The 115,343-nt window shown below is 42.7% G+C and carries 112 protein-coding genes and 1 tRNA gene (2 of these 113 cut by a window edge); 67 read left to right on the top strand and 46 right to left on the bottom strand.

Annotated elements, in window-relative coordinates; genetic code table 11:
- On the top strand, positions 1-466 hold the 3' portion of the coding sequence (locus NXR94_RS15870; RefSeq protein ID WP_258105650.1) for a family 43 glycosylhydrolase. It extends 2,831 nt beyond the left edge of the window; only the last 466 of its 3,297 coding nucleotides appear in the window; its start codon lies beyond the left edge, outside the window; its stop codon occupies positions 464-466.
- Positions 467-1,050: 584 nt separating this feature from the next.
- Positions 1,051-2,313 (top strand): YCF48-related protein, encoded by a 1,263-nt coding sequence (locus tag NXR94_RS15865; protein ID WP_258105649.1) that lies wholly within the window; start codon positions 1,051-1,053, stop codon positions 2,311-2,313.
- Between the two features lie 132 nt (positions 2,314-2,445).
- Here NXR94_RS15865 and NXR94_RS15860 read toward each other — a convergent pair whose 3' ends face one another.
- Positions 2,446-3,333, bottom strand: a complete 888-nt coding sequence (locus NXR94_RS15860) for a hypothetical protein (protein WP_258105648.1) — start codon at positions 3,331-3,333, stop codon at positions 2,446-2,448.
- Positions 3,334-3,486: 153 nt separating this feature from the next.
- On the opposite strand from NXR94_RS15860, the gene NXR94_RS15855 reads away from it, so the two are divergent.
- The 7 genes from NXR94_RS15855 to NXR94_RS15825 all read left to right on the top strand — a co-directional run bounded on the left by NXR94_RS15855 (position 3,487) and on the right by NXR94_RS15825 (position 12,855).
- The gene (locus NXR94_RS15855; RefSeq protein ID WP_258105647.1) at positions 3,487-4,455 is read left to right on the top strand and encodes a hypothetical protein; all 969 of its coding nucleotides are present in this window, start codon (positions 3,487-3,489) and stop codon (positions 4,453-4,455) included.
- Complete coding sequence (locus NXR94_RS15850; RefSeq protein WP_258105646.1) at positions 4,455-7,121, top strand: CHAT domain-containing tetratricopeptide repeat protein; 2,667 nt, start codon at positions 4,455-4,457, stop codon at positions 7,119-7,121. Before NXR94_RS15855 ends, NXR94_RS15850 begins: the two co-directional genes overlap by 1 nt.
- 115 nt (positions 7,122-7,236) lie before the next feature.
- Positions 7,237-8,553, top strand: coding sequence for a tRNA (N(6)-L-threonylcarbamoyladenosine(37)-C(2))-methylthiotransferase MtaB (gene mtaB / locus NXR94_RS15845; protein WP_258105645.1), 1,317 nt, complete (start codon positions 7,237-7,239; stop codon positions 8,551-8,553).
- A 38-nt stretch (positions 8,554-8,591) separates the two neighbouring features.
- Positions 8,592-9,200 (top strand): fumarylacetoacetate hydrolase family protein, encoded by a 609-nt coding sequence (locus NXR94_RS15840; protein ID WP_258105644.1) that lies wholly within the window; start codon positions 8,592-8,594, stop codon positions 9,198-9,200.
- 139 nt (positions 9,201-9,339) lie between these two features.
- Positions 9,340-11,172: a M23 family metallopeptidase gene (locus NXR94_RS15835; RefSeq protein ID WP_258105643.1), complete on the top strand. Its 1,833-nt coding sequence runs from the start codon at positions 9,340-9,342 to the stop codon at positions 11,170-11,172.
- A gap of 3 nt (positions 11,173-11,175) precedes the next feature.
- Positions 11,176-11,625 carry a thioredoxin-dependent thiol peroxidase gene (gene bcp, locus NXR94_RS15830; RefSeq protein ID WP_258105642.1) on the top strand — a complete coding sequence of 150 codons (450 nt, stop codon included), beginning with the start codon at positions 11,176-11,178 and terminating at the stop codon, positions 11,623-11,625.
- A 45-nt stretch (positions 11,626-11,670) separates the two neighbouring features.
- On the top strand, positions 11,671-12,855 hold the full coding sequence (locus NXR94_RS15825) for an aspartate aminotransferase family protein (RefSeq protein WP_258105669.1): 1,185 nt from the start codon (positions 11,671-11,673) through the stop codon (positions 12,853-12,855).
- 9 nt (positions 12,856-12,864) lie between these two features.
- Here the strand turns inward: NXR94_RS15825 and NXR94_RS15820 are convergent, their stop codons facing one another.
- Positions 12,865-14,037, bottom strand: coding sequence for an aspartyl protease family protein (locus NXR94_RS15820; RefSeq protein ID WP_258105641.1), 1,173 nt, complete (start codon positions 14,035-14,037; stop codon positions 12,865-12,867).
- Between the two features lie 212 nt (positions 14,038-14,249).
- On the opposite strand from NXR94_RS15820, the gene NXR94_RS15815 reads away from it, so the two are divergent.
- From NXR94_RS15815 to NXR94_RS15805, 3 genes are all read left to right on the top strand, one after another.
- A complete protein-coding gene (locus NXR94_RS15815) occupies positions 14,250-15,062 on the top strand; it encodes a purine-nucleoside phosphorylase (RefSeq protein ID WP_258105640.1) in 813 nt (270 codons plus the stop codon).
- A gap of 10 nt (positions 15,063-15,072) precedes the next feature.
- Entirely contained in the window at positions 15,073-15,732 is a 660-nt protein-coding gene (locus NXR94_RS15810) for a nitroreductase family protein (RefSeq protein ID WP_258105639.1), read from the top strand.
- A 283-nt stretch (positions 15,733-16,015) separates the two neighbouring features.
- A complete protein-coding gene (locus NXR94_RS15805; RefSeq protein WP_258105638.1) occupies positions 16,016-16,633 on the top strand; it encodes a hypothetical protein in 618 nt (205 codons plus the stop codon).
- Here the strand turns inward: NXR94_RS15805 and NXR94_RS15800 are convergent.
- Positions 16,630-18,114, bottom strand: coding sequence for an NAD(P)/FAD-dependent oxidoreductase (locus NXR94_RS15800; RefSeq protein ID WP_258105637.1), 1,485 nt, complete (start codon positions 18,112-18,114; stop codon positions 16,630-16,632). The genes NXR94_RS15805 and NXR94_RS15800 overlap by 4 nt on opposite strands.
- A gap of 187 nt (positions 18,115-18,301) precedes the next feature.
- Here NXR94_RS15800 and NXR94_RS15795 point away from each other — a divergent pair, with 187 nt between their 5' ends.
- Positions 18,302-18,982 (top strand): hypothetical protein, encoded by a 681-nt coding sequence (locus NXR94_RS15795; RefSeq protein ID WP_258105636.1) that lies wholly within the window; start codon positions 18,302-18,304, stop codon positions 18,980-18,982.
- Here the strand turns inward: NXR94_RS15795 and hisIE are convergent, their stop codons facing one another.
- The 5 genes from hisIE to phhA all read right to left on the bottom strand — a co-directional run bounded on the left by hisIE (position 18,983) and on the right by phhA (position 22,448).
- The gene (gene hisIE, locus NXR94_RS15790; RefSeq protein ID WP_258105635.1) at positions 18,983-19,579 is read right to left on the bottom strand and encodes a bifunctional phosphoribosyl-AMP cyclohydrolase/phosphoribosyl-ATP diphosphatase HisIE; all 597 of its coding nucleotides are present in this window, start codon (positions 19,577-19,579) and stop codon (positions 18,983-18,985) included.
- Complete coding sequence (gene hisF / locus NXR94_RS15785) at positions 19,579-20,334, bottom strand: imidazole glycerol phosphate synthase subunit HisF (RefSeq protein WP_258105634.1); 756 nt, start codon at positions 20,332-20,334, stop codon at positions 19,579-19,581. Before hisF ends, hisIE begins: the two co-directional genes overlap by 1 nt.
- 1 nt (position 20,335) lies before the next feature.
- Complete coding sequence (hisA, locus tag NXR94_RS15780) at positions 20,336-21,049, bottom strand: 1-(5-phosphoribosyl)-5-[(5-phosphoribosylamino)methylideneamino]imidazole-4-carboxamide isomerase (protein WP_258105633.1); 714 nt, start codon at positions 21,047-21,049, stop codon at positions 20,336-20,338.
- 1 nt (position 21,050) lies between these two features.
- Positions 21,051-21,641: an imidazole glycerol phosphate synthase subunit HisH gene (gene hisH / locus NXR94_RS15775; protein WP_258105632.1), complete on the bottom strand. Its 591-nt coding sequence runs from the start codon at positions 21,639-21,641 to the stop codon at positions 21,051-21,053.
- 63 nt (positions 21,642-21,704) lie between these two features.
- Positions 21,705-22,448 carry a phenylalanine 4-monooxygenase gene (phhA, locus tag NXR94_RS15770; RefSeq protein ID WP_258105631.1) on the bottom strand — a complete coding sequence of 248 codons (744 nt, stop codon included), beginning with the start codon at positions 22,446-22,448 and terminating at the stop codon, positions 21,705-21,707.
- A 151-nt stretch (positions 22,449-22,599) separates the two neighbouring features.
- Between phhA and NXR94_RS15765 the strand changes: the two genes are divergently transcribed.
- The gene (locus NXR94_RS15765; RefSeq protein ID WP_258105630.1) at positions 22,600-24,387 is read left to right on the top strand and encodes a M14 family metallopeptidase; all 1,788 of its coding nucleotides are present in this window, start codon (positions 22,600-22,602) and stop codon (positions 24,385-24,387) included.
- A gap of 219 nt (positions 24,388-24,606) precedes the next feature.
- Here NXR94_RS15765 and NXR94_RS15760 read toward each other — a convergent pair whose 3' ends face one another.
- Both NXR94_RS15760 and NXR94_RS15755 read right to left on the bottom strand, forming a co-directional pair.
- On the bottom strand, positions 24,607-25,842 hold the full coding sequence (locus NXR94_RS15760) for a hypothetical protein (RefSeq protein WP_258105629.1): 1,236 nt from the start codon (positions 25,840-25,842) through the stop codon (positions 24,607-24,609).
- Positions 25,830-26,186, bottom strand: coding sequence for a PadR family transcriptional regulator (locus NXR94_RS15755; RefSeq protein WP_258105628.1), 357 nt, complete (start codon positions 26,184-26,186; stop codon positions 25,830-25,832). The genes NXR94_RS15760 and NXR94_RS15755 overlap by 13 nt, the downstream gene beginning before the upstream one ends.
- A 317-nt stretch (positions 26,187-26,503) precedes the next feature.
- On the opposite strand from NXR94_RS15755, the gene NXR94_RS15750 reads away from it, so the two are divergent.
- Complete coding sequence (locus NXR94_RS15750; RefSeq protein ID WP_258105627.1) at positions 26,504-27,022, top strand: hypothetical protein; 519 nt, start codon at positions 26,504-26,506, stop codon at positions 27,020-27,022.
- A gap of 8 nt (positions 27,023-27,030) precedes the next feature.
- Here the strand turns inward: NXR94_RS15750 and NXR94_RS15745 are convergent, their stop codons facing one another.
- The 15 genes from NXR94_RS15745 to NXR94_RS15675 form a co-directional block, all read right to left on the bottom strand.
- A complete protein-coding gene (locus NXR94_RS15745; RefSeq protein ID WP_258105626.1) occupies positions 27,031-27,963 on the bottom strand; it encodes an SDR family oxidoreductase in 933 nt (310 codons plus the stop codon).
- Positions 27,964-28,050: 87 nt separating this feature from the next.
- Positions 28,051-29,358 (bottom strand): AarF/ABC1/UbiB kinase family protein, encoded by a 1,308-nt coding sequence (locus NXR94_RS15740; RefSeq protein ID WP_258105625.1) that lies wholly within the window; start codon positions 29,356-29,358, stop codon positions 28,051-28,053.
- A complete protein-coding gene (locus tag NXR94_RS15735; RefSeq protein ID WP_258105624.1) occupies positions 29,358-30,023 on the bottom strand; it encodes a TetR family transcriptional regulator C-terminal domain-containing protein in 666 nt (221 codons plus the stop codon). The genes NXR94_RS15740 and NXR94_RS15735 overlap by 1 nt, the downstream gene beginning before the upstream one ends.
- A gap of 206 nt (positions 30,024-30,229) precedes the next feature.
- Positions 30,230-31,525: a TRAP transporter large permease gene (locus NXR94_RS15730; protein ID WP_258105623.1), complete on the bottom strand. Its 1,296-nt coding sequence runs from the start codon at positions 31,523-31,525 to the stop codon at positions 30,230-30,232.
- On the bottom strand, positions 31,512-31,982 hold the full coding sequence (locus NXR94_RS15725; RefSeq protein WP_258105621.1) for a TRAP transporter small permease: 471 nt from the start codon (positions 31,980-31,982) through the stop codon (positions 31,512-31,514). Before NXR94_RS15725 ends, NXR94_RS15730 begins: the two co-directional genes overlap by 14 nt.
- On the bottom strand, positions 31,966-32,958 hold the full coding sequence (locus tag NXR94_RS15720; protein WP_374988009.1) for a TRAP transporter substrate-binding protein: 993 nt from the start codon (positions 32,956-32,958) through the stop codon (positions 31,966-31,968). The genes NXR94_RS15725 and NXR94_RS15720 overlap by 17 nt, the downstream gene beginning before the upstream one ends.
- A gap of 2 nt (positions 32,959-32,960) precedes the next feature.
- The gene (locus NXR94_RS15715; protein WP_258105620.1) at positions 32,961-33,632 is read right to left on the bottom strand and encodes a bifunctional 4-hydroxy-2-oxoglutarate aldolase/2-dehydro-3-deoxy-phosphogluconate aldolase; all 672 of its coding nucleotides are present in this window, start codon (positions 33,630-33,632) and stop codon (positions 32,961-32,963) included.
- 75 nt (positions 33,633-33,707) lie between these two features.
- On the bottom strand, positions 33,708-34,757 hold the full coding sequence (locus NXR94_RS15710; RefSeq protein WP_258105619.1) for a sugar kinase: 1,050 nt from the start codon (positions 34,755-34,757) through the stop codon (positions 33,708-33,710).
- A gap of 35 nt (positions 34,758-34,792) precedes the next feature.
- Positions 34,793-36,190 carry a glucuronate isomerase gene (gene uxaC / locus NXR94_RS15705; RefSeq protein WP_258105618.1) on the bottom strand — a complete coding sequence of 466 codons (1,398 nt, stop codon included), beginning with the start codon at positions 36,188-36,190 and terminating at the stop codon, positions 34,793-34,795.
- Positions 36,191-36,217: 27 nt separating this feature from the next.
- Positions 36,218-36,982, bottom strand: a complete 765-nt coding sequence (locus tag NXR94_RS15700; protein ID WP_258105667.1) for an SDR family oxidoreductase — start codon at positions 36,980-36,982, stop codon at positions 36,218-36,220.
- Positions 36,983-36,995: 13 nt separating this feature from the next.
- Complete coding sequence (locus NXR94_RS15695; protein ID WP_258105617.1) at positions 36,996-37,382, bottom strand: VOC family protein; 387 nt, start codon at positions 37,380-37,382, stop codon at positions 36,996-36,998.
- Positions 37,382-38,218, bottom strand: coding sequence for a 5-dehydro-4-deoxy-D-glucuronate isomerase (gene kduI / locus NXR94_RS15690; RefSeq protein WP_258105616.1), 837 nt, complete (start codon positions 38,216-38,218; stop codon positions 37,382-37,384). Before kduI ends, NXR94_RS15695 begins: the two co-directional genes overlap by 1 nt.
- 108 nt (positions 38,219-38,326) lie before the next feature.
- A complete protein-coding gene (locus tag NXR94_RS15685) occupies positions 38,327-38,986 on the bottom strand; it encodes an NUDIX domain-containing protein (protein ID WP_258105615.1) in 660 nt (219 codons plus the stop codon).
- Positions 38,987-39,012: 26 nt separating this feature from the next.
- A complete protein-coding gene (locus NXR94_RS15680) occupies positions 39,013-40,419 on the bottom strand; it encodes a glycoside hydrolase family 28 protein (RefSeq protein ID WP_258105614.1) in 1,407 nt (468 codons plus the stop codon).
- The gene (locus NXR94_RS15675) at positions 40,416-41,612 is read right to left on the bottom strand and encodes a DUF4861 domain-containing protein (RefSeq protein ID WP_258105613.1); all 1,197 of its coding nucleotides are present in this window, start codon (positions 41,610-41,612) and stop codon (positions 40,416-40,418) included. Before NXR94_RS15675 ends, NXR94_RS15680 begins: the two co-directional genes overlap by 4 nt.
- A gap of 188 nt (positions 41,613-41,800) precedes the next feature.
- Between NXR94_RS15675 and NXR94_RS15670 the strand changes: the two genes are divergently transcribed.
- Both NXR94_RS15670 and NXR94_RS15665 read left to right on the top strand, forming a co-directional pair.
- A complete protein-coding gene (locus NXR94_RS15670; protein WP_258105612.1) occupies positions 41,801-43,237 on the top strand; it encodes a tagaturonate reductase in 1,437 nt (478 codons plus the stop codon).
- Between the two features lie 50 nt (positions 43,238-43,287).
- Positions 43,288-44,940 carry a UxaA family hydrolase gene (locus NXR94_RS15665; RefSeq protein ID WP_258105611.1) on the top strand — a complete coding sequence of 551 codons (1,653 nt, stop codon included), beginning with the start codon at positions 43,288-43,290 and terminating at the stop codon, positions 44,938-44,940.
- A 166-nt stretch (positions 44,941-45,106) separates the two neighbouring features.
- Here NXR94_RS15665 and NXR94_RS15660 read toward each other — a convergent pair whose 3' ends face one another.
- Both NXR94_RS15660 and NXR94_RS15655 read right to left on the bottom strand, forming a co-directional pair.
- Positions 45,107-45,532, bottom strand: a complete 426-nt coding sequence (locus NXR94_RS15660; protein WP_258105610.1) for a transposase — start codon at positions 45,530-45,532, stop codon at positions 45,107-45,109.
- Positions 45,533-45,825: 293 nt separating this feature from the next.
- Positions 45,826-46,704: an alpha/beta hydrolase gene (locus NXR94_RS15655; RefSeq protein ID WP_258105609.1), complete on the bottom strand. Its 879-nt coding sequence runs from the start codon at positions 46,702-46,704 to the stop codon at positions 45,826-45,828.
- 261 nt (positions 46,705-46,965) lie between these two features.
- Between NXR94_RS15655 and NXR94_RS15650 the strand changes: the two genes are divergently transcribed.
- Positions 46,966-47,322: a hypothetical protein gene (locus tag NXR94_RS15650; protein ID WP_258105608.1), complete on the top strand. Its 357-nt coding sequence runs from the start codon at positions 46,966-46,968 to the stop codon at positions 47,320-47,322.
- A gap of 6 nt (positions 47,323-47,328) precedes the next feature.
- Here the strand turns inward: NXR94_RS15650 and NXR94_RS15645 are convergent, their stop codons facing one another.
- Positions 47,329-49,215 carry an ABC-F family ATP-binding cassette domain-containing protein gene (locus NXR94_RS15645; protein WP_258105607.1) on the bottom strand — a complete coding sequence of 629 codons (1,887 nt, stop codon included), beginning with the start codon at positions 49,213-49,215 and terminating at the stop codon, positions 47,329-47,331.
- Between the two features lie 147 nt (positions 49,216-49,362).
- On the opposite strand from NXR94_RS15645, the gene NXR94_RS15640 reads away from it, so the two are divergent.
- Positions 49,363-51,150, top strand: coding sequence for a M61 family metallopeptidase (locus NXR94_RS15640; protein WP_258105606.1), 1,788 nt, complete (start codon positions 49,363-49,365; stop codon positions 51,148-51,150).
- Positions 51,151-51,285: 135 nt separating this feature from the next.
- Here NXR94_RS15640 and NXR94_RS15635 read toward each other — a convergent pair whose 3' ends face one another.
- The gene (locus tag NXR94_RS15635; protein WP_258105605.1) at positions 51,286-51,921 is read right to left on the bottom strand and encodes a 2OG-Fe(II) oxygenase; all 636 of its coding nucleotides are present in this window, start codon (positions 51,919-51,921) and stop codon (positions 51,286-51,288) included.
- 151 nt (positions 51,922-52,072) lie between these two features.
- Between NXR94_RS15635 and NXR94_RS15630 the strand changes: the two genes are divergently transcribed.
- The 3 genes from NXR94_RS15630 (at position 52,073) to NXR94_RS15620 (ending at position 56,172) form a co-directional block, all read left to right on the top strand.
- On the top strand, positions 52,073-53,212 hold the full coding sequence (locus NXR94_RS15630) for a cystathionine gamma-synthase (protein ID WP_258105604.1): 1,140 nt from the start codon (positions 52,073-52,075) through the stop codon (positions 53,210-53,212).
- 142 nt (positions 53,213-53,354) lie between these two features.
- A complete protein-coding gene (locus NXR94_RS15625) occupies positions 53,355-55,214 on the top strand; it encodes a cation:proton antiporter (protein WP_258105603.1) in 1,860 nt (619 codons plus the stop codon).
- A gap of 196 nt (positions 55,215-55,410) precedes the next feature.
- Positions 55,411-56,172 (top strand): murein L,D-transpeptidase catalytic domain family protein, encoded by a 762-nt coding sequence (locus tag NXR94_RS15620; protein WP_258105602.1) that lies wholly within the window; start codon positions 55,411-55,413, stop codon positions 56,170-56,172.
- Here NXR94_RS15620 and NXR94_RS15615 read toward each other — a convergent pair.
- Together NXR94_RS15615 and NXR94_RS15610 are read right to left on the bottom strand one after the other, a co-directional pair.
- Complete coding sequence (locus NXR94_RS15615; RefSeq protein WP_258105601.1) at positions 56,162-57,778, bottom strand: murein L,D-transpeptidase; 1,617 nt, start codon at positions 57,776-57,778, stop codon at positions 56,162-56,164. The genes NXR94_RS15620 and NXR94_RS15615 overlap by 11 nt on opposite strands.
- Before the next feature lie 90 nt (positions 57,779-57,868).
- Positions 57,869-58,858, bottom strand: coding sequence for a GlxA family transcriptional regulator (locus NXR94_RS15610; protein WP_258105600.1), 990 nt, complete (start codon positions 58,856-58,858; stop codon positions 57,869-57,871).
- A gap of 110 nt (positions 58,859-58,968) precedes the next feature.
- On the opposite strand from NXR94_RS15610, the gene NXR94_RS15605 reads away from it, so the two are divergent.
- From NXR94_RS15605 to NXR94_RS15565, 9 genes are all read left to right on the top strand, one after another.
- Positions 58,969-59,391 carry a VOC family protein gene (locus tag NXR94_RS15605; protein ID WP_258105599.1) on the top strand — a complete coding sequence of 141 codons (423 nt, stop codon included), beginning with the start codon at positions 58,969-58,971 and terminating at the stop codon, positions 59,389-59,391.
- A gap of 1 nt (position 59,392) precedes the next feature.
- Entirely contained in the window at positions 59,393-59,812 is a 420-nt protein-coding gene (locus NXR94_RS15600) for a VOC family protein (RefSeq protein ID WP_258105598.1), read from the top strand.
- 3 nt (positions 59,813-59,815) lie between these two features.
- On the top strand, positions 59,816-60,031 hold the full coding sequence (locus NXR94_RS15595; RefSeq protein ID WP_258105597.1) for a hypothetical protein: 216 nt from the start codon (positions 59,816-59,818) through the stop codon (positions 60,029-60,031).
- Between the two features lie 40 nt (positions 60,032-60,071).
- Positions 60,072-60,578, top strand: coding sequence for a cupin domain-containing protein (locus tag NXR94_RS15590; RefSeq protein WP_258105596.1), 507 nt, complete (start codon positions 60,072-60,074; stop codon positions 60,576-60,578).
- Between the two features lie 108 nt (positions 60,579-60,686).
- Positions 60,687-61,325 carry a response regulator transcription factor gene (locus NXR94_RS15585; protein ID WP_258105595.1) on the top strand — a complete coding sequence of 213 codons (639 nt, stop codon included), beginning with the start codon at positions 60,687-60,689 and terminating at the stop codon, positions 61,323-61,325.
- A gap of 14 nt (positions 61,326-61,339) precedes the next feature.
- Positions 61,340-61,555: a FeoA family protein gene (locus tag NXR94_RS15580; protein WP_258105594.1), complete on the top strand. Its 216-nt coding sequence runs from the start codon at positions 61,340-61,342 to the stop codon at positions 61,553-61,555.
- Positions 61,555-63,510 (top strand): ferrous iron transport protein B, encoded by a 1,956-nt coding sequence (gene feoB, locus NXR94_RS15575; protein WP_258105593.1) that lies wholly within the window; start codon positions 61,555-61,557, stop codon positions 63,508-63,510. Before NXR94_RS15580 ends, feoB begins: the two co-directional genes overlap by 1 nt.
- 397 nt (positions 63,511-63,907) lie before the next feature.
- Entirely contained in the window at positions 63,908-64,258 is a 351-nt protein-coding gene (locus tag NXR94_RS15570; protein WP_258105592.1) for a hypothetical protein, read from the top strand.
- 211 nt (positions 64,259-64,469) lie between these two features.
- A complete protein-coding gene (locus NXR94_RS15565; protein ID WP_258105591.1) occupies positions 64,470-65,000 on the top strand; it encodes a ferritin in 531 nt (176 codons plus the stop codon).
- Between the two features lie 529 nt (positions 65,001-65,529).
- Here the strand turns inward: NXR94_RS15565 and NXR94_RS15560 are convergent.
- Positions 65,530-65,811, bottom strand: a complete 282-nt coding sequence (locus NXR94_RS15560) for a pyrimidine/purine nucleoside phosphorylase (RefSeq protein WP_258105590.1) — start codon at positions 65,809-65,811, stop codon at positions 65,530-65,532.
- 137 nt (positions 65,812-65,948) lie between these two features.
- Here NXR94_RS15560 and NXR94_RS15555 point away from each other — a divergent pair, with 137 nt between their 5' ends.
- Positions 65,949-66,449, top strand: coding sequence for a metallophosphoesterase (locus tag NXR94_RS15555; RefSeq protein ID WP_258105589.1), 501 nt, complete (start codon positions 65,949-65,951; stop codon positions 66,447-66,449).
- A gap of 238 nt (positions 66,450-66,687) precedes the next feature.
- Here the strand turns inward: NXR94_RS15555 and NXR94_RS15550 are convergent, their stop codons facing one another.
- Positions 66,688-68,337 (bottom strand): M28 family metallopeptidase, encoded by a 1,650-nt coding sequence (locus NXR94_RS15550; protein WP_258105588.1) that lies wholly within the window; start codon positions 68,335-68,337, stop codon positions 66,688-66,690.
- 172 nt (positions 68,338-68,509) lie between these two features.
- Here NXR94_RS15550 and NXR94_RS15545 point away from each other — a divergent pair, with 172 nt between their 5' ends.
- The 3 genes from NXR94_RS15545 to NXR94_RS15535 all read left to right on the top strand — a co-directional run bounded on the left by NXR94_RS15545 (position 68,510) and on the right by NXR94_RS15535 (position 72,463).
- Positions 68,510-69,379, top strand: coding sequence for an ATP-binding protein (locus NXR94_RS15545; RefSeq protein ID WP_258105587.1), 870 nt, complete (start codon positions 68,510-68,512; stop codon positions 69,377-69,379).
- A gap of 98 nt (positions 69,380-69,477) precedes the next feature.
- Positions 69,478-71,118 (top strand): Zn-dependent hydrolase, encoded by a 1,641-nt coding sequence (locus NXR94_RS15540; protein WP_258105586.1) that lies wholly within the window; start codon positions 69,478-69,480, stop codon positions 71,116-71,118.
- 145 nt (positions 71,119-71,263) lie between these two features.
- Entirely contained in the window at positions 71,264-72,463 is a 1,200-nt protein-coding gene (locus NXR94_RS15535; RefSeq protein WP_258105585.1) for a DEAD/DEAH box helicase, read from the top strand.
- Between the two features lie 23 nt (positions 72,464-72,486).
- On the opposite strand, the gene NXR94_RS15530 is transcribed toward NXR94_RS15535, so the two are convergent.
- The 3 genes from NXR94_RS15530 to tgt are packed head-to-tail and all read right to left on the bottom strand — an operon-like array spanning position 72,487 to position 75,613.
- Positions 72,487-73,401: a DMT family transporter gene (locus NXR94_RS15530; protein ID WP_258105584.1), complete on the bottom strand. Its 915-nt coding sequence runs from the start codon at positions 73,399-73,401 to the stop codon at positions 72,487-72,489.
- Positions 73,398-74,486: an LptF/LptG family permease gene (locus tag NXR94_RS15525; RefSeq protein WP_258105583.1), complete on the bottom strand. Its 1,089-nt coding sequence runs from the start codon at positions 74,484-74,486 to the stop codon at positions 73,398-73,400. The genes NXR94_RS15530 and NXR94_RS15525 overlap by 4 nt, the downstream gene beginning before the upstream one ends.
- Positions 74,483-75,613: a tRNA guanosine(34) transglycosylase Tgt gene (gene tgt, locus NXR94_RS15520; protein ID WP_258105582.1), complete on the bottom strand. Its 1,131-nt coding sequence runs from the start codon at positions 75,611-75,613 to the stop codon at positions 74,483-74,485. The genes NXR94_RS15525 and tgt overlap by 4 nt, the downstream gene beginning before the upstream one ends.
- Positions 75,614-75,688: 75 nt before the next feature.
- On the opposite strand from tgt, the gene NXR94_RS15515 reads away from it, so the two are divergent.
- The 11 genes from NXR94_RS15515 (at position 75,689) to NXR94_RS15465 (ending at position 84,794) form a co-directional block, all read left to right on the top strand.
- Complete coding sequence (locus tag NXR94_RS15515; protein ID WP_258105581.1) at positions 75,689-76,792, top strand: glycosyltransferase; 1,104 nt, start codon at positions 75,689-75,691, stop codon at positions 76,790-76,792.
- Positions 76,783-77,391 carry an RNA polymerase sigma factor gene (locus tag NXR94_RS15510; protein WP_258105580.1) on the top strand — a complete coding sequence of 203 codons (609 nt, stop codon included), beginning with the start codon at positions 76,783-76,785 and terminating at the stop codon, positions 77,389-77,391. The genes NXR94_RS15515 and NXR94_RS15510 overlap by 10 nt, the downstream gene beginning before the upstream one ends.
- 1 nt (position 77,392) lies before the next feature.
- Positions 77,393-78,022, top strand: a complete 630-nt coding sequence (gene rsmG, locus NXR94_RS15505; protein ID WP_258105579.1) for a 16S rRNA (guanine(527)-N(7))-methyltransferase RsmG — start codon at positions 77,393-77,395, stop codon at positions 78,020-78,022.
- Between the two features lie 92 nt (positions 78,023-78,114).
- Entirely contained in the window at positions 78,115-78,558 is a 444-nt protein-coding gene (locus NXR94_RS15500; protein WP_258105578.1) for a DUF6265 family protein, read from the top strand.
- Positions 78,555-79,967, top strand: coding sequence for a pyridoxal-dependent decarboxylase (locus NXR94_RS15495; RefSeq protein ID WP_258105577.1), 1,413 nt, complete (start codon positions 78,555-78,557; stop codon positions 79,965-79,967). Before NXR94_RS15500 ends, NXR94_RS15495 begins: the two co-directional genes overlap by 4 nt.
- Before the next feature lie 4 nt (positions 79,968-79,971).
- Positions 79,972-80,664, top strand: coding sequence for an NAD-dependent deacylase (locus tag NXR94_RS15490; protein WP_258105576.1), 693 nt, complete (start codon positions 79,972-79,974; stop codon positions 80,662-80,664).
- 22 nt (positions 80,665-80,686) lie between these two features.
- Positions 80,687-81,241, top strand: coding sequence for an AraC family transcriptional regulator (locus NXR94_RS15485; RefSeq protein WP_258105575.1), 555 nt, complete (start codon positions 80,687-80,689; stop codon positions 81,239-81,241).
- 64 nt (positions 81,242-81,305) lie between these two features.
- Positions 81,306-83,525 carry a cation-translocating P-type ATPase gene (locus NXR94_RS15480; protein WP_258105574.1) on the top strand — a complete coding sequence of 740 codons (2,220 nt, stop codon included), beginning with the start codon at positions 81,306-81,308 and terminating at the stop codon, positions 83,523-83,525.
- A gap of 23 nt (positions 83,526-83,548) precedes the next feature.
- The gene (locus tag NXR94_RS15475; protein ID WP_258105573.1) at positions 83,549-84,022 is read left to right on the top strand and encodes a nuclear transport factor 2 family protein; all 474 of its coding nucleotides are present in this window, start codon (positions 83,549-83,551) and stop codon (positions 84,020-84,022) included.
- Positions 84,022-84,555 (top strand): YfiT family bacillithiol transferase, encoded by a 534-nt coding sequence (locus tag NXR94_RS15470; RefSeq protein ID WP_258105572.1) that lies wholly within the window; start codon positions 84,022-84,024, stop codon positions 84,553-84,555. The genes NXR94_RS15475 and NXR94_RS15470 overlap by 1 nt, the downstream gene beginning before the upstream one ends.
- A complete protein-coding gene (locus tag NXR94_RS15465; RefSeq protein ID WP_258105571.1) occupies positions 84,555-84,794 on the top strand; it encodes a hypothetical protein in 240 nt (79 codons plus the stop codon). Before NXR94_RS15470 ends, NXR94_RS15465 begins: the two co-directional genes overlap by 1 nt.
- Here NXR94_RS15465 and NXR94_RS15460 read toward each other — a convergent pair.
- Together NXR94_RS15460 and NXR94_RS15455 are read right to left on the bottom strand one after the other, a co-directional pair.
- Positions 84,791-85,969, bottom strand: a complete 1,179-nt coding sequence (locus NXR94_RS15460) for a tetratricopeptide repeat protein (protein ID WP_258105570.1) — start codon at positions 85,967-85,969, stop codon at positions 84,791-84,793. The two genes, NXR94_RS15465 and NXR94_RS15460, sit on opposite strands and share 4 nt — an antisense overlap.
- Before the next feature lie 60 nt (positions 85,970-86,029).
- Complete coding sequence (locus NXR94_RS15455) at positions 86,030-86,830, bottom strand: hypothetical protein (protein ID WP_258105569.1); 801 nt, start codon at positions 86,828-86,830, stop codon at positions 86,030-86,032.
- 305 nt (positions 86,831-87,135) lie between these two features.
- Between NXR94_RS15455 and NXR94_RS15450 the strand changes: the two genes are divergently transcribed.
- The 3 genes from NXR94_RS15450 to ggt are packed head-to-tail and all read left to right on the top strand — an operon-like array spanning position 87,136 to position 90,638.
- The gene (locus tag NXR94_RS15450) at positions 87,136-88,692 is read left to right on the top strand and encodes a SulP family inorganic anion transporter (protein ID WP_258105568.1); all 1,557 of its coding nucleotides are present in this window, start codon (positions 87,136-87,138) and stop codon (positions 88,690-88,692) included.
- A gap of 43 nt (positions 88,693-88,735) precedes the next feature.
- Positions 88,736-88,948, top strand: a complete 213-nt coding sequence (locus tag NXR94_RS15445) for a hypothetical protein (RefSeq protein WP_258105567.1) — start codon at positions 88,736-88,738, stop codon at positions 88,946-88,948.
- Positions 88,935-90,638 carry a gamma-glutamyltransferase gene (gene ggt / locus NXR94_RS15440; protein ID WP_258105566.1) on the top strand — a complete coding sequence of 568 codons (1,704 nt, stop codon included), beginning with the start codon at positions 88,935-88,937 and terminating at the stop codon, positions 90,636-90,638. The genes NXR94_RS15445 and ggt overlap by 14 nt, the downstream gene beginning before the upstream one ends.
- Here ggt and NXR94_RS15435 read toward each other — a convergent pair.
- Both NXR94_RS15435 and NXR94_RS15430 read right to left on the bottom strand, forming a co-directional pair.
- Positions 90,635-92,167: an OmpA family protein gene (locus NXR94_RS15435; RefSeq protein WP_258105565.1), complete on the bottom strand. Its 1,533-nt coding sequence runs from the start codon at positions 92,165-92,167 to the stop codon at positions 90,635-90,637. The genes ggt and NXR94_RS15435 overlap by 4 nt on opposite strands.
- 159 nt (positions 92,168-92,326) lie before the next feature.
- Entirely contained in the window at positions 92,327-92,956 is a 630-nt protein-coding gene (locus NXR94_RS15430; RefSeq protein WP_258105564.1) for a DNA-3-methyladenine glycosylase, read from the bottom strand.
- Between the two features lie 37 nt (positions 92,957-92,993).
- Here NXR94_RS15430 and NXR94_RS15425 point away from each other — a divergent pair, with 37 nt between their 5' ends.
- A complete protein-coding gene (locus NXR94_RS15425; RefSeq protein WP_258105563.1) occupies positions 92,994-93,845 on the top strand; it encodes a DUF2911 domain-containing protein in 852 nt (283 codons plus the stop codon).
- A gap of 37 nt (positions 93,846-93,882) precedes the next feature.
- Here NXR94_RS15425 and NXR94_RS15420 read toward each other — a convergent pair whose 3' ends face one another.
- Positions 93,883-95,577: a sodium:solute symporter gene (locus tag NXR94_RS15420; protein WP_258105562.1), complete on the bottom strand. Its 1,695-nt coding sequence runs from the start codon at positions 95,575-95,577 to the stop codon at positions 93,883-93,885.
- 56 nt (positions 95,578-95,633) lie between these two features.
- A complete protein-coding gene (locus NXR94_RS15415) occupies positions 95,634-98,120 on the bottom strand; it encodes a PIG-L family deacetylase (RefSeq protein WP_258105561.1) in 2,487 nt (828 codons plus the stop codon).
- Between the two features lie 124 nt (positions 98,121-98,244).
- Between NXR94_RS15415 and NXR94_RS15410 the strand changes: the two genes are divergently transcribed.
- From NXR94_RS15410 to NXR94_RS15395, 4 genes are read left to right on the top strand one after another with little or no spacing between them, the layout of a single operon-like run.
- On the top strand, positions 98,245-98,709 hold the full coding sequence (locus NXR94_RS15410) for a Spy/CpxP family protein refolding chaperone (protein WP_258105560.1): 465 nt from the start codon (positions 98,245-98,247) through the stop codon (positions 98,707-98,709).
- Between the two features lie 9 nt (positions 98,710-98,718).
- The gene (locus NXR94_RS15405; RefSeq protein WP_258105559.1) at positions 98,719-99,249 is read left to right on the top strand and encodes an RNA polymerase sigma factor; all 531 of its coding nucleotides are present in this window, start codon (positions 98,719-98,721) and stop codon (positions 99,247-99,249) included.
- Positions 99,224-99,517, top strand: coding sequence for a hypothetical protein (locus NXR94_RS15400; RefSeq protein ID WP_258105558.1), 294 nt, complete (start codon positions 99,224-99,226; stop codon positions 99,515-99,517). Before NXR94_RS15405 ends, NXR94_RS15400 begins: the two co-directional genes overlap by 26 nt.
- Before the next feature lie 2 nt (positions 99,518-99,519).
- Complete coding sequence (locus tag NXR94_RS15395) at positions 99,520-99,999, top strand: Spy/CpxP family protein refolding chaperone (protein WP_258105557.1); 480 nt, start codon at positions 99,520-99,522, stop codon at positions 99,997-99,999.
- On the opposite strand, the gene NXR94_RS15390 is transcribed toward NXR94_RS15395, so the two are convergent.
- On the bottom strand, positions 99,996-101,054 hold the full coding sequence (locus NXR94_RS15390) for an o-succinylbenzoate synthase (protein WP_258105555.1): 1,059 nt from the start codon (positions 101,052-101,054) through the stop codon (positions 99,996-99,998). The genes NXR94_RS15395 and NXR94_RS15390 overlap by 4 nt on opposite strands.
- 23 nt (positions 101,055-101,077) lie before the next feature.
- On the opposite strand from NXR94_RS15390, the gene NXR94_RS15385 reads away from it, so the two are divergent.
- From NXR94_RS15385 to NXR94_RS15375, 3 genes are all read left to right on the top strand, one after another.
- Positions 101,078-102,262 carry an S-adenosylmethionine:tRNA ribosyltransferase-isomerase gene (locus NXR94_RS15385; protein ID WP_258105553.1) on the top strand — a complete coding sequence of 395 codons (1,185 nt, stop codon included), beginning with the start codon at positions 101,078-101,080 and terminating at the stop codon, positions 102,260-102,262.
- A 95-nt stretch (positions 102,263-102,357) separates the two neighbouring features.
- A complete protein-coding gene (locus tag NXR94_RS15380; RefSeq protein ID WP_258105552.1) occupies positions 102,358-102,645 on the top strand; it encodes a hypothetical protein in 288 nt (95 codons plus the stop codon).
- Between the two features lie 104 nt (positions 102,646-102,749).
- Entirely contained in the window at positions 102,750-103,655 is a 906-nt protein-coding gene (locus tag NXR94_RS15375) for a mechanosensitive ion channel family protein (RefSeq protein ID WP_258105551.1), read from the top strand.
- 53 nt (positions 103,656-103,708) lie between these two features.
- Here NXR94_RS15375 and NXR94_RS15370 read toward each other — a convergent pair whose 3' ends face one another.
- Positions 103,709-104,641 carry a DUF3078 domain-containing protein gene (locus NXR94_RS15370; RefSeq protein WP_258105550.1) on the bottom strand — a complete coding sequence of 311 codons (933 nt, stop codon included), beginning with the start codon at positions 104,639-104,641 and terminating at the stop codon, positions 103,709-103,711.
- A 139-nt stretch (positions 104,642-104,780) separates the two neighbouring features.
- On the opposite strand from NXR94_RS15370, the gene NXR94_RS15365 reads away from it, so the two are divergent.
- Positions 104,781-105,590: a DUF3298 and DUF4163 domain-containing protein gene (locus tag NXR94_RS15365; protein ID WP_258105549.1), complete on the top strand. Its 810-nt coding sequence runs from the start codon at positions 104,781-104,783 to the stop codon at positions 105,588-105,590.
- Positions 105,591-105,596: 6 nt separating this feature from the next.
- Here NXR94_RS15365 and NXR94_RS15360 read toward each other — a convergent pair whose 3' ends face one another.
- Entirely contained in the window at positions 105,597-107,285 is a 1,689-nt protein-coding gene (locus NXR94_RS15360) for an AMP-binding protein (protein WP_258105548.1), read from the bottom strand.
- A 238-nt stretch (positions 107,286-107,523) separates the two neighbouring features.
- A tRNA-Asp gene (locus NXR94_RS15355) sits at positions 107,524-107,673 on the bottom strand.
- A 679-nt stretch (positions 107,674-108,352) separates the two neighbouring features.
- On the opposite strand from NXR94_RS15355, the gene NXR94_RS15350 reads away from it, so the two are divergent.
- From NXR94_RS15350 to NXR94_RS15310, 9 genes are all read left to right on the top strand, one after another.
- Entirely contained in the window at positions 108,353-108,814 is a 462-nt protein-coding gene (locus NXR94_RS15350) for an Lrp/AsnC ligand binding domain-containing protein (RefSeq protein WP_258105547.1), read from the top strand.
- 145 nt (positions 108,815-108,959) lie between these two features.
- Positions 108,960-110,405 (top strand): Fe-S cluster assembly protein SufB, encoded by a 1,446-nt coding sequence (sufB, locus tag NXR94_RS15345; protein WP_258105546.1) that lies wholly within the window; start codon positions 108,960-108,962, stop codon positions 110,403-110,405.
- A 17-nt stretch (positions 110,406-110,422) separates the two neighbouring features.
- Positions 110,423-111,181, top strand: a complete 759-nt coding sequence (gene sufC / locus NXR94_RS15340) for a Fe-S cluster assembly ATPase SufC (protein ID WP_258105545.1) — start codon at positions 110,423-110,425, stop codon at positions 111,179-111,181.
- Between the two features lie 6 nt (positions 111,182-111,187).
- Positions 111,188-112,462 (top strand): Fe-S cluster assembly protein SufD, encoded by a 1,275-nt coding sequence (gene sufD, locus NXR94_RS15335; protein ID WP_258105544.1) that lies wholly within the window; start codon positions 111,188-111,190, stop codon positions 112,460-112,462.
- Positions 112,462-113,697, top strand: a complete 1,236-nt coding sequence (locus tag NXR94_RS15330; protein WP_308706279.1) for a cysteine desulfurase — start codon at positions 112,462-112,464, stop codon at positions 113,695-113,697. Before sufD ends, NXR94_RS15330 begins: the two co-directional genes overlap by 1 nt.
- Complete coding sequence (locus NXR94_RS15325; protein WP_258105543.1) at positions 113,694-114,125, top strand: SufE family protein; 432 nt, start codon at positions 113,694-113,696, stop codon at positions 114,123-114,125. The genes NXR94_RS15330 and NXR94_RS15325 overlap by 4 nt, the downstream gene beginning before the upstream one ends.
- The gene (locus NXR94_RS15320) at positions 114,122-114,454 is read left to right on the top strand and encodes an iron-sulfur cluster assembly protein (protein ID WP_258105542.1); all 333 of its coding nucleotides are present in this window, start codon (positions 114,122-114,124) and stop codon (positions 114,452-114,454) included. The genes NXR94_RS15325 and NXR94_RS15320 overlap by 4 nt, the downstream gene beginning before the upstream one ends.
- A gap of 40 nt (positions 114,455-114,494) precedes the next feature.
- Positions 114,495-114,911, top strand: coding sequence for a BrxA/BrxB family bacilliredoxin (locus NXR94_RS15315; protein WP_258105541.1), 417 nt, complete (start codon positions 114,495-114,497; stop codon positions 114,909-114,911).
- A gap of 320 nt (positions 114,912-115,231) precedes the next feature.
- A protein-coding gene (locus NXR94_RS15310; RefSeq protein WP_258105540.1) for an ABC transporter permease crosses the window boundary here: on the top strand, positions 115,232-115,343 show its start. Its footprint extends 2,297 nt past the window's final position; only the first 112 of its 2,409 coding nucleotides appear in the window; the start codon lies at positions 115,232-115,234; the stop codon falls past the right edge of the window.

The raw sequence follows: 115,343 nt of genomic DNA, 5'->3' as shown, positions 1-115,343 counted from the left end.
AACCGTAGATGGAACATTCATTGGCACTTTCAACGAGTCCATTTCCGGAGTTACCGGCACAGATGGTAAGGTTTACTTTGCCACATCAGGTGAGGCAACCGGAAGTGTAAATATCGACTTCTGCGTAGATAACCTAACCCACCAGGTCTTTAGCTACGATCCAAATAATAATAACCTGACTTGTGCAAGTGAAGGTGGGGCAAGAAAGTCGGAGCATGTTCTGGCCAATTCAGCTCCTTTTAAATTTTATCCTAATCCATCCACAAATTATTTGACAATCGAAATCCCGGTTTTTACCGGTTCAGAGATTATCTCGATTACTGACTTATCAGGTATTGTTCGAGGTAGAAAAAATGCTTCATCAACTATTGAAAGCTTGGATGTTTCGGACCTGTCCGCAGGAATTTATATTATCAGCGTTACAGGTCAAGAGTATAAATCGCAAGAATTCATGATCAAACATTAAACTTAGGTCTCTCACCAGCTAATCTTTTCGTATTGGCCGTTTTAACAATCGTTGAAGCGGCCTTTTTTTATTTAAACACCACTGCCCAACAGTATGCCAGGAGCCAATGGATATATTAAATTCAATTTTTCAAACAAGATCGAAGATTCACTGGCCGTGCGCCCGGATATCCGCGTCACTCCTTCCGGAATGACGTTCTAGCTGTAAATGTCAATGGCTAACACCAAAAGCCAAAAGCCGAACAGTATTCAGTTATCGGTTGTCGGTTCTCAGATAACAGCTAAAGTCAAAGGCCAAAAGCCAAAAGCAAATGGCCAAGGGCCAACGCCAAAAGCCAAAAGCCAACTGGCTCTCCCTCCGGAATGATGTTCTAAAGAAGGACCAAAAGCAAACGACCAACGCCAAAGGCCAACAGATATCGGTTCTCAGTTAACAGCTAAAGGCAAAGGCCAAAAGCAAATGGCCAAGGGCCAACGCCAAAAGCCATACTTCCACTAATTCATATAAAACGGATATATTAGCTATCTCACACTATATTCGTCAGCAGATCATGCATCTTCATGTTCAGGTCAAAACCCCATTCTATGCACACGGTTCAATTTTTTCTGGTAACAGTTCTTCTTTCTATCACTATGCAAGTGTATGGCCAGTGGACCATCCAGAACTATGACGCATATAGTCGGTTTAATAAAATTAAGTTTAGAACGGAAACCGAAGGTTTTTTGCTTGGCGACTATTCTCAAATTCTGAAGACCACTGATGGTGGGGCTACCTGGAATTCAATATACGCCGGAACCAGTGTATTCTTTCAGGATTTTCAATTGATAAATGACTCCACTTTAATCGCTAGTGGTTTTTATTATGAGAATGCAGGTGATAACAAACAAAGCAAAGTTTTAAAATCTATGGATAATGGAGATACCTGGCAGGTAATTAGCACACTCCCAAATAAGAAATTTTATTCACAATGGTTTTTTGATGATGAGGTCGGACTTTTGTCAGGATTTGATGGGATTTACAAAACATCAGATTCTGGCACATCATGGGATTTGGTAGCGGAGATCAATTCCGGAAAGGACAACAAATTGTTTTTTGTAGATGACTCTACTGGCTTTGCAGCCAATGGAACCATCCTTTTAAAATCTGACGATCAGGGTCAAACATGGACTAGCTATCAAGAATTTGAGAACGAAATTCATAGTATTCATTTCTTCAATCAAAACAAGGGAGTTATTGGATCCGTGGGAAAAGTATATCAGACCAGTGATGGTGGAAATAGCTGGAAAGAAGATTCTATCGTTAGTAATCTCTCTGTTTTATCTATTGACTTCATTTCTGACAGCACTGGTTATATGGTAAGCACATACACGGGACCAGTTCCACTTTACATGGGATTTGTAGTGTACACAGCGATCTCCAGAACGACTGACGGAGGAGATCACTGGGAATCGGTTATGATTCCTGGGGAACTGTATTCAATTGACTTTATTTCAGAATCCAATGGATACATCTCCGGCGGAGGTAATTTGATCATGAATTACAAGGGTGGAGCTATTGACGAACTGCCAGCTGATTACCCATGGAAAATTTCAGGTATTACTGAACAGAAACCACCGATTAAAAGTGTTTTTCCCAACCCAGTTAGGGACCAACTCACTATTGAATTCGCTACCTCTATTGACCTCCCGAATATTGCCCTGTATTCCATAGATGGAAGGCTTATTAAGGCTGAGCAAACTATGATGGGGAACTTTGTAGAAATTGATCTGAGCCAACATCCAAAAGGAGTTTATCTCTTGAAGGTAATCAAGGCCAAAGAACAGCAGACTTTCAAAATAATAAAGTAGTATTTCCTAAAAGCTCAACAGTTATCAGTCCACAGCTAATGGCCAATCGCCCAAAGCCAAAAAAAGGCCACACCTTCCGATGTGACCCTAATCGCCCTACTTGACAATTCATCAACCTATAAACTAACCTGACTATCTTCTCAATCTTCTTCCTCGTGGATCGATCGTTCTGGTAGTAGTTTCTCCATCGATAGTAACTGTCACTTCATTGTCACAAGTACCATCCCCGAAATCAACTTCTGCCACCTTGTCTCCGATCACAATCTCAATCACACCAGCTACAGCCACACCATGGTTAATCTCCCAGCAAACTCTTTTGAAGATCAAAGTTTCCACGATGGTGATCGTATATTGCTGACCGTCTCTTCTTACGCCACTGGCATCTCCAGTCACCTCCGCACGGTCATCATCTTCAGTTTCGCCCAGGATGCGTGTACGGATATGCTCAGCATCACGCGTCGCGAAGGTTCCGTCAGGGAACGTAATTTTTCCACCAGTCATAGTGATTTTTATTACACGTCCAGGTGAGTCCTGAGTAGTCAGATTTTCAAACACCCGTGTTCCTTCCACATGCAGGCTGTCTACATAAAAGTCCTCCAGTGTGACCGTTCTGGTAGCCCCATATTCATGACGGTTTCCTGAATAGGTAATGATGATTTTACCTTTTCTGACTACCCCATGAGGGCCTTCACAGCCATCACCGAAGTCGATAGTGATGATGTGGTTGACGGTATCCTTAGTGATAGTGGCACAGTCCAGCACCAAATCTCTACGGTCTCTGAACGGACCCGCCACTCTTGAGCCAGCACTGGCATCTATATCCAGCAAATCAAAACCCGCCTCAGCGACCATGTCCACATCTTCAAAACCTGATTCGATGGCGGCCTCTGAATCCAGGTCCAGGGCTGAAACCGATTCTGAAAGCTCTTTCTCTGATATACTGTCACCTTGCTCATCACAAGAGAAGAAGGTAAGGGTGATCAGTATAAACAGTGCGGAAAATAATGTTGTCTTTTTCATAGTATTAGTACGTTTGTTTCCAATTGAATTTGTCCCTTTGACAACACTACCTACCGAGGGTTTAATCAGAATTGAATTTTTTTTATAATTATTTCTAACTTTCCAATCTGATACAATTATTCCATCAACCCATATCCCTAACACCAACTGAAAATGCTAAGAATAGCTTTAATCCTGACCGCCATTCTTTCAGTGACCTTTAGTGGCTTTTCTCAAGGATGTAGTGACGCCGGTTTTTGTACCATGGGTGCCATGCGACCAGACCAGTCCTACTCCAAAAAGTTCAACATCAAACCTAAAAGCCTCGAACTCAATTACTATAAAGGCAAAACCACTCTCAGTCCTGTGGTCCGCGTGATCACCGCAGATATGACCTATACCATTAATGATAAAATGGCTTTTCAAATCAAGGTCCCCTATCAAATGGTGAAGGGTAACCTCGGTAAGAATAAAGGAATGGGCGACATCTCCCTGAGCGCCTCCCGAAACATGGGCACCGTGGGTGACTATGACCTGAACCTGACCGTAGGAGCTAAAATCCCAACCGGTGATGCCAGTGACAAGGGAGAGAATGAAGAATTTGAAGGGGTTGTGGGCAGAGTTCCGGAACAGCTGCCGATGTATTATCAGGTGAGCCTAGGTACTTACGACTTTGTGGCGGGGGCCTCGTTGATCAATGATAAATGGCTTTTCGCAACGGGGATTCAGGTACCGGTTATCCATCAAAACAAAAATGACTTTCGATGGGGAAAATGGACCGACTATCCCGATCAGGACTATATTCAGGAATACTTTCTGGCCAATGATTTAGAGAGAGGTATAGATGTGATGCTCAGAGCGGAACGAAACTTCAGATTTCTCAACTATAACTTCTCACTTGGTCTCCTCCCCATCTACCGAATCACCCGGGATGAGCGCTATGACTTCAATATTGATGAGCGTATCAAGGTGGATGGCTCAACCGGCCTGGCACTATCAGCCCTGGCAAGTGCTGGCTATCAATTCAATGTATCCAATGCCGTCAAGCTGATCTATGGCCACAAATTGATGGAGCGTAATAACAATCCTGATGGACTCACCCGTCATTCTGTTCTAAGTTTCAGCTATATCTACAAATTCTGATGAGACAAAGTACACTAATCATCCTTTTTTCATGGCTGTTTACTGCTGCATTTGGACAGGAAGCCGTCTATACACAGGCAGAATACGACCTTGTCAATGGGCATTATCAAAAGGCTTACGCTGGCTTCAAAAAAGCGGCAAATTTCTACGAAGGAGAGAATAACTTTCACAACTACACCTTGTGCAATATCAAAATGGCGCAATGTCGACTAAACGAGGGAAAAGCCGACCTGGCCGTACAACTGGGAGAAAGTGCGCTGACCTTTACCAGGGATTTCCTAAAGGGAAACGAAAGCCTGGAACCAAGAGCTTTAAACCTGCTCGGTGAAGGTTATCTGGCCCTTGGGAGAAATGACCTGGCATTGGAGTATCTGCTCCAAGAAGAAAACTACTACAAGTCCACGGGAGAAATGAATGCAGCCCGTTGCTACAACAACCTGGGTGTGGTTTACTGGAACATTGGAAATAAAACCACAGCCCTCTCCTACCACGAACGGTCTTTGAAAATTAAACAACAGATGATGGAGCCTGACAATCCTGCCATTGCGGACTCCTATATCAATATTGGCCTGATCTATATAGATGCAGAATATCAAAAAGCCATCGATTACTTTAACCAGGCACTGGATATTTACATTGAGAACTTTGGAGACCAGCACCCGAAAGTAGCCAACTGTTACAGCAACCTTGCGTTCGCCTACAGCTATCAGGAACTATATGACGAAGCACTTCAGTACCTGGACCTTGTCATGGATATATGGGAATCGACCCTTCAGGGTGACCATCCGAACAAGGCCTTTACCCTATCCAGCAAAGGCAGAATCTTATCGAAGAAAGGTGATTTTAAGCAGGCACTCTTTTTTCAGCAGTCCGCACTCCATCAATACCTGAGGATCCATGGTGAAAAGCACCCAGAGGTAGCAAGCTGTTACAGCCTGATCGGGAGTATCTATGAAGAACAAGGCAAATTCAAACTAGCTGTTGAAAACTATCAGGCATCTATTTATGCCAACCTGTTTACGCAGGAATATGCCTCCATCTACGATCAACCAGATTTAAAAGAATACTACAATGCGGACGTACTTCTAGGCTCTTTACAATCGAAGGCAAAGTCATTGGAGGTATTGCACTATGAAAAAACCTTGAAGCCAAAAGACCTGATCTCGTCCCTTGACACCTACACCCTTTGCGATGACCTCATTTCTATTATACGGGAGTTGAGGTTGAGTGAAGCGGACAAGCTGCGTCTGGGTAAAATCTCCACAGATGTTTACAATAATGGGATCAGGATTGCTTTGGAGCTCAGCAGAAGGACTTTCCGTCGAAACAATTTTAAAGAACGTGCTTTTGAGTTTTGCGAAAGAAGTAAGGCCGCCATATTGCTGGAAGCCATCAACGAGACCAAGGCCAAAGCCTTTGCTGGTATCCCTGCTGAAATGCTACAGATCGAGGATAGTTTGAAAACGGAGATTAGCTACCTGGAGCAAAAGCTGGCGCAGAGCGAAGAAAAAGAGTCTATCAAGGAAGAGTTGTTTCTGTATAAGCAGAGCTATCGTGACTATATCAGCAAACTGGAAAAAGAATACCCTGAGTACTACAAGCTCAAATACAGTAGCAGCATAGCATCTGTAGAAGACGTTCAAAATAATCTCGAATCCAACGAAGCAGTACTTTCTTATTTCACCGGTGAGCAAACTATTTATGTCTTTGTAATCACCGACCGCAAGTTTGAAATTCTGGATTTGCCTAAGGACGAAAACTTTTTCGGACTGGCCAAGGCATTTAGAAATAGCATCAAATACAACATTCAGGAGGTATTTCGGTCATCCTCGGCGGAACTCTATCAACAGCTCATACCTACCATACCTAAAGACCTTGCTCACATCATCATCGTACCGGATGGGATTCTGGGCACCTTACCTTTCGAAGCATTCATGAACGAAGAAGGGCGCTATCTACTTCAGGAACTATCGATCTCCTACGACTATGCAGCTACCCTGCTAATTGACCGAAAAGCATCCAAACAGATTGCCAGCAACTCGAAAGGTATCCTCCTCTCTGCACCCATCAACTTCGAAAAAAACGAAGTAAGAATGGTCGACCTGCCGGGCTCGGAAGCCGAGGTAAGAGAAATCAAATACTTGTTTGTAGCGACACCTGAGAAACCAACCGTAACACTTAAGTCGGATGCGAATGAAGCTTCGGTAAAAAGTGATAACCTCAAGCAGTACAGATACTTACACTTTGCGACACATGGCATTGTCAATGAGTCCAAACCAGAGCTATCCAGGATTTTCCTTTGTCCGTCGGATGATGAAGATGGCAGTTTGTACTCCGGGGAAATCTATAACCTCAAAATCAATGCGGATCTGGTGACCCTCTCAGCCTGTGAAACAGGCCTTGGGAAGATTGCCGAAGGAGAAGGTATTGTTGGACTAAGCCGTTCCCTAATGTATGCCGGAGCAAAGAACCTGATCGTCTCGTTATGGCAGGTGGCTGACGCGAGTACGGCCGACTTGATGATCGACTTTTACAAAGAGCACCTCCTCCACCCTGACGATAAACAATTCGGAGATGACCTTAGAAAAGCCAAACTGAACCTCTTAACCTCGGAGAAATATTCAAGCCCTTATTACTGGGCTCCGTTTATACTGGTTGGAGACTGATCTCATGTTCAATCCCGCAACTCACTGCTTTCGAACGAGATAACCTGAAGAATCAGGGACAGGTTTATCACGGAGCGCTTCAAAAACCCCATTTCATGTTTATCTTTGCACGCTTATGAAAAAGGTGGCATTTTATACGCTGGGATGTAAACTAAACTTTTCTGAGACGTCAACGATCTCCCGCATGTTTGAGGACAAGGGATTTCAAAAGGTGGACTTCACAGAACAGCCTGATATTTTCGTGATCAACACTTGTTCGGTTACTGAAAATGCAGATAAAAAATGTCGCAAAATCGTCAAGGAGGCTAAGAAAATCAGCCCGAAGAGCTATGTCACCATTGTAGGTTGCTACGCTCAGCTGAAGCCTAAAGAAATTAGTGAAATCAAAGGCGTTGATGCTGTTCTTGGAGCGGCGGAAAAATTCAGACTCTTCGATTACCTGGAAGATTTTACATCTAAGAATGAGCCGCAGGTTTTTGCTTCAGAAATACAGGAGGCTAAAGCCTACCACGCTTCTCACTCCTACGGTGACAGAACCCGAACTTTTCTGAAAGTTCAGGATGGCTGCAACTACGGTTGTGCCTTTTGTACCATCCCATTAGCACGGGGAAAAAGCCGTAGCGATAGTATCGAAAATATTGTGGAACAGGCCGAGGCCATTGGAAAGACCGAGGTGAAAGAGGTCGTCCTTACCGGGGTAAACATTGGGGACTTTGGTATCCAGGATGGAAAAAGGAAAGAAAAATTCATCGACCTGATCAAGGCGCTGGATGAAGTGGAAGGCATAGATCGGTTTAGGATTTCCTCTATTGAGCCTAACCTCCTCACCAACGAGGTGATCGAGTTTGTCTCTCAATCGAAAAAGTTTGTACCACATTTCCATGTGCCGCTACAATCGGGTAGCGACAATATCCTGAAGCGCATGAACCGCCGCTATTTGAGTGATTTGTACCGGGACCGTGTGGCTACTATAAAGCGGTTAATGCCTCACTGTTGTATTGGAGTGGATGTGATCACGGGATTCCCTGGAGAAACTGAGGAAGAGTTCCTAAAAACTTATAATTTCCTCAACGAGCTGGATATCTCCTATCTGCATGTCTTTACTTATTCAGAAAGACCAAATACACAGGCCTTAGATATGGATGGTGAGGTGCCCGTTGCAGAACGTCAGCAACGCTCTAACATGCTCAGAACCCTCTCTGAAAAGAAAAAGAGATACTTCTACGAGCAAAACCTGAGTGCACAGGCATCAGTGCTTTTCGAGGATGATGTGGAAAATGGGTTCATGCATGGTTTCACTGAAAACTATGTGCGGGTAAAAGCGAAGTACGATCCTGTGCTGATCAACGAACTCAAGGCCGTTCAGCTTACCGAAATTGATTCAGACGGGCATATGCTTGTTGAGGAGATGGAAGAGGTTCTGGTTCATTGAGAACTATCACATTCAAATAACTATCAAACAACCACGACGTGAAGATCATTTGCATCGGAAGAAATTATACGGAGCATATCGAAGAGTTAGGAAATGAAAGACCCGACAATCCGGTTATTTTCATGAAGCCTGACACGGCCATACTTAAAGACAATGCTCCTTTCTATTACCCGGAATTCAGTAAGGATATCCATCACGAGGTGGAGGTGTTGGTGAAAATCAAGAAAGAAGGCAAATCCATTTCCCCTGAATTTGCGCATAAGTATTATGATGAAATCGGTTTGGGAATTGACTTTACCGCCAGGGATGTTCAAAGCCAACTAAAGGAGAAAGGACAGCCATGGGAAAGAGCAAAGGCTTTCAATGGTTCGGCACCTATTTCAAAGTTTATTTCTAAAGCCGGGTTCGATCTTCAAAAAACAGGCTTTGAACTCAAGATTAATGGGCAAACGGTTCAAAATGGAAACACCAGCCTGATGCTTTGGCCCATCAATGAGCTCATTGCTTACGTATCTAAGTTTTTCACCTTAAAAACCGGCGATATCATTTTTACAGGCACCCCAAAAGGTGTTGGACCGGTTAGCATTGGAGATGAATTAGTGGGTTTTCTGGAAGGTCAGGAAATGTTTCGCTTCCAGGTGAAATAGTCAGATGAATGGGACGTTCCCCATTTTGTTAATAAATGCTGCCTATTGATTTTTTGTAAATAAGTGGGTTTATATCTTTACGATGCCCCAGAGAAAGCTATAGTGGATGCGCGCAGTTTATTTTCTAATCTTTTGTTTGATGAACCTTTGTCTGTCGGCACAATCTCCCGGCAAGTCAGACTATTATCTATTTCCTATTAATCCGGGTCAGCAAAATTATTTGGCCGGTACCATGGGTGAACTACGCCCCTCCCACTTCCATGCAGGTATTGATGTCAAAACAGGTGGAAGCATTGGACTACCGATCTATTCTACGGCCGATGGCTACGTCTATCGTATTAAAGTTTCAGCCGGAGGTTATGGGAATGCCCTGTACCTGAAGCATACAAATGGTACTACGAGCCTTTATGCTCATCTGGACCGCTACGCAGACAATATCGAGCGGTACGTCCTTTCGGAACAGTACGTTCAACAAACCTTTGAAATCCAGCTTTTCCCTGATAAGCACTACTTCCCTGTAAAACGCGGTGATCTTATCGGGTACTCCGGAAACACAGGCTCGTCCTTAGGACCTCATCTCCATTTTGAAATTCGGGATGAGGATCAAAAATTCCTTGACCCCCTCTCCTATGGCTTTGATGAAATCCGGGATGAGCTCACTCCTATCATTAAAAAGATTGCCTTCGTTACTATGGATAAAGAAGCAAGGGTCAATCACACCTTCGGAAGACACGAGTTTAGCGTTATTTCCACCGCTGATGGCCTTATGCATACTGCGGCACCCATCAGACTGAATGGAAAAGTGGGGATAGAGATGTACGGTTACGACCGCCAAAATGGTGTAACCAGCAAGAATGGCATCGCCGAGATTATCCTCAAAATAGATGGCGATACTATCTATCATGAACTAAAAGAAAGGATGTCCTTTGGAAAGCAGCGCGAAATTCTGGTTCACATGGATTACCCCACCTATCAAAGCCAAAGAAGCAAGTTCAATAAGCTCTTTGTGGACGATGGTAATATGAATGACTTCTACCTGAAATCTTCCCAGGGTTTTAATTTTAGTGATTCGGCTCACCTGGTGCAGATTTATGTCAAAGACACCTACGGAAATATTGGAACTTACGAACTCGAAGTCAACAAGCGTAAAATTGTCTACAAGCCACGACCAACAATCAGGGACTTTGAAATCCACCGTGACTTCATGCACTTAAAAGCCGATCACACCGGCACTCCGAGTCTGATCAATCTTTATTTTGGTCAGGCTCATGTTGATTTGCCCCCCTACCGGACAGACCGGTATGATGCCTACTACCTGTGGGACCTAAAGAATGGATTCCCTGATTCTGTAAACCTGTGTGGGGATGTGATAGATACCCACTTTTATACCGAGATTCCTTCCGAAACAGAAACTTCTTTTCACAACCATAGTCTGGACCTCTATTTTTCCAGTGAATGCCTGTTTGATACCATGTATCTGCGGTTCAAAAAGGAGATTGATGAAATCAGGTCAAGGGAGCTCTTTACCATACTTAATGACGAGACCCCCCTTAGGTCCAGCGTAAAAGTAACTCTCAAACCAGAATGGACCTATCCTGATTCAAGTGCTGCCGTATATGCGGTTTACGGAAATTCGCTGAGCTATATTGGAGGCACCTGGAAAGACGGTAATATTTCTTTTGGTACAAGAAACTTTGGCACTTACACGATTGAACAAGACACTGTTCCTCCGGTGATTACGCCTTATGTCATCAATAACCACGACGTTAAATTCAAGATCGGCGATAACCTATCAGGAATATCAAGCTATAAGGCCACCATCAATGGTCAGTTTCTTTTGATGAAATACGAACCAAAAAGAAGACTCATTTGGTCAGAAAGGCTGGATAAAAACATTCTGCTCTCCGGTGAGTTGGTACTGGAAGTAACGGACAATACCGGAAATAAATCTTATTATCGAAAAACTCTTTAAAGCATGTCATTATCTGTTGGGGACAAAGCTCCAAACTTCGAAAGTATTGATCAGGATGGAAACCCTATCACCCTGGAACAATTCAGGGGCAAAAGGGTGATCCTCTATTTCTACCCCAAAGACAACACTCCCGGCTGTACGGCCCAATCCTGTAACCTAAGAGATAACTATCAGGTCCTTTTGAAGCAAGGTTATGTGGTTTTAGGTATCAGTTCGGATAGCCCCAGAAAGCATCGAAACTTTATTAAGAAATATGACCTTCCCTTCCCTCTCATTGCAGATGAAGACACCTCAGTACACGAACTATATGGTACCTGGGGAGAGAAACAGATGTTTGGAAAAAAGTTCATGGGCACCTACAGAACCACCTTTGTGATTGATGAGAAGGGAACCATTGAGGAAATTATCAATAAAGTGAACACTGAGGATCACACCTCACAGATACTTCAGTAGCCATCGATTTTGTATTCCCTTGAATAAATCGAACTTTGCCTCATGATTACCAACAGGGAATTATTTCTTAAGAACCTCGCACAAACCACTGACTTTCCGCTTATGATTGAAATTGAGCGTGCTGAAGGCGTATACATGTATTCTCCGGAGGGTAAGCGTTATCTCGACCTAATCTCTGGTATCAGCGTCAGCAATGTAGGTCACTGTCATCCCAGAATCGTTAGTGCCATCAAGGAGCAAACCGAAAAATACATGCACCTGATGGTTTATGGTGAGTTTGTACAAACACCTCAGGTCAAGCTGGCAGAAGCCATATGCTCAACCCTGCCTGACCCGATTTCATCTGTTTACCTGGTCAATTCGGGTAGCGAAGCCATTGAAGGCGCCATCAAATTAGCAAAGCGGTATACTGGCAAACCTAAAATCATCTCTTGTATAGATGCATACCACGGCTCCTCTCAAGGTGCACTATCAGCCGGAGGAAATGAAATGTTCAAGCAGAACTATCGACCATTGATCCCGGGGCATGAAAACATACGATTCAATGACTTTAATGAACTGAATAAGATTGATGATCAAACTGCGGCAGTGCTGATTGAGACCGTTCAGGGAGAGGCCGGTATCAGACTTGCGGATGAGGACTATTTTAAGAAAGTAAGGCAACGTTGCAACGAAGTCGGTGCGCTACTCATTCTGGATGAAATACAGACGGGATTTGGGCGTACAGGAACGTTCTGGGCTTTTGAACAATATGGAATCGTTCCTGACATTATTGCCAGTGCGAAAGGAATGGGTGGCGGTATGCCAATAGGCTGTTTTATCAGCTCTAAGGAAATCATGGGGGCCCTGAAAGAAAACCCGATCCTTGGCCACATCACCACATTTGGCGGTCATCCTGTAAGTGCTGCTGCCTCTTTAGCAACGCTGAAGGTCATCCAGGAAGAAAACTTACTGGAAGGTGTAAAGGAAAAGTTTGAGCTTTTTAAGTCTCTTCTGGTTCATCCAAAAATCAGGGAAGTCCGTGGTAAAGGACTGATGATCGCGGTGGCCTTTGATACATTTGACACCCTGAAACCGATCATTGACAAGGCTATTGAGCTGGGTGTCGTAACAGACTGGTTCCTGTTCTGTGACAATGCCATGCGTATCGCTCCTCCTCTGACCATCACAGAAGAGGAAATAAAAATGGCTTGCAAGATGATCCTGCAAGCCATTGAAATCCTTGATTAAGGGGAAAACTTATAGCAATTCCTCTAGTTCAAGTTTTACAGTTTTTTCTCCTGAAGTTCCTTTAACCACTAGCTCAGCAGTTGTTCCCGGCTTCTTGAGCATATCTTCAATTTCTATTAATGAAAGATCTGAAGTCGCCTTACCATTGATAGATACTAGTTCATCATTAACATTGATGCCACTATCTGCAGCAGGACCATTTTCCTGTACCTGGTGAATCAATACTTTGCTCATATCGCTACTCATTTGAACATCCAATCCACTACAGTTCACAGGTACAGTTTTTTCAGCCATTCCATTCGGCTCAAAATAGATTACGTTATTCTTATAATCGAAAAGGATGTTGAATTTACTCAACAGTTTGTTTCCAAGAATCCCTGAGACCTTTTTATGAGCCTGGATACCTCCGGTAGTCTGACTGATGCCTACAGGTACTTTAGAAAAACTGTAGAACTTCAAATCAAGCTCCTCAACTCTTCCTTCATAATGGACCGTTTCCTTATTTCCTACCCCTTTTACGAGGTATGAATAATGATCACCTGTTTTATTGATCACTTTATTCTTCTTGGCAAATGGGGTATTAAAATCCATGGTAGTCCCTGCGCCTGTGTTCACAAAGAAAGAAGCATCAAGACGTTCACCATTATTCAGGGTCACGTAACCCTTAACCACAGGGATCGCTGATTGAAGCTTGAAACCTACTTTTTTACCAGAGGTCGGATACGCATCGTCTTTATAGATTTCTACCTTCATATCGTCATAGTTAAGTCTGGCCACATGATGATGTAGCAAGTCATAACCAATGATACCATCAATTTTACGACCAATGCTCATTGAAAGGTGATTGAGATCTATGGCCTCAATCGTGATATCACTTTCAAGTTTCATCGTACCCAATTCTATTGAATTATGTTTGATAGCTGCAGCTTTTATAGCACCCTGGGCTCCTGCCACATCTCCCTTGTGGTCCATATTCAATTTCATCGCTTTGGCAGCGTCAAAATCGATGACCGTATAGCCCGCTCCCGAATCGAAAATGAATGACATTGGCTCTGAACCATCCACAACGATTGGTATAATAATATGATCTCCGTATAACTCAAACGAAGCGACACCTTCCGGCTTCTGGGCATATAGACTTACAGAAACCATCAAAAGTGCAACGGCGATTATTTTTTTCATGTGCTTGTAATTGGTTTAACAAATGATTCACAAAATCGGGAAATCCTTCCAGCCCTAATAGTAGCTACCTTAGCCCGGGCAATCCGTTTATCCCAATCATGTGGCGATGAATACAAATTTCAGTCCAATTTAAAACAGAATTGAATCTTATCGTATCCAATTGATTTAATTTTCCACGATAAGTTTTGAAATTAATCGGTAATTAAACTCGTATGTTAGAAAAAGTAGAAGAGGCATGTGCCTTTCTAAAAAACCACGGTTACGATCAAGCCAGTATAGCAATCATCCTTGGAACAGGCTTAGGTGGTTTGGTAAATGAAATCAATATTGAAAAATCCATTGACTATAAGGATATTCCATATTTCCCAATAAGCACGGTTGAATCCCATTCCGGGAAACTTATTCTTGGAACCATCGGTTCAAAAAAAGTAATTGCCATGCAAGGACGCTTTCACTACTACGAAGGATATAGCATGGATCAGGTTGTTTTTCCGGTCCGTGTTTTGAAATGGCTCGGAGTATCAAGTCTCTTTATATCCAATGCGGCGGGATGCATGAACCTGACATGGAACAAAGGTGAATTAATGCTCATTACCGACCATATTAACCTACAACCTGAAAATCCTTTAAGGGGGGTAGATTCAGGAAAGTTTGGCCCCATCTTTACTGATATGAGTGAGCCTTACGATCCAGAACTTAACGACAAAATCATGGTTGCTGCGAATAAACTGGATATCTTATTAAATAAAGGCGTGTACGTCGCTGTACCAGGCCCCAGTTTGGAAACAAAGGCCGAGTATCGATTTTTGAGAAACGCAGGAGCAGATGTCGTGGGGATGTCTACAGTCCCTGAGGTAATTGCGGCCAATCAAATGGGCCTTCGCGTAGCAGCGATTTCCGTATTAACAGATGATTGCGATCCGGACAATTTGCAGCCTATCAACATTCAGGAAATTCTTGAAACCGCTGCAATTGCCGAAAAATCACTTATCAGCATCATCAAAGAAGTTGTTGTATCAATGTAAACTACTAGTCATGAGCACTGATCATATTCCCTACCAGCCAATCCAATTCACCAATGAAGATCGAGAAAAGCAGGCACAGGCCTATGATGAGTTTATGAACCGGCGGAGAACAGTAAGGAACTTTAGCGACCAGCCAGTATCAAGGAAAGTAATCGGGCATCTGATTATGACGGCTTCCTCGGCACCCTCCGGAGCGCATAAACAACCGTGGACATTTTGTGCCGTTAGTGATCCTGATACCAAAAAGGCGATTCGTAAGGCAGCCGAAAAAGAGGAATATGACAGCTACCATGGACGCATGAGCGAAAGATGGCTGGAAGACCTAAAACCTATTGGCACCAACTGGGAGAAACCTTTTCTGGAAGAAGCTCCCTGGTTAATAGTGGTATTCAAAAAAGTTTATGACAGAATAGATGGAACAAAAGCGAGCAACTACTATGTGAATGAGTCCGTGGGAATTGCCTGTGGCTTCCTTATCTCAGCTATCCATAATGCCGGATTGGTTACGGTAACACATACCCCCTCCCCGATGAACTTCCTGGGAAAGATTTTGGACCGACCAGAAGAAGAAAGACCCTATCTGTTATTACCTGTCGGGCTACCCGCCAAAGATGCCATGGTACCTAACTTTAAGAGAAAAAATCTGAATCAAGTATCCAAATGGTATTAAACCTTGAATTTTGATAATTATACCATGAAAACGTCAAAAAAACCGTTAAACTCTCTTAGTCAATTAGTTACATATAACACAAATTATTATTAAATTGAATTTTGGCAGCATTTTAAAGTCATTTGGCAGTGATTTAAATAAAAAGGACTTTACATTTGATACATAAAATTTCTGATAAATCAGAAATCTTGTCTATAGCTGGTTGGGACCCTGGCGTTTGCGTCAGGGTTATTTTTTGCTCTTCGATTTATTATATTGAGTCTCAACCCCGCTGCTTACAGTCATGAAATTTATTCTTGCACTTGCCTGCCTCATCCTTCAATTTCCGATACTGGCACAAAATGGAAACTCTATAGAGCTTGATACTCAGCTCAAAGGAAAGCACCCCCTAGCCTCTGGAAAAGTATCCTTTGAAATAACAGGAGACGCTAGTGGTACAGCAACGCTTTACTTTGACAGAAATGGATGGAGAGAAGTCCTGATTAAAGAAATCACTATTGTGCGCTTTGGAATGACAAGTACGGAGAAAACTATTGAACTCGTCGATGGTGACTTTTATTACCAGGTTAACCTCGACTCCAAAAAAGGATCAAGAGCCAAACAAAAGGCATGGAGCCAGCTTATGGGCTATAAGGATAGAGCTTACGTTATCAATGCGATCATGGAGGAACAGGGAGCTGTCAGGTCATCAGACACTACGCACCTCGAATATCCTGTAACCGTTTGGGAATTCTCTAAAGGGTCAACTACCTCCATTTGGAGTTGGCAAGGAATAACCCTCCGTCAAGCCAAATCCCTACCCGGATTAAGCTATGAAATGGTCTCTGTTAAACTGGAAGAAAACTGCGAGATTCCTGAAGAAGTCTTCGCACTACCTGAAGACATTGCCTGGGAAGACTAATTGACGATCAGGTCAGCATATTTTCCATGATCATAGGTTTTACAAGTCATGGCATTTCTCAACACAGCAGGTTTAAGCATAGATTTTCCCAATAACATTCGGCCGCATTCCTGAATTCCCTCAATAATGGACGGGTGAGGATGTATCAACTCTGCAAGCTCTTTCATGCCTTTGCCCATCGAAATCAGCAATGCTACCGCCTGAATGGCACTGGAAGCATGCTCTCCTACCACGCGCATTCCCAGCACTTCAAATTTGTCATCATTGGTCACCAGGATTTTGATAAACCCCTGGGTGTTGCGCATGGCTATCGCTCTTGGGATACATGAATAGTCGATACTCACCACTTTGTAGTCCAACCCCTTTTGCTGTGCCTGTATTTCATTCATCCCGACTCCTGCAACTTCAGGATCAAGAAACATGATCGTGCTTATATTCTCGTATACCAGATCACGTTCCGGCTTTCCATAGATCCTTTCAATGGCAAACCGCCCTTCCAGTTCACCAACGTTCACCAGTGAAATATCGGCTGTGATATCCCCTACAGCATAGATGTTCGGTATTGATGTTTGAGTTCGATCGTCAATAATACCTCGCTCATCTATGTCCACTTTTACTGATTCATCAAAGAGCCCATTATATGTGGGGACACGTCCAACAGAAACCAGGGCCTTTTCAACCCTAAAAACCTCTTTACTGCCGTCGGTATACTCCAAGGTATAAACCACCATGCCATTCTCAATTTTCATATCTATGAGCCTGGAATTTCTGTGTATCAAAACATTCTTGGCCTCAAGGTTCCGTTCTATCACTTTTACCACATCCTCATCCTCAAATGGAAGGATACGATCACCTTTATCTATCAGATGGACCTTCGTCTTTCCGAAATTGGAGAAAATGGTAGCAAACTCACATCCAATGACCCCGGCCCCGACAATCACAATGCTTTTGGGGAAATCTTCTAATTTATCCAGTCCATCACTCGTATAAACATGCTCTTCGTCAATCGGTAGATGAGACAATTTCCTGGGAGAGCTACCTGTTGCCAAAATGATATATTCTCCCTCCACCTTTTTAACACCATCCATGGTATTCACCTCCACCTCATGATTCCCAACGACACGCGCATTTCCCACCAAAAAATCAAGATGGTCCTCCTCCCTGGAAACATTGATATTCTGCATGTGATGCTCCAGCTGTTCCATTCGTTCATTAACCGCCTGCCTCACCTCAGCTTTAATACTTTGAAAGTCAAAAGCTGTGTTGATGGTATTAAAGGCCTTTTGATGTTTCCGCAGAGAGGCCGCCTCCCTACTCAGCTCCCACCAGGTTTTACTCCAAAGCGCTCCATGATGGATTCCTGCTCCACCAATTTGCTTCTTTTCAATTAACAATACCTTTTTGTGAAAATCTACGGCGCGCATGGCAGCGGCATATCCTGCAGGACCAGCGCCAACAATGATTACATCATATTTAGTCATGATAGACGGTTTTGGGTTAATGAAAAATAAGTAAAATATCCACCAAATGGAAGTTACTGACACACAACATGATGGGCGGCGAATCAATAAAGTACAATACACCATTGAAATCTTGCAAAAGCAACCTTGCCCTTGCTGTTCAATAAGGCTTGATTATATTGCCAGGTAAACGTCAAAATAGTCTCAGATGATTAGGACATTACCAGCTTGTTTACTGATCCTTGTATGCTTTTTTGCCCCTTTTTTAGCCAAATCTCAAGACCTGAACCTGATCGGTCGGTTAAATGTGGGGATCGGACTTGATTATATCAGTCAGGATTTCAATGGGATTAAGACCTTTTTCAGCCCCGGCGGGGGGCTTGGATTAGAGGCGGGCCTTGAAGGTGAATTACCCAACGACCTTTACTGGTATGGCACACTTGGTTTTACTCAAAGCCTCAATTTACACTTCGAAGAAGTGAATGGTCAAACCCGAAAAACTGCCTTTGGCTGGAATAAGAAGATCATTTTGGGAGGAGTCAATCGTTACTTCGAAATCCGAAACCGCTACATTCCCAATGTTTTTGCCGGAGCAGGTGCACAATTAGCTTTTCCCGGTAAACTAAGAAGGACAGAAAACAACGATTATAAAGGACGCATCTATTATAACCCTGCTGTCGGCTTTCATCTGGAAGGTGGAGCTACATTTGACATTGTTAATCGTTTTCTCATCAGGCCATCGGTTCGTTACCGATTCATTCAATACAATGCGCGGAAATATTCCAAAGGGGATGTTTCTACGCTTAGACCTGATCTAAAGAAAGCATTCGGAGGGGGTATTGATATCTCTGTAACCCTGGTAAAACAAATCAAAGGAGGAAGAAGGTAGTTACTTCTTGTGTCGGTCCTCCAATATCTTCACAACATCAGCCAATGACAATCCCTGGTGTGCCAAAAGCACCATCAGGTGAAAAATCAAATCTGCAGATTCCGTTTTGAGAAGATCGTTGTTGTTGTCCATGGCCTCAATAACCACTTCCACGGCTTCCTCTCCTACCTTTTGAGCCACCTTATTCACCCCTTTGGCAAATAAGCTGCTTGTATAGGATTTGTCAGGAGTGCTGTTTTTACGATCCTCTATTACTTGCGTCAAATAGTTGAGGAATTTAAGGGGATCGGAGTTAGTCTCATTGAAGCAAGTATCCGCACCGGTATGGCAGGCAGGACCCACGGGGTTAGCCTTAATCAGGAGGGTGTCCTTATCGCAATCAGGAATGATCTCTTTGACATGAAGAAAATTGCCCGAGGTCTCTCCCTTCGTCCAAAGCCTGTTTTTTGATCGACTAAAGAAGGTCACCTTACCAGACTTTTCTGTTTCTGCCAATGACTCTTCATTCATGTAACCCAACATCAGGACTTTACCTGTCAACTCATCCTGAATGATGGCCGGGATCAGTCCGTCTCCTTTTGCGAAATCCAGTTCCATTATAATCTAACGGGGATATTTACTTTTTTCAATTCATTTTTAAGGTGAGCAATCTCTACCTCTTTATAGTGGAAAATACTCGCAGCCAATGCTGCATCTGCCTTTCCGCCCACAAATATATCTTTAAAATGCTGCTCGGTTCCCCCTCCGCCCGAAGCAATCACCGGAATACTCAGGGTTTCAGAGAGTTGTTTGGTCAATTCCATGGCAAATCCGGCCTTGGTTCCGTCGTGATCCATCGAGGTAAGCAAGATCTCTCCCGCTCCTCTTTCTTCCACTTCCTTAGCCCATTCCAATGTCTTCAACTCGGTTGGTTTCGTGCCTCCATGCGTATGCACGAGGTCCACTCCATCAACATTTCGAGAATCAATAGCCACTACGATACACTGAGATCCAAACTCATTGGAGAGCTCATTGATCAGACCCGGATTCTTCACCGCTGAAGAGTTCACCGACACTTTATCGGCACCCGCATCCAACAAAGCCTTCACATCACTTACAGAACTGATTCCTCCTCCCACAGTGAAAGGAATATGAACCGCCTCTGCTACACTCTTCACCAAATCCACGAGGGTCTTTCGCTTTTCCAGTGTTGCAGAGATGTCCAAAAAAACCAATTCGTCCGCGCCTTCCTTCGCGTAACGATCCGCCAGTTCTACGGGATCACCTGCATCGCGTAAATCTACAAAGTTGACGCCTTTGACCGTACGGCCATCTTTCACATCCAAACAAGGTATAATTCTCTTTGTCAGCATATCAAAACTGCGCTAATTGTTCCAGGGTAATTCTTCCCTCATAATACGCTTTTCCTACGATCGTCCCACTCAGATCCAGTGCTTCCAGCTTCATCAGGTCATCGTATTCCGAAACTCCTCCACTTGCAATGAGTTTCAATTTGGGGAATTCGCTCAATATCTTATCATACAATCCAAAAGAAGGTCCCTGAAGGGCTCCATCCTTTGAGATGTCTGTACAAATCACCTCACCAATACCTGAGGCGGTATAATCTCTGAGGTATTCAAACAGATCCAAACCGGAAGACTCCTGCCAGCCCGATACCATTACCTTTTCGTCCAGCACATCAGCCCCAAGGATTATTTTATCACCACCGTACTCCTTGATCCACTCCTTGACCAACTCAGGATTTTTAGCCGCGATACTCCCTGCCGTTACTTGCTTAGCCCCAGCATCCAGGGCCTTCTCCAAATCCTCACGAGTTTTCACCCCACCACCAAAATCAACATGGAGGGAGGTATTTGAAGTAATGTTCTTCAACACTTCAAGGTTCACAACGTGACTAGCCTTTGCTCCATCCAGGTCCACCACATGAAGCCTTCTGATACCAGCCGCTTCAAAGCTTTGAGCTACTTCTACAGGGTTATCAGCATACTGCTTCATCTGGTTGTAATCGCCTTTGGTTAGCCGTACACATTTACCACCAATAATATCTATCGCAGGGATGATGTCCATCTCAAAGTTTTAAGAAGTTTTCCAATATTTTCATTCCGGTGTCAGCACTCTTTTCAGGGTGTGCCTGTACCGCAAAGTAGTTGTCCTTTTGAATCGCCGCACTGAATGGCAACAGGTAATCACATTCAGCAATGGTATGATCACACTTAGGTACGTAATAGCTATGTACGAAGTAGATATACTCCTCATCGGCCACTCCAGAGAAAATTGGTGATTTGAGGTCGTAAATATTATTCCACCCCATATGCGGCACCTTCATATCCGATGATGGATTGAATTTTTTGACCGTTTCGGGAATGATCCCAATGCATTTGGTATTGTTTTCCTCGGTGTACTCGCACATCAATTGCATTCCCAAACAAACACCTAAAAACGGTTGATTTAAATTTTTCAATACCGCAACCAGTCCCGCTTCATTCAAGCTCTTCATCGCCGTACTGGCTTCTCCCTGACCTGGGAATATCACCTTATCTGCACTTCTGATCTCCTCCGGATCATCGGTAAGTATCGGCTGCTCTACGCCCAAACGGCTCAAAGCGAACTTTACCGACTGGATGTTACCGGCATTATATTTTACAATTGCTACCTTCATTAGAAATAAAAAAGGCTGTGGATCGCCACAACCGAAATGAAGGCCAAAGTTAGGAAGCTTGGATTAAGCAGACACAGATTCTTCCGGTCTTTTTTCCAGAGCCTGTTTTAAGAGCCTTTTGACTTCAGGAATACTATGATACAGCTGATCGTAAGATTCAATGATGAAGTAATCCGTTTGGAAAACATCCTTCCGGTAAGGCGTATCAATAATCTGTTGGACATCAAACTCATGATGTCTCGGCTCATCTGATAAGCAGTACTTCGTTTCACCCGCAGAAGACAGAATCCCGGCTCCATAAATCCTCAAGCCTTCTCTTTCAAGAATCAGCCCGAACTCCACGGTAAACCAGTAAACCCTTGATAACAGCTCAATGGCATAATCATTACCACTGTACTCCAACCCTATTTTACTCAGTTCTTCCAGGAAGTCTACAAAATGTTGATTCGTCAACAGTGGAACATGAGCAAATACATCATGAAACATATCTGGCTCTTCCAGGTAATCGAGCTCTTCCATTTTTCGCAGCCAGGTGGTCGCTGGGAAGCGCTTATTTGACATGAGCTCAAAGAAGGTGTAATCGGGAACAATCCCGGGAACCACAGCAAGCCTCCATCCGGTCAGTTGTTGCAGGACCTCATTGGTTTCAGAGAAATCAGGAATTCGATCCGCTACAAACTGAGTATGATTGAGCCCTTCCAGAAATTCAGTACTGGCCGCATATGGCAGATTCAGCATCTGACGCTCAAACAATGACTTCCATACCTGAAAGTCCTCCTCGTTGTAGTTGCTGTAAATCTGTCTCATGGTCTTAAATTTTTGCAAAGGTAGAATTATGAACTACCCCTCTAATGTATTTGTGATAGACGGTAACTAAAACCGTGCCTGACACCACTCATCAAATCACATTTGAGAATCGGACTGAATTTTAAGATCTTGGCTACTCAATATTTTCCCTATGAAAAAAACTGCGCTACTTCTCCTTATCTCATTCATTTTTCTGACCACACTGCAAAGTCAGGACATTCTGCCTCCTGTGCTCCCATGGTCCGGAAAAAGTGAGGCTTTGATTGTCAAAAAGAAGAACCCGTGGATCACACCTTCCGAGGTTTCCGGACTTACAGAAACGCCGGATTATAAAACTACCATGGCATGGCTATCTAAGCTCGTTGAGGCATCTCCTTTGCTATCAATGAGGTCGATAGGCATGAGCGAACAAGGCCGACCCATTCAGATGATCATCGCCTCAAAGGAAGGCAAATTTGAAGCATCGGATATTGTCAATTCACCAAAACCGGCCTTTCTATTTCATGCAGGCATTCACTCCGGTGAAATTGACGGAAAGGATGCCGGCATGATGCTGCTCAGAGACATTGCCATGGGCAAAAAGAAGGCATTGCTGGACGATGTTAATCTGCTATTTATCCCTATCCTGAATGTGGACGGGCACGAGCGAAAAAGCGAATACACCCGTGTGAATCAGCGCGGGCCAAAGGTGATGGGATGGCGCACCAATGCTCAAAACCTGAACCTCAACCGGGACTTTACAAAAATAGAAACCGCCGGAGTGCAAGCGGTAATTCAGGTGATCAATGACTATGACCCGGAACTCTATGTGGACCTCCACGTGACTGATGGAGCTGACTATCAATATGATATTACCTATGGCTTTGCTGAAAAGTCCTCTTATTCTCCAACCATCACCAAATGGCTTTCAGAAGAACTGAAACCTAAGGTCGATGATGCACTTCAGGAAAATGGTCATATTCCGGGCCCTTTGATGTTTGCCAAAAACGATAGAGATTTTACGGAAGGGAACACCGAATATGCTTTCAGTCCGCGGTATTCAGATTCGTACGGTAACCTGCGACATGTACCCTCCATTTTGGTTGAAAATCATTCTTTAAAGCCGTACAACCAGCGCGTACTGGGAACTTATGTTTTTCTCGAAGCGGCAATCAACGTACTGGCCTCTAAAGGACCCCTGCTCAATGAAATGATCGAAAACGACCTGAAACTCAGACCGGATTCTCTCACGCTGGCCTATGAAGAAGCGGAAGGTCCTCCTGACTCGATGCAACTGGAAGGAATCAAGTCCGTCCTGGTAAAATCGAAATATACTCATACAGAATATGTGCAATGGACAGGACAGACCACCACAGAAACCATTGCTAACATTAAAATCTCCAAAGCCTCAACGAAAGTAAAAGTACCCAGCGCCTATTGGGTGCCCGCAGAATGGAGTGAAGTCATCGAAAAACTGCAACATCACGGAGTAGAAATGGAGACACTCACCACTACTCAGACAAAGACGGTGAACCAGTACTTTCTCACCTCCTATAAGGTTGGGGAACCTTATGAAGGCCGCGTAAGGCTTGAAGACATTAAGACTGAAAGTATTTCCAGAGAAGTGACCTATTACCCCGGTTCAGTGCGGATCCCAACTGACCAACCTTTAGGAGAACTGGTAGTTGCTTTACTTGAACCATCAGCACCTGATGGATTCCTGCAATGGGGCTATTTCCTACCAATCCTTTCCCAAACAGAGTATATCGAAGCCTACGTCATCGAACCATTGATTGGTAAGATGCTATCAGAGGACCCTGATTTAAAGGCTCGGTTTGAATCGAAAATGAAGACCGACAGCGCCTTTGCAAAGTCTCCAAAGAGCATTTACGAATGGTTTTATGCCCAGACTCCTTATTATGATCAGGAGTGGAAGGTTGTACCTATTGGGGTGGAATAGTAGAAACTGGGTTCGACGTTGGCCTGCTTGACAGCAAGCAAGCATTAATCCGTTATTCCCATTGGGATGTAACGTCCGGTTTATGATATTCTCCTCAAGCCGGAGAGGCTTCCACTTTTTCTTGTCAAAAAGTGGACAAAAGACCATGAAAAAATAAACCCGCTGGCCATTTCGCTCAACCGCCCGCCATTTTTTCCCCAACCCGCCTTGATCTATATTCTAAAGCGTTGGGATCATATGTGAGACCATGGTGAGTATGATCAAAGATGAAAACAGAGGCTCCTTTCTGAACCGCACATATAGAACCAAAAGGAAAACCAGAAAACCGATAATGAAAGTGGTGTTGGTGGTCAATCCGCCCAAAAAACCTTCAAACCACTCCAATTTGATCCCCAGTCTGACAAACGGATAAAAAACCAAAAATGTGCTTAAGGGAGCAAGCCAATGTTTGGAGGGAGAATCTGAGAACTTTGCATAATGAACGCACACGATCACATCAAAGATGATGAGTGCACCAAAGGCTGCAAACTGTCTGATCACGAATCCAATACCATTCTCAGATCCGAATAATACAGGCATGAACATGGGCAACATGAATAGCAAGAAGGCCAAAGTAGATGATAACAGCAACGCCCTTTTGACGGCAGGTTGATCGGTTGAATTTTCAACGAAATATTTCCAGGTAAAAGCATAGGTATACATTCCAACCAGTATCACAGAGAAAAAAAAGAAAATCAGCCCTGTGTAATTTTGCCCTCCAAGAAATACCTTTTCTGAATTCAGAATAATCCCAAATCCAATCAAAGTAAGCGCTACATGCTTCATGTACCTTTGATTATTTCCAAGCAGATGAACCAGCAAATGATCCCGAAGGCTACCGCCTGAAAAATAAAAGTAAATGGAAAGGGCCGGAAACAGGATTGCAATGCCAATAGAAGAATAAACAAAGAGCTCCATGGCCCCAGGAAAATGCAGAACTTTAAAGCAAAGGCCTATTACAAAAGCTCCAAAAAGAATGGCTATGGCCCATATGGCCATCCGCCCTTTATACTCTCTATAAACGCGAACACACCGACCTGAACCAAGCAAAATCGTAAAGGCAGACACGCCCATAAATAACACAAGCAAAGCCGATGCACCAGGCCAATGCATTAGCTTAAAGAATGCTGAAAGAGTCAACAATGCGACTGAAACCTTAACGAACAGGTTCACGATGAAGAATTTTTTACTCAATATTTCCATGGTCTCCTTTTGTATGTGTTTAAAATGATTTTTTGGTATTTGAGACTTGACAATTTTAAAAGCCCCTTCGAATGAAAGTCCGTCCTGAATTTTACTCTCCACATCACTGATCAGGTGATCAGCCAACTCAGACCTCAGCGGCTCGAATGTGATTCCTTCCGCATCCAGATCTGCCATAAGCATCGCTACTTGTTCCTGACTTAAGCTCCCCATGTGCTCAAATTTGATCCGGGCATTGGCGTCAGTACATTTTGCAGCAATTCAACAAAACGATTAAGCTCAGCCACCTTCACCTTTGCTGTCTCATTGCCGGATTTAGTCAACGAATAATACTTACGCACCCGTCCATCAACAATCTCAGAGTGTGTCATCAGAAAACCATCCTTCTCCAGCTTATAAAGGATTGGGTACAGTGCACCATAGGTCAGCTCTATCTCTCCTGAGGACAATTCCTTTACCCGCTGACTGATCTCATATCCGTACATCCGCTCCTGCTCTGCCAATAGCTTGAGTACGATGGTTTTGATGGTTCCCTTTATATACTCTTTAGAATCCATAATATTTAATTTTCTTAAATATATAAATAATATAATAATTAAGGAAATTATATTGGCTGAATTAGATTGTCCGAAGGCTTGAATCACCGATGACTCGCACCCAGTTATTTTCAGTGTTCAGCTTTCAGCGTCGCTTAAAATGACTAATGATCACTTTCGCCCTTGAAAGTGTTATCATCAACATGACTTCTTTGGTATTTTAATGTTGTTCGAGAGAGCTCAACAACGCCCATAACAAGATGGTCCAAGACAAGCAAATCAAACCGCTTTCCGGGATAATTGGATATATTTGACGGTCTGAGTTTAACCGATTACTTATGAAAATATTCCAGTTCATCATTTTAGTATTATTCACCACCTTATTCCTAAGCTGTGAAGAAGAAGATTCGAACATTTCGGAAGCGGAGATCATCCTCATTGGCAACAAACTTGCTGAATGGGGTGACGGCAATTGCCAAATCATCTCCATAGAGGATCAACCCATTCTATGGCAGGGACCTAACTCAGGTGGGTGCAGCGAAGTGTATTTTGAACTGCGAGTAGAAGGTCGTAAAGCCTATTATGACTTTGAGGCATTGCGAGCACAATACGAGGAAGCCGGCGCAGCAGACTGGTTCATTGATCGGGAGATATCAATTAGGGAAGCATTTCTTGCCAATGAAACCATGGTTAAACAAAACCTTTCTTCAGCTATTGATGATTCAAACTGCGAAGCCTCCACGCTGATATCCAGCATAGATACCATTTCTACCACCACAGGCGCGCAGGAAATCATAGAAATACTTAGTTGTGCTGGTTCAATACTAATCTCAGATGGTTATTCCGGGATTGAATAGACCAGCCTTCACTTAAACTTAACCTTCCTTAACCCATTCAGGTAAAGCCACATCATTTTCAGTTTGCTCCCCTCCTTTTTTCTACCCATCTCCATGGCTTCCCACAGCTCCTCAGGAACCTGATCTAACATACTAAACTCTCCTGCCCCCTTCAGCCATTCTCCTCCATCAATGGTAATTACCTCGCCATTGACATAAGCTGAGAAATCAGACACCATGTAAGCTGCCAGATTAGCCAGTTCCTGATGATCGCCTACGCGCCCCACCGGTACCTTTTTAGCGGGATCAAACTTATCCTTCAACCCTCCCGGAAGCAGTCTCTCCCAGGCACCTTTGGTCGGAAAGGGCCCTGGAGCAATCGCATTACATCGAATTCCATATTTTGCCCATTCAACCGCTAATGATCTGGTCATGGAAAGCACACCAGCCTTCGCACATGCTGAAGGCACCACATACCCCGAACCTGTCCATGCATAAGTGGTCACAATGCTCAGTATGTTTCCTTTTTGCTTGTTTTGTATCCAATCCTTCCCGAGCGCCAGGGTGAAATTGTACGAGCCCTTTAAGACAATATCCACCACAGTATCAAAGGCTCTATGTGAAAGTCTTTCGGTTGGACTAATAAAGTTACCGGCCGCGTTGTTCAGCAACACATCTACCTGCCCAAACTCCTTCTTTGAATCCTGTATGACCTGCTCGACCTGTTCGTAGTCCCGAACATCACAAGCCAGCGCTAATACGGGATAACCGGAATGTTCGGTTATCTCTTTAGCTGTTTCATGCAAGACTTCGAGTTTACGGCTCGTGATCACGGTATTGGCACCAAGTTTAGAGAAGTAGGTAGCCATGGATTTACCAAGACCTGTCCCACCTCCCGTCACAATGATCGTTTTCCCCTTGAGCGCTCCGTCTTTGAGCATACCTTCTGCATAATTGGTCATTTCGGGTGTATTTGTTGTTCTAGAAATTTACCGAAATGGGATGAGGAATTGCCACAAATCACAATTTCATTCAGGAATGATATTCCGTTACACCAACCAATCGGGTTTGGTAGTTTTCACTTTGGCTCCAAGTGCATTGAGCAGGTTGTAAAGACCAAAATAGGTGCGATTGACATACAACCCGTGTCGGGAACCCCTCGGATGACGTGAATTTCTCAACTCCTTCATATTGCTTAACCGTTCACTGAGCTGGTAAATCTCATTGAAAAAGCGATCGTCAGAAAAGTCAAATTCATCATAATGGAAAGGTTGCCCCAGTAATTCGGTCATTTCCTTGAACACAGATAAATAAAGCTCTATTTCATACGGACTATCATCCTCATAAAGGAAACTGAGTCGCGATAATACCGCTTTTAATTCTTCATCATTACTTACCAGCCCTTTACTCATCAACTTAAAGTAAGCCTCGTAAAAATCTTTGGGGATTTCCTTCACACATCCAAAATCAATCACTCCAAGCGTGCCGTCAGACTGCATAATAAAGTTACCGGGATGCGGGTCTGCATGAACTTCCTTCAGTTCATGGATCTGATGGTGATAAAACTCCCACAGGGATTGCCCTATTTCATCACGTATATGCTGTGATGGGTTAGTTGCCAAAAATTCCTTAATGTGCTTCCCTTCGATCCAGTCCATGGTAATGATCCGATCGGCGGACATTTCAGGATAATACTTTGGAAATTGAAGCCCCTTAATATGGGAGCAGGCCTCAGAGATCGCCATGGATCGCCTGACCTCTAGCTGATAATCTGTTTCCTCCAGCAATTTACCCTGCACCTCATCCATGTATTGATCCAACTCTATTTCGTTGAGCCCAAAAAGCCTGAGAGCAAATGGCTTCACCAACTTCAAATCGGATCGTACACTATCCGCTACACCCGGATATTGAATTTTCACAGCCAGCACCTGCTCTCCTATTGTAGCCTTATGCACCTGACCAATAGATGCTGCGTTTACCGCATTTTTAGTAAAGCTGTCAAACATTTCGAAAGGAGACTTGTCAAAGTATTTCTGAAATGTTTTGACCACCAGAGGAAAAGAAAGCGGTGGTGCACTGTACTGACTCATGGCAAACTTGTCCTGATAAGCTGTGGGCAACAGGTTTTTATCCATAGCCAGCATCTGCGCTACCTTGAGCGCACTGCCTTTCAGCTCACTAAGGGAATCGTAAATATCATTGGCATTGTCCTTATCCAACTGCTCGCGAGTCGCATTCTTATCCACCAACTTTCGTGAATAATGCTTCAAATAGTTGCCCCCAACCTTGGCTCCGGTACTCACAAACTTCGCTGCCCTCGAAACTTTCCCTACTGGGATTTTTGATTGTTCCTTCATCAAAATGGTCGCTTATTTTGAAATAAAAACTTTGCGAAATCGATCATCGAGTCCAGGGGCCCTTTACCTACCAGATCAAGTCCAAGGTTGACTGATTTTTCGATAGCCGCATCCGTTTTTTGAAAATCATCGCTATCGTCTTCTGTCCAAAACTTATTGAGGAAAATGAAGTGCAACCAAAAAGCCTTATCGTACTGCTTGCTAAAAGGTCTCTCAGCTATTTCAGTACTCTCTTTTCCTTCCACGAGCAACATATTGATGTAATCATCAAAAGCATCTTTCAGTGCCAAAAGGAAAAATGGGGTCAGTTCCTTTCGGACCTTTTCAAAACGAAAGATGATATAGCTTCGGTGTTTCATGACTGTTTCAAACCATGTGAAGTAAAAGGCCAGCACCTTCTCCCTCACCGAATATTGAGCATAGGCTTCATCCTTCTCCAGGAGCTTAACCGTACTATTGAACCAGTCCAGCCACAAAGAACGCTCAAGTGCTTTAAAGCTATTAAAATGCTTATAAAAATCTGACTCGGTAGCTTTCAGCTCTCCGGCAAATTCGAAGATCGAAACGGGCTGTTTTCCATGGGTGAGCAGATAGTCTATGTAGGCCTTTTGAAGGGTCGATTTTGTAATCGATCGCTTCGCTTTTTTCGTTGCTGTCTTTTCCATGATTCGGTAACAAATGTTTGAAGCAAAATGTTGTCCGAATCCAAATAAAAAAAGCCTCCCCATATTGAGAAGGCCCTTAACCAGCGGTGAACAGATACAGAACGAATCTGTTACACCTCGAAAGTAGAGCGGCAAAGGGCAAAAAAAAATACCCAAAAAAGGGTATTTTTTCCAAAATATCTATTTACAGCCCATTTAGGCACTTTCTAAAATCCAAAAACTTGTGGTAACCACATAGTAAGTGTCGGCCAAAAGGTAACTATCATCAAAACCAGGAACATTGCTATGAACATAGGCAGTAGTGGTTTGATCACCTTCTGAATACTGATATTGGCAACACCACACCCTATAAACAGCACCGATCCCACAGGAGGCGTACACAATCCGATACAAAGGTTCATCACCATGACGATCCCGAAATGGATTGGATCCATTCCAATTTCCGTCACGACCGGTAGAAAAATCGGTGTGAAGATCAGCACCGCAGGAGTCATATCCATAAATATTCCCACGAAGAGAAGAAGCATGTTAATGATCAGTAAAATCACCAAAGGATTATCCGTCAAGGTAATCAGCACCCTGCTCACCTCCTGAGGTATATTTTCGTATGACATCACCCAGCTCATTCCCATGGACGTACCGATCAAAAGCATCACGATGGAGGTGGTATTTACCGTACTTAAAAGAATTCTTGGAAGGTCGGCAATTCGCACTTCCTTGTAGATAAATGCCAAAACAAGGGTATACAATACCGCAATCGCTGAAGCTTCTGTAGCTGTGAAGATACCGGCGACGATACCACCAATGACAATTACCAAAAGCAGTAAACTCGGGAAGGCATCCCAAAACTTCTTGAAAGTGGAGCCAAGGCTTTCCCAACTTCCTCTTTTATACTTTCTTTTGATAGATATGACCATCGCAACCAGCATCAAAGCTAACCCCATCAAAATACCCGGAACATAACCAGCGATAAACAAAGCGGCAATAGAAACCCCTCCACTCGCCAGCGAGTACACAATGAGAATATTACTTGGTGGGATGATCAATCCGGTTGTTGCACTGGAAATGTTTACTGCCGCACCAAAAGACTTCTCATAGCCTTCCTCTTCCATACGAGGCCCCATAAATCCACCAATCGCCGATGCGGCTGCGGCGGCAGAACCTGAAATTGCTCCAAACAACATACAAGCAAGGATATTGACAAACGCCAAGCCACCCGGAAGACCTCCAACAATGGCCTTGGCAAAGTCGACCAGCCTTTTTGCAATACCTCCGCTATTCATAAGCTGACCCGACAATATGAAGAACGGGATCGCTAATAGCGCGAAACTATCCAGGCCTGTTGCCATACGCTGAGCCAGCGTCGTATACGCATTGATAGTTGGAATACTCACCATCAAAGTAAACATGGACGATAGACCAATACTCACAGCAACGGGAACCCCAAGTGACAGTAGTATAAGGAAACTAACTACCAGAATTAATACCTCAGTTACTGCCATCTTTCAATCCTTTTATGATGTTATGAATACTGTAATAAACCATGACCGCACCACTCAACGGAACGACCAGGTAGACATAGCCAAGCGGAATTTCCAATGCTGAAGACAGCTGCTCCAGATCAAGGGTTAGAAATACAAGTCGCGCACCCCCGATCACCATAACCATCAAGGCAAACAAGGCAACAAATCCGTTGATCACATAATCAAGAATTTCTTTCTTTTTCCCCTCTACAGCATTTGGAAGAATATCTATTGCCAGGTGAAGACCCTGACCTGTACCATAGCCCGCTCCCAGCAAGCCAACCCATATCAGAAGAAATCCGGCAAGCTCATCTGTAAATGTACTGGGTGATCCTACCAGATACCTGGAGGCCACTTGCCACAGCACGTTGATCACCATAATCCCCATCAAGAAGACGAGCATTTTGGATAGTATATTATCAATTATTGCTCTCATCTTTCTGAAATTTGATTTGTTTAATCAATTCGTATTTCACAGGGTCGTCCTTGTACTCTTCAAGTACAGATTCGGCTTTTTCCGCAAATAGACTTTTATCCGGTCTAAGAATTGTTACTCCTGCTTCCTGAACGGCTTTCAAAGACTCAGCTTCAGATTCTTCCCATAGCTTTCTTTGATAAATGACAGATTCATCCGCAGCCTCCTTCAACCATTTTTTCTGTTGATCTGTCAATGCATTCCACCATTCTGTACTGATCAACAAGACATCAGGAACTGAAGTATGCTCATCAAGTGAATAGTATTTACAAACTTCATAATGTCTTGAGAAGTAGAAACTGGGAGGATTATTCTCGGCTCCATCAACAACTCCTTGCTGTAAAGCAGAATACAACTCGCCGAATGAAATCGGTGTAGGTGATCCCCCAAGCGCTTCAACCATATTCATGGCTGTTTTACTTTTCATTACCCTGATTTTCAATCCTGAAAGATCAGTTGGGGACTCAATAGGTCTGTCCTTCGTATAGAAACTTCTGCTCCCTGCATCGTAATAACACAGCCCTCTTAAGCGAAAATCTTCTCCCTCAATCAAAAGATTCTGACCAATTGGACCATCAAGCACACCATACATATGCTCCTTATTTCTGAAAATATAAGGAAGCCCGAGCACCTTGAAATTAGGAGCAAAGTTTTCCATCACAGATGCCGAAACTTTGGTAATCGCCAAACTTCCTATCTGAAGTAGTTCAAGGGATTCACGCTCATTACCGAGCTGACCGCTCGGGTAAATTTCGATAGTCAGTTTACCTCCTGATTTTTCTGCCAGGAGGTCAGCCATGTACTCCATTCCTTTATGTACAGGGTGAGAAATATCGAGGCCATGAGCCAGTTTCAGCACTTTCACCTCCTTCTTACCAGCACAATCGGTAAAAAAGAGGATCATCAGGGTTATCAATATTGGGTTAAGTCGTCTCAAGTTTATTCTCTCAGTTTTTTGATAATTGAAATTGCTTCAGCGCACTTATTGGTGATATAGTCAAAATCTTTATTAGCAAGCACCTCCTTAGGGAACAATTGTGATCCCATACCTACACAATGCACGCCCGCTTCGATCCATCCTTTGAGGTTAGCTTCATCCGGAGACACTCCTCCGGTAGGCATGATGCTCGCGTAAGGGAAAGGTCCTTTTACTGCTTTCACGAATGCTGGTCCCCCAACCTGTGATCCAGGGAATATTTTAACGACCTCCGAACCCAGTTCGTGTGCTTTTACAATTTCTGTAACTGATCCACATCCGGGGCTCCATGCCACTTTTCTTTTATTACACATCTTAGCCATCTCTTCATCCACAATCGGTGAAACGATGAAGTTGGAACCAAGCTGAAGATACAATGCTGTTGTAGGGCCATCAATTACTGAACCTACACCCATGATCATCTCAGGGCAGGCCTTTTCTGACCATTTGACCAGCTCAGCGAATACCTCATGAGCGAAGTCTCCACGGTTGGTGAACTCGAAAACACGCACACCACCTTTGTAACATGCCTCTATTACACCTTTACACAATTCAATGTCCTTATTGTAGAATACAGGTACCATACCTGTTTCCTTCATAGCGATCGCTACATCTATTCGGCTGAATCTTGCCATTTTGTTTCTTTATTAAAGTCTAAAATATAAAAAATGCCCTCCACCTAAGTGAAGGACATCTTAACAACTAATAAATTATCTTGCCACTCGGCCGGATGCATCTCCGCCCATTAGTTTCTCTACTTCAGATACAGTCACCAGGTTAGCATCTCCTTTGATGGTATGCTTCAAGCATGAAGCTGCCACTGCAAAGTCAAGTGCGTTCTGATCATCTTCAGGATACTTCAATAATCCGTAGATCAATCCACCCATAAAGGAGTCTCCACCACCTACTCTATCAACGATGTCAGTGATTTGGTACTGACGGGTCTCGTACATTTTAGAACCATCATAAAGCACTCCGGCCCACGTGTTGTGTGATGCTGATATAGAACCTCTAAGCGTGGTAATCACCTTCTTCGCTTTAGGGAATTTCTTCATCATCTGCTGACAAACAGAAAGGAAAGCTTCAGCCTTTACATTGTGACCTTCAGTTTGTACACTGATACCTTCAGGCTTGATATGGAAGTGCATCTCTGCATCTTCTTCGTTGCCCAATACGATATCACAATAAGAAGTAAGCTCGGTCATGATCTCTTCTCTCTTCTCCGCTGTGCAATACTTCCAAAGCTTAGCACGATAGTTAAGATCAGTAGAAATGGTCAATCCCAAATCGCTGGCTGCTTTTACCGCTTCCAGACAAGCATCTGCCGAACTTTGAGAGATCGCAGGGGTGATACCGGTCCAGTGAAACCAGGTTGCACCTTCAAATACTTTTTTCCAATCAACCATACCCGGTTGAATTTCTGACATTGCCGAATGAGCTCTGTCATAAACTACCTTACTACCACGAGAAACAGCTCCGGTCTCAAGGAAATAAATACCCAGTCTATCACCACCCCAAACAATGTTTTCAGTGTTGACACCACGCTTACGCATTTCCATCATGGCACACTCTCCAATATCATTTTTTGGAAGTCGGGTTACGAAATCTACCGGCACACCATAGTTCGCAAGGGAAACAGCCACGTTAGACTCTCCTCCTCCGTAAACTACATCAAAAGAACTAGCTTGAGAAAATCTCAAAAATCCCTCAGGAGCCAGTCTCAACATGATCTCTCCGAAGGTTACCACTTTTTTACTCATCTTATTATCAAATATTAGGTCTTATAATCAGTTAATTATTTTCCAAATTCAAAGTAATTCCTGGCGTTATTGTAGCAGATATCTTCAACCGTTTTGCCAAGTAGATCAAGGTCATTCGGAATCTCTCCATTCTCCACATCTGTACCAATAAGGTTACAAAGTATTCTTCTGAAATACTCATGACGTGGGAATGACAAAAAGCTTCGACTATCAGTTAGCATACCCACGAATCGGCTTAGCAGGCCAAGGTTGCCAAGGGCAGTCATTTGTTTTTCCATGCCATCTTTCTGATCAAGAAACCACCAACCTGATCCCCACTGAATTTTACCAGGAACCGTACTGTGCACATTGAAGTTACCGATCATCGTAGCAAAAGCCTCGTTGTCAGCAGGATTCAAGTTATAAAGGATGGTTTTTGTCAGTTTATCCTCCAGGGAACCTAAAAACTTACTTAGCGCCTTAATCTGAGAGAAATCTCCAATCGAGTCAAACCCTGTATCCGGCCCCAACAACTTCATCATGTGGGCATTATTATTTCTTATGGCTCCAAGATGAAATTGCTGTGTCCAGCCCTTTTCATTGTACATTTTTGACAACTCAAACAACACGCTCATCTTAAATACCTGAATAGCTTCTGTCGTCAGCTCTTTACCTACCATAAAGTCTGTAAAAGTCTGCGAAGCATTTGAGATGCTGTATTTCACATCGTACAACTGCTCCAGACCATGATCAGAAAGTCTACCACCATTTTCATGAAAGAAATCGATGCGGTTTTGAGCGGCATTCATCAGATCATCAAAACTTCTGATTTCAAAGCCAACCACTCCTGACAGGGTCTTTAGATAATCTTTATATGAATCGGCGTTATCGATTGCATATATTTTATCAGGACGAAAAGCCGGATACATTGAAAGAGATGAATCTTTAAAAGTTTGGTGGAATTCGAGCGTATCCACTGGATCGTCCGTCGTACAAACAACTTCCACATTCATCTTCTTAAGTAACTCCGGACAAGAGTTCTCAGCCTTCTTCAATTGAGATGACGCCTCCTGATATATTTCCATACCAGTATTACCATTTAAGATGGTATCAATACCAAAATATCTTTTTAGCTCAAGGTGAGTCCAGTGATAAAGTGGGTTCTTTAAAGTGTAAGGAACCGTCTCAGCCCATTTCTGAAATTTTTCTTCCGGGCTGGCATCTCCTGTCACGTACTTCTCATCGACTGCATTGGTACGCATCGCTCTCCACTTATAATGGTCCCCTTCTAACCATGCCTCGGTGATGTTATTGAAAACCCTTTTTCCCTGGATATCTTTTGGGGGCAGGTGATTATGATAATCGATGATCGGCATTTTAGCCGCATGATCGTGATATAGCTTTTCTGCTGTCTTATTCGTTAGCAAAAAATCGTCACCTAAAAACTTTTTCATAATTTTTTCTAATGTTGTTCGCTTCTATTAACGGCCCATCCAGCCACCATCTACTACCATTACGTGGCCATTCATATAACTCGAGGCATCGCTTGCAAGAAACACCGTCGGCCCTTTAAAGTCCTCTGGTTTTCCCCATCTTCCTTGCGGAATTCTAGCCAAAATTGAGGTACTACGATCCTCATCCTCCCTTAGCGCCTGCGTATTATCTGTAGCAATATATCCGGGAGCGATCGCATTGACATTGACCCCTTTACCAGCCCATTCATTGGAAAGTGCCATGGTCAGCTGACCAATAGCCCCTTTACTTGCGGCATAGCCCGGAACCGTGATTCCTCCCTGGAAAGTAAGAAGTGACGCCGTGAAAATGATCTTACCAGAACCTCTGGCCACCATCTCTTTGCCAAATTCTCTAGATAACACAAACTGTGAATTAAGGTTGACCTCGATCACCTGATCCCAATATTCATCCGGATGCTCCGCTGCCGGTTTCCTCAAAATGGTTCCAGCATTGTTGATCAAAATATCAACTACCGGGTTTTCTGCTTTAGCTTTTTTGATGAAAGCGTGAAGAGATTTACGGTCCGAGAAATCACATTGGTAGGCCTTGAAAGACCTGCCCAGCGCAGTAATAGATTTTTCCACTTCACTACCGGATAACTCCAAAGATGCCGAGACTCCAATGATATCAGCCCCTGCTTCAGCAAGTGCCTCAGCCATGGCCTTCCCTATTCCCCTTTTACATCCGGTTACCAGTGCTACTTTTCCTTTAAGGCTAAATGAATCTGTAATCATCGACGTTGGGTTATTTATTCAATCTATTTTTTCGTTGACAAATTTGAAGTGGGACTCCCCAAGGATCACGCATCATCACCAGATGCGTGCCTTCTCCGGGTTTCTTTTCTTCAAAGAAAACCGCACCTGCTTTTTCAAGTCTTTCTTTATCAGCTTGAGCATCAGAAGATTCAAAAGCCACATGAAAAACCAAAGGATGGTTCACATTGTGATCCATGATGGGTGCAGCGGGGTTATTGTACAATTCCATCACCACGCGCTCTGTCTCGTCTGCCAGAAATCTCATATATGGAGATTCCTTTTGTTCAAAAACTAAATGAAGGCTCAAATGGTCACAATACCATTGTGCTACCTCCACCGGAGACTCCACATTCAGCGCGAAGTGTTCGAAAGCCATTATTTGAATGTTTTCAAGTCAATTCCATCCATGTCGGTGAAAGCTTTGTTTTCTCCGGCCATGGCCCAAATAAATGAGTAAGCTCCTGTTCCTGCTCCTGAGTGAATGGACCATTCAGGTGAAATCACCGCTTGCTTATCGCGCATCACAATGTGACGTGTTTCATTCGGGTCGCCCATAAAGTGCATAACCAAACGATCTTCAGGCATATCGAAATAGAAGTAAACTTCCATTCTTCTGTAGTGTGTGTGTGCCGGGAAAGTATTCCAAATGCTACCCGGATGAAGTATGGTATAGCCCATAACTAACTGGCAACTCTGAATACCGCCTTCATGAATGTACTGTAAGATTGTACGCTCATTACAAGTCTCCTTTGCGCCAAGGTCTACCCTATTTGCATCTCCTTCCGTAGCCTTAACCGTAGGGTATTCTTTGTGAGCAGGACATGAGTTAATAAAAAACTCAGCAGGCTTAGCCGCATCCTTACTTGTGAAAAGGACTTCCTTATTCCCTTTACCAATGTAGAGACATTCTTTATTGGCTATGTCAAACGACTCTCCATCAACCTTCACAGTACCTTCTCCTCCAACATTGATAATGCCCAGCTCTCTTCTTTCAAGAAAATATTCTGCTTTGGTGTGCTCTTCGTAAGCAGGTAGAGCTATGGCTGATGCCGTAGGAACTACTCCAATAGTGATCATACGATCGTGCATGGAATACACGCAGGTAATATCGCCGGGAACCATGACTGATTCCATTAAAAACTGCGCTCTTAGCTCTTCTGTCGTATATTTTTTGACATCATTAGGATGAGTTCCAAATCTGATCTCGCTCATTTGGGATGTTTTTAGGTTAACTATTTTTTCTTTCTGTGTAATTATTACACAGTTTAATGGATTGCAAATGTAAGCAGAAATCCCTTTTCGATCAAATCAAAAAGTTCATCACTCAATTATCTCAAAAAGTTCCGGTCCTCCTTTGACACCTTTCTTCTTTACTCCGGTGCTCCTAATGAGCTTACTCTGCAATATTTTCTTCCTAAAATTCCGTCTATCAAGCTCCTGACCCATAATACTTTCATATAGATCTTGTAACTCTTTCAAGGTAAACTGTTGCGGTAAGAGCTCCCCAAACAAGAATTTCTCCTCCACATTGGTCTTCAACCGTCTCCAGGCATCCTTAGAAATTTCATCATGATCGAAGCCCAGTTGCGGGACATCGTTCAAAGGAAACCAATTGACTTCCGCCACATGCTTTTTAGCAATAACCGGGTGATTTTCCGGTTTGACCAAAGCATAGAACGCCACCGTTAATACACGCTTAATTGGGTGCCTATCCACGCGACTGTAGACCTTGAGTTGTTCATAATGCACATTGTCAATGTCGGTTAAATTATAAAGCACTTTGCCCACTGCCTCTTCCAGTGAGTCTTCCGGCCCCATGATACCTCCCGGCAACATCCATTTATCCTTGAATGGCTCTACTGATCGCTTAACCAGCAGCAACTTTACCACACCATCCTGAAAGCCAAAAACAGCGCAGTCTACAGTAATGGTACATTCATAAGAATGCTCATTTACTACAGTACTCGATATATCATTCATTATTAATCCTAAATTTCGATAAGTGCCTAATCTGTATAAGTAACAGCACTTCCGTTCATCTGTACATTTTCCAATACCAGGTTTTTAACATTCTCAAGACTTAACTCCTGACCTACAGTATCGATCGTAAGATCTTTAATAAAAATATTACTAACCGGAGATTCTTCGTACCCCTTTACAAGAATACCGTATTTCCCTCCATTTGAAACGGTTACGTTTTCCACGCTCACATTTCTGATAGTAGGAATGAAATCACCCGGATCGCCGTAAAACATATTGAACTTGACAACAGCTTCTTTTACCTGTCCCACTTTTACGTTTCTCATGTAGACATTCTCTATGATACCTCCTCTTTCGGAGCTGGTCTTCAGCCTCAATGCCCTGTCAAGGTTGGGACTGTCCATAAAGCAGTCCTCGGCAAAGACATTCCTGGCTCCTCCCGATGCTTCACTACCAATTACCACTCCTCCGTGCCCATCTTTCATTTCACAGTTTTGGATGACAATATTTTCACTCGGTACGTCGATCCTTCTACCATCTGCATTTCTTCCCGATTTGATGGCGATGCAGTCATCTCCCGTATCAAAATAGCAGTTTTTGATCCATACATTTTTTGAGGATTCCGGATCACATCCATCACTATTCGGCCCCGCACTTATCACACTTACGCCATCAATAATGACATTATTGCAAAGCGTGGGATGCATGATCCACATGGGTGAATTGGTAAATGTCACTCCTTCTACTAACACCCTGTTACATTTATAGGGTTGAAAAAACTGAGGTCTCAGCCCAGACTCCACGCCAAATTGACGATCAGAAACAGGAACTCCATCCTGACCCATCCTGAAAAGCCTCGGTCGGTTTTGTTCGTCCCGCTGAGTAGTCATTCCTTCTTTCCACCCATAATACCCGGCACCACACCATGGCCACCAGTTGTTATTACTGGCCTGTCCATTAAGTGTTCCCTTTCCCGTAACAGCAATATTTTCTTCCTCATAGGCATATACCAGAGGACTCAGGCCCATCAACTCTACCCCTTCCCAGCGAGTATGTACTAATGGTAGATAGTCTTCCGGCTGTGTCGAAAAGCGAAGCTCCGCACTATCCTCCAAATAAAGATTGACATTGCTTTTCAGGTAGATCGGTCCTGTATGATAAACTCCTGCCGGCACCTTGACTTTCCCACCACCTGCAGCATTACAGGAATCAATTGCCGCTTTAATGGCCTCTGCATCGCTCTGTCCATCATCGGCCACGGCACCGTAATCCAATATTGAAAAGATATTATCAGGAAAATCAGTTATCTGAATCTGGCTAATTATAGAATCAAGCTGATCCCATGGGTCCATTCTTTCCACCACTTTAGTTTGAGGTTTACAGGCAGTGATGATTACCACTGCCATTATCGTTAAAGCTAATATTAGTCTCATTGTGGTAAACTAACATTGAGTGAGGTATTCAATTTAATAAGTTCCTGGCTGAGATACTTCTTAAAGGTTTCAACATCTTTAACTCCATTGGGCTCCAGTTCCCAGGCAGCCAGAAAGTAATAGGTCACTGATTCCGCAGGTTTGAACACTAACACATGGCTATGGTCTGGTTCAGCCTGAGATGCGATATCCTCCTTTTTAGCTAAAACTGCCATTCCCAGGTTATCTCCGTTCAGACTATATTTTCCATGAGTAGCGATGGCTAGATAATCGCCCTCTTCCAGTTGGATATACTCTTCATCTTTACTTCTGACCAGCCCCGTGCAGAAGCCGGTTAAAGGTTGATCAAAAGCTACTTCATGCTTTGTTACTCGGGACGCAGCCTGGATACTGAGTTTCGACACCAAGGAGACCGTATCTTCCTCCGTCACCCAAGAGTCGTATTTAGTGGTGATTACAGATTCGAGATTGCCATTTTTGGTGATCTCACAGGACATTCCTGCCATGTTTTGGAACCTGTATAATGAATCATTCTGAAAACGGCCGATGGCTCCCATACCTAGTGAGTAACCTACCTTAAGGACATCCATTCCCCAATCGCTCAAGACATGATAGGAGTCAAACCCATCCTGACCTACGTTTTGCAATACCATATCAGAAGTGGTTTTTCCAAAAATGTCTACTCCATTTCTCCAGTCCAAGTAGCTACGGTAAGCTACCATGTCGGATTCCCAACCTGGCCCTTCATACCTGATCCAATAGGAATGATCGGTATGACTCTCTGGAACTGTTACTTTTGTCTGGTTGACAAATTCGCCTCCGATATATTTTTGACCTTGCCACGCTCCTCCTTCTTTCACTGAAATCTCTGCCTGGGTCATTTTCACAGGTTCACCTCCCGATGATTCGGAAACTATAAGCTCCAACGATACCCCGGCCTTGACCTCTGCCACAAGTTTAAGTTCATCTGTCAGGCCATCACCATTAGCATCAATCCACTCGGACGGTACAATCGTTCCATCAGCATTCTGAATCTCCTTTCCGGTAGCTGGCCAGGCTTTTTCGGATACATCCACAGATACTACTTGCTTTCGCTGAAAGTCTGATGGATTGGAGATGACTATTTTCTGTTGAGGAGACTGCGTGCATGCAGCAGCTACTAATAGAGGGGTTAGGTAAGCAAATCGCTTCATTTGAGTTTAGATTTAGTAATTTACGGATTAATGAATAATGTCAATAAGCAAATGCAATTCGACCTTCAAACAATCATTTTAATCTATAAAAACGATCGGAAAATTCATCGAAGAACAAAATTGTAATGAAATTCTGCAATTTATCACTAAATTTGCGCAATCGATTACGCCGTAATTTAACATTGAATATGGAAACGACAATAACTAAGCTCAACAGAGCTAATGCAAACACCCAAAATCTACCTATAAAAATCGTTCAGTTTGGTGAAGGAAACTTCCTGAGAGCATTTGTGGATTGGTTCATCGATCAACTAAATGAAAAGGCGGATTACAATGCCGGGGTTGCCATCGTACAACCTCTTGAATTCGGCATGGTAGATATGTTGGCAAAACAGGATAGCCTTTACCACCACCTGCTCCAGGGGCTGGAAAATGGAAAAACAGTTGATGATGCGCGTCTGATCAGTTGTGTTCAGAAGGCGATCAACCCATTTCAAAACCTTGGTGATTATTATGCATTAGCAGAAGAGCCAACGTTAAAAATTGTATTCAGTAATACCACCGAGGCGGGAATCGTCTTTGATGAAAATGATCAACCGGAAGGTAAAGCATTGGCAACCACTTTCCCGGGAAAATTAACCCAGCTATTAAAGCATCGCTTCGACCATTTTTCAGGATCTGATGATGCAGCGGTTGGAATTATTCCATGCGAACTGATTGAGTCCAATGGCGATAAGCTTAAAAAATGCATTGAGCAGTACATCCAATTATGGGATCTAGGTTCAGACTTCGCATCATGGGTTGCTGAGAATATTCACTTTGCAAATACACTTGTAGATCGTATCGTTCCCGGATATCCTAAGGATGAGATCAACGAGATAAAGGAAAGAATTGGGTATGATGATAATCTTGTTGTGAAGTCCGAAAGTTTCCATCTATTCGTAATCGAAGGAGATGAATTTATCCAGGAGCATTTTCCAGCACACAAGCATGGATTTAATGTTAAGTATGTCAAAAGCATCACTCCATACAGAACTCAGAAAGTAAGAATCCTGAATGGTGCTCATACCTCTATGGTACCAGTCGGTCTTTTGTCAGGTATTGAAACCGTTAAAGAAACCGTTGATGGAGACGTCTCTGGCAAGTTTGTAAATGAGGCCGTCTTCAATGAAATCGTAGAAACCATCAGTATTCCAGGTGAAGATCCAAAGGATTTTGCAAAACAGGTTATTGCCAGATTTCAAAATCCCTTCATCAGACATGAGCTCATCAGCATCTCCCTAAATTCAATCTCAAAATATAAAGTAAGAGTACTCCCTACGGTGCTGGATTACCTTGACAAAAAAGGAAGTCTACCTGATAAACTTGTATTCTCACTGGCATGCTTGATAGAACTCTATCTTTCTGATAAATTTACGCTGAAAGACACCCAGGAATACCTTGACTTCTTTGTGGAATTGAAATCATCAGGGGCCAACAAGAAGACCATTGCCTCCAAAGTATTGGCGAACACCGCTTTTTGGGATCAGGATTTAACACAGGTTACTGGGCTAACACAAAAAGTAACAGATTACCTTGAAGCTATTGAGGAAAGTGGAGTTGTTGAAGTTTCATCCAAACTTTAAGTGCCTCAAGGAATAGAAAAACATTTAACTTATAATTATTAACACTAAAGATGAAAAAGGCGATTCTCATACATGAAAATGATGATTTGGCCGTAGCACTTACTGACCTTTCAAAAGGAGAAGTGGTAAATGTTTCAGGACAGGATATCACCCTACTGGATGCGGTACAGGCCAAGCACAAATTCGCCATGAAGGATTTCAAAGAAGGCGATGAGGTTCACATGTATAATGTGGTAGTTGGTGTGGCAAAATATGCCATCAGCCAGGGTCAGGCTCTGACCGTTTCCAACCTTGTCCACAAGTCTGAATCTTTCAGCAGTGAAGAAAAACATGAATTCGTATGGGAGAAGCCAGACGTTTCAAGATTTGATGGTCGTGAGTTCCTTGGTTATCATAGAAAAGATGGCCAGGTAGGTACTGGCAATTACTGGCTGGTGTTTCCCTTGGTCTTTTGTGAAAACCGAAACATTGAGACCATCAAGAAAGCCTTTGAAAAGGGATTGGGATTTGAAAAACAAGATCCCTACACTGCCCTGGTAGACAAACTGGTTCAAAAGTATGAAAGTAATGAACTGGCAAGTGGCAATATAGAATTCGATCTGGAATCTATAGCCTCCAGCGCAACAAGCCCGAAAGTTTTCGAAAACATTGATGGCATCCGTTTCTTAACCCATCAGGGAGGTTGCGGTGGTACCCGTCAGGATGCTGAAACGCTTTGCCGATTACTGGCTGGATATGTCAACAATCCAAACGTTGCCGGTGCAACAGTCCTCAGCCTCGGGTGCCAAAATGCCCAATCTAAAATTTTAGAAGATGCGCTGAAAAAGGTCAATCCGAATTTGGATAAGCCTGTGTTGATCTACGATCAACAGGAAACCGGGAAAGAACAGGAGCTTATCAAAAATGCTATTACAGGTACTTTCATGGCGTTGGTAGAAGCTAACAAAGAAACCAGGAAGCCTGCTCCGTTAAGTAAGCTTGTTGTTGGATTGGAATGCGGAGGATCAGATGGGTTCTCTGGTATCTCTGCAAACCCATCTGTTGGGTATGTTTCCGACCTTGTTGTAGGATTAGGTGGTAAAGCCATCCTCTCCGAATTCCCTGAGCTTTGTGGTGTAGAACAGGAATTAATCAACAGAACCGTAGAGAAGCAAGACGCTGACAAGTTCGTAGAGATCATGAGAGCATACGAAAAAGCGGCCGTGGAGGCTGGCTCAGGTTTCGACATGAACCCTTCTCCGGGAAATATTAAGGACGGGCTCATCACCGATGCCATGAAGTCTGCGGGAGCAGCTAAAAAAGGAGGAACTTCACCTGTCACGGCGGTCCTGGATTACACAGAATACGCTACAAAACCAGGCTTGAACCTACTTTGTACGCCGGGTAATGACGTGGAGTCTACTACCGGACTGGCCGGATCAGGAGCAAACGTGATATTGTTCACCACTGGCTTAGGAACGCCTACAGGAAACCCGGTAACCCCGGTTCTGAAAGTAGCTTCAAATTCGGCGCTTGCTCAAAGAATGCCTGACATCATAGACATCGATACCGGACCGGTCATAAGAGGCGAGAAAACAATCGAGGAAATGGGAGAAGAGATGTTGGAATTTATCATTGACATCGCCAGCGGGAAAGCTCAATCCAAGGCCATGATCCTGGGACAGTATGACTTCATTCCATGGAAACGAGGAGTGTCGCTATAATGATTTAATTTAGTGGCACGACCAAGATTTTAATGACCCGCTGAATAATTATTCACAACAAAAGGAAGCCATATGGCTTCCTTTTTTGTTTTCTCTAAGAAGACGATGTCATTAAGATTACTTGGCAATCGCTTGGCTGTGCCGAGTGATTTATATGTCTTCGGCCTTAGGCCGATATCACTTTTACTTGCCTATGGTCATAAGCACTACTAAAACAATAGTGTTCGGGGCTTTCAACTATTCCTGATTTTACAGGATTCATATGAATGTAGTCTATTTTTTGATCGATGACCTCATTTGAAAATAATTTAATGGGATGACTTGTTTTCTGCCAAACCTGATATTCCTTGTTTTGTTTCTGACACTTAGCATAATACCTAAACATATGTAAAAGCCATTCTTTTCTGCTTTCGCCACCATCACAACTAATATATTCAATTACTTTCCTAGCCGTATGGCTCTTGAAGTCCCGAATAAAATCACTCATTAATCCACCTTCTCTTCCGGCAACCAAATGAACATGACTCGGAATTATGACATAAGCATAGATTTCCAAATCTTTGCTTTGCTGACAAAATTTTAAACTATCCATAATAATCTCACAGCACTCCTTCCGAGTGAAAAGATCAATCCAGCCAACGATGGTGAATGTGAGAAAATAGGCGTGATCACTATTTGCCTTTCGTAATTCGGATATAGCGGTAATTTATACAGCATAACTGAAACATAGCTAACTAGACAATAATCATGGCTATAAGCTATTATCATATTTCTCACTCGGGTTACTCGAGCGAGTGCCTAAAATTTTCTTCACTATCAACAAATTATGCGGTTACAATTAAGATTTCGATCGCAATACAATTGCGATCAAGCAACATTTTTTGATTAGAGTTCCTTCAACCAGCGGATCAGTTCCTCCGACCACTGCGACAATCTCCCTTTCCCACTGGCAAGCCCAAATCCATGACCTCCGTACGGATAGAGATGCATTTCCACGGGCACATTCTGAGCCTTTAGTGCTGAGTATAGCTGCAGTGTATTTTCAACGGGCACACTTCTATCATCCTGGCTATGGGTAATGAAAGTGGGTGGCGTGTTCGATTTAACTTGTAGTTCATTAGAATACCACTCAACGTTCTCATTCGTCGGACTTTTGCCTAGTAAATTGAGTCGTGACCCCATGTGGGTATAATCTAGCTTCATGGTGACCACCGGGTAAACCAGTACCATAAAATCGGGTCTGTTTGATTCATCGAAATGCGTTCCCAACGTTGATGCCAGGTGACCTCCGGCCGAGAAGCCCATTACTCCTACCCTTTGTGGATCGACACCCCATTGTTCAGCATTTTCTCTAATCAACTCCATCCCTCTTTTGACATCCATCAAAGGAGACAAATGTGGCTCTTTATTGGATTCATCTTCCGGCAACCGGTATTTCAATACCACCCCAACTATGCCTTGTTCATTAAGCAACTGTGCCACCATGGTACCTTCCTTATCATAGGCCAATCGCCCATATCCACCACCTGGACATATGAGAACCGCTTGTTTTGAGGTGTTTTCGGATTCCGGAATGAAAACCTCAATGGTCGGCTCTACTACCTGACTGATCTTACGAGAACCTTCGATCACTGTCCTCTCTTCCATTGCTGAAGGAATGGAATTAGGTACTTCATCATCCCATAAAGGGATAATATTTCCCTGTGCTAAAAGTAGAATTGAGCTAAACATAAATGTCAATAAGGCTAGTAAATACTTATTCATCTGAGTTGTTGTTTAGGACGATGGTCATGCGTTTTTTCCCTTTCATCTATCAAAAGTACCAAGTCGTCTATATTTTAATTGTGTTACCAAAATAATTCTATACTTTCACTTTATTATTCAAAAAATTAACAACTTTTAAACCGAAAAATAAAACCTCATCAACTTACAATCGTAAAGTCACAGACCACAAATCTGTAAACAACCACCAGTACTTACGCACCATTATCAATCTGATTTTAATATCATTAAACCCCAAATGATATGGACTTGAATAACTTAAACAGGCTGATTGAACGGGTGATAGACATCCAAAATCACAAACAATTTTACAGGGATTTCGACCCTCTATTAAGAGAAAGTCTAGAAGAATGTCTGCAGGAAATAAAACTCCAGTATGGCTCATTCTTACTGGAGAAACTATTCGATATCTATGATGACTATTTCAGTGACAATGAAATGAGAAGCATTGAAGAGTACCTCACTTCTGACGGAGTGGAAGTAGATGGTGACGATTTCGAAGAACCCCACACCAGATTAACCATTCGACCCTACCCTTTGAGATTTGTGGTGAATGGGATCACTAAACCTTTTAAAGAAATTATTTGGACAGCAGCCTGATGACGATCAGGCTCTTTCACTTAATTCTAACCAACGCATTTCTTTTTCTTCAAGTTGCTTCTTGATCTCATCAAGCTGCTCAGCGGCCCTCTGAAGTTCCTCATAGCCAGTCTCCGTGGACATGGATGTTTCAATTTGTGACTTCTGAGCTTCCAGGTTCTCTATCTCCCTCTCTAACCCTTCAAACTCCCGTTGCTCATTGTAAGAAAGCTTTTTCTTCTCGATTGTAGGGGTGGATTCAACCATTGATCCCTTCTTAGGGTCCGACTTTTTCACAGCCTCCTCATTCGGCCTGCTAAACAATGATTTGCTCTGCTCCCGTAGATCAGTATAGTTGCCCGGAAAGTCTCGGATCACACCTTCACCCTCAAAAACAAATAGGTGGTCGGTAAGTCGATCCATAAAGTAACGATCGTGAGACACTACCATCAGGCAACCTTCAAACTGCTCCAAATAATCCTCAAGCACATTTAAGGTCATCAGGTCTAAATCGTTAGTAGGCTCATCGAGGATCAGGAAATTAGGATTTAGCATCAGTACTCTTAAAAGCTGTAACCTCTTACGCTCTCCCCCACTGAGTTTGCCAACCACGTTAAACTGCATCTTCGGAGGAAACAGGAACTGATTCAATAACTGTGAGGCAGTCACCTGTGAACCATCAGCCAGACTTATTACCTCCGCTACTTCCTTTACAATATCAATAACCCTCTTATCAGGATCAAATTGCTGCTCTTCCTGGGTATAATATCCAAACTTCGTGGTCTGTCCCACATCGAGTTTACCACTATCCGGTTTTTCCAGCCCGGTAATCACACTCAGAAATGTAGACTTCCCTACTCCATTAGGCCCTACAATTCCTACTCGTTCTTTGCGACGGAAAGTATATGAAAAGTTATCCAGTAGCTTGAGGGTATCGTATGTTTTAGAAACGTGCTCCATCTCCAGGATTTTCTTTCCCTGACGCTCACCCTTGAGATTTACCTCCAGTTCCTGTTTAGCTACATTCTTAGAAGCCTTCTCTTTGGTATCATAAAAGGCATCGACCCTGTATTTGGCTTTCGTACCTCTGGCCTTCGGCTGTCTCCTCATCCAATCTAGCTCCTTTCTGAGCAGGTTACGGGCCTTGTCCACAGAGGCAGCATCCTGCAGTTCGCGTTCGGCCTTTTTCTCAAGGAAATTCTGATAGTTACCCTTATAGCGAAACAATTCTCCATTGTCGATCTCGATGATCTCATTGGTCACCCGATCCAGAAAATATCGGTCGTGTGTTACCATCAGGATGGTGAGGTTAGCAGTTGCAAGATAGTTTTCAAGCCACTCAATCACCTCCAAATCCAGGTGGTTGGTAGGCTCATCCAGAATAAGAAAATCAGGGTTCACGATCAGCGCTCGTGCCAGGGCCACCCTTTTGCGCTGACCACCGCTCAGCTCATTCATCTTTTGAGACAGATGATGCACACCTAGCTCTCCAAGTATTTTTTTGACCTGACTTTCATAATCCCAGGCATTGAGCTGATCCATCTTCTCAATCAATGGTGTAATGTCCGGTGCATTCTCAGGATTAATCGTAGCCTCATCCAAAGCCATTTCATAGTCCCGAATGACATTGAGCTCCTCTATATCTTCTGAGAAAACTGCCTGAACTACCGTATCCTCATCATTGAAAACAGGGTTCTGAGGAAGAATAGAAACCGTAAGTCCTTTTCTAAAGGACACCAACCCCCGATCGGGCTGCTCCAGCCCCGCAATCACTTTTAGCAGCGTAGATTTTCCGCATCCATTCACACCAACTAAAGCCACTTTCTGACCCTGATCTAACCCAAAGGTTAGATTTTCAAAAAGTTGCCTTTCATCATAGCTCTTTGCAAGCCCCTCAACTGACAAGTAATTCATAGTGGGCAAATTTAGCTGTTCAATATTTCCCGATGGGAAGAATTTTTGAAGCATCTCAATCAACCGACGGCATAATCATTTGACCTTTTCCCCAACCTCTAATGGCTTTTCATAAATATTTTTGAATCTTGTCGGAAAGTGAGATTTATGATGCGAAACTTCTATTTAATCCTGTTACTGTTTGTGGGCTTCACCTCTTTTGGACAAACGACCATAAAGTATCAGGTGAACCCCTTCAACCTCGATCACCACGAAATTAAAGTCACTATCGATTTTTCTGAGATTGAAAAAGAGAACCTGGAAATCAGAATGCCCAATTCATCCCCAGGCAGATATGCTATTCATAATTTTGCCAAAAATCTCTATGGAGAGAAAGCCTATGATCAGGAGGGCAACCAGCTCACTATCCAAAGACTTTCACCTTCCTCATGGGCCGTTCCTGTGGTGAATGGAGCCGTAAGGTTTGAATATATCCTCTTTGCGAATCACGCAGATGGGACTTATGCCGGATTCGATGCACAACGAATCCACATGAATATGCCTGCTGCTTTTGCCTATGGCGTAGGACTGGATAACAGGGAAGTTGAGTTATACATCGACCTCACAGAACACCCTGAATGGAGCGTAGCCACCCAGATTCCTAAAACCGGTGAGAACACGTTCAGGGCGCCGAATTATTACTACTTCTATGACAGTCCTACTGTTGCCGGCAGTTTTAGATATGCCAACTGGAAAGTAGAGGATCAAACCATTGAAATAGCCATGATGCATGACTGCTCAGACGAGGACTTTGAGAAATACGTGTCCTGGACTCAGGCCATTGTCGAACAGGAAAGAGCGGTCTATGGAGAACTCCCCCGGTTTGACTATAAGAAGTACACTTTTATCTGCTCCTATAGTCCCTATGTATTCAGGGATGCGATGGAACATAGAAACAGCACCATTTGTACCTTTCCCGGCAGCCTTGAAATGTATGCTTCTTATATGATCAGTAGTCTGGCTCACGAATTTTTTCACTCCTGGAACATCGAAAGAATCAGGCCCGCTTCTCTCGAACCTTTTGACTTCGATCATGCGAATATGTCCGGAGAGCTTTGGTTTGGTGAGGGCTTTACGAATTACTATGAAGCAGTCAGTCAATGTCGAGCCGGAGTGATGACTTATGAATCATTTCTTGAAAATGCTTCCAACGTCCTTAACCGGGTAAAGAACTCACCCGCACGGGAATTTCGCAACCCCATACAGATGAGCTACAATGCTCCGTACGTGGATGCGGCTGCTTCTATTGATGCAACCAACTACCCCAACAATTTCATCAGCTACTACACCTACGGAGAATTGTTAGGATTAGCGCTTGACCTCAGTCTTCGTTCGAATCTCAAAAAGCTTACCCTGGACGATTACATGCAATATGTCTGGTCGAAATTCGGTAAGACTGAAATCCCCTACACCATTGATGATCTTCAGGAAGCTCTTGGAAACGTAACTGGTGATCAGGAGTTTGCCAACAATTTCTTTGATCAGTATATCTACCAATCAGCATTACCTGACTTTGAAACACTTTATGACCAGTTTGGTATCAAGATTACTTTGGCTAACCCGGGAAAAGTCAATTTTGGAAGCCTGGAAATTAATAACTCAGGATACCTCACAACACCAGTTTTAAAGGGCACTGACCTGTATCCAACAGGCATCGACAAAGGGGACCGCATACTTAGCCTCAACGATCAGGTAGTTACCGGCAATTCCTCTCTAAAAGAGCTCATTAAATCATTGAAACCAAACGAAAATTACACCCTTGGATTTGAGAAGATGGGAGAAAAAAGAGAAGCCCAATTTTCTACCAGTCAGGATCCAACGGTAAGCTTGCAATTTGAACCCAATGCAGGTAAAAAGGACATTAAGAATCGAGAAGCCTGGCTAGGGCCAAAATAAAAAAGCGCAACTACCGGAGTAGTCACGCCTTTAATCACCGCCTAATCTGCCTCCTTTAACGGAGAGGCGATAAAAATGATTCCCTTCCTCGTAATTTTTTTATAAAATCAATATGCGTTTTTTAGTATGGATGGCTCAAGCAGGTTGTAAAAAACCGAGTCCGACTGGCTGATACAGCAACCATCCCGTAATACTGAAACGGTCCTTGTGGGTCATGAGCACCTCATGTTCCACCAGGTTGCTTCGCATGAGGACAAGTCTTCTGCCTATGGGTTGAATGGTTTTTTCTTCGTGGTCCAGGTACACTTTTAACTCTCCGCCATCGCCCTCCTGCCAGTTTTCATTGAGGTATAAAATGACCGAAATCAGTCGATTGTTGCGCTGCTGAAACTGGTCTAGATGTCTTTTATAGTAAGTACCCTGCGGATAATGGGCAAGATGTATTTCGGAGCCTGATAAACTCAAATAACAATACCGGTTAAGTTTTTGAATAATAACCCCCAGTCTTTCAAAATAAGAGGCCACCTCTAAATCCGTATCAGCGTTTAGCCATCGGATATAATCACCTCGAATTTTCTTATCAACCTGAAACTGATCCAACGTACCAATACCTGCCTTATCAAAGGTCTCCTGGTTCAGTTCCTTTCTGAGAAATTGATTGAAGGATTTCAGCTCTTCATCAGATATAAAATTATCAATCACCAGATAATTCTGCTCAGACAATGCATCAACCCAGTTGACCCATTGATCATCATCGTAGAGATTTATCAAATACGTATAAAAAAGTGTGCGAATTTAGTCTAATTGCTGTTATACAAATCATTTATTTTTTACCGTCACCATCATTTGATCACACGCTCTCAAAGCTTTGATTTAACAGTTCAAATAATACCTTTGTCCGAAGGCACACGACTTAGAAAAAATGAAATTCGGAACCAAAGCAATACACGCAGGACAGCACCCGGATCCTACCACCGGTGCGGTGATGACACCCATTTATCAAACCTCAACGTTTGCCCAGGAATCACCTGGTAAGCACAAGGGTTTTGAATATGCACGAACGCAAAATCCAACCAGATCGGCATTGGAAGCTAATCTTGCAGCTCTCGAGAATGCAAAATTTGGAAGATGCTTTGGGTCCGGACTGGCAGCAACGGATTCCATTCTCAAAACCTTGAAACCCGGAGATGAAATCATCAGCACGAATGACCTGTATGGTGGCACCTTTCGGCTTTTCACTAAAGTTTATGAGCAGTACGGGTTGAAGTTTCAATTCATCAATATGACGGATGCTTCAATGTTGACAGAGGCCTTTACTCCAAACACCCGACTGGTATGGATAGAGACGCCTACCAATCCAATGATGAATATCATTGATATCGAGACTGTAGTAAAAATGGCCAAACAACATGGAGCCATCACTGTGGTGGACAATACCTTCGCCAGCCCCTATCTGCAAAACCCGATTGATCTGGGTGCGGATGTGGTCATGCATTCCGTCACAAAGTATATCTCCGGCCATTCAGATGTTGTCATGGGCTTTGTAGGCACCAACAATCCTGCTATTGATGAACAGATTGGATTTATTCAAAATGCCAGTGGAGCCGTTCCCGGGCCGCAAGATTGCTTTTTAGTATTGAGAGGGGTTAAAACACTTCACGTTCGAATGGATCGTCATTGTTATAACGGTGAGCAAGTTGCCCGATTCCTAAAATCACATGATGCCGTTGACAAGGTTTACTGGCCAGGTTTTGATGATCATCCCAATCATGCAATAGCCAAAAAACAGATGAAGAACTTCGGTGGTATGTTGTCCTTTGCCCTAAAAGAAGACAGCCAAAGTAAAGCATTTTCAGTGCTGGAAAAACTGAAAGTATTCACCCTTGCCGAATCGCTTGGGGGCGTAGAGTCTTTGGCGGGACACCCGGCAAGTATGACGCATGCAAGTATCCCGAGGGAACAGCGATTGGCTGGAGGGCTCACAGACTCTCTGATCAGGCTTTCCGTAGGCATTGAAGATCACGAAGATCTGATAGCAGATCTCCATGAGGCCCTCAGTTAGAGAATTGCTTAGCAAAAGCCTGAAAACCTTAGCAGTTTATCAATCTTTATAGCTGCTTATTAACGATTGCACAAACGAATCACTTTGTAATTGAATTTTTAACTATTTTGTGGGTTGACAAGCAGTAAATAGCTGAACATACATGCACGACATCAACTATTGGCCACTCTTTATCATCATTGTTATCGCCTGGATGGTGCCGTTGGTATTATCATGGCTTGAGATTGGGAAGCTACCTTCTGTTATAGTAGAAATTATCATTGGGGTATTGGTCGGACCTTTCGCTTTGGATCTCATCGATGAAACTCCCTACATGGATTTTCTAGCGATTACGGGCTTTTTATTCCTGATCTTTCTTGCCGGTCTGGAAGTGGACGTTAGTAAGATCATCGCATCAATACCAAGAAAGCGTCCGAGAGTGATTGACCTGGTTAGTAACTCCATGTTACTGGCGATTTTCATTTACGCCATGTCACTGGCCCTTGCCTACCCATTCGCATTGATCATGAATCAATTCATCGAAATTGATCTCATCTTCTACATCATTTTGCTCCCTACTGCAGCGATAGGCATCATCGTTCCGATCATAAAAGCCGATGGACAGATGGCTAGAAAGTATGGACAGACCCTGCTTATGGAGGGTGCCATCGCTACCATCATGAGTATCATCCTGATTTCAATCTACTCCGGGGTATTGAAGAAAGGATTTCAAATTGAACTACTGCTTTTCACGGTCATTTTCATCGTGTTTATGCTTACCTACATGGTTGGAAAACGACTGATGAAGCAGAGGAATTTCCAAAAGCTACTTTATACCCTGGAACATGCTGCCAGTCAGATCAGGGTTCGAGGTGCGGTGGCGTTGCTACTCCTTTTCATCATCATCGCCCACCTCATCGAAACTGAGCTTATCATGGGAGCCTTCTTTGCCGGGACTGCATTGAGCCTCTTTATGAGTAAGAAAAGGTCTGCACTGATGTTCAAGCTGGATGGCATGAGCTATGGCTTCTTTATACCCATCTTCTTTATTATGGTTGGGGTGAACCTCGACCTTTCAGCACTTAGCGAATTCAGGGCCTCAGTTCCCTTTATTCTTACCCTGGCTGGCGGGTTCTTTGTCACACAGATAATTCCTGCCTTCATCATGGCGAAGGTATTTGGCTGGAAAAAAGCCCTTGCCGGAGGTATTCTACTTTCTGCCAGACTTGGAGAGACGATCGCCACAGCACAAATCGGACTTTCTCTTGGAGTCATCACCTCTGCTGATAATGCTGCCATTGTGACGGCATCGATCATCACCAGTATCATTTCTCCATTGGCTTACAACCTTTTTAGCCAGGAGAAGTATACCCATTTCGATATTTACATACTTGGAGGTAGCCGTGTGAGTAGATTCCTTTCAGAGCGCTTTAAAATGCATGGACTATCATGTATAACCATCATCCAGCGAGAAGAGGTGATTCCGGATTTCGAGAAGAAGGGTCTGGACTTCAGGCACGTCGAAAAATTGGATGGGTCGGTTATTCAAAAGCTCAGTATCAGGACAAACGATCTTTTCATTATTCTCACCGAATCGGACAAGCTCAACGTTGAGCTTACATCGTTCCTAAAAGATGAACTTCATCACTCCAAGATCATCACCCATAAGCAGCCCAAAACTAAGGTGATGGCCAATGCCCATGAAGATATGAAGCTGGTAGACATGGATGAGATCATGGCCAACCATGTGGAGGACATGATCGTAAGACCAGACTCTATTTCAATGCTCAATAAAAGTTTTGGTGACTACCGGGTAGAAGAAATCCAGATCACGAAAGGCGATGTTCATAGAAAAATGGTCAAGGAAATCGCCTTCCCTCCTTCCGGATCATTGGTGCTTCAGAAAAGAAATGGCGAAATCTTCGTTCCACACGGAGATACGCACTTGCTCAACGGCGATGTACTGACAGTGATCGGGAATGCTACCGCTCTTGCAGAGTTCAGAACGATCCTCGAAAAGTAAGCTAACGGTACTCCATTTCACTAATTTGAGGACAATGAACTAAGGTCAGTCAACTAAACCTGTATATAAAATATTACCTGTTCGGATAGACTCAAGAAATATTTATTCCAGGTATAAAAAATCTTCTTTTCGGCATAGAAATTAATGCACCTTTCTCATTCATTTTGCGTTATAGAATCCGACTTATGAATATCTGATGAAATTAAAAATCAGCAAGAAACCTCTCGTATTAGCTGTACTAATCATGGTTTCAATTATGGTTCCTTCCTGGAGTATCACCGACGATCCTTCTGATTCAGAATTTGATCTCTATTTAAAGCAACAATACGAGAACCTTCAGGTATCTACAGACGGCTCAAAGCCTCCTTTTGATGTTTACAAACGTGGAATGGTTGGATATTTAAACCTGAAATCTGATGGTCAACCAATCGCCAACGAGAAAATAACCTTAATAGATTTCCGAATGTCATCCAGAAAAAAACGTATGTGGGTTCTGGATCTTAAGTTGAACCAGGTCATCTATCATCGACTCGTTGCTCATGGGAAAAACACTGGTGAGGAGTATGCAAGACAATTTTCCAATACCAAAAACTCAAACCAGAGCAGCCTTGGGTTTTATATTACAGGTGAGAACTATTTCGGTAAACACGGAATATCTCTCAGACTTGATGGAATGGAGGCTGAGTTCAATAGTAAAGCAAGATCCAGGGCCATCGTAATGCATGGTGCTTCTTATGTAAGCAAAGACTTCATCAACACCCATGGCAGATTGGGTCGAAGTTTTGGATGTCCGGCTATCGCACTTTACAAACATACAGAAATCATCAAAACCCTGGCAAATGGTTCCGTTCTGTTCATCTATTACCCATTAAGAGACTATGAAACGAGAACGCTACTTAATGATTCCGCAAAAGCCTGGAACTATCTTCAAAGTCTGACTCAAATGGTCAAATCCTAGGGGCCGGCTCTTTCAGAACGTTCAATACTTTCTCATCTCTTGAGTAAATATCCTTTCTGAAATTTAAGACACCGTTTTCATCAACAAAACAAGTCCAGTATTGCATGTGTACCTGTATTGGAGATTTTAAGATCACTGAATAATTCTGACGAGACTTAAGGATAGACCGGGTCTTTTCTTCCGACCATTCGGTATCGGTCATTAGAATGTGATTGGCCAACTCTAAGGGTCTAGAAAGCCTGATACACCCGGAGCTCAGCGCCCTGTCTGACTTTCCAAAAACCTCCGGATGATTGGTATCATGCATATAAATATTGTACGGGTTTGGAAAGATGAACTTGACCTGGCCTAGTGCATTGTTCTTACCCGGATCTTGTCTTAAAGTGTATCGGAAGTTTTTCAAGCTGGCTGTTGCCCAATTAATACTCGATGATGGAACAATTGAGCCATCTGCAGCAATGATCTTGATGTTCAAGCTGTTTAAAAAATTTGGGTTCTTCATCTGCGCCGGGATGATGTCCTGACTCAATATTGTAGGCGGGATGGTCCAATAAGGATTAAAAACCAGATAAGTCATTTTAGCTGAAAAAACCGGCGTTTGACGATAAGGTTTTCCTGTTGCTACAATCATCTCAAACTCAACTGACCCCTCATTAACCATCTCTAATTCAAAAGCCGGCAGATTCACCATAATGTACTTTGACCCAAGGCCTTGTGGTAACCACCTGCACCTTTCAAGATTTAATTCAATCTGAGAGATTCTGGTGTTCACAGGGATATTCATCGCGTCTAAAGTCATTTTCCCCAGGTTGGCGTCCTCCTCGAGTCCATGTCTTTTCTGAAAATACTTTACCGCTTCTTGTAATATCTCATCGTAAAGGTTATCCTCATCATAGGTATAAGGTTTAAGGTCTCCGGTTAATCGCAATCTTCTTCGCACTAATGGAATCCTTGAGTCTCTCGTGTCCGGCTTGATGGTTTCACCTATAGGTATAGTCTCCCATCCGCCTTTTTCAGCTATTCCTCTATATTTTGCCAGTTGATCCTTCAGCCGTTTATAGGCTTTAAAAGTTGGTTTAACCGCTTCGAGCATAGCTTGGATGTCGCGCTTTTCAAGAGCTTCATTCAGCAATTTCACGGGATCACCCTCTCGACGCGAAACTTTCCAATCCGTATCAATAGTCTGGGGATTCACTTTTCCGGACATCAGGTGAGAGGAAAAAAGTAAAAACGAGTCTGTCAACAGTAACTCCAGATCCGTCTTTTCATAAGTACTCAAACGCTCCTTTCCTAGCAGGTATTCCAACTGCTCCAAATGATAATCTTTAGGGTTTAACCCTTCATACTCTGAAACCCTAATAGACTCAATGAGCTCATGGGCAAGCATTTCATTCCAAGCCGGTTCAAAAAAACGAGAGTTATAAAACTGAGGAACTGCTTGCCTGCAACAGATCAAATCCCCCTGAACCTGCATCATCCTTGAGTCAGCGACCGATTCAATTCTGATTCGCAGCTCATTTGCCAAATCCTTGGTGTCTTGTGCACGAAGACAACCCGAGGCCAGCAGAAACAAGGTATAAAGCATAATAACCCTGACCTTTTTCATAGTAATGAATATAACACACAACCCTAATATTTAGTCACAGGATAAAGGAAAATATCCCTAAGGAAGAAACTAAAAAACGATTACCTAAACTTACTCCACCGGCTCCATGACTGTCTCTTTGTAGTACTTATTACGATATTCGACAGGTGTGAGGCCGGTGATCTTTTTAAAGACAGTACGAAAGGCTTTGGTGTCCGTGTAGCCAACGTCGAACATTACCTCGGCAACATTTTTTCTGCTCATTTCAAAGCTACGTTTGGCCGCTTCCATGCGTACCCTCTGAAGATATTCGACTACCGTATTGTTGGTGGCTTTTTTAAACCGTCGTTCAAAACTTCTTCGACTAATCGCAAAACGATCAGCCAGCTCATCCACCGTAAACCGCTCTTTGAAATTCTCTTCAATGTATTCCTGGGCCCTTTTAATCTCTGGATCATGATGATCCTTCTGACCAGTAAAAATAGTGAACGCCGATTGGCTCTCACGGTCAATATCAATGGCAAAATATTTTGAAGCTAAAATAGCGGTATCACGATCCGCGTATTTTTCCAGCAGATATAAGAGCAAGTTCCAAATCGAGTTCGCCCCTCCACTACTGTAAATGCTTCCAATATCTGTAATGATCTCTCCTTCTACCACTTCCACCTCCGGATACATCTCGGAAAATTCGGCATAATAAGCCCAATGGGTTGAACACTTCTTACCATCAACCAATCCGGTTGAACCCAATAAAAAGGCTCCGATGCACATACTGGCGACTTCAGCTCCCTGTGAATACATTTTTTGAATCCAGGGAATCAACGGACGGTTAAGCTCCACGGCCCTTCTCATATCTCCATAGAGCGCTGGGATGATCACCACATCCGTTTTATCAACAGTATCAACGTGCCGTTGCACTTTTACACAATACTCTCCGTCGTTGGCATAAATTTCATCCTTTACACCTACGTATTCAACTTCGAATAACGGCTGTTTACCAGTGGCTTTCAGAAATTCATTGGCTGTTTTAAACAATCGATACGGCGGAGTAATGGCCTCAATTACCGCTGACTCAGGAACAATTACAGAAATCCTTTTCATAGATCAAATCTAATTATTTAACCTGTCGTAATCAACCTCACATAGTGTCGTTTTCACACCCCAAAATAGATCAATAAATCGATGATGTTTGTAAAGACTAACGATAACATATGACCATCCCCATTCCATATCTTTCATTTGATGGTGACTGCAAAGAGGCCATGCAGTACTATCAACACTGCCTTGGTGGTGAATTGTCTATTGAGCTGGTGGAAGACTTTGAAGAAGGTGAAAACCTTCCAGCAGATATAAAAAACAGGGTTGTTCAGGCAACGCTCCAATCAGAATCAATAACCATAATAGGAACTGATCTTCACGACGCAGATCAACTAATTAAAGGCAATAGCGTTTCCATTCTATTGGATGGAGTAAATGAGGAAGACCTCCATCGTGTTTATGAAAACCTTTCCAAAAATAGCGCACTCTCACGCCCCTTAACCAATACTCATGCAGGTGGCTTTTTTGGAAGTTTAACTGACAAGTTTGGAGTCAACTGGCTCTTTCATTTTTCTAATTCACAAAGCCAATACTGACATGACTATTCAAAACAGACCACACCTGATTTTCGATGGCAATTGCGAAGCTGCACTTCAATTATATCAAGGATACTTTGGTGGAGACATCTATCTTCTCAGAGCTCAGGACACGCCCATGTCTGATGAATTCCCACCCGATAAAAAAAGCATTATCATGTTCGCCTCTCTTACAGGAGGCAAGATGGACATCACTGCGGGAGAGATGTCTCCAATAGAGGGATTCAAACAGGGAAACGATGTAATGTCCTTTCTATCCTTTACTGACTCTAAGGAAATCAGGGAATGCTACGACCACCTCAAAGATGGTGGCGAGGAGCTTGATCCCTTGAAAGAAGCTTTTTGGGGTGACCAATTTGGGGTTGTAAAAGATAGATATGGTAAAATATGGATGTTGACTTTACCAACTGAAAAACAGTGAGCAATGGTTGAGATCTTTAAAACAAACATTAGTTCTGAAGAGCAGGCCGCTTCGATTGTAGAATATCTCCAATGCAATTTTCCAGGCATTCATTTCAATTTTGACCTGGATGATTGCGATCGGATTTTGAGGGCGGCCCCATCAACTCAGAAAATGGATATTGAAGCCATCATAGATACACTTCGTACATTTAACCTGGACTGCGAAGTATTGGAGTAAGGCTAGAGTTTTCGAATAGTCAATGTAGTTTTCCGATATTATGACGGAAAAAACAGCACAACTAATTGACCAATTAAAGCTTCAACCTCACCCGGAAGGAGGTTATTTCAGGGAGACTTACCGCAGCAATGGTACAATACACATAGAAAGCCTCAGTAAACTTTATGATGGCAAGAGGAACTACTCTACTTGCATCTATTTTTTGCTCACCTCAGATAAGTTTTCCGCATTCCACAAAATCCACCAGGATGAAATCTGGCATTTTTATCAGGGATCTCCTATTCACCTTCATATGATTCAACCAGATGGGACGTACGATAAAATCATCATAGGAAGTAACATTGACAAAGGAGAGGTTCCTCAAAATGTGGTGTCCGGAGGCACCTGGTTTGCTTCTGAAGTTATCGCTGAAGACGGCTATGCTTTAGCCGGATGTACCGTTGCTCCGGGGTTTGATTTCAATGATTTTGAATTGGCTGAACGCAAGTCACTTATTGATTTGTTTCCTGAATACAGGGAGTCTATTACTCAACTCACCAGAGGATGATAACGTAGCCGTGAAGGTCATAGGTTAATTTATTTTTATTTAGACTGATTCTAAATAATCTTGTATAAATTTGCCAAGCCTTGATTTAAAGCCTTTTCAATTACAGTAATGAGAAAAGTATCAGTCGTATTATCGGATTTTCAGTTCCTGACAAGGGAAGGACTCATCCATATGGTTGAAAATAACAGTGATTTCTCTCTGGCCGGGGTAAATGAAGGACCTGAAGGCTTGTTAGAAATGATTCTGGACAAACACCCTGACGTCTTATTACTTGATTATCAAAGTCAGGATCCCATATTGCTTACTCTTCTTAAGCAAATCCTGCAATCGCACGCTACTAACGTGTTGATCATTACCAACGATACTCAAAAGGCTTCAATCCAAAATTTGCTAAAGCTTGGCGTAAAAGGGATTGTAACTAAAGGTTGTAGCAAACTGGAGATTGTCAATGCAATTCACTCAGTATCTAAAGGCAGCCGATTCTTTTGCAACAAGGTGCTTGATCTTGTGATGACCCCAGAAGAACCCCGGGTTGAGGATTGTCTACCTACCGAGCTTTCACCCAGAGAAAACGAAGTTCTTCAACTTATAACCAAAGGATTTAAGACAAGTGATATCGCAGATCATTTGAATGTCAGCGTGCATACCATAAATTCGCACCGCAAAAACATACTGAAGAAGCTAAACCTAAAGTCTCCTACCGAATTGATCGTTTTTGCTATGGAGTCCGGTTTGGTGAAATCTTGATAAATATTACCACATTGACTCTGGATCAATTACCCGTTAATCAACCCGCAAAAATTCAAAGACTGGCTAAGACCGGATTGACTTCGAAGCTGGTAGAAATGGGTTTATACCCGGGTAAGGATATCAAGGTTATATTCAAAGCACCCCTGGGAGATCCTTTAGCAATAGATGTGGATGGCTATACCTTGTCATTAAGGAAAAGTGAGGCGTCGCAAATAGAGATTGACTGATGAAGGTAGCATTAGTAGGAAACCCCAATTCGGGAAAAACATCCATATTCAATCACCTGACTGGCTTAAACCAAAAAGTCGGGAACTATCCCGGAATCACCGTGGATAAAAAATTTGGGCCTCTGGTAGGTCAGAAAGATGTCCAGATCCTTGACCTTCCCGGCACCTATAGCATCTATCCGAAATCACAGGATGAGGAAATCGTCACCCAGGTTTTAGGAGACAAAAAACATGAAGATCATCCTGATTTGGTCATCATGGTGGTGGACATCACCAATCTCGAGAGAAACCTCCTCCTCTATTCACAAATCCATGACCTTGGTCTGCCGACCATCATCGCGCTTAACATGATGGACCTCGCCGAGCGAAAAGGTGTCAACGTCAATATCAGCAAGCTCAATGAGCTATTCCAAACACAAGGCACCATTCCATTAAATGCCCGAAAAGGAACACATATAGATCAGCTCAAAGAAGCGATCAGCAACTTCAAACCCGTGGAATCAAAGCATTCGCCTATTGTTGAAGGAGAATTTATTGACGGAAAAGTCAATGCCAATTCAGGTGAGCAAGATGTTTGGGCCGAAAAGCGATATACCCGGATCAGGCAGATGCTCAAGTTCTGTTTGGAGAAGACGGATGAAAAGACCAGCAAAACCCTGCGATTTGACAAGCTGATCACTCACCCCATTTTGGGTTATGCGTTCTTCCTGGCGTTGCTATTTATCATCTTCCAGGCCATATATGCATGGTCTGAATGGCCCATGGACCTGATAGACTCAGTCTTCATCAACCTTAGTCAGTGGACCAAATCTAACCTACCGGAAGGTGTTCTTACCAACCTGATTGCCGAAGGCATCATACCCGGGCTCGGTGGAGTAGTCATCTTCATCCCGCAGATCACCCTGCTCTTTGCTTTCATCTTTATCATGGAAGAAAGCGGGTACATGGCCAGGGTTGTTTTTATCATGGATCGATTTATGAGGCCCTTTGGTCTCAATGGCCGCAGTGTGGTTCCTTTAATGTCCGGAGTGGCATGTGCGATTCCTGCTATCATGGCGACTCGGACCATCGATCATTGGAAGGAGCGATTAATTACCATCATGGTGACGCCTCTGATGAGTTGCTCTGCCAGGCTCCCTGTTTACACATTACTCATTGCGGTAGTGGTTCCCGATACCAGCATAGGTTTTTTCAATCTCAAGGGAATTGTTCTTATGGGAATGTACCTCATAGGCATCCTGGCTGCGTTTCTGGCATCAATAGTCTTTAGGTTTATCATAAAATCAAGACAAATGAGCTTCCTGATCATGGAGCTCCCAAGCTATAAAATCCCAAGATGGAATAATCTGACCTTCACCCTCATTGAGAAGGTAAAAGTATTCGTATGGGAAGCTGGAAAGGTGATCATGGCGATCTCCATTGTGCTGTGGGTGATGGCTTCTTATGGCCCATCTGATCGTATGGAAAAAGCGGTTAGCCAAATTCCAAAACCCCAAACAGAGGAAGAGGTTGAACAATATGAAAGTCAGGTAGCTTCCGCGAATCTGGCTAATTCATACATTGGCATCATTGGTCACGGAATAGAACCTGTGATCCGACCATTAGGATACAACTGGCAAATCGGAATCGCTTTGATTACTTCTTTCGCCGCGAGAGAGGTCTTCGTAGGATCAATGGCCACTATCTACAGTGTTGGAGAGGACTTTGAAGAGGATGTTTCGCTCATTAACAGAATGAAAAGCGAAATCAACCCTACAACCGGCAGTCCGGTTTATACCCTGGCTTCGGGGCTGTCATTAATGATCTTTTATGCTTTTGCCATGCAGTGTATGAGTACGCTGGCCATCGTGCTTAGGGAAACTAAAAGTTGGAAATGGCCGTTGATCCAATTGCTATATATGTCAGGATTGGCATATTTTTCAGCATTATTTGTCTACCAAATTATGCAGCCATGATACAGCTCATCATTGTTGTACTTCTCTTCCTAATTGCCGCAGGGTTTCTGGGTAAAAAGCTCTTAAAGGGCTTTTTCAGGTCTCAACACGACTGCGAAGGCTGTGCAGTATCAGAGGTTATGAAACAAAAAAATCACTACAAGTAGTGATAATGTTTACTACGCATAGCTATTGAACCAGTGGAACTCTTCGATGTACTTTTGCATTATTTAGAAAGATTCTAGATAGTATACACATTGCAAGCATTCGACGACATAAACTTTCACTCAGATGAGTGTTCATCATTTTCAACCTCAAAAGAGGGCGGAATGATCAATATGACCGAATGCGTTTTTAAGAAGTGCTGCGAGAAGTATAAGAAGAAAAAGAAAAAACATTGCAAGAAGTGTCCGAACAGATGATTTCATCAGAAGCTCAACATACACATCACCTGGTTTATCAGACAAAGAACACCACGCTATTACAGTGCGATGATTCTGGAAAATACGTGATCAGACTGTTTGATCAGGAGATTGTTCTGAGCCCGTGTGCATTGATCGCTTTCAAAAAGCGTATCAAGGACATTGACATGATCCAATTGTTTGATGTGAATCACTCCGGTATTGAAATCATCAGCCTTACTTATTGTGACAGGATCTTTGTTTTTTCCATTCAGGAAATCCTCGAACTTCGAGACCTGCTAGAAGGCACCTTTACCATGCTAGAGCTTAATAGCATGATCCACAAAGCCATCAGACGCCAACTTTAGGCTTCCTCTTTTTATTAAGACTGATTATAAATACTTGTCAGAATTAACATCTCTGGCACTTTTCCGTTTCCTTTGTTGTAGTTATAACACACTAAAGAAAAGAAAGTAGAGATGAAACGAGTATGTGAATTCAATCATTGCAATTTAAACTTAATGCGATGATTGAATTTAATATGAGTTCCATGTCTCCGTTAAAAAATAATTGAAAGACATGAAAGATATATTAAGAAGACATCAGGTTTTGAAAGAGGAAATCGTTACCATCCTCAACAAGCAGATCAAAATGGAAGCCAAATCGTCTGCCGCATATCTGGCTATGGCTGCTTGGTGTGATATCAATGGATATGACAATTCAGCTGACTTTTTCTTTAAGCAATCCGATGAGGAAAGAAAACACCAACTGAAACTGTACCACTATCTATGTGATATGGAGTGTCAGGCTGTCTCACCCACTGTGGATGAATCACAGCACGACTTCACTTCTCTAAGAAGCGTGTTTGAGGCTGCTCTTGAGCATGAGATAGCTGTAACAGATGCGATTCATGACATCGTAAGAGAGTGCAGAAAGCATGGTGACATTGCCACTGAAGAGTTTATGAGATGGTTCGTTCAGGAACAAATCGAAGAGGAATATGTGGCGAGAAGAATTCTCGAACTATTTGACGTATTGGGGGAGGACAAAATTGCCCTTGGCATGTTCGAAGAGCGAGTACTTCACGTTGAATACGATCAGGGAGCTTAATTGAAAATGATATAAATCAAAAAGGAGAATCAGAAATGGTTCTCCTTTTTTCGTTTCGAGTTATAACACCATTGATTAATAACTCAACTCTTTAAGCTGGATCAAGCAATAAAGTTGTGGTGAGATTGTATTCATCATTGAAAACCTCTTATAGAATTGATTACTTCTCTTCATTGTACATGCTTGCCCTCTTTATATTCCCCCTAAAAGTTACGCTAGCCATGCCATGCCATGACTGACGAGGGCGCTACTAGAAGAAATCATGTCATGACATTTTAAACAATTTCTTCCTACCTGCCATGGAGGTCTTCGGCATTGAAGGAATTCCGATCAGAAATTCAAATATTTGGATGCATACTTTTGAATCCGTTGTTTGAGTCCCGATAACGTCGGGATGAGTTTTGGATTCATTACCTATTGAATTTGAATTTCCGGAATTACTTCACAGCCTTGATTTTGGCTTCCGTTTGCATCAAAGCAAATGGAAGGGATATTCAACCTTGGGAGGAGATGTGAAAAAAGGGATCTCTTATCTATACTGACATAGGTATGCTGTGTTCTCTGCTACTTTCAGCTTAAAAGATGAGTTAGCCGGAACTTCAAATGACTGTCCACTGACATAATCCGTCCACCCCTCTTCGCCTGCCTGCTGAATGGTGAGTTTACCTTCCACTACAGTCATGATTTCTTTGCTTTCCGTACCGAATTCATAATCACCCGCAGCCATTACGCCCACACTTGATTTTCCGTCTGCATTTTCATAACCCAGCGATTTCACACCACCGTCGAAATACTCATTTACTTTGATCATTGTTTTAATATTTTGTCCAAACTGATTGATATCCTCCGAACCCGTTCCGGAAAGAAATCTGGCGAAGATACACCTGAAGCCATTTATTTACCCCTATCCTTTCCTCATTTTGTGTTTAACACCTACCTTGCCGTCCCATGAAAATTGGCCTCATTTCGGACACCCATTACCATCTTGAAGAAAGTGTTTTTGAGTATTTTAAAAACTGCGATGAGATATGGCACGCCGGAGATATTGGGGGTATGGAAGTGCTTCAGAAACTTGAGTCCTTTAAGCCTACCGTTGCCGTTTGGGGCAACATCGATGATCACCAGGTAAGGGCCGCTACCTCAGAGGGACATGTCTTCGAACGTGAAGGAGTCCGGGTGCTCATGACACACATCGCCGGAAGGCCCCCAAAATACAACAAACAGGTTCATCAGCACATACTCAGGTATAAACCCCGAATCCTGGTATGCGGACATTCTCATATCCTGAAGGTCCAGCCCGATAAAGCCAACAACCTTATCTATATTAATCCGGGTGCAGCGGGCATACATGGGTTTCACAAAGTCAAAACCATCATGCGCTTTGATCTGAAGGCAGGTAAAATTGAAAATATGGAGGTCATCGAACTGGGCCTGAGAGGACAATTATGACCATCAGATCAAAAGACCTGACGGGACAAATCGTCATTCCTGCGAAGGCAGGAATCCCATAAGATTACTTAGACACGTGTCTACACGACCAAAAAAAGATTTCGACCGCAATACAATTGCGATCGATCGAGTACCCGAGCGAGTTCAGGGAAGGGTTTATAGGTCCGAGTTACAAACTCGAACCAATCCAAGGACAAAATGATACTAGCTAGCTGACACAAACCATGATAAGACTCGCCTAATGCCCCATTTCTGCGTCACGAATCGACTTAAACTCAGAACCTTCCTTCCATTCCGGCCAGTCTTCTGAATTGCCAAGCACTTTCCCTAGCTCATAAAACAGCTCCACATCCTGCTGCATGCCCGCCATTTTCCAATCGGTTTCCTCCAGAGTAAATTCATCCGCAGGTAAGTGGTAGGCCTCCACATTGTAAGCATCCCTTACCTCCTTCGCATAAGCAACTCCCCCATCAACAGCTTCATACGCACCATAGGCGTAGAACGCCGGGATGCCCACTTTGGCAAACTGAAAATGGTCCGATCTGAAGAAAAAACCTTTTTCCGGTTCCGAATCAGGATATAAGTACCTTCCTTGCTCCGCAGCAAGTCCTCCGGCTATATCTTCCAATTCCGACTGTCCATATCCAATGACCGTCAAATCCTTCATCAGCCCCATGTAGTACATACCATCCATGTTAATGTTGGCAACCGTCTTACTCGTCGGATAGACCGGATTCGCAGAGTAGTATTTCGAACCAAGTAAACCCTGCTCTTCAGCCGTTACGGCCAGGAAAACCAGCGACCGCTTCGGTTTTACCTCCTGATTCGCAAAAGCTGCCGCAATACACAGCATACTGGCCACACCTGATGCATTATCATGAGCTCCGTTGTAGATCGAATCTCCATCTACGACAGGTCCCACACCTAAATGATCCCAGTGAGCAGTATAGATAATCACTTCATCAGGCCTTTCTGTACCCTCAATTTTGGCAATAACATTTTGAGAGACATCCTTTTTAATTCCATTCTCCACGAATGTTGATGCGGTCAATCCAAGACTTACCGGCTTAAAGTCTTTGCTTCTGGCTTTTTCCACAAAATTTCTCATATCAACTTCGGACGCTTCAAATATTTTGATCGCAGCATCTCTTGTTACCCAACCCTGTATAGCAGGCTGATAACCTCCCTCTGCTTGATCCAAAAAAAGACTGGCACCACTCCATCCATTTTGAACCACATTCCATGGATATCCCGCCGGGGCCGTTTGATGCACAATGAAAATCCCTGCGGCCCCCTGACGAGCGGCCTCCTCATATTTGTAGGTCCACCGACCATAATAGGTCATGGTTTCTCCTTTGAAAAACGTACTATCTTCACTTCCAAACCCTGGATCATTGACCAGGACGATCACGGTTTTTCCCTCCACATCCAATCCTTCATAATCATTCCAACCATATTCGGGGGCCACGATTCCAAAACCTGCAAAAACAAGCTCTGAGGATTCTAAGGTGACCTTCTCTTCTACTCGCTCTGTGAAGGATACAAACTCAGATCGCCACTCCAGGCTTAGGGGTTCTTGACCTCCTTCGATGATCAGCTCTGAGGATGGCTTACAATCTAATTCTACCAGAGGCACTTCCTGAAAAAAGCTGTCGCCATTGCCGGGCTGAAGTCCATACTTCTCAAACTCACCCTTCAAATAAGCCAACGTCTTCACCTCCCCCTCAGTAAAGGGCTTTCGACCCAGAAAGTCGTCTGATGCCAGTACTTCAATATGCTTTGCAATAGACAGGGTATCGATAATAGAGGTGCTGCTCTGATTTTCGGATGGCTGCTGGCATCCATAAATGAAACTAGCCGCCAACAGGATGTATAAATATTTTTGCATGATCATGTGAGTTGAAATGTTCAGGTTTCAATTTGCAAAAAACTGAATCAAATCCGAAAGTAGTTTTCGAAGAATGGTGATTATCGAGGATAGGCCAATCGGATTAAAAGAGTCAATCAAGTCATTTTCTTCCAATCATTGATATCTTTAAACCTAACCTTATGAGACTATTATGAGACTATCATTACTAAGTATTATTATTTCTTTTTTAATTCTAAGCAATTGCCAACCTAAACAACAAGAGTCATTAGATACAACCACCCCGTCGTTATCTAAACTATGGGAAACTGACACCTTGTTACAAACCCCCGAATCAGTGATTTTCAATCCCACAGATAGTTTGCTATATATTTCATGCATCAATGGGGTGCCTTCAGGCAAGAAAGATGGTGATGGGTACATCGCGAAAATATCCGCTAAGGATGGTAGTATGGTTCAACTCAATTGGGCAACTGGACTTCATGCACCCAAAGGAATGGGCATTTATGATGGAATGCTCTATGTCGCGGACATTGATAGCGTAGTTGTTATCAGTCTTGCCAGTGGCGAGATTGTCAAAGGGTATTGGGTTGAAGGTGCCGATTTCTTAAATGATATTGACATCTCAGATTCAGGAGAAGTGTACATCTCAGATTCGGGAACAGATAAAGTTCATTTACTCCTGGGTGATTCGGTAACCACCATGCTTGAATCAAGCGATTTCGGACGCCCAAATGGATTATTACATCTTGGAGATAAAATGATGATGGCTACTTCCGGATCGGGGAACTTTTATACCATCAACACAACAGATTGGACCTACAATATTCTAACTGATTCGTTGTTTTCAGGAGATGGCGTTAAGCAAATAGGCGATGATTTCATTGTTTCCTGCTGGAAAGGTGAGATTTACTATGTTGCTGCGAACGGCGAAAAAACATTATTGCTCAATACTGAAGAAGCTTTCAACACTGCGGACATTGAATTGCTTCCTGAAAGCAAAACTGTTTTTGTGCCTACCTTCTTTGGAAACCAGGTGATCGCCTATCAGCTTAAAAACTGAAATAATCTTTTCAACATCAGGAACAGCCACCTGTCATAAGATGTGGCATTCTTGTTTCAAGTCTTTTTAACTTTAGTCAAAACAAAACACCCCTTAAAATGAGACTATCATCGAACCTGCTAGTGATTTCCTTTGGTACTCTACTATTCTTTCAATGTAACCGGCCTGCCAAAGAAGAGGTACAGGAAAACGAACAAATCAAGAATAAATTGGAAGATTATAAAGAAGTCCGACTGACCACAGACCTCAGTCATTTATCGGAAAAACAAAAGGCTATGATTCCTAAGCTCATTGAGGTGGCCAAAATAATGGATGAGCTTTTCTGGTATGAAGCTTATGGAGATAAGGATGCTTTCCTAACTGGTCTGACTGAGGCTGAAATGCGCTATGCTGCCATCAATTATGGACCATGGGATCGCTTGAATAATAATGAGCCTTTTCTTGAAGGTATTAAAAGCAAACCCGAAGGTGCCAACTTCTACCCTGTGGATATGACCAAATCGGAGTTTGACAAAGTGGACCTTCCAGGAAAACAAAGTGCCTACACCTTCTTGCGACGAGATGCAGAAAGTGAGCTTTATGTCATTCCCTACTTCGAAATGTTCTCTGATCAAGTTAAAAAAGCCTCCAACATCCTGAAGGAATGCTCAGAATTAGCTGAAGATGAAGGTTTTAAACAATATCTATCGCTCAGAGCTGATGCACTGCTCAACGATGAATATCAGGCCAGTGATATGGCGTGGATGGATATGAAAAACAATGACATTGATTTTGTTGTGGGACCAATCGAGAACTATGAAGATAAGCTATTCGGATACAAAGCGGCTCACGAAGCTTACTTATTGATAAAAGATAAAGAGTGGAGTGAACGTTTATCGCAGTACGCAGCTTACTTGCCGGAACTTCAGCAAGGGCTACCAGTGCCGGTGGAATATAAAGCAGAGGAACCGGGAAGCGATGCCGACCTTAACGCCTACGATGTTATCTACTATGCCGGAGATTGCAATTCAGGTTCCAAGACCATAGCCATCAACCTTCCCAATGATGAGCAGGTACAACTGGAAAAAGGTTCTAGAAGGCTTCAACTCAAAAATGCCATGCGTGCCAAGTTCGATGAAATTTTGGTGCCTATATCGAAGGTATTGATTTCACCCGAACAGCAACAATTCATCACATTTGATGCCTTTTTCGGCAATACCATGTTTCACGAAGTCGCTCACGGTCTTGGGATTAAAAACACGATTGACGGAGTAGGAACAGTACGTGCTGCCCTTAAAGAGCATAACAGCGCATTGGAAGAAGGGAAGGCCGATATTCTTGGGCTTTATATGATCACTCAACTTCATGAAAAGGGTGTGATTGAGGTGGACCTAAAGGAGTATTATACTACCTTCATGGCAGGTATTTTTCGTTCTGTCCGTTTTGGAGCTGCCAGTTCTCATGGTAAAGCCAATATGATCCGATTCAATTTCTTTAAAGAGAAAGAGGCATTTACAAAATCAGAAGATGGCACCTATACTGTGGACTATGAAAAACTACAAACAGCCATGAATGACCTCTCAAAACTGATCTTAACCCTTCAGGGTGATGGTGATTATGCCGGGGTTGATGCTTTGGTAAAAGAGAAAGGAATGATTAGTGAAGAACTACAGTCTGACCTTGCCAGACTGGAAGAAGAAAACATTCCGGTGGACATCGTCTTCGATCAAGGCATTGAGGTACTGGGGCTATCTGAATAGGTGTTGAATCTAATTGAAGACCAGATACTTTCAAGCTTTGGAGAATCCGTTTCATAGCTACAGGCCATTTAAAGTGATCCTTATGAATTAATTCCTCTTAATAGTTTTCTTTTCAGTATTTTAGGCGCCAAAAGAGACTAATAATTTGAAGTTTTCAGAACTAGGTCTAGACCCGAAACTACTAGAAGGAATTGAAGCGATGGGGTTCGAGAATGCCACTCCTGTTCAGGAGGCGACCATCCCTGTCATCATGGATGGGAAGGATATTATCGCTTCCGCACAGACAGGTACCGGTAAAACTGCAGCTTTTCTCCTGCCTGTGATCCATAAAATATTACAAAGCCCATTAGAAGAGCACATCTCCGCATTGATCATTGTCCCGACCAGAGAACTGGCCGTACAAATTGACCAACAGTTGGAAGGGCTTTCCTACTACACTCATGTGAGCTCGCTTGCCGTTTATGGTGGTGGAGATGGCTCTTCATTTGAGAGGGAGAAGAAAGCTCTATCTGAAGGCGCCGATATCATTATAGGTACGCCGGGAAGGTTGATCGCTCATCTGAACATGAAATATGTGAAAGTAGGGCAACTGGATACCCTCATACTTGACGAGGCTGATCGCATGCTGGATATGGGATTCAATGAGGATATCATGAGGATCATTTCCTTCCTACCCAAAAAACGACAATCATTGCTTTTCTCGGCCACCATGCCTACCAAAATCCGGGCATTGGCGAAAGAAATTCTTAAGGATCCGGAAGAGGTAAATATTGCGATTTCAAAACCCAATGAGAAGATCGTCCAGGCTGCATTTGTGGTTTACGATACCCAGAAAATCCCTCTGGTAAAACATATCCTGAAGGCAGACTGGCTGAAAAGCGTGATTGTTTTTTGTTCTACAAAAGACAGTGCCAAGCAATTAACTCGTGACCTCAAAAAAGCAGGACATCCGGTAGAGGACATTCACTCAGATCTCGATCAAAAGCAGCGAGAAGATGTACTTGGTCGTTTTAAAAACAAAAAGCTGGTCACACTCATAGCCACTGATATTCTTTCACGAGGTATAGATGTAGAAGATATTGACCTGGTGATCAACTATGATGTACCAAACGATGGCGAGGATTATATCCACCGAATCGGAAGAACAGCCAGAGCTGCGTCCAAAGGAGCTGCATTTACCTTTGTAAATGAAAAAGAACAGGTTAAAATGCTGGCTATCGAAGAACTTCTTGGCAACCCGGTACCAAAAGCAAAAATCCCGGAGCACATTGGTGAAGGACCGGTTTACAGCCCGTCTAAGCCTGGGAGAGGTAAGAAAAGAAGCTTTAGAAAAAAGAATAGATAATCTCTTCTACGCATCCAAGTACACTACCGCCATAAATCGGTGCCCAGTGCCTTTCTTTTCAAAGACCGATTTATGATTGGGTAAATCAGAACCGATAGCAGTATGAGGGAGGTTCCCAGGTAAAATCCGGAGGTCATCTTCTCGGTTTCCGGGAAAAGGAATAGTGCCATCAAGATCCCGTAAACCGGCTCCAGGTTGGTAGTCAAATTCACAAAGAAGGCCGACAGCCTTCTCATCAAAAGAACACCATACGAGAACGCGAACACCGTACACACCAGAGACAGGATCAACAAATACCCCAGGTCACTCCAGCTTGGACTCAACTGCAAGGATCCACTTTCACTTAGGTCGCTGTAGAATGGAAAGAAAAGCACAATCGTCAGACAAGCCCCTATCATTTGGTAAAAGGTAATCACGTAAGGATCGATGCGCTGAATAAGCCGGGCGTTAATCACCGAGAAAATTGTCGCCAGAAAAGCTGAACCTACAGCTACGGAAAAACCGAGAATATTATCAAACTCGACGTTGAACACGATAGCTATCCCAACAAAAGCAATGGCGCTTAGAACGACTTCAAACAGTTTGATCTTTCTCTTAAAAAACAATGGCTCAATAAGACTGGTCCACATGCTGCACGTTGCCATGCCTGCTAGACAAATAGAGATATTTGCGAGACGTGCAGCCAGGAAAAACATGATCCAGTGTGCGGCTATAATGACTCCAACGGCAGTCACGACCAGATAATCTTTTGATGCCGTGAAAGTCAGTGGTTTTCGCCAAACAGATAGAAGCACCAGCAATCCAATGGAAGCAAAAAGTGTTCTGAAGAAAACTATTTCTACGGGAGGCAAATCGATAACCGCACCCAGAATAGCTGTGAAACCCCAGATGATCACCACAAAATGAAGCATGGCGATATCTCGAAACTCCTGGCTCATCTTGGCACTGTACGATACATGAATACCCCTACAATCGTAAATACAATATTCGGAATCCAAACAGCCAGGAATGGCGGTTGGATAGAGCCCGCTTCAGCAATAGCCTTGGCCAGAATAAAGAAGATGATAAATACGAAGGCGATAAAGAAACCAATAGCAATCTGAAAACCGGTCCCCCTCCTATTCTTCCTTGCCGAAACAATTAATGCTATCAGACAGAGAATAATCACGGCAAAAGGCTGCATGTAACGAATATATTTCTCGATTACATAAACCTGCACATCATCTGCTCCACGAGACTTTTGAAGTTCAATGTAATCGTAGAGCTCTGGAAAAGTCAGGGTTTCCTGACGCCGCTCGCTGTTTTTAAAATCAGCCGGAGACAAAGCGAGTGTTGTATCCAGCGTTTCACGCCTCTCTGCCTCTGTAATGATTTCTGTATCATCGAGGATTTGTCTCTTTTGCCATTGGAAAAATTGCCATTTTTCAGTGGCGGTATCATACTGCATTCGCTTGGCAGTAATTTTCTCCACTAACTGGTTATTCTCAATTTTCTCCAGTGTGACGATGTAGCCAATATCCCTTTGATTGTTGTAGCGATCGATGTAGATATAATCCGTCTGACCAATCTTAATATGAATATCGTTGTCGTTGTAATAGAATGGCTTTTCAATGTAGTCCAGCTCAAAGGTGATCCTGAATTTATTCGCATCAGGAAGCACGAACCCATTGAGATAAAAGCTCATACCCGCGATCAAAGTAGCGGCCATAAGGTAAGGCACCATCAGTCTGCGAAAACTAATCCCTGACGCAAGAATGGCCACAATTTCAGTATTGGAGGCCAGTTTAGCAGTAACAAAGACTGTGGCAATAAACGAGGTAATAGGCGTCAGGAGGACTGCAAAGAAAGGGAAGAAGGTCATGTAATACCTGAAAATGAGATTTCCGGGTACCTCATTTTTCATGAAATCATCATTCTTCTCCGTGAAATCGATCACACAGATGATAACCACCAGCCCAATCACCACAAAGAGGAAAGTGACGATCAGCTTTTTCAGAATGTACCAATCGAGTTTCTTGATCACAGCCTAGTGGTTACTTTCTTCACCATTGTGTTTTTCCATTCAGCAAATGTACCCTTTTGAATTTCCAAACGGGCCTGTTTTACTAACCACAAATAGAATGACAAATTGTGTATGCTGGAAATTTGGGCTCCCAAAATCTCTTTCGAAATAATCAGATGTCTTAGATAGGCCCGGGAATAAAACGTGCTCACATACCCACCCATATTTGGATCAATTGGAGAAAAGTCTGATTTCCACTTCTCATTTTTGATATTGATGATTCCTTCAGAGGTGAACAGCATGCCATTTCGCGCATTCCGTGTTGGCATCACGCAGTCAAACATATCAATTCCCAGCGCTATGCATTCGAGTATATTTTCGGGTGTCCCCACCCCCATCAGGTAACGTGGCTTGTCTTTTGGTAAAATACCACAAACCAAATCGGTCATCGCGTACATGTCCTCATGAGGTTCCCCTACCGAAAGTCCTCCGATGGCATTCCCTTCCCTGTCCTTACTCGCAATATATTCAGCCGATTTCATCCGCAAGTCGGGATAGGTACTTCCCTGAATAATCGGAAAGAGTGTTTGGCTATAACCATAAACAGGTTCTGTCCGATCAAAATGCTCCGTACAACGATCTAACCAGCGGTGGGTCATGTGCATGGAACTTTCCGCATACTTTTTATCACACGGATAGGGTGTGCACTCATCAAAAGCCATGATAATATCCGCACCAATGGTACGCTGGATGTCCATGACATTTTCAGGAGTGAAAACATGTTTTGAACCGTCAATATGAGATTTGAACGTAACTCCCTCTTCCGTGATCTTGCGATTGTCACCAAGACTATAGACCTGGTATCCGCCACTATCGGTAAGAATCGGCTTATCCCACCCATTGAATTTATGCAAGCCCCCAGCTTGATTGATTACGTCTAGTCCCGGACGTAGGTACAAGTGGTAGGTATTCCCAAGGATGATTTGTGCGGTAATATCATAGTGAAGTTCGCGCTGATGAACTGCCTTAACCGTTCCGGCTGTTCCCACAGGCATGAAGATGGGTGTTTCGATTTTTCCGTGGTCCGTTTCAATGAGCCCGGCTCGTGCTCCGGACTTTGGATCAGTATGTTGAAGTTCAAATTTCATAATCAGGTGGCAAAAATAGTTGTACCAACCTGAATACACCGCACAGGCGCTACTCTATTATCTTTGTTAATACGCATGTTCATATTCGAAATCATTACCGCTCTTTTGATTCTATTGCACCTGATTGATTTCTTAATCAAGGCTATCAAGGTGTTAAAGGCAAAAGAACCCGCGAAGGAAAACCAGGAAAAACACGGGTTTTCAGTGGTGATCTGTGCTCACAATGAGTTAAAAAATCTTAAAAAAAACCTGCATGCAATCCTTGAGCAAGATTACCCAAACTTTGATGTGACGGTGGTATTGGACCGATGCGATGACGGAAGTTATGATTACCTGCAATCCCTTTTTGAGAACTACCCACGCCTAAAAGCCCTCACTATCAATAGGGTTCCTAAAGAATTCCATCCAAAAAAATTTGGCATAACCAAAGCCATCGAACTGACAACTTATGACTGGATATTACTGACAGATGCGGACTGCCACCCCCATTCTTTACACTGGATCCATTCTTTCAATAATCTGGTAAAATCCAACATTAAATGCATACTGGGAATTGGTCCATACAGGTATCAACCGGGGCTTTTGGGCTCCTTTATTGCCTTTGAGTGTTTCAAAACAGCTCTTTTTTACATTTATGCCACCCTGCGGGGAAAACCTTACATGGCTGTAGGACGAAACCTGGCCTATCGCAAAGAGGCTTTCTTTGAGGTCAATGGCTTTGGATCATCCAGGGGTATTACCGGAGGGGATGACGACCTGCTTATTCAACATTTAGCCACAATGGATAATTGCGCAATTAATCTGGATCCACGCTCGTTCACCCTATCCGAACCTAAAAGTAGCTGGCGCAGTTATCTAAGTCAGAAGACACGTCATATTTCCGTTGGAAAGTATTATGAACCTTCTGTGAAACTTCGCCTTTTTGTGAGCAATGGTATTCATTGTGGCATGTGGTTGAGTAACATTATTTTATTTAGTTTTAACCCGAATCACGGCCCGATCGTTATAGCCTTTGGAATGGCTTTGGCAGTGAAGGGATTGGTTTCCAGGGCAGTCTCACGTCGAATCATTTTGAGATGGCATTTATGGCTCTTTCCAATATTGGATTTGATATATGCACTTGGACTTCCGTTGATTGGCTTAAGGTCAATTTTGATTAAAAGAGTTAGATGGAATTAAATAGACAATTCTCAGAAAAAGCTTTAAAGGACTTCAAACTGATAGATAAGGCAACCATTGATGGTGATGAATCAGCCTTTGCTGAGTTGCTATCAAGGTATAAAAAGCCAGTTTACCATATGATCCTGAAGATGGTAAGGAATGTGGACGATGCGGAGGATCTCACTATTGAAGCATTCGCCAAAGCATTCAAGAATCTTGCACGCTTCAAAAAGGACTATACTTTCAGTACGTGGTTATTCCGTATTGCTACGAATAATGCGATTGATTTTATTCGTAAGAAAAAACTGGAAACCTACAGCCTTAATACCTCTTTCAGTAATGATAATGGCGAAGCTGTGACCATAGATGTGGAGGATCACAACCTCACTCCTGATGAAGCAACGATTAATACTCAGAAAATTGAGTTGGTGCGCATGTTTGTCACAAAGCTCCCTGCCAAATACCAACGCCTGGTTCGACTGAGGTATTTCGATGAACTATCGTATGAGGAAATCGCCAAAGAACTGGATGCACCACTGGGAACCGTCAAAGCGCAACTTCACAGAGCTCGTGAGCTCATGTATGAACTAGTGAAGGACAAGAAAAAGCACATGTAATTTGGACGCTCGCATTCTTCACAAATACTTTCCTGATCTTTCCGAAAAACAGGCACATCAGTTTAGTGCCCTTGGCGAATTGTATGCCGACTGGAATCAAAAAATCAATGTAGTTTCCAGAAAAGATATAGAAGATCTATACGAACGCCATGTGCTTCATAGCCTGGCCATAGCTAAATTCTTTCAATTCCCGATGAATAGCCGGGTGTTGGATATCGGAACAGGGGGTGGATTTCCGGGTGTTCCTCTCGCTATTATGTTTCCTGACTCCAATTTTCTTTTGGTAGACTCCATAGGGAAAAAGATCAAGGTGGTGACTGAGGTCTCATCAGCGATTGGACTTAACAACCTTAAAGCGGAACACCAAAGAGCTGAAAAGATCAAAGGTGACTTCGACTACATCGTTTCCAGAGCAGTAGCACAGACCAAAATGCTCATGAACTGGACCCGAACAAAATTGAAACCATCTGCGGAAACCAAGGATTCCAGTGGGTACCTCCTTCTCAAAGGTGGTGACCTGAAAGAAGAACTTAAAGAGATTAAAAGACCCTATCAGGAAAAGCTAATCAGCACCTACTTTGATGAGCCTTTCTTCGAAACAAAAAAGGTGATTTATATCCCGATGGGGTAAGTGTCCTTTCATATAATCATACCATGACTTCAAGTCATGCCATGATTATACCGTAAAAAGTTTCTATCTTAAGAAGGAATCCGAGTTTCGAAATGAGATCATATCTGCTAGTTTTTGTGACTCTTCTGACTTTCTCCTGCACGGAAAAAGAATCGCTGGATCAGTTTTACTGGATGGAAGGCCTTTGGCTAAAAGATGACCCTGATTCAATGCTCTACTCCTGTGAATCGTGGACGAAAATTACCCCTTTCGAAATGAGTGGTTTTGGGATGACCCTGGATTCAGGTGATACCATCTTTTATGAAGAACTTCAAATCATCTCCGGACAGAGTGACATCTATTACATCGCGGATGTCGGGGACGGACCTGTCAGCTTCAAGCTCACGCAGGTTGAGTCAGACAGATGGGTTTTCGAGAATCCTGAACATGACTTTCCTCAACGTATTGTCTATACCAAAACTGACAGCACCATGACTGCATACACTGAAGCAGCACAGGTTTCCATCCCGTTCCGTTTCAAAAGAGCGAAAGAATGAATAAAGATTCCTTCAGAAAGCACGCCCATGAGGCAGTAGACTGGATTGCAGATTACCTTGAAAACATCGAAAAGTACCCGGTAAAATCTCAAGTTCAACCTAAAGGAATCTATAATCAGGTTCCAAAGTCACCTCCCGAAGTCCCTGAAGAATTTAGTGAGTTGATCAAGGACCTTGACAAGATCATCATGCCGGGAATCACCCACTGGCAACACCCTAACTTTCATGCCTATTTCCCGGGGAATTCCAGCTATCCGTCCGTAATTGGAGAAATCATCACAGCTGGCTTGGCCACTCAGTGCATGCTTTGGGAAACCTCACCTGCAGCCGCCGAACTGGAAGAAAAAATGATGGATTGGTTCAAAGCCATGATGGACCTTCCAAAAGACTGGCAGGGAGTCATTCAGGATTCGGCCAGTAGCTCCACCCTTGCGGCCATATTATCAGCCAGAGAAAAGGTATCGGACGGAAGCATCAATCGGAATGGCTTTATTTCACAAAAGTTAAGGATCTACTGCTCTACGGAAACGCATTCATCTATTGACAAGGCTGTTAAAATTGCCGGCATTGGGGCCAATAACCTGGTGAAAGTGGCTACGGATGAAACCGGCGCCATGATCCCGGGCAAATTATCCTCCGCAATCCAAAGTGATTTACAAAATGGTTTCACTCCTTGTTGCGTGATAGCCACTTTAGGAACAACAAGTACCCTGGCATTCGACCCTTTACCTGACATTGGTCAAATCTGTCAGCAACACAATATATGGATGCATGTAGATGCAGCCTATGCCGGTAGTGTTTTGATTCTTCCTGAATTCAGGTACCTGGCAGAAGGTTTGCATTATGCAGACAGTTTTGTCTTCAATCCACACAAATGGTTGTTCATCAACTTTGACTGCTCTTTCTATTTTGTCAATAGCAAAGAAGACCTTATCAACACCTTTGCTATCACTCCGGAATTTTTAAAGACCCCATCTGATGACAAGGTTAATAATTACCGTGATTGGGGCGTATCACTGGGAAGAAGATTCAGAGCTTTAAAAGTGTGGTTCGTAATAAGAACTTTTGGACTTACCGAATTGCAAAACAAGCTTCGATCTCATATTGAATTGAGCAAATGGCTGAAAAATGAAATTGAGATGCATCCAAACTTTGAGCTTTTGACCCCTCAGATATTGAATATGGTAGTTTTCAGGTATGTTGATCAGCAGAAAACTGAACAGAATCTGGACGAGATGAATGAAAATATCCTTAGAGCAATTAACGACTCAGGAAAAGCTTACTTGTCCCATACCAGGCACAGGGGGAGATATGCCATTCGATTGGTAACCGGACAAACTAATGTTCAAATGGAGCATATCAGAGCCGTTTGGGGATTATTGCAGGAATCAATACCTAAACACAGTTAGCGTCATGAAAAAACTAGTTGTACTCACTGGGGCCGGCATCAGTGCCGAAAGTGGAATCAATACCTTCCGGGATGCCGGTGGCTTGTGGGAAGGTCATGATGTCACCGAAGTAGCCTCCCCAGAAGGATGGAGAAAGAACAGGACGCTGGTACTGGATTTTTACAATCAACGACGAAAACAAGCACTTACAGCCAAACCAAACCCCGGTCATCTGGCTCTGGCTGATCTGGAAAAAGACTTCGAGGTAGTTATCGTCACGCAAAACATAGATAGCCTTCACGAACAAGCAGGCAGTACTAATGTGATACACCTGCATGGGGAATTATTTAAGGTAAGAAGCACCCTTGATGAAAGTCTCGTTTATGATCTTGATGGCTGGGAACTCAAAGAAGGAGATAAATGCGAGAAGGGTTCTCAGCTCAGACCTCATATTGTATGGTTTGGAGAGTTAGTACCAATGATGGAATTTGCAGTAAAAGAAGCGATACAAGCTGACCTGTTCATGGTAGTAGGAACCTCACTTCTAGTCTACCCTGCAGCGGGCCTGATGCATTACACTCCTCGTGAAACACCCAAATTTATCATAGACCCTAAACTCCCTGAGATTGGTGACAGCCTGGGCCTACATTTCTTTGAAGAGCCTGCCAGTACAGGAGTTCCGAAAGTAGCCGAATTACTCAGAAAGGAATTTTTGTAGCACATTTTTAGTTCCATTCACGATGAAACTATTGATCAAAAATATGGTTTGTCAACGTTGCATCACAGCAGTGAGCAACATCCTTGCGAAAAACGACTTTCAGACCGAAAGTATACGATTAGGTGAGGTCGAGTTGACCAATACTCTTTCTTTGGACCAAATACAGAAGCTTAATGATGAACTGATTGAAGAGGGCTTCGAGCTGATCGATGATCGGCAGTCACAACTTATTAATAAAGTCAAAAGTCTGGTGATTGACCAAATACATCACTCTGACAATAAGCTCCGGTCCAATTGGTCCGATTACCTTAGCGACCAACTCAATCATGAATACAAATACCTCAGCCATCTCTTTTCCTCTACTGAAGGGATGACCATAGAACAATACATCATCCGCCAAAAAATAGAGAAGGTCAAAGAAATGATCCGTTACGATCAACTCAGCTTATCGCAAATAGCCTATCAACTGGATTATAGCAGCGTAGCTCATCTTAGTGCTCAATTCAAAAAAATAACAGGCATGACGCCCAGTACCTTCAAGCAAATAGGCGAGCGTAAAGCGTTGGACAAAGTGTAAATAATGTAAAGGATGCTGAAAGTCGTGTAACACCTCATTGAGCACTTGTGAAGAACTTTGCCTTATGGAAACTAAAAACAACATCAGCAAAAAAACCTATCCGGTTACAGGCATGCATTGTGCAAGCTGTACGAATAGCGTACAAAGCATTTTGACAAGCCAAAATGGTGTCCAGGATGCGAATGTCAACCTGGCAACCAATTCGGTGCTGGTAGAATTTGATCAAAAAGAAATTAAGCCGGAAGGATTGAAAAAAGCCGTTCAGTCTATTGGCTATGATCTGCTTATTGATGAGGATGACGACCAGTCTGAGTCGATAGAGGAGTATCAGCGCCTGGCGTATTCCAAACTGATACAAAATACGGCATGGGCTGGTGCTCTCTCTATTCCCATGGTAATTCTTTCGATGGTATTTCCGAACTGGTCTCTCTCCGGGATCATTTCGGCCATATTAGCGACTCCTGTAGTCTTCTATTTCGGACGTAGGTTCTTTATTGGAGCATGGAAGCAATTGCAACACAAGAAGGCTAATATGGACTCCCTGGTTGCGCTTAGCACATCCATAGCCTACTTTTTCAGCCTGTTCAATTTAGTTTTTCCGGAAACCTTACAATCAAGAGGCCTTGAGGCACATGTCTACTTTGAAGCAGCGGCAGTAATTATCTTCTTCATCCTCGTAGGGAAACTACTCGAAGAAAGAGCCAAAACTCAAACTGCCAGCTCCATCAAAAAACTGATCGGTTTGCAACCCAAAAAAGTAACCATATTGGATGAGCATGGCCATGAGTCAGAAAAAGGTATAAAAGACGTGCAGGTCGGGGACCGGATATTGATCGTTCCCGGACAAAAAATCCCGGTGGATGGAAAAGTAATTGACGGACAATCGGCAGTGGATGAAAGCACATTAACAGGAGAACCTATTCCTGTTGACAAAGACATTGATGATACGCTTACATCCGGGACTCACAACATCTCCGGAAGTTTGGTCATGGAGGCAACGAAGGTAGGAGAAAGCACCTTTCTCAATCAACTCATTAAGTTGGTTCAGGAGGCACAAGGCAGTCGTACTCCTGTCCAAAACCTTGTAGATAAAATCGCCGGAGTCTTCGTCCCTACGGTTATCGGATTATCAATATTAACACTCCTTAGCTGGCTTATTTTTGGTGGAGATCAAAATGTCACGCACGGCATATTATCCATGGTGACCGTTCTGGTTATAGCCTGCCCATGCGCGTTGGGTTTAGCCACTCCGACTGCCCTTATGGTTGGTGTGGGGAAAGGTTCTGATAATGGTATTCTTGTAAAAAATGCCCAAAGTTTGGAACACGCTCATCAAGTGGACACGGTTGTTTTGGATAAAACGGGGACAATCACTGAGGGAAAACCTTCCGTTTCAAGCATCAAATGGCTGCAGAATGAAGCACATTATGCTCCAATCTTGAAGACGCTTGAAAGCAAAAGCGAACACCCGCTTGCAAATGCAGTTTCAAATTTCCTTGATTCGATAGACAGTTATAAAGTTCAAAGTTTTTCCAACCTTCCCGGTAAAGGAGTAATGGCTACCGTCGAAAACAAAAACTACTTTGTAGGGAGCCAGAAACTATTGTCTGAAATGAAACTTGAGCTTGACACTGAAGATCAGGATCAAATTAAATCATGGGAAAGCGAAGGAGAAACGGTTGTTTACTTCTTTACACGTCAGGAAGTGCTGGCCATCATTGGTCTTGCTGATAGTATCAAAAGGGATAGTTCGGAAGCCATAAAAAAATTAAAAGATAAAGGCATTCATGTCATCATGCTAACCGGAGACCATGCTGGAGCGGCGAAGGCAATCGCTGAGCGAGCCGGAATTGAGCACTTTGAAGCCTCACTCCTTCCACACGAAAAAGGTGAGTTTATTCAGAAGCTACAAAGTGAAGGAAGAAAGGTAGCAATGATCGGAGACGGGATCAACGATACCCACGCGCTTTCCCTCGCTGATTTAAGTATTGCCATGGGGCAGGGAGCGGATATTGCCATCGATACAGCCAGCATGACGATCATTTCATCTAATCTCAATAAAATACCTGAGGCACTGCAGTTGTCCCATCAAACGATCCGTACTATCAGACAAAACTTGTTTTGGGCGTTCATATACAACCTAATTGGAATCCCCATTGCCGCGGGACTCCTATACCCGATCAATGGTTTTTTACTCAATCCGATGATTGCGGGAGCAGCCATGGCCATGAGTTCAGTATCCGTGGTTACCAACAGCTTGAGACTTAAATTCATGAAGCTTTAAGCACTTAGTTTTATCTTTAATAAATGACCAACAAGGATTCACCGCTCTTTCAATTTTATACTGCTTTTCAACAAAAAGATGCCAAAACGATGGGTGCTCTTTATGGTGAGGATGCCACTTTTGAGGACCCGGCTTTTGGAAAGCTGAATATTGATCAGGTTCGGGCCATGTGGAAGATGCTCATCAAAAGAGGAGGCAGCGATCTCAAAATTGAGTTTGAGGTATTGGAAGAAACGGAATTTGTTGGCAAGGTCATCTGGCAGGCTTATTATGTCTTTAGCAAAACAAAAAGACCCGTCCACAATATTATTACAGCCAATTTCAAACTAGCAAACGGAAAGATCGTTGAACACATCGACCAGTTCGATTTTTACAGATGGTCTAGTCAGGCTTTGGGCCTACCGGGAAGACTACTTGGCTGGAGCCCAATTATGAAAAATAAAGTGAGAAAGCTAAGCAAGAAGGCATTGGAGCAATACATGAGATCAGATACATAATGGAATTAGAGGCATTAAAATACCCTATCGGGCAATTTGAAACCCCGGCACATTACAGCCAGCAGTTGATTCAGTCATGGATTCATGACATTGGCACTTTTCCCTCCCTACTTACCCAGACAGTTGAAAGCCTGGCCGCCGAGCAACTGGAATGGAAATATAGACCAAGTGGATGGTGCATCAGACAGGTAGTACATCACTGTGCTGATAGCCACCTTAACAGCATTGTGAGATTCAAGCTCGCACTCACCGAAGACAATCCGACCATAAAACCATATGAAGAAGCCCTTTGGGCAGAGCTGCCAGATATGAATAGTCCTATTGAATGGTCACTTATCCTTCTTGAAGGACTTCATAAAAGATGGGTTGCACTACTGGAAAATTTATCGAGCGAAGATTTGGAGAGGGTTTTCACACATCCGGAACAAAGAAAGACCTTTACCGTCTGGCAGATTATTGCCAACTACTCCTGGCATTGTCGTCATCATTTGGCGCATGTAAATCAAGCCATTGAAGCTAAAGGAAAGTATTGATGGAGCTCTGGATTGATATTCTGGGTTGGATCGGCTCTATTGAAGTCGTCCTGGCTTATTACCTCATCAGTCAAAAGTACCTGGATGCTTCATCGATCTGGTATCAATTCCTCAACCTGACCGGAGCATTACTACTCATTGCTAATACCTACTATTACAAATCATACCCGTCTTCATTTATCAATGTTATCTGGGTAGGCATTGCAGGTTATGCTTTAATCAAAATTTGGCGCAGCTAGTTCTCTACGCATTTTTTTTGGATCATTTCCTCTGCTTTCTTCATTCCAAATATTTGAGCTTTTGTCAGACAGTGACAAGCTTCTTCCCTGTTCTCCAATTCAAGCTGCGCCATTGCTGCATTGTACCAGGTCAATCCATGTGTTGGATCGATGCTTAGATATTGATAATAAAACGCCAGCGCTCGTTCAAATTCCTTCTCGCTGAAATAGGTGTTACCAATCAAATAGTTAGTTTCCACCCTATTCGGCTCTAGATATTGAGCCCGATTGAAATCTCTTCGAGCTTCCTCAAAATATCCCAGTTTTTGATAAGTCCTTCCCCTATTAATTAATGTCAAGGCATCTTCCCCTGACCTCAATGCCGTGTTAAAATACTTTAAGGCCTTATCTGTTTGTCCTTTCTCTAAAGCTTCTACTGCAAGCAAATTAAGCGTTGGTGCAAATGTGTTATCATTCACTAGTTCACTTGGCAGCCTGGTACCCGGGTTGACAATGGCCAAATTATACCAGGCCAGCTGATGATAAGGATCCAACCTGATGGCCTTTTCAAAATCAGCGATGGCCATAACCTCTCTATTCATGGAAAAAAATAGTAAGCCTCTGTTCACATAGGTATCAGCATTGGCTTCTAACTCCAACGATTGATTGAAATCCTGCAAAGCCATTTCATTCCTTCCCAGCTTTTCATAGGCCATGGCACGATAGTTATATACACGAGCCTGCATACTTTCAAGGGTAAGAATACTTGTCTCACCGGCGCCGGACGGATCAACTTCAAACAATATACTTCGTGTAGCCCCATTGGAACCATTTTCAATGAGGTAATTGAAATCTTGTAGTGCCTGTTCAGCATTGTTATAATTCAGGTAAATCAGTCCCTTGCTAAAATAAGCCTCACTAAATGTAGGATCATGCTGTACCACAGATTCGTAGTCTGCAAGAGCCCTTATTGGCAGACCAACTGCCTCATAAATTCTCGCACTAAGGTAGTAGGCCTGTGCAGTCGGATGGTGATGGATCGACATATCCACTTCAGTCCTGGAAATTTCCAGCTTATTGGACCGATAGGCCTCAAGGGCAAGCTCATAATGACTGGAAGCCAGATTATAGTGACTCTGACCAAAAATCGGAGTAATAAAAATAAGGCATAGCAAAAATGCCATAAGGAATCTCATACTGGAATAAATCAAATCCCGATTTATCCAGTTCCCCCTTCTCAAAAAAAGTAAGTTAGATCAATATACCCGTCGAATCGACATCGCACTATCCTTTGCCAAATGGGTAAACTTCCCATTCTCGTACTTATAGAAGCTAACGGCCATCACCAAAAACAAGGCTGAACCCTCAGGTAAATCAAGCTGATTTACTGAAAGCATGGTTGTCATCGGATCCACTGAAATTTTTAGTAAGGGAAACATCTTACTTTCATAAGAGCCGTATTTTCCATTGACTTCATCATCAATTGCCTTGTAAGAATCTTCGATGTCGTCATAAGTATAATCAGAGATGGCAACCAATCTGGCCGTTATCTTGAAGTTGGTAGCTTCGTCAGGTTTAACAAAAGTTTCCTCCGGTATGAATGACGGAAAATGAATGATTACCTGTCCTCGTCGTGAACCTGGTTTAATAAAATATTTGGCCCCAAAAATATGCTCATAAGTCGCAGTAGAGTTGAATTCAAACCCATTCAAATGGTGACCATGTTTGCTCACAAAGATGGGCCTGGTCCCAATTTTACCTTCCTCAAACCTTGTTAGATTTCGGAATTGAGCCGTCAACTTACCTGAAACATATGACTCACATATCTCAGACATGCCTTCGGAAAAGGCATCTCTTAAGGTCTTGGCCATCATTGAGGCGACGCCAAATTCCTTTTGATTGTCTCTTAATTTTTGGTAGTTCGGTTCAGTCTTGATTTGCTCGGCGGTAGGTCCGCCTTTTCTTGAAATAATGATGTCGTCAACTCCTTTGATTTTGTACGCCCGATATCCTTTAGGAACTTCGATTTCGGAGTTGTCAGAAAGTGTTCGCTTCATTCGCTGGTAAGATTACTAAGGTTGTCTGTTAAGTTTAGCTTTGGTCGGTATAATAAAAGTTTTCGAAATATAACAATTCCAAGAAGATTTTCAAAAAATTTACAAAAAAAATCACTTAACGCTAAATGATTTTAGGTATTGATAACTAATGACTTATGAACTTCATAATATCTGAGCACCTCAACAACCAGAAATAGTAAAATCCGTATGTAGGAAATTACAAAGGACATGCACACAAAAAAACCAATACCAACAATCTTCCGAGTTTTGGGGTATACCTTTGACCTCGGAAAAACCTAAAGATTATGAAGAAGCATTTGAAGACTCTCGGAAGTGACCTTCCGTCCGGTGTAGTTGTATTTTTGGTAGCTTTGCCTCTTTGTTTGGGGATTGCTCTGGCATCCGGAGCTCCACTGTTTGCTGGTATTATTTCAGGTGTTGTAGGCGGCATCGTTGTAGGCTTCTTTAGTGGTTCACACCTAAGTGTGAGTGGGCCTGCAGCAGGTCTTACAGTGATTGTCCTCACTGCCATCACGGATTTAGGTAGTTATGAAATTTTTCTTTTAGCTGTTTTTATTGGAGGTCTAATTCAGTTGATATTAGGTATCCTGAAAGCGGGTATCATTGGACACTTCTTTCCAAGTTCAGTGATTAAGGGTATGCTTTCAGCTATTGGTCTCATCCTCATACTGAAGCAAATACCACATGCATTGGGTGACGATCGGGATTACGAAGGTGATGAAGCATTCCTGCAGTTTGATGGAGAAAACACCTTTACGGAAATAGCCCTTGCCGTTCAAAATATTGATCCCGGTGCATTTATTATCTGCGGGATCGCCCTGGGGATCCTTATATTGTGGGAGACAAGAACTTTCAGAAACATGTCCTGGACAAAGATCATTCCCGGACCACTTGTGGCGATCATTCTGGCTGTATTCCTTAACAGCGTCCTTTTCAACTCAGTATTCTCTGCTCTGAAAATAGGAGGAAAGCATCTGGTTAGACTTCCTGAAATTGAGAGTTTCACTCATTTAACCAGTATCCTTGATTTTCCTGATTTTAGTCAATTATTGAACCCTCAGGTTTATATCACTGCATTTACCATAGCCATTGTCGCGAGTTTAGAAACACTTTTAAGTCTGGATGCGGTGGATAAATTAGACCCATACAAGAGGATTGCTCCAGCTAGTAGAGAGCTGAGAGCCCAGGGTATTGGAAATATGGTCTGCGGCTTGATTGGAGGACTTCCTGTTACATCTGTTATCGTGAGAAGCACCGCTAACGTGAGCTCGGGAGCCAAAACAAAGGCATCTGCTATAATTCATGGATTTTTTCTTGGAGGAAGTGTCCTTTTCTTCCCTCAGATACTCAACCTGATACCCTTATCGGCGCTGGCAGCCGTACTACTTATGGTTGGTTACAAACTAGCCAAGCCTTCCCTGTTTAAAGAAATTTACGGCCAGGGAAAAAATCAATTTCTTCCATTTATCATTACCATTGGAGCCATCCTGTTTACTGATCTGTTAATAGGAATAATTGTGGGAATAATTGTTGGGTTGGTATTCGTTATCAAAGCCAATTTGCACCAATCAATTCTGGTGAAACAAAACTCGGACGATGAATATATCATCAAACTTGAAAAGGATGTTTCTTTCCTTAATAAAGCAATGCTACGTCATACCCTGAGAGGCATTCCGGAAGGATCTTCTGTGATATTTGATGAATCTGAATCCATCTTTATCGACCATGATATTGTTGAAACCATCCAGGATTTTGAAGCCACGGCTCGAAACAAAAACATCAGCATCAAAATTCGACAGCCTAAAAGCTCTAACAACAAAGTTTTAAGTCAGGCATCCTGATTTACACGTACGGATTTGTTAGTTTTTCCGTTCTGTTCATGATATGAAAAACTTGTCACGTATTACTCTTTGGATTGTCTTGCTGGGACTCATTACTTCCTGCCATGCCACCTACTATAAGGTCAAAATGACCAAACCCAAACGTCATTTTTTTGGAGGATACTATGATGACTCTAAAGATCGAAAAAAGAAGAGAATCAAAACGGTAAGGTACAAGTCATTAAAATCGACAAAAGGAATTAATGCTTCGAAATAGGCTTTCTCTTTTTATTGCAATAGGCACGATAATTCTTTCGAGTTGCCAGAAAAACTCATCTCCAACTTCGGTTATAGGTCCTCTTGGAGATAGCGCCATGGTTGCTTCTGCACATCCCCTATCCACACAAATTGGATTGCAAGTTCTGAGGGAGGGCGGTAATGCTTTTGATGCTGCAGTTGCCACCCATTTCGCCCTTGCCGTTGTTTATCCCCGAGCCGGAAACGTGGGCGGTGGCGGATTTGCGTTGTATAGGATGAAGGATGGGGAGATCGGCTCATTGGATTTTAGAGAAAAAGCTCCCGCCCGCGCCTCAAGAGATATGTTTTTGGATGAGCAGGGAAACATTGTGGATCGGCTTAGTATCATTGGCCATAAAGCCGCAGGGGTTCCGGGTTCTGTTGATGGAATTCTGAAACTATACGATCAGTTTGGAACAAAATCATTGAGAGAGTTATTAGCGCCAGCTATTGATCTTGCTACCAGTGGATATGCCATCACTCAGGATCAGGCCGATGAATACAATGCGAAACGAGACGACTTTATTCAAGTAAACGGCCCCGACTTCTTTCTGGTAAAAAATGAACCATGGCAAGAGGGTGATACTGTAAAATATACTGAACTAGCAGGCACTCTTGCGCTGATTAGAGATCAGGGACGATCAGGCTTCTATGAGGGCATAGTGGCGGATCAAATCGTTAAGGAGATGGAAAGCGGTGGCGGACTGATCTCATTAGATGACTTAAGTGGTTATTCTTCAAAATGGCGTGATCCAATCGTTGGTAACTATCGAGGATACAAAGTTATTTCAATGCCTCCTCCTTCCAGTGGTGGAGTGGCACTACTTCAACTCTTGCAGGGTTCCGAAAAATATGATATTCCAGCAATGGGGCATAACACCCCGGAGACCATCCATATTCTGACTGAATTGGAAAGAAGGGTCTACGCTGACCGTGCTACACATCTCGGAGATCCTGATTATTATGACGTTCCTGTGCAGATGCTATTAGATCCGGCTTACAACAAGAAGCGCTTCTCTACCATTCAAAAGGACAAAAAGACAGATTCTCAGGATGTTAAAGAAGGTGAAGTTGACATAATAGAAAGTGTACAAACCACGCATTTTTCAATAGTTGATACATATGGAAATGCCGTAGCCATTACCACGACCTTAAACTCCTATTTTGGATGCAAGGTATATGTAGACGGGGCAGGTTTTTTCTTAAATAATGAAATGGATGACTTCAGCTCAAAACCGGGTGTTCCCAATCAGTTTGGGCTTATTGGAGATGACGCCAATGCGATTGTTCCAAATAAGCGCATGTTGAGCAGCATGACTCCCACGATCGTTGAAAAAGACGGCAACTTAAAAATGGTCCTGGGGACACCAGGAGGTTCGACGATCATCACCTCGGTCTTTCAAACCATCATGAATGTGGTTGATCATGAGATGGGAATGCAGGAGGCTGTAAACGCTAACCGAACACACAGTCAATGGCTTCCCGATAGAATCTTAATAGAGGAGCGATGGACTGACGGTGAAACCATTAAAAAGCTAGAGCAACTTGGTCACGTAATAGAATATAGAAAAGCCTTAGGGAAAATGGATTGTATACTCTTAAGAGCTGACAGCACCCTCGAAGGAGGTGCCGATTACACTCGCGGAGATAATTATGCGGAAGGATTTTAATCCCTGACCACTTCAAATTCAACCCTCCTATTGAGCTTTCGTGTTTCCTCCTTTCGGTTATCAGCGATTGGCTCACTACCTCCATAACCCTTTCCCGAAATTCGCTTCGCTTCGATACCTTTCTCAACAAGGTACTTTTTCACAGCAATTACACGTTTATCTGAAAGCTGAACATTAAGCATCTTATTTCCAACATTGTCAGTATGCCCTTTCAGGAAAATTTTAACTTCCGGGTTTTCCAACATCATTTCTCTTACCAGGTCTAGTTCTTCCTGGGAGGTTTCAATCATTTTATCCGTGCCTCGATAAAACAGCACATTTTCAAGTACGATCGTATTGCCCGTTTCAAGTGGCTCCAACCGGATCACATATTCACCAGACTCATCTATTTGATCATATGTATAGTGTAGCGTTTTAGAAAGATACCCGCTGGACTTAAATTCAAGGATCACTGAGTCTCCCTCAGAAAAAGCATATTCTATGACCTGTGTCGCACCCACTTGCATACCTCCACTTCTCACCTCTTGTGCGTCACCGAGCATACTAATGATTTTGAAGACGAGCGGTTCATCACTTTTAGCATCCCTTGCTTTAAATGTCACCACTTTAGATTCTTCTAAAAAAGGAACATTCAGAGTGTCCCGAACTGGTGCATCAGAATTGACTGGCTGAATAAGCACACGTTTAATATCACCATATCCATCACTGTTTTGAGTTGAGATGAAATAAGCATAATCCTCTCCATCATTAAACATAAAGGAAGTCTCAGCGCCCACACTATTAATAGGTGACCCCAAATTGATCGGTGTACTCCAACTCCTCCATGAATCATCTAACCTGGTAGCATAGAAAATATCAAAACTTCCGAAGCCGTCTCTTCCATTTGTAGCAAAATAAAGCGTCTTATTATCTGGTGCTAAAAACGGAGTGATCTCCTGATACTCGGTATTGATTTGACTCCCCAGTCCTTTCGGTGCAGACCACTTGCCTTGAGCATTCAAAAAGCTCACATACAAATCCTCCACTCCGTATCCCGTTTTATTCTCCATGCTTAAAATCAATATTCGACCATCTCTGGAAAGAAACCCATTCTGTGCTTCTCCTAAAGAGGAAAAATGTGGGATCTCAATTTCAACATGACGATCATCTTCAGGATTATAAACCATTACCTTTCCGTAATACTGCCCCATACTCTTGGAAGTCTCACTATATAAAAAGTACTGTCCGTCAGATGAATAGCCAAGTGGAGTCTGCAGCCAGGAAATCCCTCCCATTTTCTCAGATCGGGAAGAATCAATTACTCCATTCCTCGAAAACCACAAATCACCCGGATCAGATTTTCCACCCTTATTGGCTTTACTCTTCTCCCTGGTAAATACCATCACCCCATCAGGAGAGAGGTATAAGTAACTTTCATCATCGACAGAATTAAGCCCGTGCAATGGCTCGGGATTAGAATAAACGGTCACCTGCGCATACCCATGATACACTAACAAAATCAACCCAAGAAGCAAACCACCAACTCTCATTTATATAATTATATTAATATTTTTTTGTAAAAATTTAATTTCTATATTTGTGTATATGAATAAAGCACTATAAAGTTGTACTCAACAAATATTTCTCTCTATCGAGAACAATATTACAACAAGTGTTAGGATTTTTTTGTGTGCCCTGATGAAACCTCATCAGGGTTTCTTTTTGCCCTTACTGATGTATCTGTTCCCTTTTATAAAAAACCTCCATGGCAGTAATGCATCTTCCCCAGCATAATCCACGCCAATTCTAGCATCGGCCTCTATATCAAACGTTTCACGTTCCTCCTTTTTCTCCGCAATCCAGACATCTTCTTCAAGCAAAGATGCTTTATTATGAGCTACACTAATCCCCATCGCTTTGCTTAGCATTCCAGGTCCGGACGCGATCCTCTCTTGTGAAGCTTTATCGGTTCGCTTCTTCATCAACTCCAAGCCCTCAACTGGCTCCAAAGCTCTGATAAGCACTGCATCTGCCAGCCCCTCTTCATTTGTCACCACATTAAACAAATGATGGATACCATAACAGAGATAGACATAAGCCGTCCCTCCTCTGCCATACATCACCTCGGTTCTGGGAGTGCGCTTCATAAAAGCATGACAAGCTTTGTCATTTAAGCCGTGATAGGCTTCCGTCTCAACAATTTTCGCTATCGTCACCTGATCAGCTATATTCGTCATCAGGTACTTGCCCAGTAGTTCCCTGGCAATCATTACAACATCGTCACGTACGTAAAACGACCTGGGGAGTTTTTCGTATGCATGTATATCAATTTTTGACACTTTGTTTAATAGAGTAATCGAACCTTAAACCAAAACAATGCAAAACTTAAAATTATTAACCCTTATCGCATTCCTTTATTCATTTTCAGGTTTTTCACAAATTCAAACCCCTTCTGCCAGCCCTGAGGCCACCCTTATTCAAAAAGTAGGCGTTACCACCGTCACCATCGAATACTCCCGACCAGGTGTAAAGGGCAGAACTATTTTTGGGGAGCTGGTGAAGTACGATGAGCATTGGAGAACAGGTGCCAACGATGCCACAAAAATATCCTTTGATGGTGATGTAACCCTTGGAGGAGTGGAGTTGTCGGCTGGAGACTATGTGATTCTTACTCAACCAGGGAAAAACGACTGGACGATCAACCTATACGCTTTTGACGGATCCGGGGTAGGCGGCTATACAAAGAAAGAGCCTGTTGGATCATTTACGTCCAAGCCTGTATCAATCAGCGATCAGGTGGAGTCTTTTACCATAGACATTAATAATCTCAGAAACAGCACTGCTACCATTGATCTGATTTGGGACAAAACCAAAGTATCACTACCACTAGATGTAAAAACTGATGAAAAGGTGATGGCTACCATCAATTCCTATGACGAATCAAGCATGAGACAGCAAGCAAATGATTATCACGGAATGGCATCCTACCTCCTCTCTGAAAACAAAGAACTTGATAAAGCGCTTGAATTTGAAACCAAGGCTGCTCAATTAAGACCTGATGCTTATTGGATCCTAAGAACGAGGGCCCTGATACTGGCTGAACTGGGTAAGTACAAAAAGGCCATCAAATCTGCCGAGGAAAGTATAGAATATGCTGAAAAGGCAGGTAGCAATTACTATGTAGAACAAAACAGGGCTTCGATAAAGAAATGGAAGAAGGCTAAATAATGATTCTATTCAATCGGAATTTATAGCGTAAGATCTCTTACGCTTTTTTTGTGTTCAAAGACATCTGAACCAAAATACTTAAGAGGATAGTCACGGCCAAACCAATGGCGTTGTACCACAGGTACCCGAGCCCAATCACCCCGGTTGTAGCCAAAAGATGTAGTACAATTACGACCATTTGAGCGATGATGGCAGCATAAAACACTGCGTCACCCTTAACGAATTTCAAAAAGAAGGCCACCAGGAAAATTCCCAAAATGGTCCCGTAAAAAATGGAACCTACTATGTTCACCGCTTCTATGAGGTTCTCAGAGTTTTTAGCCAATAAGGCAAATGAAATGGCCAGTATTCCCCATGCGAGGGTGAGTAGTTTAGAGATGTTTACATAATGGCCATTGGAAGCAGACTTCTGAAGAATCCGTTTGTAGAAATCAACGGAAGTAGTTGAGGATAGCGCATTTAATTCCGAAGATGTCGAGGACATGGCCGCAGAGAATATAACCGCGATCAGAAGGCCAATCAAGCCATGAGGCAGGTAGGTTAAAATGAAGGTTAAAAAAACATAGTCAGAATCCTTCGTCTCTATACTGTCGTCGAGTTGGATGAGCAGCCCTTTTACCTCTTCCCGAACCTTAACTGTTTCCTGATCCTTTAGGTTGAGCCTGTCTCCAATCATTTCCCTTTCCGAAGACTCAGCATTGGCCAACTCAATGGTCAGGCTTTTTCGCTCTTCCAGCAAAGTATTATACTCATTGTTCAATACTTCATATTGTTCAGCATACTCTGAATTTTGTAAACGTTCAACCGATGCCTCTTTGAAATGTATCGGGGGTTGATAAAGCAGATAGAAAACATACACCATTACCCCGGTGAACAGGATAAAGAATTGCATCGGTATTTTAAAGATGGCATTGAACATTAGGCCCATCTTGCTTTCCCGGACGCTCTTTCCTCCGAGGTATCTTTGAACCTGGGATTGATCCGTTCCAAAATAGGATAAGGACAGAAACAAACCACCTGCCAAACCAGACCAAACGGTGTATCGCTTCTCAAAACTCAAATCAAAATCCACTGCATTCATTTTATCCAAACTATTGGCCACGCCTACCGCATCACCGAAAGACATGTAGTCTCCTATATATCCGATGACCATAAAAAAAGCTGCAAACATGCCCACCATGATGACAGCCATTTGCCATTTTTGGGTCAGACTCACAGCTCGGGAACCTCCCGATACCGTGTAAATAATTACCAGCAATCCGGTAATCAGAATTGTTAAGGTCAGATTCCATTTCAGAATACTGGAAAGAATGATGGCCGGGGCGTAGATGGTAATGCCTGCCGCCAATCCTCTTTGGATCAGGAAGAGAAAAGCTCCCAGTAAACGAGTTTTGAGGTCAAAACGATTTTCGAGAAACTCATAGGCCGTGTAGACTTTGAGTTTATAATAGATTGGAATAAAAACAGCACTTACAATCAGGAGTGCAAATGGCAAACCAAAATAGTTTTGGATAAAACTCATTCCACTTTCATAACCCTGACCCGGCGTAGAGATAAAGGTAATCGCACTGGCTTGAGTAGCCATCACCGACAAACCGATGGTGCCCCATTTGAGAGAATAATCGCCCAAAAGATAACTTGATATATTCCTTTGCTTTCGGGTTTTATAAACGCCATACCCTACGATAAAGAGGAGCGTTCCGAATAACACAAAGTAGTCTAGCAGGTTCATCCAGTCAGGTCAGCCATTTAGTTTTTGGAATGAAAAAGATTAACCCACATATCGCTTCAATTTTCCTTATCAGTCTTACCTATTGAGATCAGATTAGCCAGCAATCGAAAGGCTCCGGGAACTCCCGCAGGCAATTCCCTAAAGAATGATATTCCCGTGTAGATATAATATCCCTTCCCATACTGAGCAATAAGCAAGCTCCCTTCTTTGGCACTCTCTCCGGGGTCATTCATACTTAATACAGGTGTAAACTCCTTACTCCACTCGTTCGGGAAGTATAAACCACGTTCCTGAACCCAGTTATCGAAATCTGATTTTTCCAATTGATTAGGATAGTTCAATACGGCCGCTTTCTTATCCAGTATCTTCACCTCTGCCTGCTCCACCGCGACACGATCTCTTGAAATTTTGATGGGATATGGCGCCAACTCCTCGGTGACTGTTCCATAAGTGTTGTATTGTACGATCACCGTGCCCCCATTCTTTGTGTATTCAAACAGTTCTTTATTCTTAAATGCCAGCCAATCCAGCGTATTAAATGCCCTGATTCCAACGATCACCGCATCATATTGTTGCAAATTCTGTGCTGTGACCGTCTCCTTATCCAACAACTGTGTCTGATAGCCCATCTGTCCCAGGCTGTAGGGAACCTCATCTCCGGCCCCCATAATATACCCGATCAAATTCCCCGACTTTTTCAAATTAAGGCGTACAGCCTTAGTCTCCGATTTCGGGAACCATACCTGTTCCGGGATATGATCATAACTGATCATCACACGGCCCCGATTAAACTCCTGATTTCCTAAAATGGCGATGGCGCCTATCTTATATTCACCTGTTTCTTTAGAAGGGGTGACCATAAAATCAAACACCTGCTCCTCGCCCTTTCTGGTGATCACAAAATCCTGAACTGACGGCTCGGCATTCCAGCCATTAGGCAAATTCAATTTAAGTTGGCCCTGCGCATAGGGCGCTCCCCCAATGATGGTCACCTGAACCTTTTTAGGTTCATCATCTACATAGACCAACGCCTTCTGACTAATATTAACCATTACCTTCGGGGTGATAGAAACTGGTTTGTAAATCTCTCCCTTCACTCTGTCAGTAGTTTTATATACTACTGGCACTTCGCACTCAAGAAATTGATCCTTAATTCGAAGAATTACTTTTGCCGTAACAACAGGCCCATTTTCCGGAGTACTAATTAACCTCTGATCCTCTACGTTGTACATCCCTTCCTTACCTGCTTCTTTAAGCCAGTAAGGATTAGATATCGGTACGCTGTGACTAAATGGTAATTCGTAACTCAACTCGTTCAACTGGTTATTAGCCAATTTCAGGTTGTAGATATAATTATTCGACCACTTTGAAAATGAGACTCCCGATAAAACGACCGGCGCCTTACTTCTATTGATGATCTCCAAATTCACGGACATCGTATCACCCGGGCTATATTGAGAAGCATCACTTACGAACTCTATATAAGTACCAGTTACGGCCAGTATTAATTGATCTATTTCTTTGAGCTTGACCTCCCTCCAAAAATCATCTTTCAGATCCTCCACCCTTTTCCTTATTTCTATAAGATCCGGCAGGATTGATTCGGGTTCGGACGGATTGAAATACATGATCGCTTCATTCACCATTTCACCAATTTCCTCGGCGTTGACTCTTTTCCATGTAAAGTCCAGTCCTTCAAAAACATCCTTTACAGCTTCACCTTCCCATTGTTCTAAATATTCATACTCCGATCCCCTGGAACCACTTCTTCCAAACCCCTGACTCTTGTGCATACTTCTGCTTCTGGCTGCTATCTCCGTATAGGATTCACCTAGCGCGGGATCATAACCACCCACATCAACTTTCACATATTTGTCAGGGTTGAACTTATTAGGATCACTTCTAAAGAACCAGGTATTCGTATTCCAGAAAAGCCGGGTAGGTTGCCAGACAGAAACATAGTCCAGTTGCTCAGGGTAGGCATTCTTGTCACCGCTTAATCCAAAAGCTTCTTTCGCCAAAACAGCAGATGCCGTATGATGCCCATGGGTAACTTTTGGAGTCGTGCTAAATCGCGTTACAATCACATCAGGTCTGAATTTTCTTAGCACCCAAACAAAATCAGCAAGTACCTGCTCACGGTCCCATTTATCAAAGGTTTCCTCAGGATCTTTCGAATAACCGAAGTCATTGGCCCGAGAAAAAAACTGCTCTCCCCCATCGATTCGTCTTGCGGCTAATAATTCCTGAGTTCGGATGATTCCTAATGATTCCCTGATCTCGGTACCCACAAGGTTTTGACCACCATCCCCCCGTGTTGCCGCCAGGTAGCCTGCACGCAAGTTCATACCATTGGCCAGGTATGAAATAAGTTGAGTATTTTCATCATCCGGATGAGCAGCCACATAAAGTACCGACCCAAGGGTGTTGAACTTCTCCAGCATCTGAAGAATTTTCCCTGAATGGTATCTTTCCGGTGTCGACGCTGCCGCGAGTCCATAGGTTACCAGGATAAGAATAATGCTTCTAATAAAAGTCATCATAAGGGCCAATATTGAAAGAAAAACCGCTGATTTTCGTTTTTCTGAAAAAAAATAGAAATAAGACGCAAGTTTATTATTCGCATTTCATCTAAAGAAATGAATGTAAATTAAAAACGTAAAAACCATGTTGAAAAAGGTATTTATTATAGGAATGGTGCTGATCTGGTCTGTTGGAGCCTGGGCACAGCCACCAAATGGAGAACGAAAAGGTCCAAGCCAGGGCGGTGACTTTCAAAAGCAAAGAGCAGAGCAATTTGCAGAAAGATTAGAACTCACTGAAGAGCAGAAGGTGAAGTTCGATGAGGAGAAGGTGCGATTTCATAAAGAATCACAACCAATCATGAATCAACTTAGAGAAAAGAAGGCCAGGCTTCAAACGCTGGTTTCCAGTGATGAGGTCAAACGCAAGGAAATCGATCAGGTTATTGAGGAGATTGGGACATTAGAGACCTCACTTTTAAGAGCACGTACTAATCATCAAATTACCAGCAGAGCCATGTTAACAGATAAGCAAAAGGTGATTTTTGATAAGCATTCGTCTCGACGGATGGGTCCTGCTCCACACGGCAAAGGAGATCGTAAAGGTTAAGTTTCATTTGTGTCAGAAAAGGAATTCAAAGAGATAGTGTTAACCTACCAGGACAGGGTTTATAATACCTGTCTTGGGTTTCTCAAAAACCAGGAGGACGCAGAGGATGTGGCGCAAGAGGTCTTCATCCAGGTATTCAAATCCTATGATTTCTTTTTAGGCAAGTCCGAAACCGGTACCTGGATCTACCGCATCGCTGTGAATAAATGTCTGGAGTTGCTCCGGAAATTAAAGGCCGGTAAGCGTTCCGGGATAATGATGAGCCTTGATGGCCATGAACAAATTACTTCTTTCTTTCACCCTGGAGTGGAGTTGGAAAACCAGGAAAATGCACGGGCGCTTTTTCAGGCGATCGACGAATTACCTGAAAACCAAAAGGTGGCCTTCACGCTTAGCAAAATAGAAGGACTTACAACGGAAGAGATATCGAAGGTAATCGACAAAAGTACCTCCTCTGTTGAATCACTTTTACATCGCGCTAAAGAAGGATTGAGGAACCTACTAAGAAATTATTATGAAAGAGAATTCATCAGAAAATAGAGTTGAGGAAACCCTTAGCAGCCTGGACAACATCAAAAGGGCGGCTGCGCCTGCCGGGTTCTATGAAAAGCTGCAAGAGCGGATGCATTCACTGGACCCCGGTAGCAGCAAATGGTTTCACTGGTTACAAGCTGGCGTGGCAGCTATGCTTATTATGGCGCTGGTTAATGGATTCATGATTTTGCAAACAGAAGAAAATGACGTCGCCGAAGTGGATGATTTTAAAACTGAGTATTTCGAGCCTACAGCATCATTGTTAAACTATTAGACATGAAAGAAAAACAAGTCAAATACCTGGTTATCAGCGTTCTGATATTGGTGATCATTAACATCTCACTACTCATTGTACTGATCCTACCCAGGGTGCATGGAGGAAGAGATGCTCACCCATTCAGAGCTGAAAGAAACAAAGGAGCTCAGTTCCTGACTCAAAAGCTAGACCTGACCCCGGATCAAAGAGAGGAGTTCCGAAGGCTGTTTCAGCAACATAAAGCCAGGAAAGATTCCTTAGGGAAAATCATAAGAGAATATAAAATGCAGCTTGCCAGGCAGGTCACAACAGGTTCCAAGGATAATGCTGTGATTGATCGCCTGATGACAAAACTTTCTGAAGCGCATATGGCAGATGAGAAAGAGCAGTACCAGCATTTTTACCAACTCAGTCAAATCTGTACTCCCGAGCAGCTTAGTAAACTGGAAATAATCCTTCAGTCACCACGCCACCCGCACCATGGTCCTCCAGGACCTTAAAAAGGCATGTGCCAGTTGTAGGTGTGATTATAATGAAGGCGCTCACCTTCAATGGTTAGTGGGGACATAATGTTGTTATGGTAAAGTTGTCCGGTGCCTAATCCATGATATGGTTTAGGTTCCAAAGAAGCAGCAAATTGACTGATCGCATTCAAGCCTACATTACTTTCCAAAGCTGACGTGAACCACCAATCAATACCAAGCTCCTCAGCTATCTTGATCCATTCTAGTGATGCACGAAAGCCTCCTAGCAAGGTCGGCTTGAGAATAATAAAGGCAGGTAGACAGTCTTCGAGCAGTACCTTTTTGGCCCGATGGTCAGTAATACCTATAAGCTCTTCATCAAGGACAATAGGAATTTTCGATTTTTCACAGATCAACCTCATGGCTTCCGGCTGTCGTGGCATAATTGGCTGTTCGATGGAGTGAATATCCAGTCCATCTAAATCTTTTAATCTGGCAAAAACCTCGTTTGTGGGGAAGCCTCCATTAGCATCCAACCTGATCGTCACGTCCCTGGATTTCGATCGTATATATTGAATGATATCTAGCTCATGCTCCCAGTCTATAGCTCCTACTTTTATTTTAATACAGGTAAAACCAGCCTCCAATTTCTTATCCACCTGCGTTCTCATGAAATCCTGATCACCCATCCAAATCAACCCATTGATTGGAATGGACTGACCCTTGAGAAACTCGCTTGGAAAAATGATTTGATTTCCCCTGTGAAGCAAGTCCAGCAAGGCCGTCTCTAAAGCAAACCTTACGCTAGGAAATGCAGGGCTCACTAATTCCGCTACTAAATCAAATACGTCCTTTTGATTAGAAGGGAGCTCACATCTTCTCAGGTTATTTATCAGCTCTAGGAGTACTGGCTCGAGTTCCTCAAAATCATCCACACTCAAACGCGGCAAAGGCGCAGCCTCTCCATATCCAAAGGGACTCAAACCATTCGCTGAGATTTTCAATAAATAAGCCCTGTGCTGACGCATCACTCCACGTGATGTTCCCGCTTCAAACTTAAAGTCAAGCGTATAGTCTTTATATTCGAGCATCAACATGGGCAGTACAAAAATTTATGATTGAAAATAATATTGATCTGGCGGAATACACTTACGAATTACCCAACGAAAAAATAGCCAAGCATCCACTCGCAAACCGATCCGACTCTAAATTATTACATTATTCCAAAGGAGAAGTTTTTCATCAGCAATTTCGCCAGTTGCCTGACCTGTTACCTTCTTCCTGTCACCTGGTATTTAACGACACCAAGGTAATCCCTGCTCGCCTGATCTTTCATAAGGATACAGGGGCAAGGATAGAAATTTTTCTCTTAGAACCTCTGGCACCTTCCAATATTCATGCGGAAGTCATGGCCACTTCAGAAGGTTGTAACTGGCACTGTATGATAGGAAATGCCAAAAAATGGAAAATTGGAACTGAATTACAAATGTCGTTGCCTGAGGGTGTGGAGGTAACCGCACTAAGAAAAGATGGTGAGGAAGTCGCACTTAATTGGAACTCACAACAATCCTTCTCAGAAATTGTAGAGGCTATAGGAAACATACCCCTCCCCCCATATATCAACCGGGAAGTAGAAGCTGAAGATAAACCTCGTTATCAGACTGTATATTCTCACCATGAAGGGGCTGTCGCCGCTCCCACTGCCGGTCTGCATTTTACGGAAAAAGTGATTGACCAACTGAACGAAAAGAAAATCACCACTGATTACCTGACACTCCACGTTTCCGCTGGCACCTTCCAACCGATCAAGTCATCAACTGTTGAGGATCATCCGATGCACCGAGAACAGGTTATCGTTACCCGGTTGAATATCGAAGGTATCCTGAATAATAACACCATCATTCCTGTGGGCACAACCAGTATGCGTACCCTCGAAAGCCTTTATTGGTTTGGAGTTAAGCTCAAAAAGGATCCTTCTGCGGAATTCAAAATAGAAAAGCTTCAACCTTATCAGGACGAACAAAATATTTCAAAAGAGGAAAGTCTGAATAACGTACTCGACTATATGGACCGTCTGAATGTGGATCGAATTATTGGCCATACGGAAATATTCATTTTCCCCGGATATACTTTTCGTATTTGTAAGGGTTTAGTCACCAACTTTCATTTACCTGGCTCAACCCTCATCTTGCTTGTTGCGGCTTTGGTAGGAGCCAATTGGAAAAAGATATATTCAGAGGCACTCAACAATGACTACAGATTCCTTAGCTACGGTGACAGCTCGCTACTCATGCCATAAGGGGCTTGCGATAAAATATTGTTCTCAAAAATGAACGGCCATATTATTTCTTTGACCTCATATTATCTTTATTTTTACTTAAACAGTGATCGACTATGAGTACAACTTCAGAATTAGAGGAATTATACCTGAAAAAACTTGAGCTTAAGCTTGAATCAATTTCTCCTGGAAGCAACACATCCACGGATCATATCTTTGGTAGTGAATTGGACGAAATATCAAGTAGCCCTGATTATGCCCGCCCCATTGGAGAAGCATTTTTGAAAGAACTCAGCAAAATAGAAGTAAGCTCTGACGAACGTAAAGAGTCGCAGGAAAGGTTTCGTGAGCAGGCCCTGAACATGATGTATGAGTTCCTTGAGCGAAAACTCCGAAAAAAGTAAATTCAAAAGGTCCCTTCATTCCTTTCTTTATTCAGACATTACCTCTGAATTTTTGCTTTCGGTTTCAAACCTATTGTGATTTCCATTGTTTAATTTGAACATCTATGGATAAAGTCAACGAAATCTGGAGTGACCTCCTGGAGAGCGTCCAATCTTTTATTGAGGTATTTTCTAAGCCTCTTTTCAATTTAGGTGAAGGAGCTATTAGCATGGGTACGATATTGTACTTTGCCATAGCCTTTTTCCTGTTGTCCTTTATCTCAAAAAAACTTAGAAGGATCCTTGTTGAAAATGTGCTTACCCGTACACAACTAGAACCTGGGGTAAGGGCATCTATCGGCACCGTTCTCCGCTTTCTGGTGATCGTCATAGGTAGTGTCATTATTATCCAGACAGCCGGAATTGATCTGAGCGCCCTGAGCATACTGGCCGGTGCATTGGGAGTTGGTATTGGTTTCGGTCTTCAAAATATTACTGATAATTTCATTTCAGGAATTATCATCCTTTTCGAAAAGCCCATCAAGGTAGGTGATCGAATTGAAGTGGGTGATGTTCAGGGTGATGTGATGAATATATCATTTAGAGCCACAGAGATTCGTACCAATGACAACATCACCATCATTGTTCCAAATTCAGAGTTCATTTCCAGCCAGGTGATCAATTGGAGTCACAATGATCGGAATATCCGATTTAGAATTCCTGTAGGCGTGAGCTACAAAGAAGACCCGGCCAAAATCAAGAAAATATTACTTGCAGTGGCTAAGGACAACCCGCATGTTCTCGATAATCCGGAGTCTACGGTGCTTTTTGATGAGTATGGGGATAGCTCCATCAACTTTTATCTTGCCGTTTGGACCACCACCCACACAGATAAGCCAAGGGTTCTGAAAAGTGAATTGTATTTCGAGATCTTCAAAAGATTTGGAGAAGAAGGAGTAGAAATCCCGTTCCCTCAAAGAGATATACATATTATTTCTACCCCGAATGGAACTGCAAATCCCTTAAACTAAAATAGGGATAATGAATATCCCTATCTGTTGCCTCCAATCCCTTTTAAGGTTTATTATTCTTTCGTTGCGCCTATTGAATAACTCAAACCTAATCCAATGACAGTTTTAAACTGGAGTTTGGCTTTCATCTCTGAAGGCTCTACGATGCCGTTTCCATTCTTATCTTTATTCTGACGGATGTCCTTATCATAGATCATCTGAGAATAGAAGTTCGCCGTCAGGAATTTATTGACCTTCATCACCAGGGCATTTTGCCAGTTCACATCAATCGTTCCGAAATCCTTGACATAATTCGAGAACAGCTCCAACCTGGAATCAAGGTTCACATTTTTCATGATATCATCGTGGTACTTAATCCTGAAGTAAGAACCAAATTCCCCTCTTGCTTTACTTCCATCAGGTACGCCATAAGCCCCGGCATCAGCGAGGGTCTGATCATTGACAAAGGTGAATTTTCCAGTTAGCGGGATGTAGTTGATAGAGAGCACGGAACTTGGCTTATAGTCTACCCCAAGACCAATGGTCAGATAAGCAGGTGCCATAAACCTGGAAATGACACTGTCCAATTTTCCTGTAGTTTCATTCTCAACAAATCCTTTAGCAAACTGCGTTCTAAAGTCAAGAAGTCCACTGTAGAACCATTTTTCGTTATCGTTCAGAATTTTATAACCAAACTTGGTCACCAGGTTGATCTTATCATCTGACTTAACCAGCGATCCATTATTACCCTGCCTAATCAAACCATACGCCAGGTCCAGTGAATTCTCCCACTTCAATCGACCCTTTGAATAATCGGCAAAAGCATTCATTACACCATTAATTGAAACGGAGGGCTGACCCCCACCGGCCCAGTTCTTTAAGGTGACCTGAGAAAAAGTCAAAGAGCCAAATCCTCCGGAAGTCCAATATTTGGTTGAGTCATCCTGTGCCAGCAGTTGGCAGGAAAGTAGCGTAAGGATCGTTATTGTTAGAAGTTTGAGTTTCATTTTTTCAACTTTGAAGTGATTGTTAAATCTTACGAAAGATATATGAAGATAGTATTAGACGTAACCTTATCTTCGTAGTGAGTGTCCCACTTTATGTTTCCAAAATAAGGAACAATGCATCTAAAATCATTCTTAACGCATGAATAAATCTATTTTTACCTACTTCTTCCTTTCAACTAGCTTGTTGTTTTCAGCTTGCAACAACAATACCCAGGAAAAGACTACCCAAACCGAAAACATTCAAGAAGAAGCGATCAAGGAGATAGAACCATTAAGTTGGGAAATGGTTTCCCTCAAGGAAAAAATAACACCATGCATCAATGATGAATGTACCAAAATAACCATTACCTACCCGGAATTTAAAAAGGACAAGAAGAGCCTTAATTCAATGGTTAGATCTGTGATCAACCAAATGATCATTGACCACATCCCGCCGGGAATCGAAACTGGTGATAACATTAAGCAGAACATGACTGCCTTCATCAAATCATATGAGGAGTTCAAACAGGCTTTCCCTGAATCACAGACCCCATGGACCGTTGATATTTCGGCGAAAGTATCTTATCAAACACCAGAACTCACCTCTTTTAGAATCAACTCAGAAAGTTATACAGGAGGAGCCCATTCTTATGATAAAGTTTCTTTCCTCAATTTTGATGAAAAGGGACGTCTGGTTGAGAGTATAAGCAACCTTTTCAATGACCTTTCCAGGTTAATGGTCATTGCTGAAAAAGAATTTAGAAAATCGAAAGGACTTGAGTCATCGCAACAGCTAAGTGATGGTGGCTATAATTTTGAAAACGATAAGTTCAGCTTACCTGAAACATTTGGTTTCTCAGACAAGGGCCTCATTTTATATTTCAACAGCTATGAAATTGCGGCTTATTCTGAAGGCCCAACTGAGCTATTGATCCCATTTGAAACTATTGAGGGTCTAATGACCCTCTAGCTCTGGTTAATCATAAGAGTTCTCTTTGAGATCATTTTCTCTAAGGATTCTCCTTAATATTTTACCAACATTCGATTTGGGCAGCTCATTGCAGAATGCAATATGCTTTGGCCTTTTGTAACCTGTGAGTTCCTTCTTACAATGTTCCTCAAGCTCCTCGGCTGTTAACGAGTCATCTTTCTTAACAACATATATTTTAACCGCTTCAGTGGACTTGCTATCCGGAACTGATATTGCTCCAACCTCAAGCACTTTTGGATGCATGGCTACAACTTCTTCTACCTCATTAGGATATACATTGAAGCCTGATACTAGAATCATTTCCTTTTTGCGGTCAACAATTCTAAAAAATCCATCCGGATCCATCATCGCAATGTCACCTGTCCTGAAATATCCATTAATGAAACATGCCTTGGTCTCCTCTTCCCTGTTATAATAACCTAAAAAAACCTGAGGTCCTTTACAACATAACTCCCCTTTTTCACCGTCTGCCACCTCATTACCCTCGTCATCTAACAGTACTATATCCGTATTAGGTAGAGGCATACCGATAGTTCCCACTCTATTTTGTTCGTTAAAAGGATTGATACAAAGCCCGGGAGAAGTCTCCGTCAGGCCATAAGCTTCAGCCATCTTCAATCCTGTCACTTTTTCCCATTTTTCAGCTACCGCTCGTTGCAAGGCCATTCCCCCAGCGAGGGCGACTTTTAGGTTGGAATGATCCAACTCCGCAAAACCGGGAGTATTCAACAATCCGTTGAATAATGTGTTCACCCCTGTAATCAAATCGTAGTTATACTTACCCAACTCCTTTACAAAGCCTTTCATATCCCGTGGGTTGGTGATCAGAATATTACATGCCCCAATTCTGGCCGGAAAAAGTGAATGAGCATTTAATGCAAAAATGTGATAAAGAGGGAGAGCCGCAATAAAAGTGACTTTACCATCTTCAAAGTTGGCCGGTTTCAGCCATGCTTCCACCTGTTGTACATTGGCAATCAGGTTGCGATGACTCAACATAGCCCCTTTTGATACGCCGGTGGTACCGCCCGTATATTGCAAAAAGGCCAGATCATTTGCCTTCATCTCCGGGATTTGTAGTGGTTGAGAGGCCCCCATTTTCAAAGCAGCATTGAATGTCACTGCCTTGGGGAGATTATAAGAAGGAACCATCTTCTTTACATGCTTCACCACAAAGTTCACTAACGGTTTCTTTAGCCCTCCCAGTAGATCGCCCAGCTCAGTAATGATCACATGTTCGATAACTGTTTCAGCAAGGATCTTCTCCAGGTTACAAGCAAAATTGGCCAGAAGGACCACTGCCTTAGCCCCGGAATCATTGAACTGATGCTTCATTTCTGAAGGAGTGTACAACGGATTGGTATTTACCACGACAAGACCAGCTTTGAGCACCCCATGGATAGCTATGGGGTTTTGTAGAATATTAGGCATTTGAATAGCAACCTTATCCCCTTGCTTCAGTCCGAGCACATTGATCAGGTAAGAACCAAAATCTTTAGATAGTTGATCCAACTCTGAAAAGGTGATAGACTTACCCATGTTTATATATGCAGGAACGTCTCCAAATTTTGAGACTGATTCGGCTAATAGCTCCGGAATGTTGCTATATCTATCAGGGTTTATTGAGTTCGGTACTCCTTCTGGGTAATTTTCAATCCAGGGTTGTCTTGACATTTTTGATGTTTTTCCGCTAAATATAGCCTGTTTTAGAACTATTTGAACTTAAAATTGAAATAAGCATGGTACATAAATGCATTTCAACCAAAAGCAGAAAAATTGTTTTAACAATTTGGTATTGGATGGAACCTTTGAATTGGAGAATTGCAGGAAAAACAAAGCACTATAAAAAGAAAAAGGTCGAAGCACCCCTACTTCGACCAGATTCAAATAAACAACATTAACCCAAAAATGATGGCTGTAGGGGAAGGATTCGAACCTCCACGGAGCGGTTAGCCCCAGACGTTTCAAGAAATCCCGAAGAATCCCTTGAAACATTTAGGATTTATCCCTTATCTCCACCCTCGAGACAGGAGGGCATGTCTGCCAATTTCATCACCCTACAGTGTGACTTTGTTGTGTTTTAGAACGTTTTGTTGAGACAAAATTAATACAATGATCAAAACATTAAAACCATTTCAACATTTTTTTCAATAAATAATTCAAATAGCAACGTTTTGATCATTTTGTTGCGAATTCCAAAATATGAAAACGCGCATTTCCTTTGAAATAGGCCTAATTTTCGCATTTAAGGGCTGCTTAGTATAGTCCTCTTCATCCCTAATATTCAAATCGGAAGTAATTAATTAATTCTGGAAGATGATGACTGACCGAAAAATTGATGTGGGTATTTGGAGAACACAAAGGGCTATAAAAAGAAAAAGGCCGAAGCACCCCTACTTCGACCAGATTCAAATAAACAACATTAACCCAAAAATGATGGCTGTAGGGGAAGGATTCGAACCTCCACGGAGCAGTTAGTCCCCGATGTTTCAAGGAATTCCGAAGAATACCTTGAAACACCCGGGATTTATCCCTTACCTCCACCCTCGAGACAGGAGGGCATGTCTGCCAATTTCATCACCCTACAGTGTGACTTTGTTGTGTTTTAGAACGTTTTGTTGACTCAAAATTAAGAAGTTTTAGAATATTATTAAAAATATTTTAATAAATTTGGTTAATAATTAGATGTCATCTAAAATTGCATAGTATTCGTTGCGTATTTAAAAAAAGATTCCTCTAAAATGAGTAAAAATTACGAAATTGATAATATCGACTTAAAAATCCTCAATTTACTGATGGATGATGCAAAAATACCTTACACAGAAGTGGCTAAGAAGGTTTTTGTATCAGGTGGAACAGTTCACGTGAGGATGAAGAAATTAGAAGAAATGGGTGTGGTACGCGGCACTACTCTTCAGATGGATTATTCTAAATTGGGATATGACGTCACCTGCTTCATGGGCATATTTCTTCAAAAGAGCTCACTCTATGATCAGGTTGTCGAACAATTAAGAAAAATCCCTGAAATCGTTAAAGTGCATTACACTACGGGTAACTACAATATCTTTATTAAGATACATTGTAAAGATACTAAGCACCTGAAAGATGTTCTTCATGATAAAATTCAAAAGGTGGAGGGAATCGAAAGAACTGAGACGTTTATCTCCCTTGAAGAAAGCTTAAACAGACATCTTCAGTTTTAATATAAGCTGAAATTATAGAGGTATAATCGTCCTTACTCATCCTTTTTAGTATCTTATTTAGAATTAATCCAAATAGATGCTATTTTTGCCGAACTGTTTAGCAGTACAACTGTTATCAGGTTAAACAGATTCTGAAAAATAATTTATGAGTAAGGACGACCAAATTTTAGAGGAGTTCACCTCCAAGGAATATGAACACGGTTGGTCTGTTGATTTTGAAGCAGACGAGGCTCCCTTAGGTATCAGTGAGGATATCGTAAGATTCATCTCCTCAAAGAAAGAAGAGCCGGAATGGTTGCTTGAGTGGAGACTGAAAGCCTACCGCAGATGGGTGGAAATGGATGAGCCAAAATGGGCCAATGTGACCTACCCGAAAATTGACTACCAGGCGATTAAGTACTATTCTGCACCCAAGCAATCCAAAAAAGCCAAATCCCTGGAAGAAGTTGATCCTGAATTACTAAAGACCTTCGAGCGTTTAGGTATTTCCCTTCAGGAACAAAAAAGACTTACAGGTGTCGCTGTGGATGCGGTTATCGACTCAGTTTCTGTTGCCACTACCTTCAAAGAGACACTTTCAGAACTTGGAATTGTTTTCTGCTCATTCAGTGAAGCAGTGCAGGAGCACCCTGAGCTAATAAAGAAATATCTTGGATCTGTTGTCCCTGCGGCGGATAACTATTTTGCTGCCCTAAACTCAGCGGTTTTCTCCGATGGATCCTTTTGCTATATTCCTAAAGGGGTAAGATGCCCGATGGAATTATCGACTTACTTCCGAATCAATGCTGCCAATACAGGTCAGTTTGAAAGGACTTTGATTGTGGCTGAGCCGGGATCATATGTATCTTATCTTGAGGGTTGTACAGCTCCAATGCGTGATGAAAACCAGTTGCATGCAGCCGTTGTGGAAATATATGCTGCTGAAAAAGCAGAGGTTAAATACTCAACTGTTCAGAATTGGTACCCCGGTGATAAAAACGGTAAAGGTGGTATTTACAACTTCGTAACGAAAAGAGGTATTTGCGCCGGAGATCATTCCAAAATCAGCTGGACTCAGGTTGAGACCGGATCCGCTGTGACCTGGAAGTACCCTTCTTGTATATTAAAAGGTGATCACTCGGTTGGTGAATTCTACTCAGTGGCGGTGACCAATAATTATCAGCAAGCTGACACCGGAACTAAAATGATCCACATTGGTAAAAACACCAGATCAAGAATTGTTTCCAAAGGGATTTCTGCAGGTAAATCACAAAATAGTTATCGAGGTCAGGTCAACATAATGAAAAGAGCAGAAAATGCACGAAACTTTTCACAATGTGATTCCCTACTCATGGGTGACAAATGTGGTGCACACACCTTCCCATATATAGATGTAGAAAACAACTCAGCCCAGGTTGAGCATGAAGCCACCACCTCTAAAATCGGTGAAGATCAGATCTTCTACTGTCAGCAAAGAGGGATCGATGAGGAAAGCGCAGTTGCTCTCATCGTAAATGGTTTCGCAAAAGAAGTAATGAACAAATTACCAATGGAGTTTGCCGTTGAGGCGCAAAAACTATTGGCACTTACGCTTGAAGGAAGCGTTGGTTAAAAACTCAATTCAATAACATGCTAAAGATAGAAAACTTACAAGCTTCAATTGAAGATAAAGAGATATTGAAGGGAATCAACCTTGAGGTTAAGCCGGGTGAAGTACATGCGATCATGGGCCCTAATGGCTCTGGAAAAAGTACACTCGCATCTGTACTTGCCGGAAGAGAGGAATATGAGGTAACTGGCGGTAGTGTTTCTTACATGGGTAAGGACTTACTTGAGTTTGCCCCGGAAGAAAGAGCGCGCGAAGGTATCTTCCTTGCTTTTCAGTATCCTGTTGAAATCCCTGGAGTTTCTACCACCAACTTCCTGAAAACAGCCGTAAACCAGGTAAGAGAATCAAAAGGTCTGAAGCCTTTGGATGCTGTTTCCTTCTTGAAAGAGATGAAAGAAAAAATGAAGCTCGTAGACATTGATCAGGCCCTTTTAAGCAGAGCCCTCAATGAAGGGTTTTCGGGTGGAGAAAAGAAAAGAAATGAGATTTTCCAAATGGCCATGTTGGAGCCGAAACTATCCATCCTTGATGAAACTGATTCAGGGTTGGATATTGATGCCCTAAAGATAGTGGCGGATGGTGTCAACAAGCTGAAAAGTAAGGACAACGCTACCATCGTGGTGACTCACTACCAAAGACTTCTTGATTACATCGTACCTGACTTTGTTCACGTATTGTACAAAGGAAAAATTGTGAAATCCGGAGATAAGAATCTCGCTCTTGAACTTGAAGAGAAAGGTTACGACTGGATTAAAGATGAAGAAGGAGTTGAAGCATAAGTAGACATGGCAGAATTAACGCTAACAGATCAATTCACAACCATATTTGAAGCAAAAACCGGGTCAAAAGAAGGACTTTCAGACTTTCAGAAAGGAAGCTTCGAGGCTTTTAACACTTTAGGCTTACCACATCGTAAGTCTGAGGCTTATAAGTATACCCAGATTGCAAGAATTCTGGAAAAGAACTTTTCAGAAGTTTCAGTTCCATTAGAAACGAGCTGGGATATTGCTGAAATTAAGGAGCGCTTCTATCCTGTTAATGAAGCTAATCATCTTGTTTTCATAAACGGAGTATGGAAGTCAGACCTTTCTGAAATAAAGAGTGATGCCAATCATCTCCAAATCAGTGTAATTTCTGAAAGTGAGCTTGACCTATTGGGAAAGGTATCGAACTCTTCAAGGGACCCTTTTGCGCAGTTGAACGGCGCTCAGTTTTCAGGAGGATTGTTTTTCAAAGCTGCACGAAACAGTGACAACATTCCGACATTCATATATCATTTCCTTGATGCTGAAAATACATCGATTAGCTTTCCAAGGATTCTGATAGACGCAGAGACGGGAAGTCAAACAAGGGTTTATGAAAAGACCTTTGTGAACGGTGATGCTGCTGCACTGGTTATCGGCATGTTGGAATCAAAAGTTGAATCCAATGCTTCAGTTCGGTTTACAAAACTTCAGCAGTACCCTAAGAACGTATATGCAGTAGAAGGTATCTACGCTTCTCAAGACAAAGATTCAAGATTTCATACCAATACCTTCACCTTCGGTGGAGCGGTGATCAGAAACAATGTGGTCATTGATATTGACGGTGAAAACTGTGAAGGTCATATGAATGGCTTATACGTAATCAGTGGCAACACACAGGTTGATAACAATACTGCCGTAGACCATAAACAGCCTCACTCCTTTAGTAATGAATTATATAAAGGAGTGATCGATGAAAATGCACGAGGTGTTTTCAATGGTAAAATCTATGTGAGACCGGAAGCGCAGAAAACCAATGCTTTCCAGTCCAATAACAATATTATTTTATCTGATTCAGCTACGGTCAATACCAAACCACAATTGGAGATCTGGGCTGATGACGTGAAATGTTCTCACGGTTGTACAACAGGACAGTTGGATGAAGACGCAATCTTCTATTTGAGAGCACGAGGAATTTCTAAGGTGAGAGCCAAAGCATTGATGCTGACCGCTTTCGCAGTAGAAACGCTTGAAGAAGTGAAAGAAGAGCTGGTAAAAGACGAAATAGAAAGCATAATCCTAAACAAACTAGGTTAATGAGTATAACCACGACATTGTCAATAGATGAGATCAGAGCTCAGTTCCCTGTATTAGATCAGCAGGTGAATGGAAAACCTTTGATTTATTTTGACAATGCGGCCACCTCTCAAAAACCTAAGCAAGTGATCGATGCCCTATCCCATTATTACAACCGGGATAACAGCAACATCCATAGAGGGATACATACTTTGGCTGAAAGAGCCACAAGTGCCTACGAGGAAACACGAAAGGCTGCTCAGGCTTTTATTAATGCTCCTGAAGCTGAGGAAATTGTATTTACCAAAGGAACCACCGAAGGCATCAACCTGGTGGCGCAAGCCTATGGACGCAAGTTTCTGAAAGCAGGCGATGAGATTATTATCACTTCCATGGAACACCATAGCAACATCGTTCCATGGCAAATCCTATGTCAACAGACTGGAGCAGAGTTAAAAGTGATCCCTATCAACAACAGAGGGGAGATCATTTATGAGGAATACCTCAAATTACTTTCTGACAAGACGAAAATTGTTTCAGCGGTTTATATTTCTAACGCCTTAGGAACAATCAATCCGATTAAGGAAATCATAGCTGATGCTCACAAAGCAGGAGCCATTACGTTGGTTGATGCCGCACAGGCGGCACCACATGAAAAGGTAGATGTTAAAGACCTCAATTGTGATTTTCTTGCCTTGTCAGCACATAAAATGTATGGCCCAACAGGTGTTGGGATACTTTACGGGAAACGTCTGTTGCTTGAAAAAATGGATGCCTATCAGGGAGGTGGTGAAATGATCAGCGAAGTGACTTTTGCGAAGACTACCTTTAATGATATCCCCTACAAGTTTGAAGCGGGCACTCCGAATATTGGTGATGTGGTCGCATTTAAGGCTGCCATGGATTTCATGAGCCAGATTGGACATCAATTTCTTCATGACCATGAACAGCGACTGCTCGATGAGGGAACAAAGTTATTAAGTGAAATAGACGGTTTTGAGCCGATTGGTACGGCGGAAAGTAAGGCAAGTGTTATTTCTTTCAACGTGGAAAACATTCATCCTTTCGATTTGGGGATGTGGCTTGATGCAAAAGGTATCGCAGTAAGAACTGGTCACCACTGTACTCAACCTTTAATGGATATTTTCCAGATTGAGGGAACGGTAAGAGCCTCTTTTGCTGTTTACAACACCGTAGATGAAGTGGCTTATTTTGCCCAGGCTTTAAAAGAAATAGTAAGTAAGTTTCGCAAATGAGCGACATCAAAGAAATACAGGACGAGATCATAGAAGAATTTTCCATGCTGGATGGTGATATGGAAATGACCATCAACTATATCATGGAATTAGGCGAGCAACTTCCGGAAATGGAAGCTTCGAAGCGGACAGATGAAAATATTGTGAAAGGCTGTCAATCAAAAGTTTGGCTTATGGCCGGACTGGAGAATGATAAGGTGCAATTTGAAGCTGATTCTAACACGGCTATCACCAAAGGACTTGTTAGCCTGCTGGTGAGGGTGCTATCAGGTCAAACTCCTGAGGTGATCCTTAACAATGACGTCTATTTTCCGGAAAAAATTGGAATGAATAGATTCATAGGCACCCAAAGATCTAATGGATTTGCAGCCATGATCAAACAGATGAAGTTGGATGCGCTGGCTTTAAGTACAAAAACCAATGCATGATGGAAGAGACAAAGACAAACGATACTCTAGAATTAAAGGAAAAAATCGTAACCGAAATCAAAACGGTTTATGACCCGGAAATCCCAGTGGACGTTTTTGAACTGGGGTTGATCTACGAAATCAATATTTTCCCAGTCAATAATGTGCATGTATTGATGACTTTAACCTCACCAGCCTGCCCATCGGCAGAAAGTATTCCTGGGGAGATAGAGTTGGCAATCAAAGCTATCCCCGAAGTAAATGACGTAACGGTTGAGGTAACGTTTGATCCGCCTTACACGACAGATATGATGTCTGAATCAGCCAAGCTTGAGCTGGGATTCATGTAATAATATAGACTAAGAACAGAAAACAATAAATTAAAAAGAAATGTATCCAGAAGAATTAGTAGCACCAATGAGAACTCAGCTTACAGAAGTGGGTTTTGAGGAGTTCAAAACTGCTGACGCTGTAGAAAATCATCTAAAAGATCATAAAGGAACTACCCTGATTGTTATCAATTCAGTTTGTGGCTGTGCTGCAGGAACTTGCCGTCCGGGCGTTCTCGCTTCCCTTAACTTATCTAATAAAAAACCTGATCATTTGGCAACGGTATTTGCCGGTGTGGATATGGAAGCTACTGCAAAAGCACGTGAGTACACATTACCGTTCCCTCCATCTTCTCCATCAATTGCATTGTTCAAAGATGGTGAGTTGGTACACTTTGTAGAAAGACATCACATTGAAGGAAGGTCCGCGGAAATGATTGCAAATCATTTAGTTGAAGTATATAGCGAGTTCTGCTAATACCCATTGTTAATCAGTTAAGATAAATAGGGAGCCCTGATCATATGATCGGGGCTTTTTTTTACCATTTATTAGGGAACGCTAAAATCCGCATAATGAATCGCTATTGTGGATTGGTGATTCTAAAAAATCCCTTCCGACTATATCATGAAATTTTATAAATAATATCGCAACCTCAATGATTTGAAGCAAAAGCACCCTTTTTAACAAATCAACTTTGGTATTTTACCGACTATCACAAATTTAATAACCTTGACCCCTCTTCCTCGTATGAGTCATGTGCATACCAGAGAGTTAAAAATTCCACTAACTCTAATTACATGATATTCGAATACCTCAAAACTACTCTCCGTAGTTTGGCGAAAAACAAATTGATCAGCTTTATCAACATTATTGGTTTAGCGATCAGCCTGTCTGCCTTTATTTTCATTT

The sequence above is a fragment of the Marinoscillum sp. MHG1-6 genome, assembly GCF_024714475.1.
In the GTDB taxonomy this organism is placed as follows: domain Bacteria; phylum Bacteroidota; class Bacteroidia; order Cytophagales; family Cyclobacteriaceae; genus JAMZMI01.
Note: the sequence above shows the minus strand (reverse complement) of the source record. Positions and strands in the feature narration are given on the sequence as shown.

Excerpts from the sequence above, each read along its gene's own strand:
- NXR94_RS15410 (WP_258105560.1), top strand. The coding sequence starts at position 98,245 with ATGTTGAAAAAGGTATTTATTATAGGAATGGTGCTGATCTGGTCTGTT.
- NXR94_RS15450 (WP_258105568.1), top strand. The coding sequence starts at position 87,136 with ATGAAGAAGCATTTGAAGACTCTCGGAAGTGACCTTCCGTCCGGTGTA.
- NXR94_RS15760 (WP_258105629.1), bottom strand. The coding sequence starts at position 25,842 with ATGGGGAGCTTAAGTCAGGAACAAGTAGCGATGCTTATGGCAGATCTG.
- hisH (WP_258105632.1), bottom strand. The coding sequence starts at position 21,641 with ATGAAGGTAGCAATTGTAAAATATAATGCCGGTAACATCCAGTCGGTA.
- NXR94_RS15815 (WP_258105640.1), top strand. The coding sequence starts at position 14,250 with ATGTTAGAAAAAGTAGAAGAGGCATGTGCCTTTCTAAAAAACCACGGT.
- NXR94_RS15740 (WP_258105625.1), bottom strand. The coding sequence starts at position 29,358 with ATGAAGGAACAATCAAAAATCCCAGTAGGGAAAGTTTCGAGGGCAGCG.
- phhA (WP_258105631.1), bottom strand. The coding sequence starts at position 22,448 with ATGAGACAGATTTACAGCAACTACAACGAGGAGGACTTTCAGGTATGG.
- NXR94_RS15420 (WP_258105562.1), bottom strand. The coding sequence starts at position 95,577 with ATGAACCTGCTAGACTACTTTGTGTTATTCGGAACGCTCCTCTTTATC.
- tgt (WP_258105582.1), bottom strand. The coding sequence starts at position 75,613 with ATGAAATTTGAACTTCAACATACTGATCCAAAGTCCGGAGCACGAGCC.
- NXR94_RS15545 (WP_258105587.1), top strand. The coding sequence starts at position 68,510 with ATGAGACTATCATTACTAAGTATTATTATTTCTTTTTTAATTCTAAGC.
- NXR94_RS15590 (WP_258105596.1), top strand. The coding sequence starts at position 60,072 with ATGACGGAAAAAACAGCACAACTAATTGACCAATTAAAGCTTCAACCT.
- NXR94_RS15610 (WP_258105600.1), bottom strand. The coding sequence starts at position 58,858 with ATGAAAAGGATTTCTGTAATTGTTCCTGAGTCAGCGGTAATTGAGGCC.
- NXR94_RS15490 (WP_258105576.1), top strand. The coding sequence starts at position 79,972 with ATGAAAAAACTAGTTGTACTCACTGGGGCCGGCATCAGTGCCGAAAGT.
- hisF (WP_258105634.1), bottom strand. The coding sequence starts at position 20,334 with ATGCTGACAAAGAGAATTATACCTTGTTTGGATGTGAAAGATGGCCGT.
- hisIE (WP_258105635.1), bottom strand. The coding sequence starts at position 19,579 with ATGGAACTGGATTTCGCAAAAGGAGACGGACTGATCCCGGCCATCATT.
- NXR94_RS15515 (WP_258105581.1), top strand. The coding sequence starts at position 75,689 with ATGTTCATATTCGAAATCATTACCGCTCTTTTGATTCTATTGCACCTG.
- NXR94_RS15835 (WP_258105643.1), top strand. The coding sequence starts at position 9,340 with ATGAACCTTTGTCTGTCGGCACAATCTCCCGGCAAGTCAGACTATTAT.
- NXR94_RS15425 (WP_258105563.1), top strand. The coding sequence starts at position 92,994 with ATGCAAAACTTAAAATTATTAACCCTTATCGCATTCCTTTATTCATTT.
- NXR94_RS15745 (WP_258105626.1), bottom strand. The coding sequence starts at position 27,963 with ATGACCAATTATGCAGAAGGTATGCTCAAAGACGGAGCGCTCAAGGGG.
- NXR94_RS15800 (WP_258105637.1), bottom strand. The coding sequence starts at position 18,114 with ATGACTAAATATGATGTAATCATTGTTGGCGCTGGTCCTGCAGGATAT.
- NXR94_RS15710 (WP_258105619.1), bottom strand. The coding sequence starts at position 34,757 with ATGAGTAAAAAAGTGGTAACCTTCGGAGAGATCATGTTGAGACTGGCT.
- NXR94_RS15470 (WP_258105572.1), top strand. The coding sequence starts at position 84,022 with ATGGAATTAGAGGCATTAAAATACCCTATCGGGCAATTTGAAACCCCG.
- sufB (WP_258105546.1), top strand. The coding sequence starts at position 108,960 with ATGAGTAAGGACGACCAAATTTTAGAGGAGTTCACCTCCAAGGAATAT.
- NXR94_RS15820 (WP_258105641.1), bottom strand. The coding sequence starts at position 14,037 with ATGAAAAAAATAATCGCCGTTGCACTTTTGATGGTTTCTGTAAGTCTA.
- NXR94_RS15850 (WP_258105646.1), top strand. The coding sequence starts at position 4,455 with ATGAGACAAAGTACACTAATCATCCTTTTTTCATGGCTGTTTACTGCT.
- NXR94_RS15755 (WP_258105628.1), bottom strand. The coding sequence starts at position 26,186 with ATGGATTCTAAAGAGTATATAAAGGGAACCATCAAAACCATCGTACTC.
- NXR94_RS15465 (WP_258105571.1), top strand. The coding sequence starts at position 84,555 with ATGGAGCTCTGGATTGATATTCTGGGTTGGATCGGCTCTATTGAAGTC.
- NXR94_RS15865 (WP_258105649.1), top strand. The coding sequence starts at position 1,051 with ATGCACACGGTTCAATTTTTTCTGGTAACAGTTCTTCTTTCTATCACT.
- NXR94_RS15645 (WP_258105607.1), bottom strand. The coding sequence starts at position 49,215 with ATGAATTACTTGTCAGTTGAGGGGCTTGCAAAGAGCTATGATGAAAGG.
- NXR94_RS15550 (WP_258105588.1), bottom strand. The coding sequence starts at position 68,337 with ATGCAAAAATATTTATACATCCTGTTGGCGGCTAGTTTCATTTATGGA.
- NXR94_RS15615 (WP_258105601.1), bottom strand. The coding sequence starts at position 57,778 with ATGAAAAAGGTCAGGGTTATTATGCTTTATACCTTGTTTCTGCTGGCC.
- NXR94_RS15695 (WP_258105617.1), bottom strand. The coding sequence starts at position 37,382 with ATGGCTTTCGAACACTTCGCGCTGAATGTGGAGTCTCCGGTGGAGGTA.
- NXR94_RS15395 (WP_258105557.1), top strand. The coding sequence starts at position 99,520 with ATGAAAGAAAAACAAGTCAAATACCTGGTTATCAGCGTTCTGATATTG.
- ggt (WP_258105566.1), top strand. The coding sequence starts at position 88,935 with ATGCTTCGAAATAGGCTTTCTCTTTTTATTGCAATAGGCACGATAATT.
- NXR94_RS15680 (WP_258105614.1), bottom strand. The coding sequence starts at position 40,419 with ATGAGACTAATATTAGCTTTAACGATAATGGCAGTGGTAATCATCACT.
- uxaC (WP_258105618.1), bottom strand. The coding sequence starts at position 36,190 with ATGAAAAAGTTTTTAGGTGACGATTTTTTGCTAACGAATAAGACAGCA.
- NXR94_RS15485 (WP_258105575.1), top strand. The coding sequence starts at position 80,687 with ATGAAACTATTGATCAAAAATATGGTTTGTCAACGTTGCATCACAGCA.
- NXR94_RS15360 (WP_258105548.1), bottom strand. The coding sequence starts at position 107,285 with ATGTCAAGACAACCCTGGATTGAAAATTACCCAGAAGGAGTACCGAAC.
- NXR94_RS15565 (WP_258105591.1), top strand. The coding sequence starts at position 64,470 with ATGAAAGATATATTAAGAAGACATCAGGTTTTGAAAGAGGAAATCGTT.
- NXR94_RS15315 (WP_258105541.1), top strand. The coding sequence starts at position 114,495 with ATGTATCCAGAAGAATTAGTAGCACCAATGAGAACTCAGCTTACAGAA.
- NXR94_RS15400 (WP_258105558.1), top strand. The coding sequence starts at position 99,224 with ATGAAAGAGAATTCATCAGAAAATAGAGTTGAGGAAACCCTTAGCAGC.
- NXR94_RS15725 (WP_258105621.1), bottom strand. The coding sequence starts at position 31,982 with ATGAGAGCAATAATTGATAATATACTATCCAAAATGCTCGTCTTCTTG.
- NXR94_RS15585 (WP_258105595.1), top strand. The coding sequence starts at position 60,687 with ATGAGAAAAGTATCAGTCGTATTATCGGATTTTCAGTTCCTGACAAGG.
- NXR94_RS15670 (WP_258105612.1), top strand. The coding sequence starts at position 41,801 with ATGGAAACGACAATAACTAAGCTCAACAGAGCTAATGCAAACACCCAA.
- NXR94_RS15810 (WP_258105639.1), top strand. The coding sequence starts at position 15,073 with ATGAGCACTGATCATATTCCCTACCAGCCAATCCAATTCACCAATGAA.
- kduI (WP_258105616.1), bottom strand. The coding sequence starts at position 38,218 with ATGAGCGAGATCAGATTTGGAACTCATCCTAATGATGTCAAAAAATAT.
- NXR94_RS15650 (WP_258105608.1), top strand. The coding sequence starts at position 46,966 with ATGGACTTGAATAACTTAAACAGGCTGATTGAACGGGTGATAGACATC.
- NXR94_RS15795 (WP_258105636.1), top strand. The coding sequence starts at position 18,302 with ATGATTAGGACATTACCAGCTTGTTTACTGATCCTTGTATGCTTTTTT.
- NXR94_RS15595 (WP_258105597.1), top strand. The coding sequence starts at position 59,816 with ATGGTTGAGATCTTTAAAACAAACATTAGTTCTGAAGAGCAGGCCGCT.
- NXR94_RS15655 (WP_258105609.1), bottom strand. The coding sequence starts at position 46,704 with ATGAATAAGTATTTACTAGCCTTATTGACATTTATGTTTAGCTCAATT.
- NXR94_RS15435 (WP_258105565.1), bottom strand. The coding sequence starts at position 92,167 with ATGAGAGTTGGTGGTTTGCTTCTTGGGTTGATTTTGTTAGTGTATCAT.
- NXR94_RS15675 (WP_258105613.1), bottom strand. The coding sequence starts at position 41,612 with ATGAAGCGATTTGCTTACCTAACCCCTCTATTAGTAGCTGCTGCATGC.
- NXR94_RS15555 (WP_258105589.1), top strand. The coding sequence starts at position 65,949 with ATGAAAATTGGCCTCATTTCGGACACCCATTACCATCTTGAAGAAAGT.
- NXR94_RS15605 (WP_258105599.1), top strand. The coding sequence starts at position 58,969 with ATGACCATCCCCATTCCATATCTTTCATTTGATGGTGACTGCAAAGAG.
- NXR94_RS15730 (WP_258105623.1), bottom strand. The coding sequence starts at position 31,525 with ATGGCAGTAACTGAGGTATTAATTCTGGTAGTTAGTTTCCTTATACTA.
- NXR94_RS15735 (WP_258105624.1), bottom strand. The coding sequence starts at position 30,023 with ATGGAAAAGACAGCAACGAAAAAAGCGAAGCGATCGATTACAAAATCG.
- NXR94_RS15530 (WP_258105584.1), bottom strand. The coding sequence starts at position 73,401 with ATGAGCCAGGAGTTTCGAGATATCGCCATGCTTCATTTTGTGGTGATC.
- NXR94_RS15500 (WP_258105578.1), top strand. The coding sequence starts at position 78,115 with ATGAGATCATATCTGCTAGTTTTTGTGACTCTTCTGACTTTCTCCTGC.
- NXR94_RS15370 (WP_258105550.1), bottom strand. The coding sequence starts at position 104,641 with ATGAAACTCAAACTTCTAACAATAACGATCCTTACGCTACTTTCCTGC.
- NXR94_RS15320 (WP_258105542.1), top strand. The coding sequence starts at position 114,122 with ATGATGGAAGAGACAAAGACAAACGATACTCTAGAATTAAAGGAAAAA.
- NXR94_RS15325 (WP_258105543.1), top strand. The coding sequence starts at position 113,694 with ATGAGCGACATCAAAGAAATACAGGACGAGATCATAGAAGAATTTTCC.
- bcp (WP_258105642.1), top strand. The coding sequence starts at position 11,176 with ATGTCATTATCTGTTGGGGACAAAGCTCCAAACTTCGAAAGTATTGAT.
- NXR94_RS15660 (WP_258105610.1), bottom strand. The coding sequence starts at position 45,532 with ATGGATAGTTTAAAATTTTGTCAGCAAAGCAAAGATTTGGAAATCTAT.
- NXR94_RS15375 (WP_258105551.1), top strand. The coding sequence starts at position 102,750 with ATGGATAAAGTCAACGAAATCTGGAGTGACCTCCTGGAGAGCGTCCAA.
- NXR94_RS15510 (WP_258105580.1), top strand. The coding sequence starts at position 76,783 with ATGGAATTAAATAGACAATTCTCAGAAAAAGCTTTAAAGGACTTCAAA.
- NXR94_RS15620 (WP_258105602.1), top strand. The coding sequence starts at position 55,411 with ATGAAATTAAAAATCAGCAAGAAACCTCTCGTATTAGCTGTACTAATC.
- NXR94_RS15860 (WP_258105648.1), bottom strand. The coding sequence starts at position 3,333 with ATGAAAAAGACAACATTATTTTCCGCACTGTTTATACTGATCACCCTT.
- NXR94_RS15560 (WP_258105590.1), bottom strand. The coding sequence starts at position 65,811 with ATGATCAAAGTAAATGAGTATTTCGACGGTGGTGTGAAATCGCTGGGT.
- feoB (WP_258105593.1), top strand. The coding sequence starts at position 61,555 with ATGAAGGTAGCATTAGTAGGAAACCCCAATTCGGGAAAAACATCCATA.
- sufC (WP_258105545.1), top strand. The coding sequence starts at position 110,423 with ATGCTAAAGATAGAAAACTTACAAGCTTCAATTGAAGATAAAGAGATA.
- NXR94_RS15665 (WP_258105611.1), top strand. The coding sequence starts at position 43,288 with ATGAAAAAGGCGATTCTCATACATGAAAATGATGATTTGGCCGTAGCA.
- NXR94_RS15455 (WP_258105569.1), bottom strand. The coding sequence starts at position 86,830 with ATGAAGCGAACACTTTCTGACAACTCCGAAATCGAAGTTCCTAAAGGA.
- NXR94_RS15350 (WP_258105547.1), top strand. The coding sequence starts at position 108,353 with ATGAGTAAAAATTACGAAATTGATAATATCGACTTAAAAATCCTCAAT.
- NXR94_RS15495 (WP_258105577.1), top strand. The coding sequence starts at position 78,555 with ATGAATAAAGATTCCTTCAGAAAGCACGCCCATGAGGCAGTAGACTGG.
- NXR94_RS15365 (WP_258105549.1), top strand. The coding sequence starts at position 104,781 with ATGAATAAATCTATTTTTACCTACTTCTTCCTTTCAACTAGCTTGTTG.
- NXR94_RS15630 (WP_258105604.1), top strand. The coding sequence starts at position 52,073 with ATGAAATTCGGAACCAAAGCAATACACGCAGGACAGCACCCGGATCCT.
- NXR94_RS15715 (WP_258105620.1), bottom strand. The coding sequence starts at position 33,632 with ATGGCAAGATTCAGCCGAATAGATGTAGCGATCGCTATGAAGGAAACA.
- NXR94_RS15805 (WP_258105638.1), top strand. The coding sequence starts at position 16,016 with ATGAAATTTATTCTTGCACTTGCCTGCCTCATCCTTCAATTTCCGATA.
- NXR94_RS15390 (WP_258105555.1), bottom strand. The coding sequence starts at position 101,054 with ATGCTCGAATATAAAGACTATACGCTTGACTTTAAGTTTGAAGCGGGA.
- NXR94_RS15415 (WP_258105561.1), bottom strand. The coding sequence starts at position 98,120 with ATGATGACTTTTATTAGAAGCATTATTCTTATCCTGGTAACCTATGGA.
- hisA (WP_258105633.1), bottom strand. The coding sequence starts at position 21,049 with ATGGACATCATCCCTGCGATAGATATTATTGGTGGTAAATGTGTACGG.
- NXR94_RS15445 (WP_258105567.1), top strand. The coding sequence starts at position 88,736 with ATGAAAAACTTGTCACGTATTACTCTTTGGATTGTCTTGCTGGGACTC.
- NXR94_RS15460 (WP_258105570.1), bottom strand. The coding sequence starts at position 85,969 with ATGAGATTCCTTATGGCATTTTTGCTATGCCTTATTTTTATTACTCCG.
- sufD (WP_258105544.1), top strand. The coding sequence starts at position 111,188 with ATGGCAGAATTAACGCTAACAGATCAATTCACAACCATATTTGAAGCA.
- NXR94_RS15600 (WP_258105598.1), top strand. The coding sequence starts at position 59,393 with ATGACTATTCAAAACAGACCACACCTGATTTTCGATGGCAATTGCGAA.
- NXR94_RS15765 (WP_258105630.1), top strand. The coding sequence starts at position 22,600 with ATGAAAAAAACTGCGCTACTTCTCCTTATCTCATTCATTTTTCTGACC.
- NXR94_RS15480 (WP_258105574.1), top strand. The coding sequence starts at position 81,306 with ATGGAAACTAAAAACAACATCAGCAAAAAAACCTATCCGGTTACAGGC.
- NXR94_RS15540 (WP_258105586.1), top strand. The coding sequence starts at position 69,478 with ATGAGACTATCATCGAACCTGCTAGTGATTTCCTTTGGTACTCTACTA.
- NXR94_RS15855 (WP_258105647.1), top strand. The coding sequence starts at position 3,487 with ATGCTAAGAATAGCTTTAATCCTGACCGCCATTCTTTCAGTGACCTTT.
- NXR94_RS15685 (WP_258105615.1), bottom strand. The coding sequence starts at position 38,986 with ATGAATGATATATCGAGTACTGTAGTAAATGAGCATTCTTATGAATGT.
- NXR94_RS15380 (WP_258105552.1), top strand. The coding sequence starts at position 102,358 with ATGAGTACAACTTCAGAATTAGAGGAATTATACCTGAAAAAACTTGAG.
- mtaB (WP_258105645.1), top strand. The coding sequence starts at position 7,237 with ATGAAAAAGGTGGCATTTTATACGCTGGGATGTAAACTAAACTTTTCT.
- NXR94_RS15625 (WP_258105603.1), top strand. The coding sequence starts at position 53,355 with ATGCACGACATCAACTATTGGCCACTCTTTATCATCATTGTTATCGCC.
- NXR94_RS15475 (WP_258105573.1), top strand. The coding sequence starts at position 83,549 with ATGACCAACAAGGATTCACCGCTCTTTCAATTTTATACTGCTTTTCAA.
- NXR94_RS15570 (WP_258105592.1), top strand. The coding sequence starts at position 63,908 with ATGATTTCATCAGAAGCTCAACATACACATCACCTGGTTTATCAGACA.
- NXR94_RS15385 (WP_258105553.1), top strand. The coding sequence starts at position 101,078 with ATGATTGAAAATAATATTGATCTGGCGGAATACACTTACGAATTACCC.
- NXR94_RS15330 (WP_308706279.1), top strand. The coding sequence starts at position 112,462 with ATGAGTATAACCACGACATTGTCAATAGATGAGATCAGAGCTCAGTTC.
- NXR94_RS15750 (WP_258105627.1), top strand. The coding sequence starts at position 26,504 with ATGAAAATATTCCAGTTCATCATTTTAGTATTATTCACCACCTTATTC.
- NXR94_RS15640 (WP_258105606.1), top strand. The coding sequence starts at position 49,363 with ATGATGCGAAACTTCTATTTAATCCTGTTACTGTTTGTGGGCTTCACC.